We start from the raw sequence: 115,343 nt of genomic DNA, 5'->3' as shown, positions 1-115,343 counted from the left end.
ACACTGCCCGATGTGGAACGGTCAAGACCGGCGCATAAGCCCAGCAGGGTTGTTTTGCCACTGCCCGATGGACCAACAATGGCGTTGGTTGAGCCGGTAAGAATTGAAAAATTAATATCATCGAGCACCGAAAGCACCTTACCGGCACTTTGATAAGTTTTACTCAGGTTGCTTATATCAAGTATGGTTTCCACTAACATAGTTTAAATATTAACGTATAGACATCGATAGGCATTATAAGTTACAACTTTTATTCAGTTAGTTAAGGTTATGACAATTTAAGGAAGAATGAGAATGAAACTCTATGCTAAAGAGATCTTAATATTTAAAGCCCTCCCTTCCCGGGGGAGGATTTAATAGGGCTTAATCCTCTGTATAATGAACAACATGCTTTTTAGGAAAATTAAACAAAAGCGATGATAATACCGGGATAATAAAAATACCCACGGTGAATACGGAAATCCACATATCGGTGTGTTCACTTTCTATAATTTTCGTAATTTCTGTTTCGGGATAAAAGTGAGTATATAACGATATAGAGAGTTTAATACCTAACACACCTATCACCAAGTAAGCGATGGTTTCCAGAAAAGTGAATTTTTCCATCAATTTAACAAAAAACTGCGCCACAAAACGCATAGCTAATATGCCAATAAATACCCCTGTATAAATCAGGAACACATGATCGGTGAAGGCAACAGCTGCAAACACGTTATCGATAGAGAAAGCCAGGTCCATAATTTCCACTAAAACCACGGTAGCCCAAAAAGCCCCCAGTTTACCTACCGTTACTTTGTAAAACCAACTTTCTTCTTTATTAATATTTTCTTCGGCATTACCTTCAGCTGCTTTGCTTTTGAAATAAGTGAATGAAAGGTAGAGCAGGTATAACCCGCCTAATGGTTTTAACCACCATATTTTAACCAGCCAGGTTGCCAGTAATAAACATACACCTCTAAAAAAATATGCGCCTATAATACCATATTTTAGCGCTTTACTGCGTTGATGCTTAGGCAGATCGAGCACCATGGTAGCCAGTACGGCGGCATTATCAACCGATAACAAGCTTTCGATAACAATAAGGTTTAAAATGATCAGTAGTCCGGCTTTTATATCCTCACCTAACAGGGTATGCAAAAAATCCATGCTCAAAGTTATTCTTTATTCATAATTTGACCATAATAGATTTTTAATTGGGTATTGTGTAATAATTTAAATTGCCCGTGCCTATTATATTACTTCATTAACAACCGGCTTGCGTATGGGTGCAAATTTTTTAATATCATTGTAGTTGAATTAGGGATATATGCTATCTAAAAAGACCAAGTACGCCATTAAAGCGCTCATTGTTTTAGGAAAGAACAAAGATAATCCTCCTATGCAAATTGCGCAGATAGCCGAACTGGAAAAAATACCCAAGAAATTTTTGGAAGTAATTTTACTGGAACTGCGTAAAGCCGGCTTTTTATATAGTAAAAAAGGTGCCGGAGGTGGTTACGCTATTAACAAAGATCCTAAAGATATTTACCTGGTAAGCATACTACGCATTACCGATGGACCAATTGCCATGGTACCCTGCGTGAGCTTAAATTTTTACCACCGTTGCGAAGAATGTCATAACGAATCGACGTGCGGCATACGCAGCATGTTTATGGATATACGCGATGCCACACTGAAAATATTATCGGAAACCAGCATTGCCGATCTGATTACTAAAGAGATTGATTTGGGTGATTCGGCAATGGTGGGATTGTAGAATGCCCTCTTCGTTTTCTCACAAACAAAAAATGTCATTTCGAGTGATAACGAGAAATCTTGTCAAACTAAGTAAGTTGCCTATTTTGCATTTTGAACAAGATCTCTTACTATCGTTCAAGATGACAAAATTTCTGTAATTTTAATAGCCCTCCCTCCCGAAAAGGATTGGGAGGGCTATTTGTTTACTTATCAGGCTGCGGCGTTAAACGCAAATACGGTTTCACACGAGTATATCCTTTAGGAAACTTAGCAGCAATATCTTCATCTTTTACCGCCGGGGTAATTACTACATCTTCACCTGCTTTCCAATCGGCCGGGGTGGCTACGCTGTAGTTGGCGGTCAGTTGTAAGGAGTCTATCACCCTTAAAATTTCCTGAAAATTACGCCCTGTTGAAGCCGGGTAAGTAATAATCAACTTGATGGTTTTGTCGGGCGCAATGATGAATAATGAACGTACCGTTGCTGTTAATGATGCATTAGGATGGATCATATCATAAGCCTCGGCAATTTCTCGGTTCTCGTCGGCTATGATCGGGAACTCTACTTCCACATTTTGTGTTTCGTTAATATCTTTAATCCACTCCCGGTGCGAAGCAGCCGAATCCACGCTTAATGCGGCTACTTTTACATTACGTTTTTCAAATTCATCTTTAAGGGCAGCAGTACGGCCCAGTTCGGTAGTACAAACCGGTGTATAATCGGCCGGGTGCGAAAACAGCACTCCCCAGCTTTCGCCTAAAAACTCGTAAAAATCTATTACCCCAATAGAGGTGTCTGCTTTGAAATTCGGGGCTTTATCGCCTAATCTTAAACTCATGTTATTTTATATTTAGATGTATTAATATATAATGGTTTTATGCGGCTACGGTTTGGTAAATTTGGGCTAAAGTTTCAATCACCCGATCAATCTATGCAAAAGCATTCAACTTGCTAAACGAAAACCTGATATTCTCTTTACCGGCATCGGCATCAATTACCTGCAAAACGTGTGATGATGACCCGGTTGAACAGGCGCTCCCCACCCGATACGGAAATTTCCTGCTCATCCAAACATCGCAGCAAGTTGAGGCTATAGTTTAATGCGGGTAAACCTACGTTGAGTACGGTATATAAACTTTGGCCTCCTCTGCGGTATTACCATTGAAGATCATGCCCGGTACTTCGCTAATTAACCGGACGATCATATAATTTTTTAATTGCCTGAATTTGATGCCGATGTTACCTGGCGTAAACCGGTATAGGTTGCTAAAAACTTCACAGGGCTTTTCCCTCAGTCTTTCCTGGATAAGTATAAAAAAACGTTCATTAAATAATAGCAAATATATAATACTTTTTGTACAAAGTCTATAAAATTAGTAGAATTTATTTGAGGGTTTTTTGTCCACGAATTGGTGCTGATTTTTATCAGTTTGAGCTTATCGAAGACTTCATAAAGCGTATAAATGTTCCACAAGCTCAGACAGACCACTTTTTATGCACTGGCCTATTAAAGTACACAAATTGAGAACTTAATATGAACGGTTGATGTTAGGTATATTTTTTAAGGTTAAGGATTACCTGCAGCTTTCTTTTTGCGAAGTACAGCCCAGCTGTCTTTTATAAGCCATTGGGTTTCCAGCCAGCCAATTTTGTAAACATCCCACAGGGCAAACTTCATATATTTTTGTAACCAATGGTAACTAATAATCATACCGGTTAAAATGGGCAGTATGGTAGCAAAGGCCACTCCGTAAATATTACCGAACACCCACACGCCAATAAAATCGCCAACAATGTTTGCTGTAAGCATGAATATTAATTTGATCATGTTAACTTTAGGTTGGTTAATGGCATCCAGGGTAAGTGCCATAAATCGTTCAACCGGGTACAACAAAGCAAAGGTCATAAACACGCGAAACACATTGGCTGCTTCGGTACTCAGGTATTTTTTATCAACTATCCATATAGCCACTTCGGCAAATAAAAGCGAACCTATTACCACCGGAATAAGCAAAATAGTTAGTAAGCCCGAATATTTTTTAAGCAGGTATATCACATGGTATTTATTGTGCTGGTTATAAGCTGCCGAAAGCGGTGGCATTACGGTTGCGGCAAAACTTCTCAAAGGTATTTCTACCAACTCCATTAAACGGAGGCCTAAATTATATACGGCCAAACTGCTTGGCCCCAGCATAAAATTAATAATGTACGTATCGGAGTTACGGAACATACTGCTACCCAGCGCAGTACCCACACTAAATTTACCAAATGCGAACAATGCTTTAACCGTTTGCGTAGTTTTATGAAAGAAGGTATTGATGCGGGCCCATCCTAAAACTATGGTCATTAAACTGGTGATACCGCCCGATACAAAGCCGGTATAAATTACCATCATGAGGTTGAGCTTGTTTAAGGCAATTAATACGATCACCATAAATATGGATAAGCAGGTACTGGTAGCACGGATATACAACAAACGATCAAATCGTTTTTCGGCCTGTAATATGCAACTGGCTAAAAAAGAAGGCATGGTAATGATGAAAACCAACCCAAACCATTTGAGAAAAAGATCTAAACCTACATCGCCCACCCGATAAGGAATAACCAGGTAAGCTAAGTTAACCAATACAAATAGTCCGGTAATCCATGTTGCCAAATACCAGGCCGAACCAGCAACTTCGGCAGAACGTTCTTTGGTAGTACCTGCATAAGAGGTGATAAATGCGGTACTTAATAAACCTGCCCTAAACGTATCTACCAAGCCAACCGTACCCTGAAAAAAAAACCAGGCTCCCATCTTGTCAATACTCATATACCTGAACAAAATGGCAATTTGCACCATGTTAAGTACCTGCGTAACGGCAGTGCCAATTAAATTGACAATGTGCGGGTTCTTTAATTTCTCTAATATTTGCTTGATCTTTGAAAGCATTACGGGTTAACGATGATAGCGTGAAATTAATTGTTCGTAGATATATGAAAGGCTATTTCATCTTATTATACTGAATAGTGCTCTTCACAACTTTACCCTTTAAATAAAGCGTTCGTAACATACTTACCAAAAAAGAGTTACTTAATTTCCATTTGCTGCGCACCATAGTATTAGGTTCAATGGCGCCGTGCTCGTGCAAAAACAGATCGGGGCCGTTAAATAATAAGGCCTTGCCCCTATTTATAATAAACTGCATACACATGTTGTACTCCGTCGGATCGCCGCGTTCACCTTCCAGGTAACGGCCAAATTTTTCAAAATAGTTAGACCTGCGTAAATGTGGATGATCGCTATATAGCCTGAATTTCAAATGGTTTAAATACCATAAGCTTTGTTTGAACAGCATTTCGGCATAACCGTATTTGTACTCCTTCAAGTACGGAAAGGGTGCCCAAGGAAATGTATAAAAGCGGATAAGATCCCAATCTTCCTCATCCATTAATTTAACGGCATTCGCAAAGTTGGGGGCAAAACAGGTTGTTGGTTCAAAATCTTCCTGTACGTACAAGGTGTACGGGGTATTTACAGCATCCTGCCCTTTATTAATATTGTTACCTAAACCTTTATTTACCGGTGTAGTAATCAATTTAAACAAATAGGTTTCCTGCAATTGTTTTACATAAGCCAAATGCTCGGGTTTGCTGCCATCGTCAGATATTACCACCTCCTCAAACTCCAGATCTTCTTCGGCACAGCGTTTAAGTAAATACTCCAATGATTTACTGCGGTTGTAATGTGTTATTAATAGAGTAACCCGGTCAAATTTGTGTTTAGCCATGCTATTTAAGCTTAATTAATTAACCGGTAATTTTCCTGATAAAACGCCTGATCATCCTCAACCTGCGCGTAAACGCTCCTACCAGCTTAAAATTATTCCAGGCGGTTTTGTTGAGGTAATCAAAAAATATATCTCTATATTTTTGGCTATAAGTATAATTGGTATAAATAGGTTTATTACCAATATAATGTAAAAGTTTGGCTCCGGGCTTGTCATTATCTACCAAGTGATTCCATTCGGGATCCAATTGCAGCCAGCGGTTGGCCAGCACGGCATTTAAACAGTACTGATCGCCGTACACTATGTATTTTTGGTATTTAACCGCGGCATCAAGTGCTTTGGTGCAAACATCAAACTCGTTCCATTTAGCCACATTAATTAATAGCAAACCAGCATTCAGGTATTTATCTTCTGATTGATAACCCAGTTCGGCCCAGTTGCGTACGCCTCCCCCCCAGGAGCAACCCAAGGTTTTAATGCCAGGGTCTTGCACGGCAGCAATAATATTATCGCCAAAATCAACCTCCCATAGCTCGGCAATATTGCCCAATACAATCATATCCGAATCGAGGTATAATACGCGCTCGGTTCCTGGAGGTATAAAAGTATGTACAAACAAGCGAAAAAATGTGGTAACAGGCAGGGCGGCATTGTTAAAATATGGTATAGTAATTTTACCAACCACATCTTTAACTAACAAAAATTGGATATTTATCTCGTTACTGCTAATTGATTCAAGGATTTTTTGACGATTTGCTGCGCTGATACCATCATCAATAATATAAATGTCTTTTTGCGACCCGGCTGAATTGATCTCTAAAGATTTAATGGATGCAGCCAGCAAAGGCACAAAATTGTTATCACAGGCATAAACAATGCTTAAACGCCTATCAGTACTAATCATATTAAAAAATTGGTTCTGGTTATCGTATTAATTATTAAAAGCAAATTATCAGCCACTAAGTGTATTACCAATAATAACCTTTGTAAAATAGCTAAAGTACATTTATTACGCTCATTTAATAAGTATAATGTGTTATACGTATTAATTGAGCCGATGGTTATTGATTCAGAAATTTCTTACGCTTTGGGCAATACGCTCCTCAAAGCCCCACTTAAACCTTCCCCGGAAAAAGTGCTCAAATTGACTATGACAGATGTATTTCTAAACCACGAAAGCCGCAGCTAATTAACCGCAGCTTTTTAAAAAATGTATGTACTGGTAATGGCTACGCGCCGTAAGCTTTAACCGTTTGCTTTTGTGTACCCAAACCGTCGATGCCTAATTCTATCACATCGCCGGGTTTTAAGTAAACCGGCGGTTTAAAGCCCAGGCCTACTCCTGCCGGAGTTCCGGTAGAAATTACATCGCCGGGCAACAGGGTCATAAACTGGCTTACATAAGATATTAGGAATGGGATATTAAAGATGAGATTAGCGGTTGTGCCATTTTGCATCATTTGACCGTTAACGCTTAACCACAATTTTAAATTATCTACATCGGCCACTTCATCGGCAGTGGCTAAAAACGGGCCTAATGGCGCAAAAGTATCACAGCCTTTTCCCTTATCCCAGGTACCGTTACGCTCTAACTGAAATTCACGCTCCGATACATCATTGTGCAATACATATCCGGCTATATAGCTGGCCGCATCAGCTTCGTTAACATAACTTGCTTTTTTATTAATTACTATGGCAAGTTCCACTTCCCAATCAGTTTTAAAAGAATTTTTAGGAATTACTACATCATCAAACGCACCAACTACGGCCGTAGTGCTCTTCATAAACAATACCGGCTCAGGTGGTAAAGGTGCGCCGGTTTCTTCAGCATGATCGGCATAGTTTAAACCTATGCAAAGTAATTTAGACGGGCGTGCAACCGGACTTCCCAAACGTTCATCATCATCTACTGCTGGCAAATCAGTTCCATGTTCCTCAACAATATGTTTCAGCTTATCCAGTCCATCAGTTTCAAAAAAGGTTTCATTATAATCGGGTATAAATCCCGAAACATCGTAGCGTTTATTGTTAATTAGCACACCAGGTTTTTCCTGGCCCGGTTGGCCAAATCTTATTAGTTTCATAAGGGGTATATTTTGATGGTGTTAAACTATGTATTTAAGGTAATAAAGCCGCCATCTATAGCATAATCGCTGCCGGTAATGAACGATGCTTCGTCCGAGCACAGGTACAACATCAGCGAAGCCAGATCGGTGGGTGTACCCATACGGCCTATTGGCTGTGATTTGGACAACTTATCAAAAATCTCGGCTTCCTGGCCGGGGTAGTTTTTGGCAATAAAGCCATCTACAAAAGGCGTATGTACCCGCGCCGGCGATATGCTGTTGCAGCGAATGCCGTATTGAATATAATCGCGCGCTACAGAAAGCGTCATCGCATGAATAGCTCCTTTGCTCATGGAATAGGCGAAACGGTCGGTTAGCCCTACGTGCGCCGCTATAGATGCCAGGTTAAGTATGGCGCCACCCTTTTGCTTAACCATAAGCGGCAAAATAGCATGCAGACTATTGTAAGCACCTTTTACGTTTACGCGATATATACGGTCAAAATCTTCCTCACTGGTATTATCGGCACGGCCTATATGTGCAATTCCTGCATTATTAACCAGTATATCCACCCGGCTTAGAGATGCCACAATATCTTTAATTTGCTGCTGATTACTAACATCGGCCGTATGCATGCGGGCTTGTCCGCCTGCTGCGGTTATTTCACGGGTAGTTTCTATGGCCTGGTCGGCATTGAGATCAATAATATGTACTGCTGCACCTTGCCGGGCAAACATTATTGCCGCTGCCTTGCCAATACCACTGCCTCCACCGGTTATAACGGCTACTTTATTTGCTAAGCTAAACATGTTTATCAATTAGATGAATATTTCGACTGAACCATTTCCAGGCCTTGCTGGGTTATTAACTTTTCCTCAAATAATTCAGTCCAAAACTCCGGTAATATTTCAGTATCTATCATACCCGAATTATGAGCTACCCGATTAGGGTTAGAAGTATTCATAGCTATACTACCCACTCCCGGTGCCGCCAGCCCAAATTGTACACATACCGCGGCCGGTTCCAGTTGGTGCTTATTACAAAGTGCATAAAAGCTTTCACGCCACTGGTAAAGTTCCTTTCCTTCGGGGCTTTCGGCATCAATTAAATGATAATTGTAGTAATCGCCCCCGGTTAAAAAACCGCCATTAAACACAGCAGAGTTAATAATACCGATACCCTGTTGCTGAAGTTTTTTCATAAAAGCCAACAGCGCGGTTGGATGGCTGTGCACGGTCATACTATTGGCTATCATTACCCAATCCAGCTTTACATCGGTACTAATACGTTCAATAATCTTCCAGTCTTTGGCTCCTACACCTACACTTTTAACTTTGCCTTGTTGTTTTAACTCGGCTAAGGCTTTGTAAGCATCTAAAATATCCTGGTAACGTTTGTTACGGTCGGTATCATCAGTAGCGGCATTCAAATACTCGTCAGGGTCATGTACCGATACCAGTTTAGCCGGGTAATGGCCCAGCAGCGTATTACCTTGTTCGTAACATTCGAGTATGCCATTGTAACTAATTTGCTGTATCGCATCAAATTGGAGCCCTTTCCATACACCTGGTTCAAAAGTGGGTTCAGGCGTTTTAAGTTCTGTACGCAGCCAGCCTAATTTATTGCTGATCAGTACATCACCCGGATCTATGTTTAATTCTTTTAAAGATTGAGCTAACGACTCGAGTGCCAAACCTGCACCATATTTTCCGGCCGAATCGAAAACTGCTGGTTTAGCGCTATTGTCAACAAAAGCTTTAATAATAGCACATTTCTCTTTTTGAGGTAAAATAGTGTATAAATTACCTAAACCACTGGTGCCAAAAATAACCGGCGGCAAATAAGTATTTTGTTCGGAACCTTGTGTAGACATGAATTTTATTTAAGTAGATAACCAGGCTAATTTCAACAAAGCTATTATTATACATTAAATAATAAAACGTAAATGTGATGTTTATTAACCATACTGAATTGTAAGCAGTAAACATCTGCGTGTATGATAATGCCATGCCTTATGCAGGTTATCATTAACAATATGACATTCAACTTCTTGGGTGATATTGAATAATGGTACTTTTCAGGTATTCTCTGTCAAGGTGTGTATAAATTTCGGTTGTGGTAATACTTTCGTGACCTAACATCTCCTGTACGGCACGCAGATCGGCCCCGCCCTCTATTAAGTGCGTAGCAAACGAATGACGAAAAGTGTGCGGACTGATCTTCTTTTTTAAGCCAATACTTTGGGTTAATTGTTTAATTATCATAAAAATAAATACCCGGGTAAGCCTGCTGCCCCGCCTGTTTAAAAAAACCATATCCTCTTCGCCTTTTTTCACAACAGCATGCGCCCTGCCATATTCCAGCCATTGCTGCAGGGCTTTAATGGCTGTGTTGCTAATGGGTACCAACCTTTCTTTATTGCCCTTACCAACTACTTTTATAAATTCAATATCCAGGTATAAGTTAGAGAGTTTAAGTTCGGTAAGCTCAGATACTCGTAAACCGCAACTGTACAGCATTTCCAATATGGCTTTATTACGTGAACCGTCGGGTTTGGAAAGGTCAACGGCAGCTATCAGTTCATTGATCTCATTATAACTTAATGTATCGGGTAGCTTACGCTGTATCCTTGGCGACTCTAACAGTTCGGATGGATCACTGACTATCATATCCTCCATAAGCATGAACTTATAGAATGATTTTATGCCCGACAGGATACGCGCCTGGGTTGATGAAATCATCCCTAATTCATTTATCCACTGTATAAACAACCTCAAATCGGCTAAACTGATACTATCTGGCTTTAACACAGGTATCTGTATTTCAGAATATTCACGCAACCTACCTATATCTCTGCTGTAGGCATCAATGGAGTTCTCGGAAAGCGATTTTTCGAGTTTTAAATAGTTTTGAAAACCTTTTATTGCCGACTGCCAATCCACTGTTTTAGTTTTAATGTTTTATAGTTAAGTTTGAAAGGTAATGAATATACAGATCATCAACGGACCAAATTTAAACCTACTTGGCGTAAGAGAGAAATCTATTTACGGCGATGCCAGCTTTGAAACTTACTTTGCTACCCTGCAGCAACGCTACCCGGAGCATACATTCAGCTATTTTCAAAGCAATAAAGAAGGTGAACTGATTGATAAACTGCATAATGTAGGTTTTACTGCCGATGGCATTATTATAAATGCCGGTGCTTATACGCACACCTCTATTGCCATTGCAGATGCTATTGCCGCTATTGCCACACCGGTTATAGAAGTGCATATTTCAAATGTTTATAAGCGCGAAACGTTTCGTCATCAATCTATGCTGGCCGCCAGTTGCCGTGGTGTAATAGTAGGTTTTGGGATGGATTCGTACCGTTTGGCTTTAGAAAACTTCATCAATACTTAAAAAAACCTTATATAAGCGCTTGAAAACTACCTAAAAGCATACGTTTTTTAACAAGCGGGTGTTGTTTTTTCACCAGTACTATTGACCTGTTTTTTCTGATGCGTAAAATATTTGCTATTAAACTTTTATCAGGCTTTATTATTTTGGCTTTTGCCCTACCTTTGGTAGTAAGTGCTCAAAGCAGCAAAAAAAAGTCACGCTCGGTAAGCGACTCACTCAGGACAGCCATACTACGCCGCGATTCGATGATGAGGTACTACAAAACCTCCGACACATCCACTAATAATTTACTTCAGCGTATTGAGTTTTACACCCTGGAATTTAACCAGATTGGAAATTCCCTGAGCAAGGGTTTAGATACCGCATCCATTAGTGCCGAACTTCCCCGTTTAGAAAAACTGACCATTACCATGCGTAATTTAATAGCGCGCGACAGATCGGGTACATTACGCTATTTGTATGCCATACGCGATATTTTAAATAAACAGCAGGATAGACTGGACGTTTGGCAAGATGATTTAAAAGATGCCAACGAAAAACTGGCCGATATTGATGAGCGAATTGGCAAGGTTGAACGAGACTCCATATTCAGGATTTTCCCGGCTGATAGTACCCTGCGTATTACCTTTTTAGAACAGCGCGCTGCTATAGAAATTAAAGCGCATAAACTGGATACCATTAACCGTAAAGCCCTGTTAAACGTAGGGCTGATGCAAAACAGGCTAACCTCCATTTATATAGCTATTATTGAGGAAAAGGAAATGATTAATGCCAAGATCAGGAACTTTAGTATGAACGCACTCAATTGCGAATACGGCTATATATGGGATATGAAACCGGCCGAGGGCACCACGTTCGGCTCATCGTTAGAGCGTACGGTTAGTATGAACCTGAAACTTTTTAAGCTACTGAACGGCGAATCGCTTAAACACGCTTTGGGCTTTATACTACTGGTGGGTTTCTTTTACTGGATCATTTTCACCCGCCGGAAAATCATCAAAACCAAATCGGGTTACCTGGAGATCTTCAAGCAAACCCAGTACGTATCGGCCTATCCCGTTGCAGTAACATTGCTGGTAACATCCCTTATTATACCTTATTTTTACGACCAGCCGCCGGTGGTTTTCCTGGAAATTATTTTCATGTTCACTATTTTAAGCGTATTATATTTAACGTTTAAAACCTGCGACAAACCGTCTTTTAATTATCTTCATAAATTATTCTGGATCACATTAGTATTAAGTGTAAGCAACCTTTTTGTCGAAATTTCTAATGTTGACCGGGTGGCTTTACTCCTGCTGTCGGCTGCTACTGTTTACATCAGCTGGGCTTTCCTCAAACAGCTTACCATAAGTAAAGAACCCGTTATTCCTTACAGTCGTATTGCTTTATGGCTGCTTATTATATTAGAAACCATTTCGGTTGTATTTAACATTGCAGGGCGTTTTAGCCTGGCCAAAATAATTGGAGTAACCGCTGTTTATAACTTTTGGCTGGCTTTAAGCCTGTATTACCTGGTACAAATATTGGTGCAAAGCCTTTTTTTACAGTTGGAAGCCCATAAAATAGATAAGGACAGCATCAGCACTTACCTTGATTTTAAATTGCTGCAAGCTAAGTTCAAAAGCATCCTGTATATGGTGGCCATTATTATGTGGGTGGTAACTTTACTGCAAAACATTAGTGTGGAAGACAGTGTGTTTAGCCTCATCGGCAGTTTTTTAACCGAATCGCGCAAGGTTGGCGGTACCCTATTTACGTTCAACAGCATTATCATTTTTGTGGGTGTAATATGGCTTTCGAGCGTTATAGCCCGTGTGGTAAGTTATTTTTATGACTTTGCCGATCAGCAAAAATCGGCTACGTCGGTACAGCGTAAAACCCGTACTTCGTTACTGCTGGTTCGTATAGCGGTGTTCAGTGTTGGCTTTTTATTAGCTATCGCGGCATCGGGTTTCCCGTTAGATAAAATCACCATTATAATTAGTGCCCTGGGTGTTGGTGTGGGTTTTGGTCTGCAAAACATAGTAAATAACCTGGTATCGGGTTTAATACTGGCCTTTGAAAAGCCGGTGCAGGTGGGCGATGTAATAGAGGTAGCCAACCGGGCGGGCACCATCAAAGAAATAGGTATGCGCTCGAGCAAGATAGCTACCGGTAATGGTGCCGAGATTATTATACCCAATGGCGACCTCATCTCGCAACATGTAATTAACTGGACATTAAGCGATAATAACCGCCAGGTTGAACTGTTAATTAATGTAGCCTACGGCTGCGATGTAGATAAGGTAAAGATGATATTGCGGGAAGTATTAGCCAAGCGCGACGATATTATGCAAAGCCCCGAACCCATGGTGTTCCTGGATAAATTAGGGCCCACCTCGGTTGATTTTAAGGTGTTGTTTTGGGCGGCCGATATTTCCATGTGGCTGCAACTAAAAAGCCGCATACTATCGGCCATATACAAAGTGTTTGAAGCCGAAGGTATTGAGATACCACAACCCAAGCAGGAAGTTTATGTACAGATGCCTGCCAGCGATGTAAAGATCCCGGTACCCGTTGCCGAACCCACACCACCGGCTAATGAAAATCTCGGGGATCCAAAGCCGTAAACCTGGTTTTCTTCTTCACAAAAAAATCGGCTACTATACTGCGTTTATATAAACCGGATTTGTTAGGAGATAGTTGATGGTTATTAGTTAATGGTTCATGGCCGGAGATAATTCCTCCCCCCAACTCTCTTACAGTGAGTGCCTCTTCACTTCCGACTTCGGACTTCCGACTTCGGACTTCCGACTTTTTAAAAAAGCTCCTCACAAAGCTCTGGTGTGCTTTGCTTACCGCCCAGGCATCTTTACGTTTACCTTCCCCTACAAATCTTAACAGGGCAAGCAAATCAAGCCACATGCGCATACCTATTACATAAGTGGAGCGCATGGCCGACATGTTCTTTTTAATGAGCCACAAATTATTACGGAAATTAAGATAAGTTTTAAAAGGGTTTTCGGTGTTAAGTGTGCCGCCGCCCACATGGTAAACGGCCGATTGGGCGCAGTACATAACTTTGTACCCCATATTCTTTAACCGCCAACACAGGTCAATTTCTTCCATGTGTGCAAAAAAGCGTTCGTCAAAGCCACACACCTCGTGCCAGCACTTACTGCGGATAAATAACGCCGCGCCCGATGCCCAAAATATTTCACCCGACTCGTCATACTGGCCTAAGTCTTCTTCTACTTCATAAAACAGGCGGCCGCGGCAAAACGGGTAACCCAACTTATCTATAAAACCACCCGCGGCACCGGCATGTTCAAAATAGTTCTTACGGTTGTACGATTTAATTTTGGGTGCTGCTGCTGCTATCTGGTCATCACTTTCCATAAGTGCAATAACCGGCTCTATCCAGCCGGGTGTAACTTCAATATCTGAGTTTAACAGGATGTAGTAGTCGGCATCCACCTGGTTAATCACCCGGTTATAACCACCGGTATAACCGTAGTTCTGGTGGTTTTGTAATACCGTAACCTCGTTAGCATACCGGGCTTTCAAAAAGTCTACCGAACCATCTGTCGAGCCGTTATCGCCCACTACTACTTGCAGGTTAGGCCAGGTTGATTGCAGTACCGAAGGCAAAAATTGCTGTAAAAATCTGAGGCCGTTCCAGTTTAAAATAACAACAGCAACTTTAGGTGTTCTATTCATTTATTATCTATCCTCCGGCTTAAACTTCCACCTGCGGTGCGACCATAGCCAGTATTCAGGTTCTTCACGTATCACTTTTTCCAGATACCGCACATGGGCATTGGTTATTTCGTATTCGGCAGTTAGTTTAGGATTATCAAACAAAGGTACAAATGTACAGGAGTAATACCCACGTTTTACACGCCTTACATCACAAAAAACAACCAGGCTATCGGTTGCTTTTGCCAGTTTTTCGACCCCTAAAAATACAGCCGTTGGTTGATTTAAAAAATTAGTGAAGTAAGTGGCCTCTTCTTGCGCCGGAGTTTGGTCGCCCGCCAGTACGGTAAGCGTTACCTGTTTTCGATATTCAACTACTTTACGAAATGTACCCTTCATTGTTACCATAATGGCTCCAAAGCGCGACCGCATTTCTAAAAAATAACGGTCAAAAACCGGGTTGTTTAGCGGTTTATAGGCTATAATGCAGGGTCGCTCTTTAATTAATCCCATGCGCAAACAACCACTCTCCCAGTTGCCATAATGACCTACCGCCGCAACAATGCTTTTACCCTGCTTAAAAGCTTCGTTAGTAAGTAAAGCGTCATCCCTTACTACTACCCGCTTAATGGTTTCTTCGGCCGATAGTGTTTTGAGCTTGATGGTTTCCATAATCAAATCGGCCAGGAAACGGAAATACTTCTTTTCAATAGCCCGAAGTTCGGCCAGCGGTTTTTCGGGGAATGCATTAGCCAGGTTTTCCTGCACCACCTTACGGCGGTAACGGATTAAATAGTAAACCACTAAAAAAATAACATCGGCTATATAGTAGAGCACAAAGTAAGGCAGCAACGACAGCAGGTATAGCAAACCTACACCCAAGCTGGAAAAACCTTTCTTTATCATTACTTTCGCAAAATAATTTTCAAAGCCACAAACATAAAAATATATGATGGAAAACGGTGCCTTACTGCCTATGTTTTATTTACCGCCGGTATCGTACTTTACTGCTATAAACCAGCATAAACCGCATGTACTGGTAGAAAAGCATGAGCATTTCCCTAAGCAAACCTATCGTAACAGAGCCAATATATACTCGCCCGACGGCGTACTAACACTGGTGGTACCTGTTGTTAAGGGTTCTAAGGTACATACGCCCATTAAAGATGTAAAGATAAGCAACGATTTTGCCTGGCAGCGTTTACACTGGATGGGCTTGCAAACCTGTTACCGCCGCTCGGCCTATTTTGAATTTTATGAAGATGATTTTGCCCGTTTTTATGAGCAGCGATTTACAACATTATTCGACTATAATGAGGAACTGCTGACCATGGTACTTAAATTTTTAAAGATGCCCCTACCACTGCAATACACCGATGAGTATCACCGGGATTATTTGAAGCTGACCGATTACCGCAATACCATCCATCCTAAAAAAGATAGCAGTGTTGAACAAAAACCTTATTTTCAGGTTTTTGAAGAACGTAAGGGGTTTTTAAAAGATCTGAGTATTATCGATCTGCTTTTTAATCAAGGCCCTCAGGCCGTTAACTACCTGTAACAAAAAATGAATCCGAACAAATTAAAACGTATTAAGATACAACCCCGTACAGGTAACGTAGGCGATAGGCCCGGCATGATCCGTGTGCCCGAGGGAGCGTTAAAACCGCATATTAAAATATACTCGTATAACAATACCGAACTGGTAAAGGCTGAGGGAGAAGATCTTTCAACTGTGTTTAACCAGTTGAAAGAATGTGGCGAACACACCCATTGGATTAAAATAAACGGCCTGGGCGATGATAAGTTAATTGAAGAGATAGGCGAAAGGTTGAGCATTAATGAACTGGTGCTGGAAGATATAATGAACACTCACCAGCGGCCTAAGTTTGATGAGTATGGTGAATTTGTATTTGGCACCAGCAGGTTAATAACCTGTGATGATAACTGTGTAATAACCAACAGCCAGTTTTCGGTTATTGTGAAAGACAACATGGTGATAAGCTTTGAGGAAACTTATGAAGAAAACTTTGAAGGGTTAGAAAAAAGGTTGAATACCCCTAAAAGCCCTATTCGCAATTTAGGCCCTGGCTATGTTTGTTATGCTTTGTTTGATACCATTATAGATTGGTACTTTGTTGCCTTAAACCAAATTGGCGGCCAACTGGAAGATATTGAAGAACGGATTTACCAGAATGCCGAACGCAGTGTGATGTTTGATACGCAACACCTTAAACGTACGTTGATATTACTACGCCGCGCCAGCTGGCCCGAACGCGATAAAATTAATGATATGATACGTACCGAGAGTACGCTGATTAACAAAGAAACCAAAACCTACCTGCGCGATGCCTACGACCATTGTGTACAGATCATTGACCTAATTGAGAGTTACAAAGAAATAAGCGCTACCAACATTGATCTTTACCTATCAATGGTGAGCAACCGCATGAATGAAATTATGAAGGTACTCACCATTATATCGGTTATATTTATACCGCTAACATTTGTTGCCGGCGTTTACGGGATGAATTTTGCCCCTGCCGATCCGCTGACCAACAGGCCGCTGCCGGCCAATATGCCAGAATTGTACGAACCACACGGTTATGTGTACTGCGTTGGTATTATGGTGCTGGTTGGCCTGTTGCAGTTACTGTTTTTTTGGCGTAAAGGTTGGTTTACCCGGTTATAATTTTTGAAAATCGGGCTTCAATTGCGCTTTCATAGCCTTGCGCATTTTCATAATTTTAGGCATAGAAACTGATGTTAGGTAAGGGTTGTCGTTTAAATGTAGCCGGTAATAACCCTGGTGATATTTTTCGGCTGGGTAAAATACTTTAAACGGAACTACCTGCGTAACTATCTTACCTGCATAATGCCCGGAAGCATTTACCTTAGCTATTTCGGCATCCAACATTTGTTTTTCTTGTGGAGTACGGTAAAACGCTATCGACCGGTAATCGGTACCTTCATCAGGTCCCTGGCGGTTGATGGTAGTAGGGTCGTGTGCATAAAAAAAAGCTTCGGCAAGCGTTTCATAGCTTATTTGTTTTGGGTCGTAATAAACCTGTACCGTTTCGGCATGGTTAGTAGTGCGGGTACAAACCTGCTCATAAGTAGGGTTTTTGGTATTTCCACCCGCATAGCCCGATACTACCTGGCTTACACCACGCAATTCCAGCAAGGCTTCGCTCATAGCCCAAAAACAACCTCCGCCAAAGGTAGCTACCTGTTCACCCGGTTTTGGTTTGGGTAATATAGCAAAGTCGTTATCTTTACTGGTTATAGTGCTGCTATTAGCTTTTCCGTAGTTGCAGCTAAAAAACACTACTACAACGGCTAAGTATGTGATAAATTTGTTCATAATACAATATACGTAAATTACATCCTGTTGGGTTTAATAGATTTCTTTACGGCGTGTAATATTTCGGTAAGCCCATTTATTTTAATTTCGTACACGGTTGATAGCATCATGCCCAACTTTCCCGCAGGCATCCCTTTCTGGTGCATCCATTCTAAATAACTCACCGGCAAATCGCAAAGTAAGGTGCCTTTATATTTGCCAAACGGCATGGGCATTTTAACTATTTCCACTAATATTTTACCGTCTGGTTTTATATTTTCCACACGGTAAATTTAGCATATTGCGGCTTATTATTTCACCATAGTGCGGGTAACTGCAAAACCAGCTAATAAGGCAACCATTCCTAACACCACTTTAAACTTGGTGGTAGATCTGAATGGCGGCACATAATAAGTTCCGGTTTCGTCGGCGCCGGCGGGTTCTTCTGCATAGCGGCCGCCTATTGGTACGGCAATTTCTTCAAAGTTATCGGCCAGGTTGCGCAGGGCTTCCTGTAGTTCACGGCCACGCATAACCGGCCCGTGGCCTGTTGCTGCAATGCGCGGTTCCATGTAGCTTAGTATTTTTACCGATGCCCCGGCTGCTACCCAATCGGTGGTCATAAATCTCGGTGGCCCCGATAGTTTTTTGATATTATTCAGCATATAAACCGCCGATTCGGGCTTGGTAGTTACAAAGGCATCCCCCGCAATAAGCGTAGTATTTAAGGGCAAAAACAAGGATATATGACCCGGACTATGCCCCGGTGTGTGTATAACTTTCCACTCGGGTAGTTGCGCTATCCCCTCTTCCATATCAATAATGCGAATGTTCCTGCTGATATCTATAGGCTTTTTACGAAAAAACACCGACATGAGCGATAGGATACCCTCACCCACTGTTGGATCGGACGGTGGGTATGATGATTTACCCGTTAAGTAAGGCACCTCCAGTTCGTGGGCGTAAACAGGCACATCCCAGTGTTTGAGCAACTCGGGCAGCGCGCCGGTATGGTCGGCGTGTGCGTGGGTTAGTACTATTGCCGACGGCCGTGTACCCGGGCCGAAAATTGCTTCGGCCATAGCGATGATACGGTTGGCCGAGCCTTCCACACCGGCATCAACCAGTACCCACCCTTTTGGGAAGCCCCTGCGGTTGGCAATAATGTACACATTAACAAACAAAATACGCATGCCCCAAACACCCTGGGCAACCTGAAAATACTTTACACTTTTATTAAAGATCATAATTAGTAATTGATGATTTATATAACGCCCCTCTTTGCTTAATAGTTTTAATAGTTAGTTAAAGTAACATCGGCAACAGGCAAAACAAATAGCAGCTTAATGTTATTATCCATTCATAATTATCATTTACCCTTATAACATACACTTATGGAACAACAATTTAATGCCGTTTTAACCGGATCGGACAGCCCGGTAGAAGGTATAGTAGATGTAATTAATTATACCGGTTACCCTCAGGCGTACGAGTTTAATTCCATTGATGATACCCTGCACCTGATTATTGCCAAAGATACCGACGGTAATTGGATACGCCTGGAAGGAAGCGAACCTTACTTTGCAGGATGGGTAGATGAGCTGGTTGAGCAAATTAACCTCAACACCACCAATCCACCCACCTTGTTATAGTTAAAATGGATAAAAGAAAATTAGGCAAATCAGACATCAGCATTGTACCGTTCATATTTGGCGGCAATGTTTTCGGCTGGACGGTTGACGAAAAAACATCTTTTAAACTGTTGGATGCTTTTGTTGATTTGGGATTGGATTGTATTGATACCGCCGACGTGTATTCGCGCTGGGTACCGGGCAATAAAGGCGGAGAATCGGAAACCATTATTGGTAACTGGCTAAAAAAAACCGGAAAGCGTAACCAGGTAATTATTGCCACTAAAGCGGGCAGTGCTATGAACCCTGCGAACAGTAAAAAGAACCTGTCAAAAAAATACATCATCCAGGCAGCCGAAGACTCGTTACGCCGATTAAAGGTGGATTATATAGACCTGTACCAATCACATTACGATGATTTGGATACACCAATTGAGGAAACACTTCAAGCTTATGAGCAGCTGATTAAGGAAGGTAAGGTTGGTGCCATTGGTGCCTCAAACTTTACTGCCGAACGCCTGAGCGAATCGATGAAAATCAGTAGCGAACAGGGATAACCTGCCTATGTGAGCCTCCAACCTGAGTACAATTTATATGATAGGGAAGGTTACGAAAAAGCATTGGAACCTGTTTGTAAAGATAATAGTTTAGGGGTGATAACCTATTATTCGCTTGCCAGCGGTTTTTTAACCGGCAAATACCGCAGCGAAATCGATCTGCATCAAAGTAAACGCGGACAGGGCATCAAAAAATACCTGAACCAGCGTGGCGAACGCATACTTAAAGCGTTAAACGACGTAGCCCATAACTACTCCTCCACACCGGCGGCTGTATCATTAGCCTGGTTAATTGCCCGGCCAAGTGTAACCGCTCCTATTGCCAGCGCTACCAGCATTAGCCAGTTACAGGAGTTAGCCCAAGCCGTAACGCTGAAGCTTCCGCAAAATGTAATTAACGCGTTGACCGAAGCAAGCAGTTATTAATATATAATAATTGGGGGAGACACAAAATATGGTGCCTCTACAATTAATATCGCCCCCGTAAATACACAAAACCTTGTGTCTCCTTTCATTAATAATAAAATGGCCGCTCAAAAAAGCGGCCATTTCAGTTAGCAAATATATGATGGGATGGTAATATTAAAAAGACACCTTTTCAACCGAACCAAAAGGGATTCTCCTATCGCCTCCATTGTTTTGGGTATAGCGTTGCTCTTTGCCGTTGTTTTGGTTATTATTACCGCGGTTACCGCCATTTTGATTAGATGGCTGGCCGTTGTAAGGCCGACCGTAGTTTCCCTGACCGTTGTTGCTGCGGTTTGGCTGGCTGTTGGCATTTCCCCTGTCGTTATCATTTTGTCCGCCGCGGTTGTCACCACGTTCATAACGGTTATCATCGTTACGCCTGTCGGGCTGGTTATAGCCGCCACGGCCGCCCCCGTTGTTAGAATCATAAGGCGGGCTTGGGAAACGATCATTACTTCTTCTATCATCCCTGCGCTCAGGTTCGCGGTTAGCGTATTGGTTATTATCGTTCCAATTGCCGCCGGGGTTACCGCCAAACTTGTTACGATAATAATTGTGGTTGGCGTAAGGACGTTGAGTTCTAACCTGGTAACGGCGGGCATTGCGCCAGTCGAAATTACGGTAACGGCCCGGTAAGTAAGCGGCATTTACCCAACGGTTACCGTTCATGTAATAGTAACTTTGTTCGGGCACCGAGTAGTAGGCCTCCACATCGGGCAGGTAATAAAAATCATCGTACACTACGGCCGGGGCAATAGGTTTATGAATGTTTATAACCAACGGGCCAATACGCATACCCACACTAACCCCTACTTGCGCGTTGGCAGATTGAGCCACTAAGCCACCTGCCGCTAATATGATCGATAAGACAAACTTTTTCATTTTATGTAATTTTTAGGTATGACAGTAAATGCCGTGGCAAGGTTTAAAGCGGTAAATAATATGATTAATTATCACCGTATCAATATTGTTAATATCCGTTTTTTGTGTTTGTAAACAATATTGCTTTTATTTGAGGTATAACTAATTATGTATGAAGACTAAAGTACTATTCACCAGTTTTATACCCATGATGGCAGTTGCCGGCTTGCTTTGGTACGGCACTAATAAACACACAGATATAGCCACTGTTACACCCGATGCCGACAATGCAGGACTTACATTACCCGCCGGTTTTGGTGCCTTAAAAGCGGCCGACAATACAGGCCGTGCCCGCCATATTGCGGTTACACCGGCTGGCGATATTTATATAAAGCTTGCCCGCCCTACCAAAGAAGGAAATGGAATTATTTACCTGCACGATGGTAATGGCGATGGTAAGCTGGAAAACACCAAAGGTTTTGGTAACTATGGCGGTACAGGAATGTATATCAAAAACGGGTACCTCTACGCTTCTTCCAACACCGAGGTTTACAGGTATAAACTGAACGATAAACAAGAGGTAATTGATGCGGCTGCCCCCGAAAAAATTATTACAGGGCTTATAGATCGCAGGCAACATGAAACAAAATCGTTAGTGTTAGATAACGAGGGCAATATATACGTTAATATTGGTGCTTACTCTAACTCTTGCCAGCAAAAAGACCGTACTCCCGGCTCAATGGGCCAAGAAGGTTGCCCTATTTTAGATTCGGCCGGCGGTATATGGCAATTTAAGGCCGACAAGCTCAATCAAACTTATAAAGACGGTGTGCGCTATGCAACCGGTTTGCGTAACGTGGTGGGTTTGGATTGGAATCAGCAAAACAATCAGTTGTTTGTTATGCAGCACGGCCGCGATCAGTTACACGATCTGTTTCCTGCTATGTACACTACTCAAGAATCGTCTATTTACCCGGCCGAGTGCTTGTACGCTTTAAAGAGAGGTGATAACGCCGGCTGGCCTTATATTTATTACAACCAGGACCTGCATAAAAAAATAATGGCACCCGAGTATGGTGGCGACGGTAAAAAAGAAGGCGGACAAAACGCCATTGATCCGGCGGCTGCTTACCCAGGCCACATGGCCCCTAACGGTTTATTGTTTTATACCGGCAGCCAGTTTCCTGCAAAATACAAAAACGGCGCATTCATCGCTTTTCATGGCTCATGGAACCGTGCACCCGAACCACAAGCCGGTTTCTTTGTAGTGTTTCAACCCTTTAAAGATGGTAAGGCTTTTGGTAATTATGAGGTTTTTGCCGACGGATTTTCGGGGTCGCCCGAAAAAACTGCCAGCGGACGGGTAGACCATAAACCTTGCGGACTGGCACAAGGCCCGGATGGTTCATTATATGTAACCGACGATGTTAAAGGCACTATTTACCGTATAATTTATAATAAAAAATAAAAATGAAGCTTACAATCCTATTTTTTCTGCTGTTATTTACGGGAGTATCTACCTATACATCGGCACAAAAAAGCCCTAAAAAATCAAACGTTACAGTTAAACCAAAAAGTACCACCGCAAATGCCGGTAACGGCAAAGCCCTATATGCACAATACTGCCTATCGTGCCACATGGTAGACGGGTACGGTGTACAAAACTTAAACCCGCCATTAATTAAAACCACCTATGTGCTGGGCGATAAGGTTCGCCTTACTAAAATTTTGCTCAACGGCTTTAGCGAACGTGTAGAAATTGAAGGCGAAATGTACAACAACGTAATGCCCTCGTTCAACTACCTTAGTAACCAGCAAATTGCTGATGTACTAACTTATGTGCGCAGCAATTTCGGTAATAAAGCCAGTGCGGTTACCGTTGCAGAGGTGACTAAGATAAGAGCAGGTAAGTAATAATCCATAATTTCACTATAGCCACCTTGTTAAATATGAGGTGGCTTTTTTATTAAATTAGGTAACTATATACCAGTTGGGACAGCGATTTTAGGCTCCTTTGAGGGTTTTTGTAACTTCATATTCATACTTTTTGTACCTTTCTCTGATTTTATAAACCAACTCATGGAAGAAATACAACAACTGCGCTATTTTCTTGATTACACAAAAGACTTGAAATTTAAAGACAAGTCCTCTGTCGATGCCTTAACGCAAACAATTGAAAAATGCAGAGCGATATTAGCAACTTTCACAGCTAATAACCCATCTTACAATTCATCACAAGATGACGGAGACTTGGTTCGTGACATAAAGGAAACAACCCAACACGGAAAAGCTAAAGACGCATTCAATTATGCAAAAAAAGAGTTTTTATACGACTTGTTTAAAATCATTGGACATCTTTCCGATCACACAAAATAATGATCTGCCAAGAATAAAATCAACCTCACCAGTATTGAAAAACTTCATCGCCCTTACTCTGTACCTTGAATGTCCCTCCCTCCCTTCATGAACTGATATAGTGTCCCCCAGTATGTAAATGTCAAACTTTACACATTTTATTTCACAAACAAATGTATCGTCATTTTCTCTTATGAACCCTTAAGATAATATCACTGCTATTACATCATCTTCCATGCGAATAAAATTAGAAGATAATCGCCTTATCCAAAAAAATCTATTACGTAGTAATAAAGCCAATTTTCAAATGGCATATCCAAACGGTTGACAGAAATTCGGCGTAAAACTCACATTGTGGTGAATAAACTTACAATTATATTTGTCCCAACAGCATATTCACAGTTTAAGGATATTGTAAGCTTTTATAGCCAACTACAACCGCTTTTTATTTTAGAATTATTTGAAAAAATATTTTTCCTGCTTATTCAAAATCGACGTTTTTAATCTAAAATTCCTGTCCCAATTAATATATAGTTACCTTAAATTATGTTCACTTACAATGAAGAAATTCTTTCCATCTTAAAACCAAGAATAGAAAAACTAATGCTCACCGGCTATTATGGCGGATTGTTTAACGCGGAAAAAGACAAGTTAGTTGCTGCTACTGTAGTCAATCTAAAATCTGTTGAATACGAAGAATACCAATATCTGCATGAGCAACTAAATAGTCATTCAGCCAGCCATTATGATTTTGAACTCGCTAAGGAATATTTATCAAACAACACTTATCATAACAAGACCACAGAAGAACTTATAGATGAAGGGATATATAAGTTCTTCTCTGTAACGTTCGTTGGAATAAATTTTGAACAAAAGTGGTATGTATTACAAAATCTTCACTTTTACGGAAACCTTATTAACCGAGACAGTATTAAGGCAGATATTGAACAGCAATTAAATAATGAATATTTTATTAAAAATTCATTATTTAAACCTAAGCAGCCTCTGCACATACCATTTAAAGATGAAATGAAAATTTATAGGAATGTGGAATTTGAAGAGTTTTCTACAACTCCCGTATTAGTTTCATTATTAAAACAACAAAAAAAGGAAAAGATAAATCATGCTTACCGATTATATTTTAACGAAGAGATCATCCTCCCCTTTTTTGAATATTTACGCATCACCCGACCGCAGGAATATGTGAGCTTTCATGAGCTTCGTGCAAATTTTACCAGCATCTTCCCGGAAAATAAGAAGTACACTATTTTTTGCGCATCAGTATTCAATGATAAAAAGGAATATCATTTGAATTATTTTGTATATCAAGCGTTTGAAAGGGCAATATATAAATGGACATACTTCGCAGCCTCAAAACTAAGCCAATATGAGTTTTATGGTGAAGCAATCATCAACGATCTTAAACAAGTATCCAACTGGAACGATATTAGTTTCTTGGATTCATCCTGTACTTTAGATAACCATGAGTTTCGGGACCGATATATATTTACTAAGGAGAACGGCCAATATCTTTATTTAGATAAACTTTTATTATCATAAAATTATATAACCCGAATAACGGACTTTTTTTACAGGAGTTGAGTTGGTTGGTTTATCGGAACTTAATCTATATTTGCCAGTAAAATTACAATCATAATTTATGGCTAAGGCATCTGAAATTAAAGTAGGAAACATTTTACGTTTTAACGGCGAGTTGGTAACCGTTACCGAAGTTCTGCACCGTACACCGGGTAAAGGCGGAGCTTTCTATTTAGATAAATTTCGCAATATTAAAACCGGTAAAATTGTAGAGGCCCGTTTAGCCACAGACGAACAGGTTGAAATTTGCAGGGTAGAAACCAGCGATTACCAATATTTATACGAAGAAGGCGAGTATATGGTAATTATGGATAATACCACTTATGATCAGTTCAACATTCCAAAGGCATTATTCGGCCCTGCGGTAAAGTTCCTGAAAGAAGGAATGAATGTGATTGTTTCGTTTGAAAGTGAAGAACCCATTATGGCCCAGGCACCTAACCATGTGGAACTGGAGGTTACTTATACGGAACCAGCTGTTAAAGGTGATACCTCATCGGGCGCGCTTAAAAATGCCACCACCGAAAACGGCGTGGAGGTAAAAGTGCCGTTATTTGTAAACCAGGGCGACAAAGTAAAAGTAGACACCCGCACCGGCGAATACCTGGAGCGTGTTAAATAATTGCTTCAAGCTATAACAACATCATAAAAAAAGGCGAACTCCGATAAAGAGTCCGCCTTTTTGCATAAGGTATAATGTAGAGTGGTATTAAATTGTTTTTGGAGTATATACTTTTACAACCCCATCGTCTTCGCTGCTTACTACCAGTAAGCTCTTTTTGGTTGGGCTTTTAGAGGCCGGGATAATCAACACTCCTTCGGGTGCATCGCCGCATTTCAATATCTGTAAAAATACGGGTTTGGTTGGTGTGCTGATGTCATAAACTGCAACCGCGTCAATGCGTTCCATACCTACAAAGGCAACGGTCTTATTTCCTATTTTACCAATGGTAATTCCTTCGGGCTCTATTGATTTATCGTCGCTGCGGTTATCATCATAAAAAGTAGTAGCAACTGCTTTGGTATCCAGTTCGTTTTTACTGTCAAACACCTGCGCTCCATCGTTACCGTTCCATACGCTGAACGAGCGGGCACCGAATGAATACAGCGCGTCATAATCGCCGTCACCATCAATATCGCCAAGTGTATTGGTAATATTCAGTCTGCCTAATTGTGCGTCTGTTTTTAAAGCAGTTCTGTTAGGGAAAATAGTTGGATCTAATACTACGGCATTGTTCTTTACACGTACTGCTTCGGTAATGGCGGTGTACTCACGGGCATCACCTTCGTTAGCTGTAAATAAGTAAGGCACACCACCCGAAGTATAAACGGCTATACCATCGGGCATATAAACACCTTTAACAGGCCATTTAGCGGCCACACCTACTTTGCTATCCAAATCACTTGGGTCAATTTCGTTGCCATCCAGGTTATAGTCTTTAAAGCCAAGCGGAAAAATGCTGGTGATAGTTTTAGTGGCAATATCAATTTTTGCAATGCCGTTATTCTCCTGCAAAGTAACCCAAGCTGTTTTAGAATCTTCAGATACAGTAATATACTCCGGTTCAATATCTTTTACAAAGTTATTGCCCGGGCCAAAAATGCGGAACCCTTTGGCGGTTAACGCCGCCTGCTGGCTGGCGAATGCCGAAAAATCGATAGTAGTTACGGCATAGTCGTTAGCTACGGTTATAATAGATATGGTACCCGATGGGTCGTTGGTATAAGTGGTGTTAGGTTCACCTTCGTTAGCGGTTAAAATGTATTTACCATCGGGCGAGTAAGTGATCATATCGGGCAGGGCGCCTACATTAATTACTTTAACTTCACTGTTATCGCTGGTTTTAAATACCACTACTTTACCATTGGCCTGCTTATCGGTAGATTCGATAGCGGCTGCTACCTTACCATCATAAACCGACAGGCTGTTCACAGCACCGCCATAAGGTACCATGCTAATGGAGGAAAGTACAGACATTTTAGAAGGATCTTTAAAATCGATCACATCTATTTTATTAATGGTACTGGTGCTGTTTGGAACCAGGAAGTTATTAACCACAAACAAGCGGTTGGTTGATGGGTCGAAAGCCGAGATCTCGGCTGCACCTACGTCGCCAATATCAATACTGCCTACTTCGGCAAATGTGGAAGGGTCTTCAATTTCAGTGACTTCGTCAGTGATTCTATCTTTTTTGCAGCTAACCAAGCCAATGGCCAATAAACAGAGGAGTAAATAATGTTTCATGTATATAAAGTTGTTGAAACACCAAAAGTATTACCACATTGTTAAGCCTTATAAAGAATTAAATTAACAGATTGTTAATTTATGGTTTACAATGTAAACAAAAAGGTTGTCTCTGTTAAGCGAAACAAACTTTTTGTTTAAGCATGTTTTAATTTATACAAATCCTGTCATTTCGAGGTTACGAGAAATCCTGTTAGTCCTGCAAAGTCGGCTACATGCAGGTTTGAACAAGATCTCTCAAATTGTTCGAGAGAACAATCGCAATTTAAACAGGCTTAAGATATACTATAAAAATACCGCGCTGTTCGTTGCTGTTTAACAGTAATACGCTTCAGGCTTTCTTCAATGTCGTCCATTTCTTTATTAATTACAACTACGGCAAAGGCTTCTTCATAGCATTTACGGGCATGGTTAAGGTCTTTGTTTTTTTCGGCATACTCGCCCAGTATGTTCCAAATGGTGGCATAATCCACACCCGGGGTTTGCAGCGCTTTAGCTTTAATAGTATTCAGGTTCTTTTCCATATTTAAAAAAGCCAACAGGTGTATATAGTGCTCATAAACATCAGGAAATGAAGGTTCCAGCTCATTGCATGTTTTAAAGCAGTAACCCGCCTGCTGATAATCTTTGAGCTCGTAATAATAAATAAGCCCTAACTGAAAGTAGGCTCGGGCATAAAGCGGATCGGCGGCAATAATTTCGTTTAGCAACTGCAAACTTTTAGGAGATTCGCCATACTGGTACTCTTCTACCGCTTGCAGGTATTTTTCGTCAATTGTATAATAAGTGTCCATAATAAACAAAATGCATCCGGCTTAATAACAAACCGGATAAATCAAAAATAAAATGTGGAGAAAATTATGATCTTTTAGATCAGCAGCAAGAAAATGCTATTGAAGAGCAAAAATATTCTGTATTAACCCAATGGGCTGCGTAAGTTGCATATTGCAGATGTGGTTAAACAGTAGCATCTTTTCAATTATTTGTACAAAAGTACAACAATATTTGAAAAGATGCTTTATATGGTGAGTAATTTGAAAGGAGGTATTAGCTGGCCATGCCAAGTTGCATTAAGCGCGATGGCTCTTGTGCAGCTTCTATAACAGGCATATTTACGTTAAGATCTTCAATTACATAGTGGGTCATCAGCTCTTTTTCGCTAACAATTACGCTGAAGTCATTAAACTTTATGCCATCTTCAAAAGGGTAGATAGTGTAACCACGTTTGTCGGGATCATAACCACCCATTTCAAAAACTTCTTCGTATTTAATGCCCTTGATTTTAGCGCCTTGCACTAACTGGTAAGCATCTTTGATTGGTGCAAATTGATTATTCTTCATAGATGCACTTACTAATACAATTACTCTGCCACTATTACTGGTTAATTAACTAAACCAGGAAAAAAGATCGTTTTGCGTTAAATTTAATTTACTTGCTGCAGAAAAATCCTGCACTATTTCTCCTTCAATCATCTGAATAAGCCTGTTGCCATAAGTATGGGCATCTTTTAGGTTATGTGTGATTAAAATAGCGGTCAGTTTAAACTGTTTGATCAGATCATCGGCTGTTTGCATCACCAACCCGGCCGAACGAGGGTCCAGCGCGGCGGTAGGTTCGTCCAGCAGTAAGATCTTGCATTCGTCCATAACACTCATTAGCAGCGTTAAAGCCTGGCGCTGTCCGCCGGATAGTGTGCCCATAGGCTGCTCCAGCTTATTCTCCAGGCCCATATTAAGCAAAGCTATTTTATCTTGCACTTGTTTTTTGAAAGCAACACGGGTGCCAATAGTTAGGCCTTTAGGTTGGGTACGTAAAGCCGCCAAACGGAAATTATCTAAAATACTCAGATCGGGTGCTGTGCCGCTTAACGGATTTTGAAATACACGGGCTATCCAGCGGCTGCGCTGGTAATCGGGTAAACGTGTAACGGGGTTACTATCAATGCAAATTTCGCCAGTGCCTGGTAGTACACTGCCGGCAATTAAATTAAGCAGCGTGCTTTTCCCCGAGCCGTTCGATCCAACTATTACTAAATAATCCTGTTCGGCAATGGTAAGGTTTAAGTTAGTAATGGCCTTAACCTCGTTGGCTTTGCCCCTGTTAAATACTTTGGTAACGCTATTTAACTTAATCATACCGCTTACTAAAGTTTAAGCGGGGTAGGCTCACAATAAATAATACCAACACCGCAGTAACCAGCTTCAATAAATTAGCATCAACCCCAATAGCTAACGTAATTGCCAGCACTAACTGAAACACTAATGCTCCTGCCAGCACCAGCAATAAGCTACCCCAAACCGAAGTGATCTTAAACCAGCCAATCAATGTTTCGCCTATAATGACCGAGCCGAGGCCGATGATAACTATACCAATTCCCATATTAATATCGGCATAACCTTGCAACTGGGTTATTAAAAAGCCGCTTAGTGCCGTTAGCGCGTTAGCAAGGGCCAAGCCAATAATCTTCATGCGGTCGGTATTTACCCCCAAAGCCCTAATCATGGTTTCGCTGTTGCCGGTAGCCCGCATAGCAATACCGAAATCGGTTTTCAGCAAGTAACCTATCAGGCATATTAAAATTGTTACTATCACCGCCAATATCCAAAACGAATTGAGGTTAACATCGCTGGTTATACTAAAAAAAGTGAACACAGATGCAGTACCTATCAACGGTAAATTAGACCGGCCTGCAATGCTAAGGTTAATAGAGTACAATGCCGTCATCACTAATATACCGGCCAGCAAAGCATTTACTTTCAGCTTGGTATGTATTAACCCGGTTGCGGCCCCGGCCAATCCTCCTGCTATAAGTACCACTATAATACTAATGTACAAAGGGTAAGCATACGTTAGCATTACGCCCGTTACCATACCGCCTAAGGTATAGCTGCCATCGGTAGTAATATCGGGGATGTTAAAAATCTTCATGGATATGTAAATACCTAAGGCGATTCCCGAAAAGCCTAATCCCTGCAATAAAGCAGTTAAATAAAAGTCCATTACTTTACAGCTTCAAAATTATCGGGTACGGTTAAATTGTATTTTTTAGCGGCAGCAGGGTTATATACCCTTTTCCTGATCTTTACCATTTCGGGTTTCAATCCCTCGGTTTTACGCGTTTTTAAATATTGCACCGCTTGTAAGCCCGATTGATAGCCCCATTGATAAATATCGGCACCAAAGGCGGCCACCGCACCGCGCTGCACCAAACCGGCTTCGCTGGTAAAAATGGGCACATTTTTTTGCTCACAGCTTTTTAAAATAGTTTCAAAGGCGGCAAATACGGTATTATCGGGGTTGGCAAAAAAAGCGTCGATGTTTTTGCCTAATAACGATTGTGTAACCAGTTGCGCATCGGCCGAGGAATTCAGGGGCAAAGCAATTAAAGTAACATTCAGTTTAGCCGCCAGCTCTTTTATCCGCGCCATGGCATCGGCCGATTGTGGTTCGGATTGGTTGTAAATCATCCCTATCTTCAATTTAGCACTTTTAGGTTTTAATAACTTAGGTATCAAACTAAAAGAGGTATCGATGTAATTCAGGTCTTCTACCGTGCCAAATAAGTTGGCCGGTGCTTTGCCCTGGGCATCCAGCAAATTCGCGCGCCCGGGAGTAGGCGATACCATCATAAATATGGGTATGGTCTTTGTTTTTTGGGCCGCAGTAACTGATGATAGCGTGGTGCTGGTAGCCAGCAAATTAACCGGTTGGGACACAAAATAGTTAACTATTTGTGTAAGAGCAGGGATGCTGCTTTGTGCATTGCGGTATTCAATTTTAACGGTACCTTTTGCTTCGCTGAAACCATTTTTTGCTAAAGCATCGGTAAAACCGGTTTTGGCCTGGGCAATAGTGGCATCTTCAAAGGCATCAACAAAACCAACAACAGGCACATTGTTTTTTGTAGGTGACTTACAGGCATACAGTAAAAATATAGCAGTACATAGTAAAAGGTAGTGGTTGCGCTTCATTGCACTAAAGTAAACAATTGTGAATATATGGATCCATATCTTTTATCACATTACAATATATTTTACTTGTAATTAACTATTTTAGCCGATAATGATGTCTGTTTCTAAACTTCCGCAAACCGGAACTACCATTTTTACGGTAATGTCTGCCCTGGCTAATGAGGTAGGTGCTATTAACCTCTCTCAGGGTTTTCCCGATTACCAAACTGATCCTAAATTAATTAACCTGGTTACTAAAGCCATGAAAAATGGCCACAACCAGTATGCCCCTATGGCCGGCTGGATGCCCCTGCGTGAGCAAATAGCCCATAAAACTGAAAAACTATACGGTGCCAGGTACAACCCCGATACCGAAATAACCATAACCGCGGGTGGTACGCAAGCTATATTTACAGCTATTTGCGCGGCCATACATCCAAATGATGAGGTAATTGTATTTGAACCGGCTTATGATTGCTACGCTCCTGCTATTAAACTCATGGGTGGCACCGTAAAATCGTTAGAACTGGAACCGCCCGATTATCGCATAGCCTGGGATATGGTTAAAAGGCTGATCAGTAACCGTACCCGGATGATCATTTTAAATTCGCCGCATAACCCTACCTCAACCATTTTACGCCAGGAAGATATTGATGAACTAACCGCTATTGTGAAGAACAGGGATATACTCATATTAAGCGATGAAGTTTATGAGCATTTGATATTTGACGGCGAAACCCATCACAGCATGGCACGTTATGCCGAATTGCAGCAACGGAGCTTTATTGTATCGTCGTTTGGCAAACTGTTTCATACCACCGGCTGGAAACTGGGTTACTGCCTGGCCCCGGCCGCCATGATGCAGGAATTTAGAAAAATCCACCAGTACTTAGTGTTTAGTGTAAATACCCCCATGCAGGTGGCTATTGCCGAATATTTGAAATATGAAAGCACTTACTTAAGTTTGCCTGGTTTTTTTGAACAAAAGCGCGATGCATTCAGGCAGGGACTGGCGCAAACCAGGTTTGAGCTGCTTCCTTGTTCGGGTTCGTACTTTCAATCGGTACGGTACACTAACATCAGCAATGTTAAAGATACCGACTTCGCCATTCAGGTAGCAAAGGAGTTTGGCGTAGCCTCCATACCGGTATCAGCATTTTACAGTAAGGGTACCGATTATCGTGTACTACGATTTTGTTTCGCCAAAAAGCAAGAAACCCTGGATAAAGCCGTTGAAAGATTAATGAAATTGTAGTTTTTTTTGTTACTTGCAACACTAACCTGCTGTGTTATAACCTACTTATAAGCCGCTGCCTATGGATAATTTAAAAATTACCACCTTTCAGGGTTATCTTTTTTGGGAAAATATTGACAAGAACCTGCAAAATATTTCTTTGCGTTTATTGGGGTTGCGTACCCATGCCGACCTCATTATATTGCCCGAAATGTTTACCACAGGTTTTACTATGGATGCTCAAAAACTGGCCGAGCCCATGAACGGTAAAACTATGCAATGGATGCAGGCCACTGCTAAAAAGTATAATTGTGTGGTTACCGGCAGCATTATTATTTCAGAAAACGGCAAATATTATAACCGGCTTATATGGATGCGGGCCGATGGCAGCTTTGAATGCTATGATAAACGCCACTTGTTTGCTATGGGGAATGAACATGAAACGTACACGGCCGGCACAAAAAAACTGATAGTTGAACTTAAAGGATGGAAAATTTGTCCTATGATCTGTTATGATCTGCGTTTCCCGGTTTGGCTGCGTAATGTAAATGAAGAATACGACCTGCTTTTAATTGTTGCCAACTGGCCCGAACGCCGTTCTTTGCACTGGCGTACCCTTATACCGGCCCGCGCGGTAGAAAACCAGGCCTATGTAATTGGCCTGAATCGTTTTGGGCACGATGGTAACGAGGTTTTTCATTCGGGCGATTCGATGTGTATTGATCCTAATGGAAAAGTTATTTACTATAAACCCAACGAAGAAGACCTGTACACCTTTACCATAAATGCCGAAGAACTGGTAAAAACCCGCCTTGCTATGCCGTTTTTAAAAGACGCCGACGGCTTTCGTTTAGACGAGTAAGTTGTAAAATCTTATTTAATTGCTCATTAACATTAAACTGCTTATTTTGCGTTAAAACCAAAGTAGTTTATATTCCTATGTTCATGAAATCTGTTAAACAAGTATTCCCCTTTTCGTTATCTTGTTTATTACTCATTATAACTATACTACCCGCATCGGCCCAAAAAAAGAAAAAAGATTATACACCTTACGTTAATCCGTTCATAGGTACAGGCGGCCACGGGCATACTTTTCCGGGTGCTACAGTACCTTTTGGCATGGTGCAGTTAAGCCCAGATACGCGGCTGGAAGGCTGGGACGGATGCTCGGGCTACCATTATTCGGATACTACGGTTTACGGTTTTTCGCACACGCATTTAAGCGGCACCGGCATTGCCGATTATTGCGATGTATTATTAATGCCCACCGTTGGTTTGCCCCGGTTAAAAAATACCGACTATCGGTCGGGCTTTAAAAAAACAAATGAAGAGGCATCTCCCGGCTATTATAAAACTATTTTAGATAAGTATAAAGTGGAAGTGGAACTTACGGCTACCCAACGCGCCGGTTTACATAAATACACCTTTCCCTATACTAATCAAGGCAATATCATCATTGACCTGAAGCATCGTGATAAGGTGCTGAACTCCTGGATAGAGGTAGTGAACGATCATGAAATCCGTGGGTTCCGCCAGTCGCAGTCATGGGCCAAAAACCAGTACGTGTATTTTTATGCCAAGTTTTCAAAGCCTTTTAAAACATACGGCATTGCCTCAAACGATGTAATTGAAACGGGTAAATCCAAACTGGAAGGTACCAACATTAAAATGTATGTGCAGTTTGATGATCCTAAAGAGGTACTCGTTAAAGTGGGCATATCATCGGTAAGTGCCGAGGGTGCTTTAAAAAACCTGGATGCCGAAATTAAAGATTTTGATTTTAAACAGGTGCAAAAACAAGCCAAAGCCGATTGGAACAAAGAATTATCAAAAATAGATGTGGAAGGCGGTGCTCCTCCGGTACCACAAGTGCAGCAAAGTAACTCAGGCTATGGTTACGGTTACCAGCAGGCACCGCGCAGGCAACCGTTATATGCCGATCAGGGTAAAATCAAGCAGACCATATTTTACACCGCCCTGTACCATACCATGATGGCGCCTAATGTTTACAGCGACACCGACGGCCAGTACCGTGGCTTAGATGGAAAAGTACATACCGCACAAGGCTTTAATCACTATACGGTTTTCTCTTTATGGGACACGTTTAGGGCCGAACACCCCTTGCTTACACTCATTGATAAAGAGCGTACGCTCGATTTCATTAAAAGCTTTTTAGCCATGTATGAGCAAGGCGGCTTGTTACCCATTTGGCCTTTGGGTTCAAACGAAACTTATTGTATGATAGGTAACCACGCCATACCGGTTATTGTAGATGCCTACAGTAAAGGCATTCGTGATTTTGATGCCGGCAAAGCCTTGGAAGCCATGAAAGCGGCATCCAACCGTAATCAGTTCGGCCTGGCATCGTACCGCAATAACGGCGTGGTTTTGGCCGATGAAGAAAACGAATCGGTATCGAAAACGCTGGAATATGCGTATGACGACTGGTGCATAGCCCAAATGGCTAAAATGATGGATAAGCCCCAGGATTATGCCACCCACATTAAACGGGCGCAGTACTGGAAAAACGTGTACAACAACCAAAACGGCTTTATGCAGGCCCGTGTTAATGGCAGCTGGTTCACGCCGTTCAATGCCACGGAAGTTAATAATAATTATACCGAGGGTAACTCGTGGCAATACAGCTTTTTTGTACCGCAAGATGTAGAAGGCCTGATGAAGGCTTTAGGTGGAAAAGAAAAAATGGAAGCTAAACTGGACGAGTTGTTTACCACCAATGCTCCGTTGAGCGGTCGGGAACAATCGGATATTACCGGGTTAATTGGTCAGTATGCACATGGTAATGAGCCCAGCCATCATATAGCTTACTTATATAATTTCACGGCCAATCCCGAAAAAACACAAGTACGCCTGAACAACATTATGCGCACCCAATACACCGATAAGCCCGATGGATTGGCTGGTAATGAAGATTGCGGACAAATGTCGGCCTGGTATGTGATGAGTGCGCTGGGCTTATATAATATTACACCCGGTCAGCAGCAATTTCAAATAGGCCTGCCCCAGTTTGAAAAAGCGGTAGTTTCATTAGAGAACGGTAAAAAGTTCACGATATTAAATTCAGGAGTTTCAGTTAGTTTGAGCAACACTTATTTACAGGGTATGAACCTGGATAAAAAGCCGTATAGCAAACTATTTATTGATTATAAAGACATGGCAAATGGTGGTGAATTTGAAATTTTTACCGGCCGCCTACCCAACCAGCTATTTGTACAGGAACTGGAAAAACCGGTATCTGCTATAAACGATTCATTGATCGTACCTAATCCATGCTTTATTGCTTCATCCCTCACCTTTAGGCAGCCCATTAAAGTCGCCATCAATTGCGTTGATACGGATGCACGTATCTATTTTACCACTGATGGCAGTACACCAACAAGCGCATCTAACTTGTATAATAACCCCATAACTGTATCAGCCACTACAACCCTTAGTGCTGTAGCCATTAAAAACGGCAAAAGTAGTTTTGTAAATACAGGTACGTTTAGCTTACTCAAAAGCAATGTTAAAATAAGCCTCAACAATAAATACCTGATCAATTATGCCGCCGGTGGTAATGATGCCTTAATTGACGGCATAACAGGCACTGCCAACTGGCGTTTAGGTAACTGGCAGGGTTACCAGGGTAACGACCTGGTTGCCGTAATTGATTTAGGCCAGCTTAAACCGGTAAAACAAGTTAGTATAAGCACATTGCAGGATACCCAGGCCTGGATCGTTTTCCCTAAGCAAGTACAGTTCGCACTATCAGATGACGGAAAAAATTATCGCCCTGCCATCACCGTAAACACCAAAATCAGCATTGATAGCATGACACCTCAAACGCAATTTTTTACAGCGCCGTTAACAGGTAAGGCCCGTTACATTAAGGTGATAGCTCAACAATACGGCCCGCTGCCCCAGTGGCATGAGAGCAAAGGAAGCCCCTCTTATATTTTTGCTGATGAAATTAAGGTAGACTAAAGCGATTGTTAAGCCGCAATATTTAGAAACAAAAAAGCCCTGGTCAAAATAAATTGGCCGGGGCTTTTAATATGAGGTGTTAACTTCTACTAAAATAAAGTGAACTCTACACGACGGTTTTGTTGACGACCGGCTGCAGTTTTATTGCTTGCAATAGGTTGTGCCTCACCGTAACCCGTAGCTTCGATACGTGAAGCGTTAGCGCCTTTTTCAACTAAATAAGCTTTAATTGATTCAGCCCTGTCTTTAGATAATTTAAGGTTTAATGCATCAGAACCGGTATCATCTGTATGACCTGCTAATTTCAAGCTGAAGTTTTTGTTAACCAATAATTCGGCAACGCGATCTAAACTTGGGAAAGATTTTTCGCGGATAGTTGCCTTACCTAAATCAAATTCTAAGTTGGTGATTGCATCTTTAACTACTCTCTTGTCTTCTTCGGTTACATAAACTTTAGTTACTGGAGCAGCTAATGGGCAACCCTGTCCGTCAACCTTAGTACCACGTGGGGTATTAGGGCATTTGTCGTTCATATCAAATACACCGTCACCATCGCTATCAGTAGTTAAGCGGGCTAAGTTAGCGTTAGTAGTATTTAAGTCGTTACGCAATTGCTCGTTAGCGGCTCTTTGTTGCTCTACTTGCATTTGCAATGCACGCTCGGCAGTAAGGTACTCAACACGCATAGAGTTAACCGGGTTGTGTGTAGCTAACTGTGGCTTGCTGCGTTTTCCTAAAGAAAATTCTAAACCCGCGTGAGCGTATGAAAACTTATCGTTTCCGCTACCGTAGTTGTAACCATCCAGGTTATCACTTTGCACAAAGTTAACCTGGTAACCTAAGTCCAGGTTAATACCCGGTGCCAAGTTTACTTTTAAACCTGCTCCAAGAGGTATGTAAAATTGTTGAAAATCATCGGTACGCGCATTGGCTGCAGTTGCGCCAGCATTAGCGTATAATGATGTGCTGTAATTCATGCTACCACCACCAACACTCAGGTAAGGCTGCATAAAGCTCTTGTGGTTTCTCCAGTTAATGTTAGCCAGGGTAATGTTGGCGCTAATATCAACCGCATATTTAATTTTGGTTTCAAACCGGTTATAAATATTTATACCATTTGGCGTGGTGCCTTGTACATGGCCTCTAAAAAAGTTGGCCTGTAAACCAAACGAGTGCAATAATTGCTTTTTAACATAACCACCGTAACCCCATCTTTCATTAGGTGTTTTGTAATCTTCCTGTCCTCTGAAAATAGTATATGGCGACATCATACCACCATGTAAACCTACCGACCAGGTGCGGAAACCGCCGGAAAATGGCTGAACATAATCTTGAGTTTTAATGGTAGTATCGGCCGGAGTTTGCGCGAATAGTTTACTGCCCATTACCACTCCCGAAAGTAATAAACCAGCTTTTTTTAAATTTAGTTTCATTTTTTTATTGAGTTAATAACAGCGTGTAGTAGTATCTACTATGCTGTGCACTCCCATGGTCAACATTAGTGCCAGTAAAACGGGGAGCAAAATATACACTGCGCCAATAAAAATTAGAAAATAATAAGAAAACCACGGTTAAGGTTGTGCCGCAGCGTTTTATAAAGCGATAGTGTGGTGTAAATATAACCTGGCATCAGGGCTTATAAACTAAAAAAGGCGTCACAAAGCAGTGCGAAATTTAAAAAGAATTTGTTTGTTTAAACAGACAAATTGCCCTAAGCCATAATAGATACCATAGTAAGCACCGGCATAATTAACGCAGAGTTACCGGTTATAGTAACCTGCCGCACCACTTCATTAACTCTAATGGCCTTGGTAAATAATTTCCAGGCAACACCAGTGGGCATACTCACCGATGCGGAAGGTTCGGCCATGGCCAGGTTTTTAACAAAGCGCCAACCGTTAAAAGTTTTTTCGATGTACCATATACCGCCCGCTTCGCTGGTTACTTCTACCCTGATCAGCGTTCCTGTTTCCGTATCCAGTTCTTTATAAGCATGAGGCAGGGCACGCATAAACGTTTCTATACAGGGTTTAAAAAGTTCTGGCGTCATTAATACATGTTGTAAGCCAATAGCCTCGCGTATTTGCTGCTGATGGTGCCACTTTTCGCTATACTCACGGGCAATATTAAACCAGTTCTGCGATTCGGTTTCACCTGCCCAGGCTACCGGAAAAATAGCCGGATCAAATGGGTCCAGTTCCTGCAGGTATGATATATACTCACGACCGCTGTTTTCCAGCATTTCTATCAGCATATTAGGGCTAATACGCTTATAGGCCAGCACCCATATCGTATTTAGGTCGTTCAGGTAAGTTACCAGCTCGCGGTAAGAGTTTACATTGATTGGAGGATCGCCACGGTATCCATCTCGGGCTATGGATAAAGAGCGCAAATTACCATCGAGCAAATGTGCGGCAATGTCTTTTACCGTCCATTGCGGCGATAGGGTTGGCAAGTCCCAGTCATCTGCCGATAAGGATTTTAACAAGTCTAAAAGTAAGCGATCTACTTTTTCAAACAAATGTATAGTTGGAATAGGAACAACCGGGTCCATAATTTATATGCCTTAATTGGCACTCTTTTCAAGTGCCTGAACAATATCAGTAATTATATCATCAACTTTCTCTAAACCTGTAGAAATGCGTATTAAACCGGGTGTAATACCTACGGCCGTACGCTGTTCATCAGTTAATTTGGAATGTGTAGTACTTGCCGGGTGCGATGCTATACTGCGTGCATCGCCTAAATTAGCAGTTACCGATAGCATTTGCAAATGATCTAAAAACTTACGGCCAGCCTCTAAACCACCCTTAATTTCAAAACATAATACACCACCACCTAAGGTCATTTGTTTTTTGGCAATTTCGTATTGCGGGTGAGTTGGCAAAAACGGGTATTTCACCCAGCTCACGTTAGGATGGCTTTGCAGTGTTTCGGCCACTTTTAAGGCGTTTTCGCAGTGGCGTTGCATACGTACATCTAAGGTTTCTAAACTCTTGCTTAAAACCCAGGCGTTAAACGGCGATAATGCCGGGCCGGTGTTACGGCAAAACAGGTAGATCTCTTTAACCAAGTCTTCGCGACCAACAATTACACCGCCCATTACCCTACCCTGTCCATCTATCCATTTAGTGGCCGAGTGTACAACCAGGTCGGCACCAAAATCGGTTGGGCGTTGCAGCAACGGTGTTGCAAAGCAATTATCTACATTTAAAATAAGGTTATACTTTTTAGAGAACTGCCCCGCCCATTCCAGGTCAATAATTTCTAATTGCGGGTTGGTAGGCGTTTCCAGGTACACCATTTTGGTATTAGGCTGCACGGCGGCCTCCCAGGCTTCCTTATCGTTAGCAGGCACCAGGGTACAGGTAATGCCATACTTAGGCAGGTACTTGGTTACCACGGTAAACGTACTGCCGAATACCGAACTGCAGCACAGCAAATGATCGCCCTGGCCTAACAACGCAAACATCGACGAAAATATGGCGCTCATACCGGTTGAGGTGGCAAAACCAGCTTCGGCGTTTTCCAGGGCGCACATTTTTGCAATAAATTCATCCACGTTAGGATTGCTGAAACGGCTGTAAATATTATCGTCGGTTTCATCGGCAAATGCAGCGCGCATGGCTTCGGCTTCTTCAAAAATAAAGCTGCTGGTTAAATATAACGGCGTAGAATGTTCCTGCTGCTGTGTACGGGGGGTTTGTATGCGTATGGCCTTGCTTAAAGGATCTAAATTATCAGTCGACATGTAGTTGTATAAATTATAAAGATGTATCGGCAGGGTGAATAATCACCTGCCAGTTAATGGTTGCGCCAGCTTTTTCGAGCGTGGCAGCAACCGAGCAATATTTATCAATAGAAAGTTCGGCGGCACGTTTGGCCTTGTCTTCATCAATGTTACCTTTTAAATGAAATTCAATGGTAATGTTTTGCCATAAGGATGGCTCAACGCCGGCTTCGCGGTCGCCTACCACGTTCATACGGTAAGCCAGTACTTCCTGCCGTTGCTTTTTCAAAATACTGATCACATCAATGGCCGAACAACCTGCCAAACCCATCAGCAACATCTGCATGGGGCGTACACCAAAGTTTTGGCCGCCGCTTTCGGGGCTGCTGTCCATTTTAATGGTATGTCCATACTCGTCACTGGCTTCAAAGCCGTAATCGCCGCTTATGCGTACTAATTCAATTTTAGGCATAATATATAGATATAAAAAATGCTAAATTATTATTTTGAGTTGAAACTTTTGTTTGCCCATCATAAAAATGATAGTTTTAGCCTCATAAATAATAGTAATGAAAAAAATATTACTGGTTATAGCCTTTTGCGGCCTTTCTTTTCCTTCCCGGGCTCAGCAAAAGTTTTTATCGTACGAAGACATTGTCTATATAGAAACCAATAACCTGCAAAAAACCGCCGATTTTATGCTAACCAAAGGCTATACCGCTTTAAAAACAAAGAAGGCAGATAACCTCAAATATAAATTGACTAACGATGGCAATACCTCCGAGGTAGAAATCCGGTTGGACGGTAGGCGCATTTACGTTTACATAGCCACTGATGAGATTATGCAGGTGAATCTCATCACTAATTCTATAGCGCCGTTCTTGATCAGTAAGGAAGATATATCGGGTGTTATCAATTACAAGGTGAAAGACTTAGGCAACATCTACATGATGGTTTCCGATAAAACGCCTTACAGCCCAATTAAAAAGGATTATGACATCCGCATCGTATCTGAAAAGAATATTACCACGTATAACTAACACCCTTTATAAAACACACCTGCATGGCGCTTAATTACATTTGGATAGGCTTATTTGTTATCGCATTTTTTATAACCCTGGGCAAGCTCATTTTCCTGGGCGATGTAAACGCCTTTCAGGTTTTGGTTGAGGCCTTGTTCGATTCTACACAAACTTCGGTAATGAGCATTGCCCTGCCGCTTATTGGCACCATGGCTTTTTGGCTGGGTATTATGAATATTGGCGAAAAGGCAGGTGCCATCAATTTCCTGTCGCGTATTGTAGGTCCTTTCTTTAACCGCCTGTTCCCCGAGGTGCCTAAAAACCACCCCGCTACCGGCCAAATGATGATGAACTTTTCGGCTAATTTATTAGGATTGGATAACGCTGCCACACCATTGGGACTAAAAGCTATGGGCAGTTTGCAGGAACTCAACCCCGATAAAGAAACAGCATCCAACGCGCAGATCATGTTCCTGGTGCTGCATACCTCGGGTTTAACATTATTACCCATCAGCATTATTGCGCAAAGGGCCATATTGGGTGCTAAAGACCCTACCGACATTTTTATACCCTGTATTATTGCCACATACGTAGCCACGTTAGTAGGTATGCTGGCTGTAGCCATAAAGCAACGCATTAACCTGCTCGATAAGGTGGTGCTGGCCTGGCTGGGCGGCTTAACCGCTTTTATAGGATTACTGGTTTGGTACTTTTCGGTTTACCTCACTAAAGACGAGATCAGCATAGTATCGAAAGTGGTAAGCAATCTGCTGCTTTTTTCAATCCCTATCATTTTTATTTTAGGGGCATTGTACAAAAAACTTAATGTGTTCGACATTTTTATAGAAGGCGCCAAAGGTGGTTTTGAAACCTCAATTCGCATTATTCCATACCTGGTAGCTATGCTGGCGGCTATTAGTGTATTCCGTAATTCGGGGGCATTAGGCTATATAGTTGATGGGTTTAAATTTGCTTTTAACCATTTTAACATGGATACCCGTTTTACCGACGCATTGCCGGTTGCTTTTATGAAACCTTTAAGCGGTTCGGGCGCCAAAGCCATGATGCTGGACACCATGAAAGCTTTTGGCCCCGATAGTTTTGTAGGACGCCTGGCCTGTATATTTAACGGTTCGGCCGATACTACTTTTTACATAGTGGCACTTTATTTTGGTTCGGTAGGTATTAAAAAAACACGTTATGCAATTCCTATGGGGCTCATTGCCGACCTGGCCGGTGTTATTGCCGCTATATTTGTAGCTTATCTTTTCTTTGGATAGATTTTTATTGAACCTTGGTTAACTATCTTACCGGATTTACAAGCAATGATCATATTTAGAAATTTTATTTAAAATTATAGCGTATCTGTTTAATTTGAATTAGGCTTCCTTCACAACAACCTTTCTATGTACCCGCCGTAAAAGGACGAAAAGCTATTAATGATAGCTAAAAACGTTCATATACTGAGAGATAGATGGTCAGATTATTTACCCGTTTTGTTGTAGGAACCCTGTTGCTGTTGTGCAGTGTGTTGGCTGGTACAGAAGCATTTGCCCAAACTATAACCATCCGCAATGTAGATGCCGGCCCTTACGGGCAAGGTTCCAGCATTGCCGCCACCATAGCGGTTGACGAAAGCGCAGGCCGTATAGGCCTGACTAACAGGTATGACTTATATCTCTCAGATGCTAACGGAAACTTTGCATCGCAAACATTAATTGGTTCGTTTACCGGTTTTTATACCGGTTTTGTTAATGGAATTTTACCAGCTGGTATAGCAGCGGGTACAGGTTACCGCATACGTGTGCAAAGTACCGCTCCGGCTGTGGTAAGCGCACCATCTGTACCCTTTACAGTTAATGCATTTACCGGTGTTAAAGCGGTGGCGGCATCGCCCAATACGTCATCGGCTTCGGCCGAAGTATTTGGCACCTGCGTGGGTGAAAACGGTAACCGGTTCAGCCTTAACAGTACATTAAGCAACACCCACACCGTTACTGCCAATTTGTATAACGACATGAGCCGCCAAAACGAGGGTGGCACTATTGTTATTGATCCGATAGGCCAAACACCGGCCCTTTCGGCTTCGAGTTATACGGTGACCGTAAAAGCGGTTAACAGCAATGGCATAGTTGGCACCAAAGCTTATTTGCTCATCAATAATAAGGTTTTAATTAATTTCGGTTCTGAAAACTCGGGTGCCAAGTGTTTGCAAGACGGACAGGCGGAGGTTAATTTTAATGTTGATATAACCACCGTACGCAGTATTGAAGCTAATTATCCCGGCAGTCGTTACACCGCTACATGGGGCGATGGTACCAGCCAGGATTATACGTTTGCTCAAATAAAAGCCACAGGCGGCCAACTGGCACATACCTTTAATAAATCGTCGTGCGGTGCAAAAAACGCTCAGGGTAACGTTACCAACCAGTTCATGGTTAAATTCAGCGTGGTCAATCCATTTTGCCCCCCTCCTTCAGCTGCCGATAATCCATACTCGTTCACTACCAACCAGGCCGTATTACTCCCACCCAAAAACAGTATCAGCGGGCCGGCTAAAATATGTTTAAATACCGAAGCCACCTTTACCAATACATCCGATCCGGGCCAATCGGCCACGCCCGGTACTAATAACGCCGGTTGCAAATTTAACGATGCCTCTTATACCTGGTACGTAGATGGTGCACCCAAGGCTATTGGAAAAAAACTGACCGAAAAATTTAAGTGGACTTTTACCACCCGCGGCCCGCATACTGTATCTATAGAATTAGAGAACAGCCAGAGTGAGTGTACGCCGCCTATTTTTTCGTTACCGGTTTGTGTACAGGAAGCACCTAAACCTGAGTTTACTATAGCCGATGTAGCCTGTACAGGTAGTGGCGCGGTTATACCGTTAGATCAATCGGTGCTTGATAATATTTGCAGCGATAACTATACCTATAAATGGACCGTAACCCCGGCAACCGGTTTTACCTATGCCAATGGTACCAATGCCGCCAGTAAAGCACCGCAATTTGTATTTAGTACGCCCGGCAACTATGCGGTTTACTTAGAAATCAGCAATTCATCGTGCGGCAGCTTTAAAAGTACTACCAAACCAATTGTGGTTACAGGTACTCCGGTAGCTACCCTGTCGGCCGATTTTTCGTTGTGCGGAAAAGGACAGACCTTAACTTTTGACAATACCGCTGGTAGCCTTACCCGTACCACTTTAACCGGTACAGTTACACCCAAAACCGACACTTATCAATGGACGGTTACCGGCCAAAACGGCATTGGCGCGGCTACCTTTGTTAATAACACCACGGCCAATAGCCAGTATCCGCAAATCCTCTTTCCTGATTTCGGCACTTACGAAGTAACCGTAAAACATATCAACGATTGCGGCACCACCACATCGCAGGTACAACAAATCACCTTAAAACAAGCCCCAACCGTTAAAGCGGGCGATGACCAGATCATTTGCTCGGGCGCGGTTGCACAACTGGATGGTTCGGTTGCCGGTGTTTTTAACACCATGGTATGGAGTACATCGGGCACCGGTACTTTCAGCGATAAAAACATAGAGAAACCGGTTTACACCCCAAGCGCTGCCGACAGAACCGCCGGACAGGTAAAACTAACTTTTACCGTTACCACCTCTTTACCGGGCGATTGTAAAAACATTACCGATGAAGTCATCATTAACATTAATCCTACAAATACGGTTACAACAGCTTCAACCAAAAACGTATGTACCGGCAGCCCGGTTGCTTATGTACCGGCTTCAACCGTTGCCGGCAGTACTTTTAACTGGGTGGTAACTTTAAGCTCGCCCAATGCAAGTGGCTTTACCACCTCAGGTTCGGGGGATATTAATGACGTACTTACCAACTCATCGGCCAATACCAATGCTACGGTAATTTATACCATTACCCCCCAAGCCAACGGTTGTAATGGCACACCGTTCACTTTAACCGTAACGGTAGCGCCAAAACCAGTATTAACCGTAACCGGCCCAACAAACAATTCTGTATGCAGTGGTTCGGCGGCAGGTGTTCAACTAACATCTACCGTAACCGGTACCCAATATACCTGGAGTGTAAACGTTACCGGAGGTGTAACCGGCGCAACAGATCAAACCACTCCGGTTGCTGCAAACGCCATTAACCAGGTATTGGTAAACAACAGCAGCAGCGTAGCCACGGTTACCTATACCGTTACACCGGTAAACCCTAACTCGGCCGATGTGTGTGCAGGTGATGTTAAAACCATAACTTTAACTGTACAACCGCAGGTACCCGTAGCTTTGGCCGGTAACGATGCCGTATTATGTTGCCAATCTACCTACCAGTTGCAAGGTAACGATGCCGGAAATTTTACCGGTACCTGGACCTTGACTTCGGGACAAGCGGGCGTTAGCTTTGCCGACGCTTCGAAGTTTAATACGAGCGTAAGCGGCTTGCAAGCCGGCCAGTCGTACACCTTTAAATGGACCATTAGCGGCGCGGCGCAATGTACAGTACAAAGCGATGATGTTACTATAGTAAACAACCCCGATATTGGCAACAATACCGTAACATTAGTAAGCCCCACTACTTGTGCAGGTCAAACAATCATCGTTACCGGCAGTACGCCAACAGGCGGCGGCGGTACATATACTTATGTTTGGGAAAGCAGTGTAGACGGCAATAACTGGACCGTACTATCCAGCCAAACCAATAAGGACCTTACCATTAACGTAGTAGAAAGCACTTTCTTTAGACGGGTGGTAGCATCGGGTGCCTGCACTGAAGCTAAAAGCAACGCCGTACGCGCCATTGTACAGCCTGCCATTAGTGGCAACAGCATCGCTTTATTAAACCTCAGTGTTTGCGTTAATAAAGATGCCGGAACCATTACAGGCAGCACACCCGCCGGTGCCGATGGTAATTACAACTACCAATGGCAAAGCAGTACCGATGGCGGTAACAACTGGGCCAACATTACCGGGGCAACCAATATTAATTATGCTACACCGGTATTAATTGGCAACATACAATACCGCCGTGTAGTGAGCTCATTATTATGTACCGGTATTCAAAGCAATTACAGTAACGTAATATCCATTACAGTTAACCCGGATGCCAAGGCAGAATTTACCTGGACCAAGGATGCCGATTGTGTACCGTTTGCGTTAAGTACTCAAAATATTAAAGCCGTGCCTTACCCCAACCGTAATGCCGATTATACCTGGTATGCCAACAACCAGGTAATTGGTACCGGCATTACCTTCCCGGGTTATACAATTAACACGGATGGTGAGACCGTAGAGATCAGGTTAATTGCCAAAAGCATATCGGGCTGCGAGTCGTCGGTATTTACACACATATTTACCACTACTAAATCGGTTAAGGCAAGCTATACCCAGTCGGTTACGCAAAATTGCGGTACCGTAACAGTTACCTTCACCAATACATCAGATCCGCTTGCAAGCGGTAATTACCATTGGGAATTTGGTAATGGTATAACTTCAAACAAGGTTCAGCCCGATCCGGTTACGTTTGTGGCAGCTACCGATGGACGGGATATTACTTATAATGTAAAGTTAACGGCTACCACATCGTGCAGTAATACCGAAATGGCTACTACCGTATTGATAAAGCCTGTAACTCCAATTGCCCGCATAGCCCCGAAAGCAACAACCGGTTGCGCGCCGTTTGCCCTGGTGATTGATAATATTTCGCCCGGTACTAACGATAAATATATTTACCACGTACTGGATGCCAGCGGTGTTGATGCAATTACTCCTTTGGTCGTCACTAATAAATCGCAGCAAACTATCACCATACCTAACGAGGGCGAGTACTCGGTTTACATGGAAGCGCAAACTGTTTGCGGTACAGGCAAAAGCGCAAACATACCTATACAGGTTACCGCCCGTACCCTATTTGCCGGTATAACTACCAGCACTACGGCCGAGCGTTTTGGCTGTGCACCTCATGTAGTAAACTTTAACAATACCAGCCAGGGCGGAATAACTTACCGTATTGATTGGAAAGATGGAACACCCATTACCACCACCAACAATACCGGCGCTTTAATACACACCTTTACCAAAGCCGGCCGTTATGATGTAGTGCTATACGCCAGCAACGATTGCGCGCAGGATGTGGCCTCGCAAATAGTAACTATTATAGTGAGCGATAAACCGGCACCTGCGTTTACTATGGACAATGGCGCGGGCTGCAAAATCTTAACGGTAAATTTTGTAAACACTACCCCTAACCCGGTTAATGGCACGGCCGACGATTATACCTACAGCTGGAACTTCGGCGATGTTAGATCGGCCAATAATACATCAACCTCGCGTACGCCTGCACATACCTTTGATTATGTAAGCTCGCCTTATACAATTACTTTAACGGTTACCAACCGTAACTCGGGTTGCAGCGAAACGGTTACCCGTATTGTAACCGTTTCGGCACCATCCGTAAGCGAATTCAGGGCAAGGCCGGATAGTGTTCAAACGTTCCCTAATTACCAGTTTTCATTCGAGGACCTCTCTACCAACAGCCCTAAAACATGGAGATGGAATTTTGGTGATGGCAGCATGTCTATGCAACAACACCCTACCCATACATACGCCGATACAGGTTTTTATAAAGTAACATTAACCACCACAAATGGCAGCTGCGGCACAACTAAAATACACTACGTACGTATAACCGGAACACCAGGACAACTATATGTACCTAATGCCTTTACCCCAAGCAGTACCAACCAGGACCTGCGGATATTTGCGGCAAAAGGCTCGGGTTTACGCCAATGGCACATGCGCATTTATAACAATTACGGGCAATTGGTTTGGGAAACCACTAAGCTTGATGCCAGGGGCGAGCCGGTTGATGGATGGGATGGCACCTTCCAGGGAACACCGGTACCGCAAGGAGTTTACATCTGGCAAATTGATGCCAGCTTTATCAATGGTGCTGAGTGGAAAGGGATGTCGTATAACAGCTCTTCGCCTAAGCGAACAGGTGCTATACATTTAATTAAATAACGGATATGAAAAAAATCAGCTATTGTTTTTTAAGTGTGGTAATCACATTGCTGGCCTTTACCGCCACTGCTCAGGATCATCAGTATTCACAGTTTTTTAATTCTCCCGTATATTTAAATCCGGCACTTAACGGTCAGTTCGAAGGCGATCTGCGCATGAACATGATCTACCGTAACCAATGGTCAACCCTGCCCGGTGCTTTAACCTATATCACCGCGTCAATTGATTATAATATTCCCAAATTTGGTGGAGGTGTGGGTTTAATGTTTACCCGTAGTAACGAGGGCACAGCTTATTACCTGCGCAATAACTTAGCGGGTATTTACTCATATAGTGTTGGCTCTGATGATTTTGTATTATCTTTTGGGCTACAAGCGGGTATAGGCAACCGCACCATCGACCGTGGCAAACTCGTTTTTGGCGATCAGATCGATCCGCGTATGGGTTACATACCCGGCTCACAATCCTCAGCCGATTTAGGTCAGCTCAATAACAAGTTTTACTTTGATGCCGGAGCGGGTATAAACCTGGTAGTAGGTAACTTAATGGCTGGTGGCGCGCTGCAACACATTAACCGCCCCGATCAATCATTCACCGGTGCAACTGCCAAACTCCCCATGCGGGCAACAGGCCATTTGAGCTACCGTTTCGATCTCAATAAGTACGACAATTATGATGAAGACGAAAAATCATTCGTAATACCGTCGGTTGTAATGTATAAACAGGCTGCATCCACCTCGGTAAGTGCAGGTATGCAGTATAAACGCCGCAGCGTAAATGCTGGTTTGTGGTACCGTAGCGGTGGCCAAACCGGGCCAAGCGCATTTGTGGTATCGTTTATATTCGATCTTTTTATCAACAAATCGGGCGGTGAAAAACTGCGCTTTGGATTGAGCCACGATGCACCTTCATCAAAACTGAATTACAGCAACACCAGTGGCAGTACCGAAGGCAGCTTAGGTTACGAAACTACCCTGCCATCGCGCAGCGCCACACCTAAGTTCCAGGGATCGCGCCGTTGTTACGACTTTTATTAATTTGTGGAGACACACATTTCAATTATATTACATACATAGACACAAAGTGTTGTGTCTCTACGCCAAATTCACATTATAATATATGATGTAGACACACCATACTTTGTGTTTCCCGCAAACCAGACGACGGCGAAAAGCTTTCCCTACAGCTTATACCGGCAACGCAAACTTAATAGCTGCTATTCCGTTGAATCCTAAATTAATATTTATGGATCCCGAAAAAAAATCAGTGGCGAAGGCCGAAGCCCATATCGCACGTACACACTATCAAACTATTGCCAGCAGCGGCAAGCACGCCATTATAATAGATGAACCTGAAGACTTGAACGGTGGGGATACCGGCATGAACCCTTTTGAACTTTTACTTTCCAGCCTGGGCAGTTGTACGGTAATTACATTACGCATGTACATTGAACGTAAAATGTGGATTGTTGATGAGATCCATATAGAACTGGAAGCTTTTGCCGTACCTAACGGGTACCTCGTTGAAAGTAAAGTAACCTTTACAGGTAATTTAACTGCCGAACAAACTGAGCGGTTATTACAAATTACCGAAGCCTGCCCTATTCATAAATTGCTGTCTGGAAACGTTATAATAAAAACGAAGGTTAACAACGCATAAAAAAAAACAGGCCAGGACAATCAATCTCCCGGCCTGCTTCAATCACTCTAAAACAATCACCTCTACATTAAAGAAGTTTCTTTATACCTTTATGTGTATAAACACATTCGGGATAATTATTAAATAAATATATTAATTACTTATTAAACGTGTGTTTAAAATAATTGTATTTACCTATAAATGACACGCAGCGTACAAACACTAACATTACATTAATTTATTATAAATATAACACTGTAGGTTAACAATTATTGTAGATATTTCTTCTGATGAATAGTTTTACCATAACTGCAACTATTTGGCATATTGGTTGTATTTTACATAACATGTACTCTCTATTAATATTACAAATTCAAACCATACTCCCATCAAACGTGCTGGAATGGTCGAGGCAAATGCCACCTTTTGTTTGGAACATCAGCATTGCTGTTAATGCCATTATTATTGGGCTCATTTTAAAGTTTATTACTTCAAGGTTGCTTAAAGCGTATGCCAATAAAGAAAATGCTTACTCTTTTTTCCGCTCCTTCATCACGCATTTAAGTGTTCCGGTAACCTATTTTATTCCCCTGTTAATATTAAAACTGGCCATGCCGTTAATGCGGATGGAAAAAGCCTATCTAATAGCTTTAGATCGGGTTATAGGCATCATGCTCATCGTTTCTTTTTCGGTTTTACTTATTAGGGCTATCCGGGTTTTAGAAGATTATATATATCATTTTTACGACCTTAACAAGGCCGATAACTTAAAGGAACGGAAGATACGTACGCAATTAAAATTTTTGCGCAAACTGTTGGTGGCCATTATCATATTTGTAACTATAGCGCTGGTGCTGTTAAGCTTTGAAAGTTTCCGTAAAATAGGTACCGGTTTACTTACAGGTGTAGGTATTGGAGGTATTATTATAGGTTTTGCTGCACAAAGTTCTTTAGGTAATTTGCTGGCAGGTTTGCAACTGGCATTTACCCAGCCCATACGTATTGATGATGTGCTAGTGGTAGAAGGAGAATGGGGCCGGGTTGAAGATATTACCCTGACTTATGTAGTGCTGCGCATTTGGGACCAACGCCGACTCATTTTACCCATTAATTACTTTATTCAAAAGCCTTTTCAAAACTGGACTCGCATTTCGTCTGACATTATTGGTACGGTGTTTATTTACATGGATTACTCTATACCTATGGAGCCGCTACGTGCCGAATTTGACAGACTATTAAACCAAACTCTTTTATGGGATAACCGGGTAAACGTATTACAGGTTACCGATGCCAAAGAACATACCATGGAGATCCGTATGCTGGTAAGTGCCCGTAATTCTTCTGATGCGTTCGATCTGCGCTGTTTCATCCGCGAAAAACTGATCACCTTTATTCAAAAAAATTACCCGGAAAGCCTGCCTAAATTACGTACCGATTTTAGCAGCCAGTTTGCGCAACTAACATCCGATAAAACACCTAAGCCGTTTTAGCCAACCCTGCACCGGCACCTAATACCAAGGCATCTTCAATTCCGCCTATAATAGGATCTAATATATGAGTACCTTTAACTGTTGCTTTGCGTAAATAAAACAACCCGAACGTTGACAGGATTGCCGCGCTTCCTCCCAAAATAGCACCAATATATACCTTACCGCCACCAGCCTTGTAAACACTCGCACCCGATAAAGCACCCGATAATAATCGGCCGGCTATTCCAAGCAGCGAAATACGGTTAGGCGTATTAGGTAATTTATCGCCTACAAACTCCGATGCGGCCAGCAGTTTAAAAGCCATAGCTGTTTTGTTCGACCGCATAAAACCAAGTTTGGTTCTTTCCAGGTTTTTGGAAGATTGATGGCTCAATATATGGCTGGCAATAGCCGGTGCCGACATGGCGCGGCTACCCGCAATAGCACCTAACCCAACAGCTTGCCACACCGGCTTTGTTATTTTCATACTCATCATACATTGTTTATTACTGTACATGTAAAACGCATGTTGTGTTTGTATTTTAACAAAAAAATAAAATCAATAACCTGTAAGTAGTGTTATCAAATAAAAAAACTTCTATGAAAGTGCATGAAAATAATGCTTTAGGCGAATTGGCCAGTGCTGTTGGTAAAGGTTTATTGGCCGGCTTAGCCGGTACGGTAGCTATTACCGTTTCACAAATGATAGAGATGAAAATTACCGGCCGTGGGCCAAGCGAAGCCCCGGTAAAAGTAGCATCAGAAATATTGGGTGCTGCGCCGGCAAATGAAGGTGAAAAAGAAAAACTGGGCAACGAAGTACATTTTGCTTATGGAACCTCTTGGGGTGCGGTGCGTGGTTTGTTAGGCTTAGCCGGTTTAAAAGGCATACCTGCTACATTGGTGCATTTTGGTGCTATATGGGCAACTGAACTGATTATGTTGCCTAAATACGACGCCGCACCGCCGGTTGATGAGCAGGAACCCAAATCATTAGCCATTGATGCCTTACACCATGCCGTGTACGCGGTTGCAACAGGCTTGGTGTATGATGCCCTTGACTCAGGCAGTGCCCGCCAAAAGAAATTGACCAAGTTAAATAAGCTCATTAAAGGTTTGAAGTTTAAAGGTTATTGATCTTATTTCACAATTCCCTAATTAAAACAATCGATACAAATGTTATGCTGAAGCTTGTGAAAGTATTAGCCGCTTTAATAAGTTATTAACAAGCTCTGCCGCCGCTCGGCTGGAGCCGAGCGGCGGCAAAGAACTCTCTTCGACCAACCCAGCTTACAAAAGAATTGCGACCATTCTTTCATGTCTCTTGTTTCTTACTTCTTGGCTCTTGCTTCTAAAACATTACCTTTGCCAAAACTTTTCCTTGTATGTCGCTTACCCCGCTTATGGCCATATCACCTGTTGATGGCCGTTATCATAACGCTACAGCATCGCTGGCACCTTACTTTTCAGAATATGCCCTGATCAAATACCGGGTACAGGTAGAAATTGAATATTTTATTGCTTTATGCCAACACCCGTTGCCACAATTAGCCAGTTTTGATGCTATAAAATTTGACAGCCTGCGGAGCATTTACAAGCAGTTTACTGAAGCCGATGCGCAAAGCATTAAGGACATTGAGAAAGTAACCAACCACGATGTTAAAGCGGTAGAATATTTCATTAAGCAAAAGTTTGATGTTTTGGGTTTGCAAGACCATAAAGAGTTCATCCACTTTGGTTTAACCTCGCAGGATATTAATAATACAGCTATCCCCTACTCATTTAAGGCTGCTTTGAAAGACGTGTACTACCCAGCTATTAATGACCTGTTAACTATTTTAAAAGGCTACGCTGAGGAATGGAAAGCGGTGCCCATGCTGGCCCACACGCACGGACAACCCGCATCGCCTACGCGTTTGGGTAAAGAGCTGGAAGTGTTTATCGAGCGTATAGAAAACCAATTAGATTTAGCCAAAGCCGTTCCATATTCGGCAAAGTTTGGTGGTGCCACCGGTAATTTTAACGCGCATTACGTAGCCTATCCTGCTATAAATTGGACCAACTTTGGCAACCGTTTTGTAAATGAAATATTAGGCTTAAAGCGTTCGCAATACACCACGCAGATCGAACATTACGATAATTTTGCCGCGCATTGTGATGCCTTAAAGCGTATTAACAATATTATTATGGATTTGGACCGCGATATGTGGAGCTACATTTCCATGAACTATTTTAAGCAAAAGATTAAGGCGGGTGAGGTAGGCTCATCGGCCATGCCGCATAAGGTTAACCCTATTGATTTTGAAAATTCGGAAGGTAACGTAGGCCTGGCTAATGCCTTGTTCGAACACTTGGCGGCCAAGCTGCCGGTTTCGCGCTTACAACGTGACCTTACCGATTCTACCGTTTTGCGTAATATCGGCGTTCCGGTTGCTCATACTTTAATCGCTATCAAGTCAACCATTCGTGGTTTAAATAAGCTGCTGCTTAACCAGGCGGCTATACAGCAAGACCTGGAAGATAACTGGGCTGTAGTAGCCGAGGCTATTCAAACTATTTTACGCCGTGAAAATTTCCCTAACCCTTACGAGGCCTTAAAAGACCTTACACGTACCAACCAAAAGATTAATGCGAATAGCATTGCCGAATTTGTTAACCATTTGGCCGTAAGCGATTCGGTTAAAGCAGAACTTAAACAGATTACCCCGTGGAACTATACGGGCGTGTAAGTCATGTTGAGGTCAAATGAAGTGTTAGCGCATTGTTAAATCAAAAAGCTGTTTAAATTTGTTTAATTCAAACCAGATACCATGAATATCAACGTATATACCGAATCTACTCCTAACCCGGCAACCATGAAGTTCATTGTGAACAAGTTGCTCATTAACGGTAGTGTAGATTATCCAAATAAAGAAAGTGCAGAGAAATCTACTTTTGCCAAAGAATTATATAAATTTTCTTTTGTGAACGGCGTGTTTTTCGCCAGTAACTTTGTTACGGTTACTAAAACCGAAGATAGCAATTGGGCCGATATTGAAGAAATATTGAAAGAGTTTGTTAAGGGTGCTGTAGAATCAGAATTAACCGTTCAGGAAGTAGAACAGGAAGAAGTTGCTTTTGAAGGTACCGACTCGGAAATAAAAATCCAGCAGATCTTACATGATTATGTTCGCCCGGCTGTAGAGCAGGATGGCGGCGCAATCAGTTACAAATCATTTAACGACGGTGTGGTTACTGTAGAACTACGTGGTTCATGCAGCGGTTGCCCTTCATCTACCCTTACCCTTAAATCGGGTATTGAAAACCTGTTGAAACGTATGGTTCCTGAAGTACAGGAGGTGGTTTCTGAAGCTTTGTAAATCAGCTATTTAATTATGGAACTTTAATTAGTTCTGTGGTACACATAAAAAAAGCATGATATTATTCATGCTTTTTTTATGTAAAAATGTGAGTGTTATCCTTTTTGATGAAACTCTCCAAAATGCCATAAAATGCCCGATGGATCATGTACAAAACATTCGCGTCCCCAAGCAAGATCTTTGATGGGTACCAGTTTCACCTCTTCATATTTTGTAGGCAGATCTAACTTAATTAGTTCGCTCCAAAATTCGACAACGTTGTTAACTTCCATGAAAATCATTGTGTTATCAATCCAATCTTTCACGTAGGCATCCTGCAAATAAAAGCCGACTTTGCCAGATTCAAAAAAAGAAAAATTAGGAGCTAATACCACTTCTTTAAAACCAAGGTCGTTATAGAAGTTACGTGATTTTTCAAAAATTTTAGCGCCAATAAAAGGGCGGATTGATTTACTGCCGTGTTCCATACTCTTTATTTAAATACAATGCATATAAGTTTTTCCTATTTAATAGGATTACCGCTTTAAACTAAACTTTCTGTTTAAAATATTTTTGTATCACCTTCAACATTTCAGCGGTTATTTTGGTGTTGGTAGCCAGTAGTTCCCGGGTGTTTAATACCTCTTCTCCCCCGCTGAAATTTACTACCTGCCCGCCTGCCTGTTTCACAATAACCACACCCGCGGCAATATCCCAGGGATGCAGGTTATATTCATAAAATGCCTCGAACCTGCCACAAGCCGTATAAGCCAGATCAACCGCAGCCGACCCTATCCGGCGCAAACCGTGGCAGCCCTTCATCAACTCAGTGAGCAAGCCTAAATACTCAGGCATTTTACCAAAATCATAGTATGGAAAGCCGGTGGCCAATAAACTATCGGCAATGGTTAGTGCCGGGCTTACTTTAATTTCCATACCATTTAAATAAGCAGGCGTATCAATACTCGCATAAAAACACTCGTCTTGGTTTACTTCGTACACCACACCCGAAACCAGTTGCTCTTTATCCTGAAGTGCAATGCTAACCGAATACGTTGGTAAGCCGTGTATAAAATTGGTGGTACCATCTAACGGATCAATAATCCAGTTATAACGCTCGCCAACTATGGTTGTGGTTTTCTCTTCGGTAATGAAACCTGCCTCCGGCAATATTTTTTTAAGGGCGGAAACTATCTTTTGTTCTGCCGTTTTATCCACGTACGATACCAAATCGTTCAAGCCTTTATACTCAATACGGTTAGGATCAAAGTTTTTGCGTTCCTGGCGGATGAAATTGCCTGCCTCTCGGGCTACTTCGGTTACCTGTTTAGTGATCTGTTCGAGCATGGTTGCGTAGTGATATATTAAACGAAAAGATTTTATGAATAAAAAAACTGGCCAAAAATAAGCTCAACGCTGCCGTAATACGGGCAACCGGCGGTGAAAAATAAAGATATTTGATGAACAACTTGAGTATCTCCAGGTTAGCAAAATATCCGATAAAAGCCACCAGCACAAACCTTAAAAACTGCTGAGCAAAAGGCAAGCGCGATTCGGAAAAAACCAGGTAACGGGTAATAAGAAAGTTAACCAATACACCTAACGAAAACGAGATGCTCAATGACAACGCATGATTGCCTGTAGCGTGCCCTAAAATGCTATAACTGTTTTTAGTGAATATCCATTCGTTTAAAATGTAAAAGGCAATAATGTCAACCAAAAAACCGGTACCCGCCGAGAACAGAAAACGTGCAAACTTATTTTGCAATAGTTTTTGCGCTCCAGATAAATTAGCCATTGGCAACAGGTTGTTTTTTGGCAGCAGACTGTACCGTTACTACCATAATTATACCTGCCAAAACCAACAAAAGCGCAATCATTTCGGCTTGAGTGAATGGGATACCTGCCACTACATATTTAGTATTAACGCGGATCAACTCAATACAAAAACGTTCTATGCCATTTACAATTAAATAAATACCGAACATGGTTCCGGGTGTTTTTAACTGGTTACGGATAGACCATAAAAACAGGAACAATAACATACAGATCACCGATTCGTAGAATGATGTAGGATATACGGGCAGTTTTAATTCATAACAGAACTTACCTATGCAATTGGCAATTGGGTTATCATGATCTACCATGTTTACATTGTGCGGAAACTTAAACGCCCACATCCAATCGGGTGCCCAGCTTAGCCATCCTGGTTTGGGTGCCAGGTTAGGAATACCCCAATCTCCATCGCCCGACATCTGACAGCCAATACGGCCAACAGCATAAGCCAGCATCATGCCTGGCCCGCCAATATCCAGCATAGTTAACGGCCTAATGCCATGCTTATGAGCTATGTAAAGCACCGCGGCGCCACCGCAAATTAAACCACCGTAAAACGTTAGGCCGCTAAAGCCTATTAACATGCCTACAGGATCGGCCATGAACTCTCCCCAATTCTCCAGGGCATTAAACAGTTTGGCACCGGCAAAGCCAAATACGGCAGCCCAAACCAAAATACTTCCCATCAAATCGTGCGGATGAACGGTTACCTTTTTGGTAACAGGCTCAGCTAATTGTTCTTTCTTCTTTTCGTAATACGCCCAGTATGCAATACCTGCGGAGCCTATAATACCACCCAACAAATTACCACGTGCAGACAACAAAAACTCCTGCGGATTATCTACTAACTGACTATAATTAAGCGCCGCGTCCACAAGTTTGTAACCTAAAATAAAACCAAATATGGCATTGCTTAACAGCTCCATCATAGAAGCCGGCTCGCCTACTGTAATAGTTTTCTGCGTAGTGTGTACATATCCCAATCTTTCTTTACGTTGAAACTCTTTCATAAATGCCCAGTAGGCAGCCATGAAGGCTAAGGCAACAAAAAAACCAAAGGTTTGAACAGGCAAGGGTATGTTTACACCAGTAAAATATTTAATGAGGTCGGATATGGTTGGAAACATCAGGTAGTAATTTGTAGCGAATATAAGCTTAATGTACTAATATTTCTTCGCTTTCGGTTATTTCAACATCGCCATTGGCGCTAATGGAAGTGAGTTTAACGGTTTTAAATTCGTTAACTAATATGGGGTCAAATTTGGTGGTTACTTTCACATAATTACGGGTAAAACCATGCATAAAACCATCGTTGCTCTCTTTTTCAAATAATATCTCATAGCTTTTATTAAGCTGAGATTGGTAAAAAGCGCGGCGTTTTTTATCGCTTAAAATGTGCAACATCTTGCTCCTATCGGCACGGGTAGAACCAGGTACAATGCCCGTCATTTCGGCGGCAAGGGTATTTTCCCGCTCGGAGTAGGTAAACACGTGCAGGTACGATACGTCCAAATCGGTCAGGAAGTTGTAGGTATCCAAAAAATCTTCGCGGGTTTCGCCGGGGAAACCTACAATAACATCAACACCAATACAGCAATCGGGCATGAGTTGCTTGATCTTAGCCACCCTGTCCACGTATAGTTCGCGGCGGTAACGGCGGCGCATCAAGCTTAAAATTTTATTGGAACCCGATTGTAGCGGGATATGGAAATGCGGTACAAAACGTTTCGATGTAGCCACAAACTCAATAATCTCGTCGGTCAGCAAGTTTGGCTCTATGGAGGAGATACGGATCCGGTCTATGCCTTCTACCTCGTCCAGCGCCTTAACCAGGTCGAAAAACTTATCGTGGCGTTCGCCATTGCGGATACCGAAATCGCCCAGGTTTACACCGGTCAGCACAATTTCCTTTACACCCGAAGCCGCAATTTGATGGGCCTGCGCCACGGCACTTTCAATGGTATCGCTCCTGCTGGCACCACGCGCCATAGGGATGGTGCAAAAGGTACAAGAGTAATCGCAGCCATCCTGCACTTTCAAGAAAGTACGGGTACGATCTCCAAAAGAGTAAGAGGAAATAAATTGATTAGCTTCAGATACCGGCTGGTTAAATACTGCGGTCTTTTCCCGCTTGGTTAAATCGTAAAGGTGATCTACCAATTGGAATTTTTCGGCAGCACCTAAAACGAGGTCTACGCCGGGTATTTCGGCTATTTCTTGCGGTTTAAGCTGGGCGTAGCAACCTACAATAGTGATGTGGGCGTTAGGCGAAATTTTAAGCGCTTCTTTAACTATCTTTTTGCACTTCTTATCGGCATTTTCGGTAACCGAGCAGGTGTTAATTACAAAAACATCAGGCTGTTCTGTAAACTCTACCGTATCGAAACCGGCGTTATTCAACAAACGTCCCAAAGTAGAGGTTTCGGAGTAATTAAGCTTACAGCCCAGCGTATAAAAAGCTACTTTCTTATTCATTATCAGGCGGCAAAGATAATAATTTTAGTGAGCAGTAAAAAGAGAGCAGTTAATTGCATCATATACTAACTACTTAATGACCATGTTATGGCTTTAGCGAATAATTAAAAACATCGGTTTGCCAAATACCTTTCTTGTTTTTTTCCTCCAGTAATACATCCATCTTTTGCGGGTTGAGTCGTTCGTAAGTAAGCCTTACCAGTTTATCTGCCGACTCAAATGTCACTTTACTTTTACTATGAAAAACTATTTTATAAACAAGTGGCTTATTCTTCTCCTCCCATCCAATATTGCCAGGATTGAAGTGACGCATTTTCATTACGGGAAAGCCACTATTGTGCTCTATAACTACAAACTCGTAAAATACTACCTTGCCATCTTTAACACAGCGGTAACTGCTTACCATATTATTGCCCATGGGCGGCCCCCAAAACTCTTCCATATCACCCCACTTATGCTTTAATATCCAGGTACCCGCCATAAAGGATAGATCATTGATGCTAATTTTAGCGGATTGGGCTTGGATGCCGGTATTTAGCAGGAGAAATAAGCTGAGTGACAGGATAGCTTTCATAAAGTAATTGTCTGAATATGAATTTACAGAATTTTTGAATTAACTGAACTTTTATTAATTCCTTAAATTTGAAATTGAATATTCGCAATCCGAAATCCATCACTCCTCCTCACTCCAACGGTAGCTTTCGTGTTCTAATCCTATGAGGTCTATCACCCGGTTAACAACCGTCATGGCTACCTCTTCTACCGTGGTAGGCTTGCTATAAAATGAGGGTACCGCAGGGCAAATTATACCACCGGCCTCGGTTACTGTTTGCATGTTACGGATGTGGATCAAATTAAAAGGCATATCGCGCGCTACCAATATTAACCGGCGGCGCTCTTTCAATATCACATCTGCAGCTCGGGTTACCAGATCGTCGGATATTCCTCCGGCTATGCGCCCTAATGTGCCCATAGAACAAGGTATAATAACCATGGTATCAAACCTGGCCGAACCTGATGCAAAGGGGGCCATAAAATCGTTTTTATCGTAAAACTTAAACGGGAGTTGCTTATAACTGTCTTCGCCTAACTCCAGTTGCCATACCTGCTTGGCGTTGGCAGACATTACAATGGCAACTTCGGCTAACTGGCTTTGAAGTTTTTGCAATTGCTGGAGTAAAAGTTTAGCATAAACGGAGCCGCTGGCACCGGTAACAGCAATTACGATCTTTTTTTTCATGGCATGTTTTATCATAGCAAAGTTACTAAAGTTAAGGCATAAAAAAGGGTCGAATAACTTGTACCCGACCCTACATCTACCTATGAAAAACATGCCCTTGAAGGGGCAATACAAATGTAATAACTATTTATTTAATACTAATATAATTTGAATTTTATTTAGCTGAGTGCTTTTCTATCAAGGTTTGGATAATACCGTCGGCCATGCCTACGCTGGGCACGTAAATCTGTTTAATATTAGCCCATTTCATAACGCTGGTATAAATTTCGCAAGCAGGAATAATTACATCGGCCCTATCCTGGTTTAATTTAAGTACATTAATACGATCTTTAAGCGAGTATGACGATAAATAGCTATATAAAGATTTAAGCTTAACGTAGCTTAAAGGTTCGCCTTCTTTTTCATCACTCATTTTAAAGAGCTTATTAATGTTTCCCCCGGTACCTACACCGTAAAGCATTTTAAAGGGTTTGGTGTGTTTGCGTACAAAATCCTGCATTTCTTTCCAGGTTTCGTCCTTATCCTGGTTATCCAGTATGCGAATAGTGCCAATATTAAAAGATTGAGAGGCAATAAGTTCACCATCATCAAATAAAGACAGTTCTGTACTTCCGCCGCCTACATCAATATAAAGGTAAGTTTTACTTTCATCCAGGTCTATACTGGTGTGGCTGGCATATATAATACTGGCCTCCCGCTCGCCGTGTATAATTTCCAGGTCGAGGTTGGCTTCTTCCTTAATACGTTTAATTATTTCGGGGCCGTTTTTGGCTTCGCGCATGGCCGATGTAGCGCAGGCCATGTAATCGTTAACTTTATATACGTCCATCAGGTTTTTAAAGGCGGCCATAGTTTTAACCAGGTCATTAGCCTTTTTATCTGATATATGCTGTTGCAGAAAGGCATCGTCGCCCAGGCGTAATGGCACACGGATAAGCGTATTTTTCTTAAACGTTAGTTTACCATTGTCTTCGGTGGTATCTGCAATGAGCAGTCGTACTGCGTTCGAACCTGTATCTATAGCGGCGTATCTCAAGTTGTGGGTGTGTTTAATTGTTTCAGGTAATCATAAATTTCAACCTGCGCCCGGTGTTGTGTATCGGTATGGGTACGGTGATATTTATTGGTATTAGTTTTGTTGATTTCGCGCGATTTGGTATTGTCTTTTAACTGGAGATCTATCATGTGGCGTATTTGCTTCTTTAAATCAACATCAAAAATCGGGAAACCTGCTTCTACTCTGTTATCTATATTTCGGGTCATAAAATCGGCCGAGGTTAAATAAATCAACTCTTTTCCGCCGTTGGCAAAAATGTGTACCCGGGCGTGTTCCAAATATTTGTCAACAATACTAACTACTTTAATATTTTTACTAAAACCCTCAACACCAGGCACTAAACAGCACATGCCTCTAATAATGAGCTGAATTTTCACACCGGCGTTACTGGCATCGTACAACCTGGCTATCAACTGCTCATCGGCAAGGCTGTTCATTTTTAATATCATATAGGCCTGCTTACCCGCACCGGCATTTTTGATCTCATTATCTATCATTTTATAAATAGCCGGCCTCGAATCAATAGGCGACACGATCAAATGCTTCATACCTTTGGGCAATGTGTTTTTATTGATAGCCCTAAACAGATTGACCAAATCTTCGGTAATTTTTTTGTTAGCCGTAAGTAAGGTATGATCGGCATACATCTGCGCTGTTTTTTCGTTGTAGTTGCCGGTAGAGAGGCAGGCGTAATAGGCCGGTTTGCCTTTTTCCATACGGGTTACCATACAAATTTTAGCATGCACTTTGTAACCGGGTATTCCATGCAGCACTTTAATGCCCTCATCTTCCAGCTTACGAGTCCAGTGAATATTATTTTGTTCGTCGAAACGGGCCCGCAGTTCTATCAGGCAGTTTACTTTTTTGCCATTTTTAGCAGCGTTGATTAGCGCATGTATTACACGTGAATCTTTGGCCAGGCGGTAAACCGATATATTGATCTCCACTACTTTGGGGTCAATAGCGGCTTCGCGTAAAAAATGGATCACATAATCGAACGACTGGTAGGGCGTACTGATGAGGTAATCTTTAACAGCTATTAAACCCATTAAACTTTTACCGAACGAAAGCCCGTCCACGGGCAAGTTCTTAACCTTATTGTATTCCAGCTCGGGGCCGCCCACATTAGGGAAATCAATAAAATCCTTAAACTTGTGATAACGATTACCCGGTATCAGGTTTTCGGCACCTACGTTATACCTTATCATGAGATGGCTTACCATATCGGCCGGCATTTCAGCATCATATAGTAAACGCATGGGTTTGCCTTTGCGGCGCTTTTGCAGGCTTTTTGATAATGCATCAATAAATTTTTCGCTTACCTCCTTATCCAGGTCCAGCTCAGCATCGCGCGTGAGCTGTATAGAGTAGGCTTCCATGCTATCATACTCAAATATGAAAAAGATATCCTCTAAACTATAACGTATAATATCATCAACCAAAATAATAAATTTCAGCTGGTTGGTTTCGGGTAGTATTAAAAAGCGCGATAAATTGCCGGGTAGCTCAATTAGGGCCAGCCTTGACCTTTTACCTTTAGTGAGTTTTACAAAGAAGTAAATGGCCCGGTCATGCAGTTCGGGCATGGGCATGGTATCATCCAGCATAATGGGTACCAGGGTGGATAACAGCTTTTCGCGAAAATGCTTTTTCACAAAAGCGCCACGAACTACGTTCAACTGCTTTTCGTTTAGTAAAAATATCTTTTCTTCGGCCAGTTCTTTTACAATAATGTTTTCGTAAAGGTTGTTGAACTTTTTTTCCTGTTTAACAACCAATGTTTTTATTTGGTTAAGGATCTTTTTAGGATTATAACCCAGCAGGGCTTTCGATTTTTCGTTCAGGTTTGCCAGCCGGGTCAGCGTGGCTACCCTTACCCGGTAAAACTCATCGAGGTTAGATGAAAATATGGCCAAAAACTTTACCCGGTCAATTAACGGCACCGTTATATCGGCGGCTTCCTGCAAAACACGGTCGTTAAAATACAACCAGCTGATCTCTCTGTTAATTAAAGGTGTAGTTTTAGTTGCCATAAGTAAACATTGCAGGGCAATGCGTGTGTGTATGCAAATCTGCTTATTTATATGTTAACATAACATTAACTTAAATATTTTTAACTTGTTTTGTTAAAACTTTTAGCAACCCCATACCTTTGCAATATATATAAATTACAAATTTACCTATGCCTACATTTGATATAGTAAGTAAAATAGACGGACAAACGTTGGATAACGCTATTAATACGGCTAAAAAAGACATTTTAAACCGTTACGATTTTAATGGATCCAAAAGCACCATTGATTTGGATAAAAAAACAAATATCCTCACTGTAGTAACAGAAGATGATATGCGTTTGAAAGCCATACAAGACGCGATAATTAGCCGCATGGTTAAACAACAACTGGACCCCAAAGCTTTAGATTTTGGCACAGAACAGTACGCATCGGGCAACATGATCCGCAAGGAGATTAGCATTAAGGAGGGACTGGATAAGGAAGCTGCTAAAAAGGTGGTTAAAAAGATTAAAGACAGCGGCCTAAAGGTTCAGGCCAGTATAATGGATGACCAGGTGCGTGTGCAAGCCAAAAAAATTGATGACCTGCAAGCCGTAATCAGCCTGTGCCGCGGCGAAGATTTTGGCCAGCCGTTGCAGTATATTAATATGAGAAACTGATTGATTTTTTGATTGGGATTACACAGATTTTTGATGATTGCACCGATTAATCAGTGTAATCAAGAATCATCGGTGAAATTCAAAAAAATAAAAAGACCGCCCCGTTTTACCCGGAGCGGCCTATCAAACTAAATCAACACTTACTTATTTTTTGAAAACCGTGTTTCCAATTACTTAACTGCAATTTCGCGGGCTTGTAATTTGGCTTCTTCTTTTTTAGCAACGGTTAATTTTAAGATACCGTTAATGTATTCTGCATCAATTTTAGAATGATCAACAGTTTCGGGCAAGGTGAAAGTGCGGCTAAAAGAGCTAAAACTAAATTCTTTCCTGTTATATGTTTTACCCCCGGCAACTTCTTCTTTAGTTGCTTCTGCCGATATGGTTAACAAATTTTTTTCCAGGTTAATTTTAAAATCTTCTTTCTTTAAACCAGGTACGGCCAATTCTATATCAAAACCGCTTTCAAACTCGGCAATGTTAACAGCCGGTGTTTTTACAGCCGGTGTATTATTAAAATATTGATCGTTAAAAATAGAATCGAACACCTCGTTAAAGCGTGGGCCTACAGTGTGTTTTATGGCTGCGTTATTAAATTTCACTAAAGTCATATTTTTATCCTCCAAAAAGTTTTTTTAAGTTATTTTCGTTGTAATCATATCAAGCCTTATACCAAGGACTTATTTAAACATTATTAAGTGCCATTATGTCGCTTTATAATTTTACATCAAGACAATTTGACGCACAATGACTGAAAATTTAGATAACTACCGTTACAAAACCCTTATACCGATCCGCTTTTCAGATATTGATGCCTATGGAAATGTGAGCAATACGATATACCTATCCTATTTTGAAATAGCCCGGCTAAATTACTGGAAGGAGATTGTAGAGTGGGACTGGAACAATTGCGGTGTAATATTAGGCCGTTCGGAAATAAATTATTTAAAGCCCATTACAATTGATGATACCATTGCCTGCTACCTGCGTACATCACGCATTGGGAACAGTAGTTTTGATGTAATATATGTACTGGTAAAAATTACATCAGAGGGCGAAGAAATTTGCACTACGGGCAAATCGGTATGTATCAGTTATGATTATAGTAACTATAAATCGGTGCCTATCCCTCAGCGCGAAAGACAACGCATGATAGAATATGACGAACCCGGACTGATTACCAATACCAATTAAACATTTACGGTAATAGTAACACTCGAAGCTACAACCTTCCCTTTAAGCGGCGGGTTAAGTTTTTTAACGGTTACCAGCAGGTTATTGATATAGGGAAACAATTGCATGATACGATCAGCGATAGACTGCGCAACTGTTTCCAGCAATTTTTGCGGATGTTTCATTTGTTCGGCTGTAACCTGGTACAGGCGCTCATAGTTGAGCGTATTATCCAGATCATCATTTATAGCCGTGCTTTGGGGCATAAAACAGGCCTCAATGTCAACTATAAAATAATTTCCTAATACCTGCTCCTCTTTATAATAACCATGCCTGGCAAAAAATTCGGCACCATGAAGCCCTACTTTGATCATAATTGATTTACCGAAACTTAAACTAATAATTAATTTAGACAAATGTAATACGAAATGCTAAAAAGCAATAATTTGCGCCGCAATTATCAACCTATTATTAAATAAAAAATTTGCGGTTTATAATTTAATAATATTAATATTGTTAAACCCAATTAACTGCATGCTATTTTCTGTGTATAGTAATCAATGTAATTACAGGTATCAAATAGTGCCCTGTATATACGTATTGATTATAGCGTTATTTTCGTCGTGCAAAGAAAAACCCCACAGCACTGCTGCTACACATCTGGCTTATGATCTGTTAATCGATTCGGCCAATCATTTATATGATGCCGGTGAGCCTGGCAATGCTATTAAATATCTCAATTCGGTTATCACTAATTATCAGGACCTGAGTTTTAATCAGAAATTTGATTATTGTGGTATGCATTATAACTACTATTTTCATATCAAAAAAAATACTGAAAAAGCATTATACTATGCCGACCTGCTGTTAAAACTATCGAAAACAGCCAAAAACAACGATGATTATGTAGCGGCTTACAGTACAGCTAAATTTTACAAGGGCGATGCGCTGTTTGAATCTAATAAATATAATGAAGCCTATTTAAATTATTACCAGGGAAAATTAGCCAGCAGTAAAAGCAATAAAACACAGGATTGCACTTAGCTATTATAGTTACCACATGGGCATGATCCTGTATAAGCAGGAACATTACCGTATGGCTGCTCAGTATTTTAAAAATAGTTTTCAGGAAATTGGGGCATGCGAAATAACTTTTAAAAATTTTTACCGCCAGCAAGAATTATTAAACAACGCAGGCATAAGCTACAACAAGATTAATGAGTTGGATAGCGCCTTGCTATACTTTAACAAAAGCTTAACTTATATAAATAACCCACCCAACAAAAACTTTATAGTGGCCGATAGCCTGCTAAAAGCAGCCAAAGGGGTTGTATATGGCAACCAGGCTTCGGTATATATTAAAAAACAAAATTATGATAAGGCCAAGCAACTTCTTAAAAAAAGTATTGCTATTAACGCGCAAAAAAACTACGATAACAATGATGCCTTGCTCTCGGAACTGAAACTGTTGCACTTATACGAAAAACAGAACCAAACCGACTCCATGCCGAGCCTGTTAAACATTGTTGAGCAACAGTTAAAAACCATTAACAATAAAGAAGCTTTAGCCGACTGGAATTTCTTGAAAGCCGTTTATTTTGAGCGCCGTAAACAACTGCCACAAGCAATTAGGTACTTTAAACAATACGATAGCATACAAGCCATTGTTAATAATAAAGTTATAGCCCTCAAAGCTAATGATATAGCCGAACAGCTTAAACGTTTTGAAAAAGATTACGAGGTAGACCAGCTTAAAAAAACCAACGAGCAAAAAAACTGGTATCTGACTATAGTTGTTATGTTTTTTATAATGGCTCTCATTATATTGCTATTAATTTATTTTAACTGGCAAAAGTCAAAAACACTACTAACTACACTTGGTGAACTTAACCAGCAGATACATATAAAAAATGCTGCCTTGGAAAAGGCTTTGGAGAATCTGGAATTCAGCAGCCAGGAAAAAGACCGCATCCTGCGCACCGTTGCACATGATTTACGCAATCCTATTGGTGGTATTGCCTCGTTAACCGGGTTGGTTATTGAAGACGAAGAGTGCAACACCGAACAAAAAACTTACTTGAGTTTGGTTAAAGACACCGCCTACAATACCCTCGAATTAATTAATGAAATACTGGAAGCTACCACCAGTAACAAAGATAACCTGGTTAAGCAAAAGGTTGAAATAAATACATTGCTTAACAACAGTGTTGAATTATTACGCTTTAAAGCGTCCGAAAAAAATCAACAGATTACGCTGCATTTATTAGATATGCACCAGGAGATGCTGATAAGCCGTGAAAAGATATGGCGTGTGATAAGTAATTTAATTAGCAATGCCATAAAGTTTAGCCCTACTGGCGGCACCGTACAGGTAATGATCGTTAAAACCAACCAGCATGTTGAAATATCTGTTCATGATACGGGTATTGGCATCCCTGCCCATTTAAAAGACAAAGTATTTAATATGTTTACCGAGGCCAAGCGCCCGGGTACAATGGGCGAAAAATCATTTGGCCTGGGCCTTTCTATTTGCCGGCAAATTATTGAAATGCACAATGGGCAAATATGGTTTGAAAGCAATGAGCAAACCGGTACAACCTTTTATATTAGGCTGCCTTTATACAGCCAGGAATTGCAGTATCAGCATGTTTAGTTACGCACGTTATCATTTCAAAAAATTGCGGTACCAATATCCCGAATTTTTGATGGTACGTTGCTGGGTATCAAAATTAATATGTACCAGGCCAAACCGCGGACGGTAACCTTCGGCCCATTCAAAATTATCCGTCAGTGTCCAAACAAAGTAGCCGTTTACCTGGCTACCCTCTTGTTTAGCTTTTAAAATCTGCTGTAAATTATCGTGCAGGTATTGCGTACGCAACATATCGTCCACCTGTCCATCTTTTAAGGTATCTTTAAAAGCGGAACCATTTTCGGTAATATATATTTTCCTGATTTGCGGGTAAGCACTATATTTTTTTATGATCTCGTACATAGCCTGTGGATACACTTCCCAGCCCATTTCGGTTAAAGGCACATTGCGGGTTTTGGCTTCCACTAACTTGGCACTTATGTAGGGTGTAAATACAGAGTGCTTCACAATTTCGCGGGTATAGTTCTGAAGACCTATAAAATCGAAATCAAAAGCCAGTTTTTGCGCATCGCCGGGCTTAAAATATTTTTCCAGTTTTTTAAGCACGGGTAAATCGGCGGTAGGGTAACCCAAGCCTAACAATGGTTCAATAAACAAACGGTTTATGAGTACATCGGCGCGCTGGGCAGCGGCTACATCCTTTGGTTTAGCACTGTATGGCTCAATATGAGAGCAGGAAAAAGTATTGCCAATATGTGCCTGCGGAAGCAGGGCACGTAAAGTTCGGGCACCTTCGGCTATACTAAGGGTAACATGATGCACGGCGGGTAAAAAGTTCTTTAAACCGGTACGGCCGGGAGCATGGAAGCCTAAAAAATAACCGGCACCGGTAAATACGGCCGGCTCGTTCATTACCATCCAGTTTTTTACCCGGTTGCCAAATGCCTTGGCACAAACACTTACAAAGTTGGTAAACCATTCTATGCTGTTACGGTTAGTCCAGCCGCTCTGCAACTCTAAAACCTGGGGTAAATCCCAGTGGTATATGGTTAACCAGGGTTCAATTCCCTGTTGTATGCAATAGTCAATTACCCGGTTATAATAATCTATTCCTGCCTGGTTAACTACACCTGTACCTGTAGGCAAAACGCGCGTCCACGAAATGGAAAAACGAAAATTTGGAATGTTAAGCTGCTTGATAAGGTCTATATCCTGCTCATAGCGGTTATAAAAATCGCATGCGGTTACGGCATTTTCATTTTGATGTATTTTACCCTTGCGCTGTGTAAAAACATCCCATATTGATATTCCCTTTCCATCAGCATCGCAGTTCCCCTCGGTTTGCAAAGCAGCGGTAGAAACACCCCAGTAAAAATCATCGCCAAATACGTGCCTGTTAAAAGTGGCAGCTGTTTTATGAATATCCATCTAATTAAACCCGAACTAAGCCAGGCCCAAATTGTTCAAATTAAATGGATTTAAATAAAATATTTGCAAATAACCATTAATGAATAAACGACGACTTTAGGCTGCGCAACACTAACCATTCTTTCATATTAAACAGCAATGCGCCAATAATGTGTAAAGCTTTCATAACCTTGTAGTTTTAATATATACCAAGCTACGGTTATGGTATGAAGTTATAGTTAAGCCGCCGTTATGTTTATATACCCTGTAATTCTTGCTGCCCCCAATAAACGCTTTGTACACGGTTGCGCAGGTTATAACCCGATGCCATTACTTCACCATAAGCACCCGCTGTACGTATAGCGATCAAATTGCCGCGGAACGATTCGGGCATCGCCACATCGGTACGGAAGCAATCGGTGCTTTCGCAAATAGGGCCTACCACATCGTAATTTACTGTGACCGCCTGGTCAATATCCTGCTTACTAATGTTTTCTAAATGATGATAAGCCTGGTACAACATGGGGCGTATCAGTTCCGTCATACCGGCGTCCAGTACCAGAAAGTTCTTTTTTTGGCCGTTTTTAACATATAATACCCGCGATATGAGCGATGCACATTGTGCTACCAGTACCCGGCCTAATTCAAAATGTACCTCCTGCCCTGCTTTTATAAGCAGGTTATCCTTAAATATTTTAAAATAATTCTTAAAATCGGCCACGGTGTTGGTATCAGGATTATAATAATCTACGCCCAAACCACCGCCTACGTTCAGCACCTTAACAGGCAGTTGCTGCCGGTCAAACCACTCATGAAGTTCGTTAACACGGATACATAAATTTTTAAATACATCAAGATCGGTAATTTGCGACCCTACATGAAAGTGGATGCCTGTAAACTCCAGGTTAGGGCAGGTTTTCAGGGTACTTACCACATCGTGCAGTTGCCAGGTGTTAATACCGAATTTATTCTCTTCCAGTCCGGTGGTAATGTAATGGTGCGTATGCGCGTCTACATTAGGGTTAATGCGGATAGCCACCCGCGCGGTTTTACTTTTGGCACCGGCCAACCCGTTAATCACCTCCAGTTCCTGTACCGATTCTACATTAAAGCAAAAAATATCGGCATCCAGCGCGGCGTTAATTTCACGGTCGCTTTTACCTACGCCCGCAAATACAATTTTGCGTTTATCAAAACCATGATCCACAGCAGCCAATACCTCGTTACCGCTCACGCAATCGGCACCAAAACCTGTAGCTTGTACCGCTTGCAGCACTTTAGGGTTAAAGTTTGCCTTTAAAGCATAATGCACATGGTAATCATGTTCTGCTGCAGCATCCTTGCAAGCGTTTAGGGTTTGCTGCAATAAATTTAAATCGTAGTAGTAAAAAGGGGTTTCCAGTTCATTAAACCGGGCAATATGGGCTGGTGAGAACATGCTGATGAGTATATTTTTACAGGCTAATTATACCGCTGTATAATTACCTTATTTGAAGGGCTAAAAGTACTACTTATGGTGCATTACAACAATTATGGAAAGGAAATTATTTAAAATAACAGCTTACCTGGCGCAGTTACCTAACAGCATCATTTTCGTTTACCTGTTTTCGCCTGCTGTACATATATTTGTATAATAGCCCTTAACTTCATGAAAGACCATTTCCTTCAATTATTTCGGTACGACCGTTTTGCGAACCTGCAATTTTCAGATCTGATTATTGAAGCCGGCCAGTTGCCAGCCGCAGTACGATTAATGGCACACCTCTTGGGAGCTCAGCAAACTTGGCTATCGCGGTGTAAGGAAACACCTTTACCTAACAGCTGCATTTGGCCCGATTGGCAAGCCGAACAGTTTAAATATATTATAGAAGATAATTACCAAGCCATAGCCGCCTACCTTGCCGATAAAAACGAGAGAGATTTTACCGATGAAATAGTTTATCATAATTCAAAGGGCGATTTATTTAAAAACACGGTAACCGATATGCTTACACAGGTTACTAACCATGGTACCCATCACCGGGCACAAATCGGATTATTATTAAAAGAGGCTGGATTAACGCAGTTACCCGTTACCGATTATATTTGGTACATACGCCAACAAAACCACTAAAAATTTATGCTATTTGGTACAGATGCATTAGTTTTGCGCCAATGTTTAAACGCTTTGTAGCCTTACTGCTCATTTTTTTGATGATATCGGCCAATTTTACCCGGCTATTCATCTATGCAGGCTTTGAAGTGAACCAAAAGTACATTGCAGCAAAGCTTTGCGAAAATCGTGACAAACCCTGGCTAAACTGTAAAGGACGCTGTTACTTAATGAAGAAAGTAAAACAGGCCGAAGAAAAAGAACGCAGCGCCGAGCGCCAAATCGAAAAAAGTCTTTTTCAGGATGCTTGCTTCCCGGTAAGTTTTACCTTTAAGTTTCATGCGAAACTATTACAGCAAATCTCTGAGCCATACCTCAACATGCAGCCTCAGCAGGTTAGTCAGTATCTCCTACGTCCTCCGCGGGTTGCTTAGTTTCCCTTCTTTTTTTACAGGTTTTATTAATTGATGATGGAGTGCTTTTAGCGCTGAGTTCATTCGATGCGTTTAGAGTGCTTTTTTTTCGAGCACCGCCCTCGCCCGTCTCCAGCCGAGTGAGCATTATTCAGCGGCCTCCGGCCGCCCGCAAATGTGCGAATTAATAAAAAAAGCTTAGCGCATCGGCCGGAGGCCGCCGTCTAAACCCGAATGCATTTGTATCGGCCAAAGGCGGTTTAATAGTTGCCACTCGGCCGGAGCCGAGCGGCGGCACTCAGAAGTATATCTGTATTTACAAAAATATTCATCCCTTACAGGCAGTAATGCCTACAAAATAATTATGCAAAAAATTTTATTGTTCCTTATATATATTCTTTTTCCAATATCACTCTGTGCTCAAACTAATATAGAAGGTACCGTGGTAGATGCCGTTACACACGAACCCTTGCCCGGCGTAACTATTAGCTCAGCTACCGGTTCGCAACCCAACAAAGACGGTACTGTAACCGATAGAAAAGGCCGGTTTAGTATTCCTTTTTTTAACAGGATCAGTGTAAGCATGATGGGTTATACCACACGTGTAATTGATGTCAATGCTAATAACAGCGCACTAAACATCAACCTATCACCTTCCTCTGTCGATCTGCAACCGGTAGTGATTTCCGCCAGTCGCGAAGGGCAATCCAGGCAAAGCGCGCCGGTAGCTATCAGTAAAATAAACTCCGTACAAATTCAGGATACTAAAGCTACTGCACTGTATCAGTTGCTTAACAAAGTGGCCGGTGTATATATGGTTAATTTAGGTAATGAGCAGCATACCATGGCTATCCGTCAACCTATAACTTACAATGCATTGTATTTGTACATGGAAGATGGCTTGCCTATCCGCCCAACCGGGATCTTTAATCACAATTCCTTGTACGAGATCAATATGAACGGGGTGAAAGACATTGAGGTGATCAAAGGACCGGCTTCTTCACTTTATGGCAGTAACTCCATTGGCGGCGCGGTCAATTTCATCACCCAAAACCCACCATCGGGTTATGTAGGCCGGGTTCAACTACAAGGAGATAATTACAAATACCGCCGTGTAGATGCCGACGGCGGTTTTACCAAAGGCAAATTTGGCTTATATGCAGGTGGGTATATTGCTCATCAAAAAAATAGCTGGCAGGATTATTCGGACTTTGACAAGTATTCGGCAAACCTTAAAGCCATTTACGATTTTAATGCGGCTACCCGCTTAATTACATCGGCAACCTACAACTATTTGAATACCCAAACGCCGGGCAGTTTAGATAGTACCCGCTTTTACAGCCGTAGTTACGGTAGCAACCAGCGTTTTACTTACCGTAAAGTTAAAGCTTTTAGGGCCAGTACAAGGTTAGAACATGCCTGGAACAATCAAAGCAATACGTTTGTAACGCTGTTCTACCGCAACAATTCAACTGCGCAGCTACCCAGCTATTTTATATCAGATGTACGCAACGCTTCCGGCCTGTACCAAAGTTCTAACGGACAAGTGAACGATCAGCGTTTTCAAAGTTACGGCCTGCTGGCCCAGCACCGGGTAGATTTTAGTTTCCTGCATTCGCGACTGATAGCAGGTATTTATATAGATAACAGCCCAAGCTCGTACTACGCGCAATTTTTAAGCATTCAAAAGGATGTAACGCGTAATTATTATACCAGCTTTACCAATACCGGTACTTATATTGATGATTACCGAATCAAGCTATTTAATACGGCAGCTTACGCGCAATACGAGATCAAACCCATTGATCCACTACGTATTGTGATGGGTTTGCGGTACGACAAAGTGCATTATAACTTTCGTAATGGCTTGCCATCTACTAATACAAAATATAAGCAGCAGCAAACTAACGACTTCGATATAATAGCGCCAAAGTTAGGATTGACCTACAATTTCGGTAATCACAAAGGTTTGTACGCCAACTACAGTGTAGGTTTTCAGCCGCCTGAAACCGGCGACCTATTCAGTTCGCGCCAGCAAACACCTTTAAAGCAGGCTACGTTTAATAATTACGAGGTGGGCGGCTGGTTCACAGCATTAGATAACAAACTGTACACCGAGGTAAGTTTGTATAACCTGGAAGGCCGAAATGAAATTATCAGTCAGCTGCTGCCCGATAATACAACGCAAAATCAAAACGCTGGTGCAACCCGTCACCGCGGTATCGAATATACCATTACTTACCTGCCCGTGCAGCAATTAGCTTTTAGGTTTAGCGGCACCAACGCCCGGCACACTTACAAAGATTACAGCGAAGTGCGTAGCAGCAACGGCCAAACCACTACCATTACTTACAACGGTAAACGCATGGCCAATGCGCCTGCCTGGATTGCTAACAGCGAGATCACTTATAAACCAGCCTTCGCACCTGGCTTCAGGATAGCACCCGAATGGCAGCATATTAACGCGTACTTTACCAACCCGGCCAATACCAAAAGCTACAGCGGGTATGATATTTTTAACCTGCGTTTAGGGTATGATTTTAAGCAGGTACTGAAAGGTGCTGGTATCTGGTTTAACGTCATCAACGTTACCAACCAGCTATATGCTTCTACAGTGGTCAGCAACCAGTATGGTGATACCTATACTGCCGCCCCTCCCCGTACCTACACGCTGGGCATCAGTTACTCATTCTCCAAATTTTAAATATGGAAATTAAGACACAACAGAAAACCGCCCATAAGAATTTTTATAAATGGCACCGGATATTGGGGCTCATTAGTTTAATACCGGTTATTTTTTGGACCATAAGCGGGCTTTGCCACCCGTTTATGTCTAACTGGTTCAGGCCGTTTATACCGCAAGAAGTATTTAAGCCGCTTACACAACAGCAAATGTCGCCCGGGTTATCTGTGCAGCAGGTAATGGATAAAAACCATATAGGCCGGTTACGCAATTTCAGCCTGGTGAATTTCAACAAGCAAACTTACTACCAGGTACTCAATACCGATAGTATGTACAATTACTATTCGGCCACCAATGGTGCTTTACTACCCAACGGCAACAGGCAGTACGCTATTTACCTGGCCCGCTATTTTACACAGGATAGCATTTCTACGATCAGGAGTATAGAGCTACAAAAAAGCTTCGATGGTAATTACCAACCTATAAACCGTCTCCTCCCGGTTTGGAAGATAAGCTTCAACAGGCCCGATGGTATGGACATTTATGTAGAAACCAGCCAAAGCCGTTTAGGCACCTTTAATAACAACTTTCGCAAAACGTTTTTGTGGGTATTTAAGCAGTTCCACAATTGGCAGTTTTTAGCCGATGCCGGCGGCGAAACTTTTCGAATTGTGGTGTTGCTTATTGTTATAACGGTGATGTTATTTTCTCTTCTATCAGGTATTATTGTATATGGCCTATTCTGGAAAAGATTCAAGCAAATCAGGCAAAAGCAAAAGCAAAACGGTAGTGAGAAAAAGCGCCTTACTCATCGCTTTCATCGGCAATTGGGTTTAATCGTGTCTTTTGTGATGCTCACCTTTGTGGTAAGCGGTGGTTTTCACTTATGGGTGAAACTCTGCAACCAGCAACCTGAAATGAAAGCCTACGAACAGATTGTTGACCGGGCCAATCTACAAGCCGACAACTTGAAGCTGAGTATTGCAGACAGCCTCATTAGGCGTATTAATATAGCTAAATTTAATAAGCATGTTTACTACCAGGTGCTGGATGCTAAAAAACAAATCCGTTATTTTGAAGCCACATCTGGTAACGAATTGCCGGATGGCGATGCCGAATTTGCTTTTTATCTAAGTAGTTTGTATCGCAATAACATAGCCAGAGAAGCCGTTAAACCTATTAATACAGAGCCGGTGAAGCAATTTACCAATGAGTATGGCTTTATTAATAAACGCCTGCCGGTTGTAAAAGTAAGTTACCCAAAAAACGAGGATTGGTACATAGAAACCACATCGGCCAAACTGGCTACAAAAGTTGCGGGATTAGATCGCGCGGAGGGTTTGTCGTTCATATTTCTACATAAGTATTTCGGCATGGCCTGGGCGGGTAAAAACGTGAGAGACATTCTAAGCATGCTGGCCGCAGCGGGGGTATTAATTGTATCTTTGTTCGGTTTAGCTGCCTTTATTAAAAACAAATAACATGAAAAAATTAAGTATCATTTGTTTGATGGTGGCCTTAACAGCATGCACCCCATCAACACCAAATGAAACCAAAACAGCGGTTCCGGCTGGTCAGCAAATAAACAATTACACCTGTACCATGCACCCCGATGTTAAGGTAGATAAGCCCGGCACCTGCCCCAAATGCGGCATGGGCTTAGTTGAAGTCGAAAATTGAGGAAATTTGTATTAATTTGAAAAGAATTTGAAGAAAAATGAAGTTATACGTAATTATGGCAACAGCATTTTGGCTGTTAAATGCCTGCACCGATACCAAAAAACAAGAGAAAGATGCGCTGGAACAGGTGATCAAAATTCATGATGAAGCCATGGCCAAAAGCGAGCAAGCAATAAAGGATAAGATTTTGCTGGATAGCCTTGCCAAAGCCAATAGCAGCCTGCAAAAAACTGATATTAATATGGTTATCAGTAACTTATCTAATGCTGATAAAGCTATGGAAGACTGGATGCACCAGTTTAATGCTGATAACACAGGCAAATCTCACGAGCAGATTATGCAGTACCTGAACGATCAGCAAAAGAAAGTTACCAACGTAAATAACAGGTTGAAAACTGCAATTAACCAATCAGAACAATTCATCTCAACGCACAAACAATGAGACTATTAGCCCTAAGTATTTTCAGCTTGCTCCTGTGTAGTTCATGTACTACTAACAGCCATAGCAACAGTATTTTACCTATTTACGGCAACCGTGAGCCCGTCACTAAAACCGTAAACGGAAAAACCGTTACCGATACTATATATCAAACCATCCCCGATTTCGAATTTGTGAACCAGTATGGCAAGCAAATCAATCGTAAGTCGTTGGATGGCAGCATTTACGTGGCCGATTTCTTTTTTACCAGTTGCCCGTCTATATGCCCTATTATGCACCGAAACATGCTCAATGTGTATAAGGAGTTTAAGAGTAGCGGCAACGTAAAAATCATTTCGCACAGTATAGATCCGGGTCATGATAGCGTATCAGTATTGAAGAAATACGCTGATAACCTGGGTGTTACGGGCGAAAACTGGTGGTTTCTACAAGGCAATAAAGAAGCTACCTACAAACTGGCCGAAAGCTATTTAACGGCTGTAAAGGAAGACAAGGATGCCCCTGGCGGTTATGTACATGCAGGCTATTTTATACTGGTAGACAAGCAGAAACGCATCCGTGGCACCTACGATGGGACCAATGAAGAGGAAGTTACCAAACTCATAGCCGACGTTAAAACCCTGCAGGCCGAACCTGAAAACGCTATAGCCCAATGAAATATAAAGTAATTGCAATACTGTTGCTCGTGGTAGCGGCACTCGTTTATTCGTGTCAGAGCGAAAGTGAGATTGAGTATATGCGCTATTACACTTCGGGTCAGGAACTGTACAAAACCCGCTGTCAGAATTGCCACGGTGCACAAGGGGAAGGTTTGGCTGCGCTCATTCCGCCACTAAGCGATTCGGCTTACCTTAAAACCAACCGTACTAAATTGGCCTGCTATGTTCAAAACGGGTTAAAGCTACCCCTGCTTGTTAACGGCAAAGCCTATAATGGCCAAATGCCAGCATCGGGCCTGGCCCCTATCGAAATTGCCCAGGTACTTACATACGTACAAAACTCATTCGGCAATAAACTGGGTTTGCATAACGTGGCGCAGGTTAACGGCGAGTTGGAAAAGTGTAATTAGTTGGTTGATTGGTTGATTGGTTGATTAAAACGAATCAAGTTCTGCTTGTTTTGTTTGAGCTTTTGAAACTAATCAACTACACTCTACTCAACTAATCAACTTAACAACTATCTTTGCTCCAGGCAAAACGTTCTATCGCTGCCTGATTTAGGTTAGGCGGAGGAAAGTCCGGGCAACATAGAGCATCCTGCTTCCTAACGGGAAGGCGCCTCGCAGCGGGCGACAGCCAGTGCCACAGAGAATATACCGCCTTAATTGATTAAGGTAAGGGTGAAAACGTGAGGTAAGAGCTCACGGCTTGTATAGGTAACTATGCTTGCGGTAAACCTCAGGAGTTGAAAGACCAAATAGGTCCTGAAATGAGAGCGGCTCGCTTTTGTATGCTGCGCAAGCAGCATCGTCAGGACGGGTAGGTCGCTTAAGCCGTTTAGTGATAAACGGAGTAGATTAATGATAGAAACTGCCGCCAGGCAGCACAGAACCCGGCTTATACTTTTGCCGCTGTATTTTAACCCTTTTTGCTATGCAGAAAGGGTTAATTTTTTTTCAAATTAATTGAAAAGTGTTTGTTTTACTATACAAATACCTATATTAGCACGCTAATATTTACTACCCCCCATTTTAGAAAAACATGGCTAAAATTTTAATTATTGACGATGAACGCGCAATACGTAATACCCTGCGCGAGATATTGGAATATGAGGACTACGCAGTTGAAGACGTTGATAATGGTGTAGACGGGCTTCAGTTGATACAAAAAAACGATTACAACTTGGTACTGTGCGATATAAAGATGAACCGCATGGATGGTATGGAAGTGCTTACCGAAGGTTTAGCCATTAAACCCGACCTGCCATTTATCATGATTTCGGGACATGGTACAGTGGAAACCGCCGTTGAAGCAAGCAAAAAAGGCGCGTTCGATTTCATATCCAAACCACCAGACCTTAACCGCCTGCTAATTACCGTACGCAACGCATTAGACCGTGGCAGCTTAGTTACCGAAGCCAAGGTATTAAAGCGTAAAGTATCCAAAGTGCGCCCTATTTTGGGTAACTCACAAGGTATATTAAAGATCAAAGAAACTATAGAACGGGTAGGCCCAACCGAAGCGCGTGTTTTGGTAACAGGTGCTAACGGTAGTGGTAAAGAACTGGTAGCCCGTTGGTTACACGAAAAATCAAGCCGTTCTAATGCGCCGTTAATTGAGGTTAACTGTGCTGCTATACCGTCAGAACTGATCGAGAGCGAGTTGTTCGGGCACGAAAAAGGATCGTTTACATCAGCTGTGAAACAGCGCATTGGTAAATTTGAATCGGCCAATGGCGGTACCTTGTTTTTAGATGAGATAGGCGATATGAGCCACTCTGCACAGGCCAAAGTACTGCGTGCATTGCAGGAAAGCCGCATTACTCGTGTGGGTGGCGAAAAGGAAATTGAAGTAGATGTACGCGTGGTAGCGGCAACCAACAAAGACCTGTTAAAAGAGATAGAAGACGGTAATTTCCGAATGGACTTATACCACCGGTTGAGCGTTATATTGATACACGTACCACCGCTTATTGACCGCAGAGATGATATTCCATTACTGGCACAAAGCTTTTTAGATGAGATTTGCAATGAGTATGGCATGCCTACCAAAAAGATTAGCGATGCCGCATTAGATGCTTTAAAAGCACTGCCTTGGACTGGTAATATCCGCGAGCTACGCAACATGATTGAAAGGCTTATCATCCTGAGTGACAAGACGATAACCGATGCAGATGTTAAGGCGTTCGCTAATCCATCAGCTCCGGTACCGGTGGCGGTGGCTGGTGCTGCACCTGCTCCGCAAACCGATTATGAGCAGTTCAAAAACTTCCAGGAGTATAAAGACTACGCTGAGCGCGAATACATTAAATTTAAGTTAGAAAAGAACAACTGGAACGTATCGAAAACAGCAGATGACATTGATATCCAACGAAGTCACTTATATAGTAAGATCGAAAAATTCGGACTAAAAAGGGGAGAATAATCTCCCTTTTTTTATTTCATAAAATTCCATATTTCTTCATAAAATTACATTTTTCCTCAAAAAGTTAGATTTTTTTTACAAGTGAATCATGCAGTAATTTTGAACACTTTAAACTCGGTGTAGAACTTGAAACACCATCAACTCAATCACAAATTTGAGTTGATGATCACCCTACCCTACCTCTAACAAAGGCCTGATGAACGGCCAAACTTTGCCGGCTATGATCTGGTAACCCGCCGCAGTTGGATGCAATCCGTCGCGCAGGTTAAGATGTGCTACCCCGGCCACACCATCCAGCAAGAAAGGCACAAAAGTCATTTGATTAGTGCCGGCCACCTGTGCGAATACTTCCCGGAAAGCTCCCGCAAATGCACCGGGTATCCAGGCAGGTAGTTCCATACCCAGTAATACTAATTTTGCTTTTGGAAACTTAGCTTTCACTTTGCTTGCAATGGCTTGTAAATTAGCAGCCGTAGTTTGCGGCGGTATGCCACGCAAAATGTCGTTAGCACCCAGTTCCAGTACAAATACATCGATAGGTTTATTAAGCAACAGATTTATACGGGCAAGGCCGCCTGCGGAAGTTTCGCCGCTTACGCCTGCGTTGATTACATGGTAGGGCAGCTTTTCGGCCATAACTTTAGCTTGAATTAGTGCCGGTAACGATTCGAGCGATACATTTAGCAAGCCATAACCCGCGGTAAGGCTATCGCCAAAAAATAGTATATTTTTCAATGTTCGTATATTTATAAAAGGCTTTAGTTTGCCACAAACAGGTATAACGCTCGGCTATCTCTATTTCATATAGCTGTAATTTAAATGCATATAAGGTTAACCTTGTTTTATACTTTTTAACTTAGCCGCATGATCAGTATTTTAGGTTGTGGATGGTATGGCTTGGCATTAGGAAAGGCCTTGGTTAAAAATGATGCTAAGGTAAAAGGTTCCACTACATCGGCAGCACGGCTGCACGAACTTGCAAACAACGGATTAGTACCTTATATATTACAACTGCCCGGTACAGGCTCCAGCATTAATGAAGATTTTTTTAGTTGCCAAACGTTGATCATCAGTATCCCGCCTAAGCTAAGAAGTGGTGATGGTGATAATTATATCGTTAAATTACAATTAGTTATATCGCTTATTATCAAGCATCAAATTAAGCAGGTAATTTACATCAGTTCCACCGGCGTGTACCTGGAAAGCAATTCGGTTGTTAACGAATTGACCGTTCCTAACCCCGATACTCTGCCGGGCAAAATCCTGTTTGAGGCCGAAGAATTATTCAGAAATCAAACTGATTTTAAAGCCACGATCATCCGTTTCGGCGGCTTGGTAGGCCCCGGCAGGCACCCGGGCAGGTTCTTTGCCGGTAAGCAAAATATTCCTAACGGACAAGCGCCTGTAAACCTTATTCACCAGCAAGATTGCGTAGGCTTAACTCAATCTATTTTAAATCAGCAGGCGTTTGGTTATACCTTTAACGCTTGCTCCCCACATCATCCGCATAAAAGCTGGTATTATACCCAGGCGGCTGTTCATGCAGGTTTGCCCCTGCCTCATTTTGTTGATGAGTTGAAGGATTGGAAAGCTATTGATAGCGTTAATGTACCGGCTGTTTTAGGTTATGAATTTAAGGTTAATGATTGGCAAAAGTGTTTTGACGGTAATTTATTTTAAGCATTTAAAAGTTGTAAGTGTTTACTGATACAAACTGCCAGTTTGAGCTTGCCGAATACTTTTGCAAAAACGCGAATGTTTCTGCATGCTCAGCATAACAGCTTATATCTTTAGGTAAACTGCCCACTTCGTCTCTACCAATAATTGTACAATACAACGTTGATAATAATTTAATTCAAAAACACCTGGTATTGCAACACAAAACTGTTTTTACGCTCGGTTTGTATAGCTTTGGCTCCGGCCGTTAGCGTTTCGTAAACCGGCCTGTTTTGGTAAGCAAAGGTTAGTTTTGATGTATGGCCTTTTAATAACCAGCTCGTACCTAATTCCCAGTAGTTCATTGTAGTAGCTAATCTATTATAACTGGCATGTTGCAGGCTGGCATAAGGCATTAAGGTAGTACTGCCTATCAGGTTATTTTTAAACTTGTAACCTACCTGCCCGTATATTAAACTGCCACTGCCAAACGATGGATAACCGTTGCCACCTCCGTTTAATACACCGGGTTTGTTGCTGCCGTTAGCAGGGTTCATAGTAGCTTGGTTTCGAATGTAGCCCGGACCATGCCCCAGGTGCATATAAGTGGCGTAAGCACTAATGGCAGTACCTTTCAAGGTGTTCAATGGCGCATCGTAAAAAGCGTCTACCGCAAAATGGCTCATGGCCGATGTAATAGTATCGGTAATGGAAGCGCCCTTACGCCACATAGCATCGGGCTGGTACTGGAAACCCGCACCTATATTGAACACTTTTTTGGCGCCCAGGTAAGTTCCGGTTGCATAGGGTGTGGTATTGGTTTCCTGATCTAAAAACTGCCATTGAAAATAGCCCTGCCATTGCATTTTTGCCGGCTTGGCCGAGTAGGTGGAATAATCGGTTAAAGTGGCCGAGTATCCGTTGGATTTTTGAACTGCCATTGGACTGCTCATTACCAAACGGTAATCTAATTTACCAAACTTACCTTTGGCATAAATGCTTAATTTACGTAAAAACTGATCGGTAACATCATTGGTAGTTTGCTCAAACAAAGGCGCATCTAAACCTAATATACTGCCTACCGATGGTGCTGCATAGCGGCTTAAACCATTCCAGGCGGTTAAGCCCGCGCCTAAAGATAGCTTGGCTTTGGCTACTTCATATTCGCCCGTAATATCGTGAACAAAAAAGCCTGCCTTACGGTCGGATAGGAAATTAAAATTATTTATCCCTATTTGACTATAAATAAATACCCGGTCGGCAATTTGGCCATAAGCTTGCAGCCTTGCACGGCGAATGCCTATATCAGTATAATTATCTTTGGCGTAGCCATTTATAGTGGTACCGGGGTTCATAACGGTATTACGGACCCACACCTGCGAAATGAGCGTTACTTTAAAGTAATTGCTGCCGTCCTCGTTAAGCCATAACTTGCCATCCTGTATTTTTTGGGCACTTGCGGCTATTGCAAATGATAACGCAACAAGTAAAAGTATAATTTTAGTAAAGGTAAGTTTCATGGAGCCGAGCTATATAATTCAACTTCAAAACTTACAAAAATTTACGACAATAAGAATTTAATATGAACATCGGGGCTTATAGCGTATTAATAAGCCCTGCAGCCGAGTGTTTGTTCAGAGTCGTGCACTATGTCTTTAATTTTATTATCCAATTCATTTATGGTAATCTCTATCATCGGGTAATAACTATTGTACACATATCCCTCATCCATTTTAAGTACATCCATTAAACCCATTAACGAGGCTACGGGGCGGCGTAATTCGTGCGATTGTATGGTGGCTATCCGTTGTAATGCTGCATTTTGCTGCTCAATTTGCTCGGCATCCAGCTTACGCAATGTAATATCGGTAGCATTTACGGCAACGCCAATTATATTATTAAAGGTGCCCAGTACAGGCACAAAACTAATTTCTAACCAGCACCTGGATTTTTCTTCAGATCTTAACAACCATTCTACCTCAACAGTTTCACCTTTTAATGCACATTGTATGTTGTCGATGGTCATATCGGCGAAATCCTGATTGGTAACATTTAATAAATGTACCCCAGTAGTAAGTGCTTTTTTATAGTTGGCCCAAACGTAATTATATGCAGCTTTATTAAATGCTAAAATCTCCATTTTACGGCTTACCAGCAAGTGTATATCCTTCGAACTATCGAATATAGCTTTAAGCTTGATCTCCGATTCTTCGAGCACCTTTTTTTGATGCTGTGTATTAAGGTTTTGCTCCATGAGCGTTTGCATGCTCCAGTTAAGCTCAATAAGATTCAATACCTGCTTTGAAAGTACCTTAATAGAATTTATTTGCAGCTCGGTAAGCTGAACCGGTTGTACGTGTAAAACACATAACGTACCAACCGCATGCCCGTCGTAAGTTATCAACGGCACACCCGCGTAAAATTTAATATACGGTTCGCCCGTTACAATAGGCAGGTTGGCAAAACGTTTATCCGAACCAGGATCATTTACAATAAGCAGATCGTTTTGCAAGATGGTTTGCTGGCAAAAAGATAGTTGACGCTCATTACAATTAATTTCACCTGTACCTACACTGGCTTTAAACCACTGCATTTTTTCATCAATTAAAGTTATAAGTGCTACCGGAACATTGCATATTTGCGCAACAAGGTTAACCAGTTCATTTAAATCTTTTTTGATGCCGGCATCTAATTTAGTAAAACGGTTTACTGCGTTAAGGCGGTCAAATTCGTTAATCATCATATTAAGGGAAATATAACCAGAATGGTCATATTTAAAATTGTTTTTTACAATATCTGCATATTAAAGCGGTATTCCTAAGGCAATTATGGCAATATGCTAATTTTAAATGGCAGTTAATTTTATTTTAGCTTTTGTTTGAAAACTTTTTCAAGCTTATCTACCTTAGGTTGTATAACCATGCGGCAGTAAGGCTTGCTTCCATTAAGTGAAAAATAATTCTGGTGATAATCTTCGGCCACATAAAAATCAGTAGCGGCATTAATAGCAGTAACTATAGGATCTGGATAAACCTTTTGCTTGTTTAATTCTGTTTTATAGGCTTCGGCTAACGCCTTTTGTTCGGGGGTATGATAAAATATAACTGAACGGTATTGTGTTCCCTCGTCGGCACCTTGCCTGTTTAAGGTAGTGGGGTCGTGCATTTTCCAGAAAATTTCCAATAGCTCTTTATAAGAGATGACACTGGGCCGAAACGTAACCTGTATAACCTCGGCATGGCCGGTTTTTCCGCTGCATACATCCTCATAATCCGGGTTTTTAACCGTACCGCCCGAGTAACCCGATTGTACTTTTGTTACACCTTTTAACCGCTGAAATATAGCTTCGGAACACCAGAAGCAGCCCATACCAAACGTGGCTTTTTCGGCAGCTGCCGGTTTAATAGCCTGCGCTTTAGCCTGTATGGTTAAAGTACAAGCCATTAATAAAATTATTGTCTTCAAATTAATCATAGTACTACTTACGCAACCCACAGGTGTATAGTTTATCCATTAATGAGTATGACCTAATTTTGATAATTGAATTATAGTAAAGCTGTAAAATTGGTTAGCTATTATAAGAATGCTCCCCTATTTCTTTACCCAGGTGCTGTATTTGTTCTGCATCAAACAGTAAGGCGGCGTGTGCATGAGGCTCATAAATCCATACACCATTTTGGTTTTGAAACATGCAGCCGCAGAACTCGTTGCAGTAATACAAATCAAAAACATGGGCATTATCGGTTTCATCGCGGCGTTGTACCATAACAGCCATGGGATGGTCTTTCATTGGGATATCTATTTCAAAATTGTTTGCCATAATTTATTAACCTTTAAAGTGCGAGTTGGTTCGTTTTGTTTATGATTATTGTTGTTTAAAACGTGAGCTAAACCTGCACTGATACCACTTTTACAATAGCGGCATCGCCTAACTGCTTTATGTTCAGCTCATCCCCAATGCTAATCGTCCCTTCTCCCTTGTGAATTAAATTTTGACCAAAGTATATTTTATTATTGACTTTACGATAAGAGGCCAGGGTTTTTAACGGCTCGGCACCGGTATTTGCCGTAAGCGGGTCAACTCCTATCATTACGCAACGGGCGCAAGGTTTAACGCCATAAAAGCTGATGCCACCCGCTTCAAAATGTTGCAGGCAATCTTCAAGGTAAGCTTCGGTTCCTTTTATAACGATGTTAGGACGGAAGCGGTTTATGGAAACCGGATGTGTAAGCCTGGTGTTTAAGTCTGCTAATGAGGCCTCGCTGATGAGCAATATGGGGTAACCGTCCGAAAACGAGGTGATATGACCAGGGCCTGCGTACCGCTCGTCAACCTGTCGCAAACTATCATCGGTCATATATATTAAACGGCAAGTTATGTTCAATAAAGTGCTAAACCATTCATCAACTTCTTCACTCACGTAGTTACCGGTGCATAAGCTATCCCATACATCAACCTCTACCACTGTATTGGTTTGAGGCTTGTACGGTATAATAATGTGCTGCCCGGTGGGTTGATAAGTCACCTTTATCCCATTTTCCTGCAATATTAAATGAAACAAAGACATTTGAGGATACTTGCGTTGTGAGAGGAACCTATTTTTTTCATCTATCAGCATCCAACGCCTGTCGTATCGTAATCCACGGCTGGTAACCTCCGATTGCTGCAGGGATATTGCACCTAAAGATTTAACCGGATATATATATAATTGACTGATATGAGCCATAAGATAATAAGTTGAATACGTTGAGCGTGGCACAAAGATAGGCACTCAATACCATTTTATACAACGGGAAAAATGTGTTTGCCTATATCAACCAATTTTCACATATTTGCACCGCGAAAAATAAATCGTGTTGGTCCCATAGCTCAGCTGGATAGAGCAACTGATTTCTAATCAGTAGGTCTCAGGTTCGAACCCTGATGGGATCACTATCGTTCGCAAGTTGCGAAACACTTACGAACGATTTTCCATATTTCTTTTATAGGTTACTTTGGGTGTGATCACACCTACTGTGCATTGGTGGTTATTTGATATAGTACACATGCTAAGGCTAATATGATGCAGCCATTGCCGATAAAAACTACTACGTAAATCTATTTTGTTCAAATTACATTTTAATTTAATAGTAACATGTTATTTTAATTGTATTAATATAATTGAGATATATGAAGTCGGAAATTACAGCGATATTGAACCATACGCAGGCAAAACTTGATAGTATTAGCCAGGAGTTAATAGCCGAACTAACTTCTTTAACCCAAGGAAACTACGGTCTATCGAAAAAAATGATAATAAAGATGTTCATCAGATCTGTATCGAATTTTTTGAGGATGGGCACCGGCTGGTAGCTTATTCCATAAGTGCCGATGAACAACAACTGGGAGAAAAATAGCTGCTTGCAAAGCACTCTGATGGTGTATTAAGCTGTTATGACTATGATCTGGATTATGAAATGTATGGCAATGATAACAACGAAAATATCGACTATTTTTATCGCCAGCAAAAAGATCTGTTCATTAAATGGTTTATCGCTTGCTGGGAGCGTATGGATAAGCCAGATCTGCTAAAACCAATATATTTAGTGGCTCACGATAACAGCGAAAGGGCTTATGATTTGCAAAATAGCGGCTGGGTGCAAAGATAACTACCATTACAATTACCGATCATCGTGAAGCTGTGTAGAAATTATTCGAGCTCAAAAGTGCTATGCAAACCACTGTTATTTAAAATTGGCTTTTCTTCTCAAATTTGCTACAGAGGTTCGAAATTTGAACCAGCGGGATCACAACAGGTGATTTTTTTAGCACCAGAAGCCCCTTAAAAAACTTCAACTTCTGTGCACCTAAATCACTACCTGTGTTATTTTCAAACCTTCCATTGCGGTGAGTTTACCGTTAATATCATATTTAATCTTGCGCTTTAAATTTACAGGGATTCGCTTAATTACTCCGGCCACCAATCCTTTAAGCTTGCATTATTTATCGGCTACGCAACGGAAGCCCAAGTGCTCCATTCCACTGTCTTCACTGCTTTTCATGCGCCGGGCCACGCGGTAGCCCGAGCAATAACTATCGTTGCATAAAAACGACCCGCCGCGCATCACTCGCTTTTTAGTATAGGGTTCTGCGGGGTCATAACTATCGGCCGGGCCTTGCGGATTGGCAATCAATGCCATCCGCGTGCAAATTTTATAATAATCGCTACGATAATAGTCAGCGCACCACTCCCAAACGTTACCGGCCATATCGTACAACCCATATCCATTAGGTGCGAAAGAGCGCGCTGGTGCGGCATAAAAGAATTTGTCTTTCAACATATTGGTGTTTGGAAAACTGCCTTGCCAAGTGTTGGCTTTTGGCTTACCTGCATCTACAGGCTCGTTGCCCCACGGGTACACATTACCCTTCAGGCTACCACGGGCCGCCCATTCCCATTCGGCTTCGGTAGGCAGCCGTTTGCCGGCCCATTTACTGTAAGCTACGGCATCAAACCAGGAGATATGCACCACAGGATAATTGTGCTTGCCTTTAATATGGCTGCCCGTACCATGTGGGTGCCGCCAATTTGCCCCTTTTTTCCAATCCCACCATTGGCTATAATCGTTCAAAGGCACGTCATCTTTTGGCTGTTTAAATACTAACGAAGCTGCCACCAGCAAATTGTCGGCTGGCTTTGATGTACCTGGGGGTAATTGCTTCTTTAGCTCATTCCAGTCGGGCTTGCGTTCTGCAGTAGTAATGTATCCCGTCGCCTTTACAAATTCTTCAAATTGGCCGTTAGTTACTTCCGTAACATCCATCCAGAAGCCTTTTACACTTATCTTATGCTTTGGGTACTCATCATCTGCTGCTTGCTTATTATCTGCTCCCATAGCGTAAGTGCCTGCATCAATCCAAACCATCCCCTCATGTGTTTTCACTGCCGGTAAAGTACCGGTCGGCGCAACAACCAGCGATTGGTACCTCTTTGGGATATTGGATTCGCAACAAATAGCTACTTTTTTTGCAGCTGCACGAGGAGGAGTAACCGTTGTTTTAACAGGCGTTTTTATTAAAGACAAGCATGTTACCGCTACAATTGCTGCAATACTTGTACTAATAATAATTTTTACGTTTTTCACTTTAAATAAATTTTGATTTATGCGACTATTGCACACCTATACTACCAGCTTAACAACATTTTGCACTTTACTTTCGCTGTTATTTTACTTGTTTTGAACGATGAAGTTTAACGTGGTGTAACGAACCTAAACCGAACCATTAAAGCAGGTAAATTGTAGTGTAATTAATTATCCTATGAAAAAACAGCTCCCATATTCAGGAATGCGCCTTTTAATTATATTAATTTTATTTTTTTAATTAGTACTTGAGTTGTAGTGGCTTTTATCCCTTTTGCATTGGGTTGCTGCCCTCCAACAGATATTTCGTAGTTGCCGGGTGCTGTAACCCTCAAGTTGTCTTTATTCAGGTGTGAAAAGTTTTGAGATGTAATCACAAAACTTACCTTTCTCTTTTCACCAGCTTTAAGATGAACACGACGGAATTGTTGCAGGCTATGAACAGGCAAAATTAACGATGTATCGTAATCTTTAATATAAATCTCAATAACCTCATCACCGTTTGTTTTACTCGTATTTTGCACGTCTACACTCATCGTTACCTGTTTTCCTGCTTTTAAAACCTGAGGTATTACCAAGTTACTGTACGCAAAATTACTGTAACTTAACCCAAAACCAAACGGATATAAAGCTTCGCCTTCAAAATAACGGTAAGTACGGCCTTTCATGCTATAATCTGTAAAATCCGGTAAATCTTTGTCTGATTTATATAGGGTAACCGGTAATCGTCCAGCCGGATTATAGTCGCCAAATAATACATCGGCAACGGCTGTACCACCTTCTTCGCCAGGGTACCATGCATACATTATTGCGGGTAAATTAGCTTTTTCCCAGTTAAATGCTAAAGCACTGCCGCTCATGAGCACCAATACTACCGGTTTACCTGCGGTTTGCAGTAGTTGCAGGGTTTTAGTTTGTATTTCGGGCAAATTGATTGTTGTGCGGTCGTTAGTACCGCCTTCGCCTTCCATTTGCGGCGATATACCACCAGCAAAAATAATAACGTTGTTCTTTTTAGCAGCTTCGAGCAGTTCGTTATTCAAATTTGTGTTAACCAACTCCCATTGCCAATGTAATTCAGCAAAATCAACATTGGTGGTTACAAAGTATTCTAATTTAAAATTATGCAAACCTGCTGCTAATTGTACTTTCTTTTTAGCACTGCCCTTTGGCCAGTGATTAATTACTAAGCTATCGTCCAAATAAAGGCGATACCCGGTTTCTCCGTTTATACCCATATTGTAGCTGCCTGCTTTTTCAATATTTAGTTTACCGGTAAAACGGGCTGAAAAATTTTCGTTTTTGATGGTTTCATCCGGCCCGGAAGCTGTCCAGGTAAAATCAATTTGGTTTTCGGTTTTTACCTTTTTAGGAGTACCTGCTAAATTTTGATTTTGAAAATATTCGGCTTTGATGCCGTTAACAAATACGTTAGACGGAATAAGCGAAAGTGCCGGAACTTTTTCGGAGTAATCACAACCTGGCAGATAGGTTACCTTGGCATGGGGTAACTTTTGCTTTATTCCTTCTAAAACATTGACCATTGACGAGGGAATTCCGTTATAATTACCCAATAATACATCATTAGAGTTTGCATTAGGGCCAACCACCAGTACATTTTCTGTGCTTTTACGTAAGGGCAGGGTTTTACCTTCATTTTTAAGCAACACTATACTTTGACGGGCAACTTCAAGTGCTAACCGACGGTGCTTTGGCAAATCATAAGCAGTAGCAGGAATTTTGTTATAAGGCACCATACCGGCAGGATCGAACATACCTAATTTAATGCGGGCTACAAATAAACGCTTTACGCTAACGTCTATATCTTTTTCGGTAATTAAACCTTTTTCAACAGCCGTGTTGAGCGTAAGGTAGGTATTACCGCAATTAAGATCGCAACCGGCTTTAACAGATAGTGCAGAAGCTTCTTCGGCTGTGGCTACTATTTTATGAGTTTTGTACACATCGGCTACAGCATCACAATCAGATACAACGTAACCTTTAAAACCCCATTTATCCCGCAAAATATCCTGTAATAAATACGGGCTTGCTGTGGCCGCCTCCCCCATGTAACGTGTATAGGCCGACATTACCGACCATGCCTTACCTTCGGTAACACAAGCTTCAAAAGCCGGGGCATAGGTGTCCCAAAAATCGCGGGCATCGGTGCGGGCATCAAACACATGCCGCAAACTCTCGGGGCCGCTGTGTACAATGTAATGCTTGGGTGTGGCTACTGTTTTAAGATAAGTAGGGTCGGTACCCTGCAAGCCCTTTATAAATGCTACACCAAACCTACTGGTTAAATATGGATCTTCGCCATAGGTTTCTTGTCCGCGACCCCAGCGCGGATCGCGAAATATATTGATATTAGGCGACCATACGGTTAAGCCTTTATAGCGCTGTCCGTATTTCTTGTTTTGTTGAGCCTCGTTGTATTTGGCACGAAACTCATCAGAAATTATTGTAGCCACCTGCAAATGCAGCTTATCGTTCCAGGTGGCACTCATACCAATTGCCTGCGGAAACACGGTAGCTATACCCGACCGGCAAATGCCATGCAAGCCTTCGTTCCACCAGTTGTATGGTTGTATGCCCAGGCTATCTATACCAGGGGCACCATTACACATCTGTGCAATTTTTTGCTTGAGCGTTAACCGCGAAACAATATCGTTAGCACGCATTTCAACCGACAAGTTAGGATTTTGAAAAGGGTATTTGTATGCAGCTTTGTTTTGTGCAATGCTTTGACCTGATAAAATAAATATTAGAACAGTACCTAAGCAAAATAATTTATTTAATACCATGAGTATATATTTAAGTTATATTATAATTTTTATGTTTTGCGGAAATGCATGATTATTTTTCAAGAATGAATTTTTTATAGTTGCAGCCTACAAAAGCAATTGATTAGGCCTAATACAGTTACTTCACATAAAGCTCAATGTAAATCGTAGCTTCCTTTTCGAGCGTAATTTCACCAATAGTACTGGCAGCCCCGGTTTTAGTTATGGCTGGTGTTTTGGCGTTACCAAATGCCGAACTTGCGCTATAGTTAAATGTATTGCTATTAATGGCATACATATCGTAATTAAGATTAGCCGTATTGATATTACTTAAATTAAGTTGTATGCTTTGTGCGGTACCAGTACGGTTCCAAACTGCCAGGTAATACCTGCCGCCGGCGGCAGAAGCGAAACCATTGAGCTTTGTACCGTCAAACGTCATGTAACTACGGCTGGCTGGCATGCGCTGGTACATCCATAATGCATAAGCACCCGAGCGGTAACGGTATTTTTTACTGTCCCAGTCGTAATTTTGCAGGGTAAAATAATCATCACCTCCCCCAAAGCCCTGCCCCATAGTTTGTGCCCAGTAAAACCGGTTAGTACGGGGCAGCTGTTCAATAGCCAATTTTGTAAGTTCGAGTGTACGGGCGCAGCTACGGTAACTATTGTTGGCTGCATCATTTATAGCATTAAACGGGCTTTTTAGCCAAGAGTACTCGGTACAAAAAAGCTTTACGCTGGCATGGCTTGTACGGTAAGCGGCCACGGCATTGTAAAAAGTATTCATTTTATCGATAGCCGTTTGGATGTTTGATTGAGCTATGGGGTTATCGTCCCAGTTTAAATAGTTGTGGTAGCTTATAAAATCCAGGTCTATAGTTTGTGTAGAGCCATCCGAAAGCTGTACTTTATTTGTAGCAGGGTCAGTCAGCTTACTTATAAACTGTGTCATCCAGCGGGTAAGTTCAAACCCGGGACCTCCTATTTTAAGGTTTGGATCGGTAAGCCGTTTATTGGCCAGGGCAATGTAAGCATTTAAGAAATCTTTCCAAAAAAGTTCAAAATCGGGGTAGTAACCCCACTCTACACTGGCTGCGGCCAGTTCAGGCTCATTTAGTATTTCGTAATATATTTCTACATCATTACCTATATATCCTCTCACTTTGGTTAAAGAGGTGTTAAATATTTTTTGCACTTTAGCAGCATCACCACGCAACGCAGCAGGTACAGTTTCTATTCCTAAGTGAATACCTACCCCAGCCGAAACCAATGATGTTAATATAGACCTTTGTGAAGGCTGCCCGCCATCGTTGATGTCGTTCCAGGTACCATCACTGGCAATGTTAGTTACATTAGGTAAGTTTACTTTACTGAATGGCAGCGAAAGGGCATCAAGTACGTTGGCCTTGTCATAAATTTTGGAGGCATTAACCCATTTTTGCGGAGAATATCCGCCTATAAGTTCCTGGTTAAGCGCGGAGCCGGCATCAGCAGTGCGGGTAAAATCTATAACTACAGGTAACGCGGTAGATATAGGGGGTTGAATTACCGGTGGTACTACAACCGGAGGCTCCTGTGGCTGGGGTGCGGTTTGCTTACTGCCGCACGAACTAAAAACAAAGCCCAGCATAATTACTGCACATAAGGCAGATTTTTTAGACGCACGGGTTGGTTTAACTGGTTTATATAGTAATGTATTCATTTTGTTAAAACGTTTTAGCAATTTTATCGAATTTTATTTTCTGTAACTATTTTTGATCTTGTGATACTTACAATTAGTTGTTCAATTGCGCCTGGTAAAGTGAAACAGGTTTAATTAAGGATTGACCTATTCCCTCCCATATACTATTAGGCCTGGGATGCCATGCTTTTCCATAACGGGCCTTGGGAGCAATGTTCCAATTGATGGCCATAGGTGGCTGCTGGCATATCATGGTTTTAGCAGTACAGTTCCAAAAAACCTGGAAAGCGCCTGCCCAGCCATGTCCTGTACCCGAGGCTCCACGGTCTTGTACATTTATTTCACCGTCGGTAGTAACGTTATCATACAATGTACCGGTACCCCAGCGGTGGTGCGGACCAATATCGGCATGGGTTTTTGTAGCCGAGCAGTTATAAAATACGTTGGGGCCGCATACAGCGCCGCCGGTCACAAAATCATGACGACCGTTACGGGTTACACAATTTTTAAAAAGGTTTAATTGGCCGTCGCAATTAAAAGAATAACGCCTGCCTCCCTGTATCTGCGAAACAGGGTCGAGGCAACGGGAATTTTGGACTGTGACATTTTTAGCGGTATGTGCAATATTAACACAACTATAGCCAAAAGAGACCGAGGTAACCTTATCCACCCAGCAATCTTCGGCTGCTTTTATGGAGATGGCATTCCATCCATGCTGTTCATCGTCTTCACCCGCATATACAGATACCATTCTAAGATTTTGAATAGCCACATGGTTAATACGTGCCGCAAAGGTGTAATGGTATAACTGCCCTCCCCCATAACGCTTATCGAGGTTCATCACCAAGGGTGCATGCAATGCAATAAGCTTAGTTTGTGTGTTTACAGCGGTAATTAGGCGTTCGTAACTTAAATTAAATTCATTTAATGGCCACTGCCTGCCGTTAGGCGGCAGCTTATTTATACTATCCATCTTAATATCGTGTATCCATTTTGCCGTGGCAGGCCGGTAAACAATAACCTTATCGCCAGGCTTGTAACCCGTTGTGGATGCTACATGAAAAGTTTTGCTTCCCACCGGTACCACATCATCCGTAATGGCAGTTTTTCCGGCCTCCTGTTTTAAAATAGAGTCCCGACCTGCAATACCGAACAGATCACTTTGCTTCATCGAAGTATAATTGATTACCGTACCCTTTTCATCATCACCTTCTCCTTTAATTAAAATGCCGCTTTGCTTTATCTGCAAGGTTGCGCTTACTGTGTAAGCACCTTTTTTAAGCAGTATAGCACCTCGCATTTGATTAACTATGGGTAGCTTCCCTACCTCGTTTATAGCTTGTTGTATGGCTTTAGTATCATCGGCACCTGATGGGCTTAGGATAAACTTAACCGAGGCCTGAGCAAAGGCTGTTTTGCCTCCCTCATAACCCACCATCGAAAAATCGGGGATGGTATTACCGCTTGCATCAGATTTGTAAACCAGTTTGCCATTCACATCGTATCTTACCCAATATGATTCCCATTGGCAGTAACCGCTAAAATTAAAACATGTTAGCATAATTAAAAAAAATATATTTTTCATCATAGCTTATTAATACAAAACAGGTTTACATAGAGGCTTATAAAAAAAATTGTTTTTTTCAAGCCGTTTTAATTGGCAATATAAATTGCTTACAAGTTTAAACAAAATTATTAAATTTTGCTAAAACGATTTAGTTTAAATGCTATATTTATCGATATTTTCACCAATTCATATTACCTTAATTAAAGTGCTTATGCCCTTTTATCATACCGTAGCCTGTAAGTGGCAATTACAAACAGTACGCACTTTTACCCTGGTTAACAAATGGCTGATTTTATTAGTTGTAACCTGTTGTTTTAATATGCCACTGGCAGGGCAAACCAATACTGTACTTACCGGCCTGCGCTGCGAATATGCAGTTAATCCTATAGGCATAGATGCCTTGCAACCCCGTTTAAGCTGGATAACACAAGCGACCGGGCGCAGCTGGCAACAAAGCGCCTATCGTATATTGGTAGCTTCGTCAGTTAAAAACCTGCAAACTAATAAAGGCGATTTATGGGACAGTAAAAAACAGCTTTCAACTGCGAGTAATCAGGTAATTTACCGGGGCAAACCACTTACCTCGCACCAGTTATGCTTTTGGAAAGTAATGAGTTGGGACACCAACAACCATGTCTCTGGCTGGAGCGCACCGGCTAACTGGGAAATGGGTGTACTTAAAGACATTGACTGGCAAGCCGGTTGGATAGGGAGAAATAATGTAGTCTATAACGAGTATGATAATACCCTTACAGGCAGTAACTGGATCTGGCATCCAAAATTTAATAACAGCATTAACTGCATATTTACTAAAGCATTTAGCGTATCCAATAAAAAAATTAAGGACGCTTACTTATTGTACACCGCCGAAAACGTTACAACCGCCCAACTTAATCAAATTGGCCTTAAAGATGATAAGGAGGTAAACCAGAAACCGGTAAATCCCAACGAAAAATGGAAACAACTAAAAAAAGTTACGATAAGTAATTGGTTAAAGCCCGGTAACAATACCCTTACTTTTACGGCCAGAGGGGGCAGTAAACAAGCCGGACTGGTATGCCGCCTGTTAATAACTTACATCGATAACAGTAAAACACTGGTTATAAGCGATAGTACGTGGAAGGCAAATTACCAGTTAACAAGTAGTGCAGCACCCGACGACGCGATAGCAGCAAAGGTAATTGCACCATTTGGCGAAAAACCATGGCTTCCGCTCATTTATAACCCGCCTGCAACGCAGCCCGCCCCCTACCTGCGTAAAGCATTTACCGTTACAGGTGCGGTAAAACGGGCACGTATTTACGCCTGTGCGCCCGGCTTTGCGGAATTGCGACTTAACGGTAAAAAAGTGGGCGCTAACCGCGAACGCGACCCGGGCTTCACCCGCTTTGATAAAAGGCTGTTATATGCCACTTACGACGTAACAGCACAACTTAAGATTGGTAAAAATGCTTTGGGCGCCATTTTAGGCACCGGATGGTACGATGTACATGACCTTGCCGTTTGGAACCTGGAAAAAGCACCCTGGAGAGGCAGGCCCCGGTTAAAACTGCAATTGTTTGTTGAGTACACCGATGGCCGCACACAAACTATTTGTTCGGGCCCGGGCTGGAAGGTTGCTGATGGCCCTATCCGGTTCGATGGGATCTATACCGGCGAGGTGTATGACGCCAATAAAGAGATCAATGGGTGGGATCTATCGTCCTATACGGATAAAACCTGGAAAGATGCCGTAACCATGCCTGATCCAGGTGGTAAAATGGTGGCTTTGAGCTGTCCGCCGGTTGGTATTGCCAAAACCATCAAACCAATTGCTATTACTGAACCCAAAACGGGAGTTTATGTAGTAGATATGGGTGAAAATTTTTCGGGACATACACAACTGAACATCAGTGCACCCAAAGGAACAGTAATTACTATGCGTTACGCAGAATATTTAGACGATAAGGGCATGATAGGACGCGGTAATATTGAATCGTTTATGGCTCCTTCGGCACCACCGCAACTTTTTCAAACCGACCGCTATATTTGCAAAGGCAAAGGTGTTGAAAACTGGGAGCAGCGTTTTAGTTACAGCGGCTTCAGGTATGTGGAAGTAACAGGTTTGCCTTTTAAGCCCACACTTGACAATTTCAGGGGCCGCTTTGCCTATACAATGTTTGAAGAAGACGGAAAATTTGAATGCGATAACCAGCTTATCAACAATATTCAAAAAATAATTTTACAGGCTTACCTGAGCAACAGTCAAAACATTCCTACCGATTGCCCCCAGCGTGAAAAGAACGGATGGACGGCAGATGCGCACCTGGCTGCCGATTTGGGCATCATGAATTATAATGCCGCTTCGTTTTATGCCAAGTGGCTGGATGATATTGCCGACTCGCAACTTCCCGATGGATTAATACCAGTAATTGTGCCCAGCGCTAATTGGGGCGAACACTGGGACCCTGAATGGACCAGTGCCTACCATATTATTGCCTGGGACCTATATCAGTATTATGGCGACATCCGCATACTGGAAAAACATTACGACCGCCTTAAATTATATGTAGATAAGCTGACCCTGCAACGTAAAAACAACTTGATTAAGGGATACTCTTATGGCGATTGGGCTTTTTACGACACGCAAACCTCTAAAGTGCTAACGGCCAATGCTTATTTATACTTAGATGCCGAGATATTGACAAAAATAGCACGCCTGCTGAACAAGCCCGATGATGCGGCTACTTATGCGCGGATGGCAAACGAGGTAAAAAACGCTTTTAATTCAAAGTTTTTAAACACAGCAACCTCACTATATGACAATGGCAGCCAGTGCGCCCTTGCCACTCCGCTGTATTTTGATATGGTTCCTCCGCAGGATAATGAAAAAGTATTTAATGCATTGCTTAAGAAGATAGACAGTGCAGGGCACATTGATGCGGGTATATTGGGTACTAAACACCTGTTGCGTACCCTGTCTGATCATAACCGTACCAACCTGGCTTACCAGTTGGTTAACACTACAAAAAACCCGGGCTGGGGATATTTTGTAGATAAGGGGGCTACATCATTATGGGGAGGCTGGGGCCGCAAAGGCACACCAAACCGCGGATCTCTTAACCATATCATGTTTGGCGATGTAAGTGCCTGGTTCTACCGGGACCTGGCAGGTATACAGCCTCACCCCGAATACCCCGGCTTCAAGCACTTTGTTATTAAACCAGGCTTTGCAGGCGATTTAAAACATGTTAAAGCACATTATAACTCTGTTTATGGTTTAATTAACGTGGAATGGAATAAACAAGGTAACAGCATAGTGTTAAACATTCATGTACCGGCCAATACATCGGCCACCGTATATTTACCGGCTCAATTAGCAGAGGGTGTTAAAGAAGGCGACAAACAACTTACTGAAGTTAAAGATATTACAGATGCCGGGCAAAAAGATGGTTACAGGGTATTAAAGGTAGGTTCGGGCAGTTACAGTTTTAAAATGAATTAGCCGGGCTAAAACTGTTTATCTCGCAATTGTATCTTGAATGATGAATGTTAATTGTAGGGCTGTGACCGTGAGTGAATAACAAGCTATCCCTTTATATAGCTGAAATTGTTATAGCTGCGAAATTGTACTGCAGTTAGTAGCCCTGCAAAAAAGGAGTTTGAGTTGGACATAAAAAAACCACAGGATGCTATTTATAACATCCTGTGGTTTTTTTGTATTAGTGCTTAATAATTAGGCTGATAAGGGTTTACTTTCTTCCAGGCATCGGTTGGGTTGCCCACCAGTACACTTGGCATATCCCAGTATAATACACGGGTTTCGCCGTTAGTGTAATTAGAATCATCATGACAGTACATGCCAAATTTAATAGCTGTACCATTTTGTAAAGAGTCGCCATTCCAGCAATCCTGCCCAATATTAATACCGCTAACGCTAAAAGTTGGTGCCGATTGATTTAGTGTAGCATCGCCATGCCATACTTCTATCATCCCTGTATTATTACGTGAATAACGCACATGCACTACAATTGATTTCCACAAGTTTTGTTGCGCATTGGCTATCAATTGCTTAGTAGAACCGCCTGCCCCGTATCGTCATGTCAAATATACCTTACCATCGGCTTCAACGCCTAAATGCCAGGTCCAGGTGTTAAGTGCACTACAGCCGGCATTTGAGTTATTAATGCCCTGCAAAATAATAGTATTTTTGTTAATTGGAAAGTTAGTGCTGCCTGTTGGTAAATAATAAGCCCCACCAAACCAACCATCTTCCTTAATAAAATTAGCATCCTGTGTTAACTCTGCCCCCTTGGTATTACGGGTAGGATCCCCATTGCTATCAAGCAATATATTGTTTTCGCTCCAAATGAATTTAGCGCTCCAGGTACCATCTTTAGCACCCGCACCCGATTGTATGCGCTGTACTTGGTTGCCGTTGGTAGTATTGCGCGGCCAAAAAGGATACAAAGTGTTACCACTTCTATTAGGATCAGGGTCTGTAACTACAGTCTCAAAACTGGTTTCCTTTTCGTTAGCTGTGGTAAGTAGTTTGTTTACACCTACGGGGTTTTCTACGCTTGCTGCTTCTTCGGTAGCAGTTGTACTTTCACCCTTTTTGCATGATTGCAAAACAGTTACACTTGCCAGGCATATTGCCCAAAACAAGCTCTTGTTAATTTGCACATTTCTCATATTTGTTATTTAATTGGTTTCCTAATAAATAAAACGTTTTAGCAAATATCAACACTAAGTTAATCACTATTTACAGATACTACTAATTGAAGCTTGTAGCTATTAATTAACCGGTGTTAGTGTAATATTCAAAGGCTGCATTAAATATTTACCCTGATGTTCGCCAGCGGTAAGTTTTAATTCATGCGCACCCGCGGGCAGCTCAATGATACCTACATTTAATGTTTTGGATACACGTTGCTTGGAAGTAGTTGGCGCATAATCAACCCACAATTTTTTTTCGCCTACAGTAATGTAAACTTTGCCGCTTTCATTCTCATTTTCAGTATTGTACTCTATGGTTACTTTAAAGCGGGCAGTTTCATTTAATCTGAAATTCCAGGCCAAAACCTGGGTATCATCTTTCCAGTGCCTGATGAACTCGTTATGTAATTTACCGTTACCATATAGTAGATCTTTTCCTGTTAAGGCAGCATCGAAAGCCTGTAATACGTTAGCTGTAGTGTTACTTAGTAAGCGCGTATAATCGAGTTTCGGCTTACCAGTGGTTTTTAAAACCACAACCGATATAATGCTATCCGGCGCTTTGGCAGGAACTGTTATTATCAAATCCTTATCATTCAAACGCGCAGTTTTTAAAGCAGAAGCGCTTTTGTTAGCCAGTAAGTAAGCCTTTTGCAAGGTACCGTTAAAGCCCCCCACTATAAGTTTACCATCTTTAGGCCATTGCTTTACCTGCAGGTAAAGCGTTCCATTTTTATAGGTGCTTTCACCCCAGGGCTGTACACTAAGCGGACTGGTTGTTGTTCCATAAATACTTTCGCCGTTCACCTGCATCCAGTTGCCAATACCTTTTAAAATAGCCAAGTCGCGCGGGTCCATTTTTCCGTTACCCATTGGGCCTACATTCATTAATATATTACCGCCCTTGTTTGCCGCGCCGGCCAACAGGCCTATAAAATGCGAGGCCGGCTTATGACGGGTATCAAATTCACTGTAACCATACGATTCGTTAGTGGTAGGTAAACCTTCCCATACTTGGTTTTGAGGGCGAAAGAATGCAGGTTTATCAGTAGTGTTCAGGTAATCGCCAAAATTAAAATCATTAAAAGTTACCAGGCGGCCGTTTACAACTACATTGGGTGCAAAGGTGCGTATATTCTGTAAAATGCGCAGATTTTCTGAAATGGGCAGGTGCTGATTGGTATCAAACCAAAAAATGTCGGGGTCGTATTTTGCCAATTCTTTTAGCTGAGGTATTACCTTATTATTTACATATTTTTGTACCCTCGGAATAAATTCCTGGTACTTGTTCCAATCGGGTGCACCTTTTAAGTTAGCCAGATAGGCATTGCCAACAGTGTCCCAATCTCTACCCGATGCATCGGGGTGTTCCCAATCATTGGCATGCGAGTAATAAAACCCAAACTTGATACCATATTTTTTAGCAGCAGCACGTAATTCTTTCATAGGGTCGCGCTTAAATTTGGTGAGGCGTATGTCGTAAGGGTAAGCATCTGATGGGTACATGGCAAAGCCATCATGGTGCTTGGCGGTAATGATCATATACTTCATACCGGTTTCTTTGGCGGTTTTCATCCACTCATCTGCATTAAAGTCAACCGGGTTAAAATTATCAACCAGTTTGCGGTACACCTTGCCTGGTATTTTTTTGGTACGCATAATTTGTTCGGCATAACCGCCTACAGGCTTACCTTCCCAAACGCCACCGGCCAGCGAATACACACCCCAGTGAATAAACATACCAAATCGGGCATCGGTGTACCAGGCCAGCCGCTGGTCATGGTCCTGCATAGATCTTCGCCACCAGCTACCGGGTGCCAACGCATCGGTTACAGCATTTTTATCGCTTTGTATCTTAAGCGATTGTACTTTATCGTTAGTTTCTTCGTAGGCAGTGGCTGTAGCCTGAGCGTATATACTGCTACTGTACGCTATACCTGTAATAAAGCATATCGCTTTTATAAAATTGGTCATATAATTAGTATAAGTGTTTAACTTAAAAGTTGTTAAAACGTTTTAGCAATAAAAAAAACTTATTTTTAATTCAAAAAAAGATGGCTTTTATTTTATCAGGTATTTCTTATTGAAGATTCTCTAACGATGAGGTTGGCCGGGATAATAATCTGATCGCCAAGATCCTTCTCATTACCATCAATTTGTTGCAAAATTTTTATTACCAACTGTTTAGACATAGCCTCAACGGGTTGGGCAACCGCCGTAATTGATGGTGTGTACAGCCTAAAAAGATCATGATCATCATAAGCAATAACCGCCACATCATCAGGAATGCGAATTTTTTTTATTTTTAAAGCTTCCAATGCTCTGATAGCGAGGTAATTAGTTCCTACAAATATAGCATCAACTTTAGGATTAGCTTCAAAAAACCTGAGCAGCTGGCTTACAATGTCTTCGTGCTTTGTATGAAGGGGTATCTCTAAAATAGAAGGCAACAGTCCGTGCTTGTCCATCGCTTTTTCGTATCCTCTGCGCCGTTCCATCATTTGTGTTTGTTCGGATATGATTGTTATCATTGCCGTTCTTTTATACCCGTTCTGTATCAGATGCTCAACCGCATTCAGCGAACTTTGAAAATTATCAATGCCAACATAATTAGTTTTAAGCATGCTAAAGTAACGGTCAAATAAAATAAAAGGATAATTATCCTTCAATAGCAATAAAAGATCATCTTCAATACCTATAGGCGGCGTAATAATAAAACCGTCTACCTTACGTTGCCTGAATACCTTAATGAGTTCTTTGGCTTTATCGGTATTATTGTCAGTACTTACATGGATAATCTTGTAACCTTTTTCATAAGCTGCGTCTTCAATATGTTTGGCTATCTGTGCAAAAAAGGGGTCGGCAATATTTTCGAGCATCAATCCAATAGTTTTGGTTTTACCTGTACGAAAACTCTGGGCCAGCTGATTTGGTTTATACCCCGACTCTTTAACCAGTTGCATTACCTTTTTAACCACCGGCTCGCTAATGCGCATCTCTTCGGCTTTACCGTTAATCACAAAAGAAACTGTAGTAACTGATGTATTTAGCTGTTTTGCGATATCAACGATTGACAATTTTTTCATAGTGGCCGGCATTTTTAGTTACAGCAAATGCAAATGTATCATATAAAATCTATTTTGTTATTTTTATGCTATGAGGTTACATCACCAGTTTGTCATACATTAATTTTGCTACCATTTGGTTACCGGCAGCATTCAGGTGAACTTTATCTCTCGTTAACACGCCTTTCTCTTCATTTCTAATGTTATTTTGTTCATTGTATTGCGTAAACTCTTTGCGTAAATCAATAAATTCACATTTATATTTTACAGCTAAATTATTTACAGTTTTTGCATACAAGTTCAAATCTCCATCCTGCTCGTTAGTATTAGCTTTCTTTTCGCCTATTACAGCCGGAGTACATAATACCACTTTTGCGCCTGCTGCTTGTATTTGTTCGATAATTGCTGAGTAAAACTTTTCGAAACGGTTAAGATCGGTACCTGTACCTGTTTGAATCTTATGCCAAACATCATTTACACCAATGTAAATAAAAACCATATCGGGGTTTTTGCTCAGCACGTCTTTATTAAGCCTGAAGTAAAGATCATAAATTTTATTACCCGATACACCGGCACCTATTAACTCGTACCTATCAGCCAGCTTGTTTTCTTTCAGGCGGTTTTGCATCAAGGTTATAAAGCCATCGGGATCTGGCCCGTGCCAGGTAATAGAATCGCCAAAGAAGATGACCCTTTTTGGTTTTACAGGTTGCATAGCTGTAGAGGCCAAAAAGATGATCACTAATAAAGTATATTTAAACATTTTTTTCATTAGCGTTTAAGGTTAGAATTTTTTGAATTAAAAAGTAAAGTACCAAAGCCTGCCTGATCCGCCGGACGGGGGCCCTCGTTTTCGGGTCGGATCTTACTCACCACTTTAGCGGTATAAGGGGCGGGTAAATTTTTACGGTTAACATAATGGTTATATACCATTTCATAAATAGGCCTGAAATCGCCGCGGTGATCATCAGAGATTTTTGTAAAGCGGTATTTGTTGTTCACATCGGGATGCATAGTGTAAGGCACATCGACGCCTAAATTATATTTTGCAGTGTACTCAAAGCCAATTAGCAGGCGGTTATTTAACGCACCATACATATCAAGCCCCTGGTTATAACCTATTTCGCAGGCCTCGGCCAGGTTGCCCAAACCTAACTGGGCATGTGCCTGGTCGCGACCGCTTTCCTGGCATTGCCCGGTTTCATATATATAATTGGGTAAGCTGGCGTTACCTTTACCGTTGTAATAATAGTCGACCGCGCTGTCAAATATGGCCCGGTCGTTACAAAAAACGCCTATTCCCATAATTGCTTTAATGGCGGCATTGCCCCAATTGCCATTAGCGTAAGGCGCAAAATCTTTCATAACCGGGTAAAAAACCTCTTTAAACATTTTTTCGCATTGTGCAATGTCTTCGGGTTTCCAGCCTGCGCCGGTATAGCGTAAAATTTCTGCAGCATTTACAAGCTGCGATCCGTCAAAGGCGGCCAGCAAAGGTGCATCGGCATATACGATAGCCTTTAACCCGTACGACCAGGCATTCAATATTTCTATAGCCTTTTGGGCATGTGCTTTTTTACCGCTAAGGGCCCACATCAGGGCGTTGTAATAGGCGGCATTGCTGTCGTGCTCAATTTGTGCCGAATGCAAACGCCTGGTAGCATCACGCGAAACGCTATCGAAAGGCCCCTGCAACTTATAATACGCACCAGATAATTCGTTAGAAGCTAATGCCTTGAAACCGTCTTTCCAGGGTTGCTCACCCGCTTTAACAGCTTCTTTGATAAGCTGCAAACTGCTTTGGGTGTGTAATATACCCGGATGTATAAACTGTTTTACAGATTGGGCCTTTACAAATACTGTTGTAATTAATAAAATAAGAATAATGGTTAACTGTTTCATAAACGACTTTACGCTATAAATATAATAAACTTTGCTAAAACGTTTTATTAAAAAAAGATTTTATAAGGACATAGCGCTTTTAAAACAGCTTGTGTATTCACGTATAAATAAAAAATGCTTAGTGGTGCCCGGCGGGGAGCCGGGCCACTAAGCTACCAATTTCCAACTAAAATGGAATAAAACCTTACAATTATAATGAACTAAATCGTTTTAGCGAAATTTATTTTTACTTTTTTTATTGTACATCCATATTAGACAATCCATTACCTAAAGAAACTGAATTAGTAGGCGTATTGCCCGACAATGAGTTGCCGCGTACCTGCCCGTAACTGGAGTTACTGCCAATTTTAACACCATACCCTTGGTTATTTGAAATAGTATTATCAACAAAACTAAAGCGCGTAGGTGTGCCACCATCGGTAGCGGTACCAATACCAAAATCCTTATTGTTACTCACCGTATTGTTTTTTACCACCACATCAACCGATGCTCCTCCTATGCGTACACCCCGGAAATTATTCCCTGTCATGATGTTAGCATCAATGGTTAAATTAGTAACTGCCGTAATATTGAGCCCGTTACCGCTGGGCGAGTTAATAAAGCGGTTACCATCATACACCTGCGCCCTGTCGATGCTACGAAGGTAAACGTTATGAAAAAAATAAGGCGAAGGATGCGTAGTGTTATTACCTAATGTTCCGTTAGCTTCTACATCGCAATTACGAAGAATTACATCATTGGTATGTTTTATATGCACACCCATACCGCAGTTTACTACTTTAATAGTAGTGACATAAGCCCGCTGATTTTTTGAGCCCGGAAAGTCGTCAACCGTTATACGAATACCGTACATATTGAAGAAGTTACTCATACGGCTTGATGAAGGCGTATTGCCATCGATAGTTAAGTCGGATATCACCATATCAGAAATCACCCCGCGGGTTCCCACCATATCGCTGCCGTTATCATAGTCGGGCGTCCATGACTCGTCGCGTTTAATTATCGATTCGTCGATACCCACTCCCTTAAGCCGCACTTTAGATTTGAGGCGTATGGGTCCTGTTATCCGGTAAATACCGGCATTAAGCACCACTGTACCACCGCCCTGGCTGCTCATGTTGTTAATGGCATTGTTAATTTGCGTGGCGTTGTTAATGTGTTTGGTAGCCTCGCTAACGTTTAAGGTACTGAGTGTTGTGGTACGGGTTTCGTAAATAGTAGCTTTAGTTGGCAAATCGGCCGTATAAGTGGCCGTGGCCAACGTAATACGATTTTTTTCGCTGCTTTCAGCTAAAGCATCGGGCTGATCATTAGCTGTTTTTTTGCAGGATAATAAACCTGTAGTTAACGTTACAACAATACATAGCTGCCATAATTTTACGTTGTTTAATAAAATTCTCATTTGGGGGTTTATAAATAGCAGCCTGTATTACAGCAGCAGGCTGCTTTCGGTTTAATAATTAATTGGTACGTACCATTGAGCATTTGTCTAACGAAAAATCGCGGAAGCTACCATCGGTTTCTACATAGAATTCGGCTGCTGTAAGCGTGCCGCTCCATTGCAGGTTTACGCTTCCCGAAACCAGGGCATAGGTATCATGGTTAAAGTTCTCCTTTACGCTGAAGAATTGGGTTACGCCGCCAGCGGTTATTTTCACGGTTACCTTGCCTACATAAGTGCCTGCTCCGGCCGGTATTTTTTTCATAAAGGCGGTTAAATCATAAATTCCTTTGCCACCAGTACCCGATTGCAGGGCTGTCAGTATATTTTGCCTTGGCCCGTTATAATCTTGCGTACGGCCTGTAACCTGTAAAGTACCGCCACTGGCTGTAATAGCACATCCGTTGCCAGTCCAGCTGCTTGCATTTGTAGTAAAGCTACCATTGGCAATCAGGTTACCCGGGTAATAGGTGGGTGTAGAAAACAACAATGTACCAAAGCCTATATTACCCGAATAGGTGTCTCTTAACTCGGGCCTGCCCTGAATGGCCAATTGAGTGGAATAATAAACCGGGCTGCCCGAGCTGCCTGATATAAGGCCTTTGCGGCGGGCATAATGGTTGGTGATCATTTCATAAGTTGGGTATATCAAGTCTCTATTTTCGGGAGAGATAGAGGTACTGTAAGTATTGGTACCTCTCACATTAATATAATTTACGTACGAAGATGGCGCATTGCCAAGCAGGTAACTGGCCGTGTACTCAAACCCTTTTAACAGCCGGTTATCTAAATATCCGTACATATCCATACCTTGGTTTAAACCCACTTCGCAGGCTTCGGCCAGGCTACCTAAACCAAATTGCACGTGGCCTTGATCGCGGCCACTTTCCTGCGTTTGCCCGCTTGCAAACTTAATGTACCCTTCCAAACAGCCGTTGCTGCAATAAGGCGACGTGTAACCGGTAGAGGCATCTACAAATCCCGGCTCTTTGTTATAAAAATGATTTACGGCTTTATTAAACATGGCTACATCATCTAAAAAAACGGCCATAGCCATCATACACTTGATATTAACCGCATCCCAGTTACCAGGATTGGCTGGCGCCCAGTCTTTTATTTCATTATAAAACTTATTACGGAACATGGTTTCCACTTCAGTTTCAAAGCTGCTGGTCCAGCCCGGATAACCGGTATGCTTTAGTAACTCGGCAGCGGCAGCAAACTTAAACCCGGTTACGCCAGCCATAAGCTTGGCATCGTTGTTGGTAAAATCTTTAAGCCCGTTAACCGGATCTGACCATAACGCAATAGCCTTTTTAGCTGTATCGCCATAGGCTCGCGTACCAGTTATTACCCACATCATGGCTTGTTGATAAGCCGCGTTTGCACCATCATTAATTTGACCTACGTTTGATATCCAAACACCGCCAATTGCCCGCTCAACAATACCATTGGCCGCAGGATCGGGTACGCGTGGTTTATAACCAAGTTGCGAAAAAGTACTGGCCTTAAAAACTGTGTAACCGCTTTTCCAAGGCTCTACATTACCCAATGCCTTGGTTTTAATGTTCAACAGATCCTGCGAATTGTGCACTACGCCGGGGTGTACAAACGTTCCGGAGAACAGTGTGGCCGTACGCTTTGATGCGTTTTGAGTTTGTGTTTCACCTGCGGCCTCGTTGGCAAGCTGGTTTTTTTTGCATGACGCAAACAGCACTATAGCTGATGACAGCAGTACAAAAATTTTAGTGTAAGCTTTCATATTGAGTTACTTAATAACCTGGCCGACAGTATAGCTATCCCGCCAGCCAGGCGGTTAATGGTGTAGTTGGTTACTTAACTTTTACCAGCGAACATTTGTCTACCGCTATAGAGTAGCTGTTGCCAGGTGTGGTTACATAAAATTCGGCTGCGGTAAGCGTACCACTCCAGGTAACATTGGCCGAGCCCGATATTTGGGCAAAGCTGTCGTCATATTTTTCTTTGGCGGTATAATAATGGGTGCCGGTACCATCTACCAGTTTAATGTTTACCTGCCCCGTAAATATGGTTGAAGTAGTACTTATCGTGCGTATATAAGCGCTTAAATCGTATAAACCTTGTCCGTTATCAAGCAAATACTGTTTCACATCCTGGCGGGGGCCCGAGTAATCAAAATCACGCGATTCTACACTGATAGATTTGCTGCCTTCAATATGCAGGGTGGTGTTAGATGTAAGAATGGCTCCTCCTGCAGCGTACCAGTTGACTGTTCCGCCTTCAAAGCTGTAATTGGTTAAGGCATTGCCGCCATAAGGGCCTACTGCAAATAACAGTGTGCCAAAGCCCGGGGCAGCCGGATCATTAGAGGTACCTTCGGGCGATATACTTTCGGCCACCTGTTTCAAATAGGTCATGCTGGATGAACTGAGCAACCCTTTACGGTATCCATAATGGTAATAGGCCAGAGCGTACACCGGGAAGAAAGTGCCATAACCAATTGTAGAAGGAACATCGCCGTAGTCTTTACTGCCGGTTATGCCGTCATAATCAACAGGTGTGCTGGCAAAACCATTACCGGAGTTATAACGGGCAGTAAACTCGTAACCTCTTAGCAAGCGGTTATCGAGGGCGCCATACATATCCATATACTGGTGCTTGCCTATTTCGCAGGCTTCGGCTAAACTACCCAAACCTACCTGGGTATGGTTTTGGTCGCGGTTGGTTTCCTGGCACTGGCCGCTTGGTAAAATATAATTGGCCAGGTTGCCATTGGCAGGTGTGCTGCGCCCATAAAACTCGTCAACCGCACGCTGAAAAATAGCGGTGTTCTCGGTAAATACGCCAATAGCCATCATACATTTAATAATAAACGCGTCCTGATTACCGGGGCCTATCTGGTTGTAATTTTTTATTTCATTATAAACCGGACCTGTGAAAAAGCTGGTAGCCCTGGTATTGTAACCCGAAGTCCAGCCGCTATAACCGGTATGTTTCAAAATTTCGGCAGCATTTATAAAATTATACCCATACAAAGAAGCCGATATACGGGAATCGGCGCCGGTAAAATCGGTAATCACCGATGCCCAGGCATCAATCAGATCGCGCGATTTATTGGCATACGCAACATCCTGGGTAATGTACCACATCAAGGCGTTTTCGTAGGCGGCACGGCTATCTTTGTCGCAGCGGGTGTTACTGCCAGTTGGATCAAGGCCGCCTGTTTCGCGGTTTACCACTGTAACACCCTGGGGGCCACGTATAGTGTAAGTGCTTTGTGCGTAAAAATCCGCAGCCAGCTTATCATAACTACCTTTCCAGGGCTGCAAATTGGCGTTTACCTTGCTGCGCATCCTATCAAGATCCTGCTGCGAGTTAAGAATGCCAGGATGCTGCCAGTCGCCCGAAAAGATAGTAGCCGACCGGTAAGGTGTTTCATCCGCAGCCGCTGTTTCAACGGCTTCACTAATTACTTCCGGCTTTTTACAAGCCGTTAGCATAGCTACTGTTATACACAGCAGGGTGCTTAATTTTAAAAGTGATTTCATAGGATAATTTAATTGATTATTAGTTGTTCTATTTTAAGTTTACAGCAATAAGCCAAGAAAAAATAAAGCAAGCGGCGAAACAAAGCTGTTAACGCTACTTCTCCTAATTTTTAAGCTGACAAAGCACTAAAAAGCTTATAAAAACTGATATCTAAGGAGAAAAGAAACAGTCGTTAAAACGTTTTAGCAACAACAACGCAATTGGTTAATGCATTAAAAGCTTACGATAAATTTTGTTTAATAGTAATAATTGGTTAAGTCAAACTTAAAAATACTAAATCGATTTAGCAAATTTTTTTAGAAATATTTTTACAGAAATTTTGAGCAAAAAAAAAGTCGTTAAATGATCTTTAACGGCTCTTTAAAATACGTAGTATTGAGCTATTTAATGAAATTCACCTCAAAGTTGCCATTACCTACTTGCAGCAAAATATGATCATCCGTTATTACCCCTTTTATGGAAGCACCATTTATACGTAAATCTTTCACATTTTGCGGAAGTTGTATAGAGCCTGATGTATTAGCTGGTAAGCTTACCTGTAATTTTACCCGGTTACCTTCCCGTTTCCAACCCGATGTTATTCTGCCATTAACCGTACTTATCCCGGCCTCTACCATGTTAAGCCCGCTTTCAGGAATGTAAGGCTTTATAATAATTTTACGAAACCCTGTTAAAGTATCGTCGGTATTTATACCGGCCAAAGCATGATAAAACCAGGCATCTATACTGCCAAACATCACATGATTGTGCGATCCGCTTCCATCCCACCACTCGGGGAACGTGTTACGACCTTGAAGCATGTAATCGAAACCTGGATAGCCTTTTACATTCAGCATACTATAAATTAAATCATTTCGATTTTCCTGTGTAAATAGGTCTAACATATATTTTAAGCCAATAATACCTATGTAAGGATGTCCTTGTCTGTGCTCCGTAATATCCGTTACCAAATTATGCATTACCTGTGCTTTATACTTGGCAGGCACTAAACCTAAGTACAAGGGCATTATTTGCCGGTATTGGTAATGATACTCCTCCCCTTTGTAAGCAGCAATTGTTTCATCAAAATAGTTTTTGTTGAAGGATCGTAAGGTATTTTGTTTCAAACGCTCGTAATATTTTTTATCCTCTGCGTTATTAAGCACACCTGCGGCATCACTCAGTATTTTGGTACATAAGTAAAACATAGCTGTAGTTGACATTGCCGGATTACCTCTTAACCAGCCGCTTGTAGCCTTACTATCTTGCGCTGGATTTCCCCAATCGCCGTAACGGTCCGGTTTTAAAATATAATCTTTGGCATTGGCAGCCAAATAATTTACATACTTTTTGATAGCAGGATAGTAAGTTTGTAATACGCGGGCATCTCCGTAATTGCGGTAATGGTCCCACACAACCAATACCATACCACAGCTCCAGTTGGTATTTTCTGAAACTACAAAAGTTGGAGAAATATGCTGTAAGCGACCCGCACTGTCCTGAGCATAGCGGGCATCATCGGCCCATTTGGTATAAAACAGCGGCGCATCAAAATTAAGCATGGCTTCATCGGCAGTAACATAACCATCGGCCATCCATCCCAACCGCTCATCGCGCTGCGGACAATCGAGCGGCAGGCCCTGCATATTGCTGCGCTGCGACCATAAGGTGGCCTGGTGTACACGGTTAATCAGATCGTGGTCGGTAGTTAATTCACTCGTTTGAGGCAAATCGTTATGTACTACGCAGCCCTCGGCGCTTAAAATTTCGGCCTGGCCTTGCAAGCTCACTTGCAAATATTGAAATCCGTGGCTGGTAAATCGGGGTTCGTAAATTTCGGTGCCGGTACCTTTTAAGGTATATCGATCCTCATTGGCTGCTGCCCGGTTAGATTTAGTATTCAAAGAACTATCAACTGTTTGCAGGTCTTCAGCATGGCGCAGGGTAATCACTGTACCGGCGCTTCCATGCACTTTGATACGTGCCCATCCGGCAAAATTTTGCCCCATATCATAAATAACAGTACCGTTTTCCTTCTTGAAAACTTTTACTGGTTTCATAATTTGGGTTACACGTTCGGCAGGCATCAGGTTTACTTCCATTAATTTTCCGGGTGCGGGCAATGTTTTGGCAACCTTCCAGCCTTGATCATTATAGCCGGTCATATTCCAACCGGTTTGCTCCAAACGGGCATCATAATGTTCACCATCGTAAACCGAGTTAAAGGTAATTGGTCCAAATGCCGCTTTCCAGCTGTTATCCGTTTTTATTATTTCGGTTGAGCCGTCGGTGTAATCTATATACAGCCTTAATGCAGCGCGCGGATAACCGTAAAAAGGCATACGCCAGTCCTGATACTTTTTAAGGGGGTTATACCAGCCGTTGCCTAATTGAATGCCCAGCACATTGCTGCCATACTTCAAACTTTCTTTCACATCAAACACTTCATATAGGGCACGGTCAGTGTACCGTGTTTTGGCCGGGGCTAACACATGATCACCCACTTTTTTACCGTTAATACTCAGCTCGTAAAAACCCAAACCGCTTACCATAACACGGGCACGCTTAATGTTTTTTACTAAGTTTACTTGTTTTCGTAAATATTGCGAGCGGTTTTCGAGCAGGCTATCAGGCGAGGGTATGGGTTTTTCACCGGCTAACATTTTTTCCAGTGTATAACCAATCCACTCTCCTTCCCATTTTGTATTATCAAACAAAGCAGTACTAAAAGTAGTATTGCTTATCGCTTTATCACCCTGCCTGTTCCAAGATGTTACCTGTATGTAATAATCATGATTGGGCTTAATAAGCTTACTATTGGGATGAATATATTGGGCTTTTGCCAAATTGACTTTACCCGAGTCCCATACATCGGCTTTGCCCTGTTTAAGCATACCGACCGAAGTGGCAATGAGCACCTGATAAGCTGCCTGGTATTGGTTATTTTTGTTTGAAGATAATATCCAGCTTATACCCGGCGAAGCATGGTTAACATTAATAGGTGCTACAGAATAATCTACAGTTATTTGAGTTATTGCCCAGTTTTTTCCATTAGCTTTAACGCTATTTTGTATAAAAAACAAAACAACTAAACCTATAATGATGTGTTTGGCCGTCATTTTAAAATTTATTTAATTGTAAACTGCTTTTCCAGTTTAATACTTTCGGATGAATTGCCTATCATCACCTTAAAAGTACCAGGTTCCACCACGTAGTTCATATTAATATCTAACAAAGACAGGTCATCGGGGTGTAGCGTAAAGTTCACTATTTTGCTTTCGTCGGGTTTTAAGGTTACTCTCTCAAAGCCTCTTAAATCAAACTCATAGGTGGTTACGCTGCTATATTCATCTTTGAGGTACAGTTGTACCACTTCATCGCCGGCTACTTTACCTGTATTTTTTATTTCGACACTTACCTGTATATTGCCTTGATTATTCTGCACTTCGGGATTAACCTTTAAATTGCTAAAGGCAAACGTAGTGTAGCTTAACCCAAACCCAAATGGATACAAAGCCCCATTGACGCTGGTGTTACCCGAGCCGTTTGGCCCGTTGGATGCCTGGCCAGCATGCGAACCAGGCTTAAAGGGAAAGTTAAATTCGATTTGACCGGTAGTTTTAGGAAAGGTAATGGGTAGCTTACCCCCCGGATTATAATCGCCAAATATTACTTCGGCCAGGGCCTTGCCTGCCATTGAATTGGAGAACCAGGTTTCAATAATACCGTTCACATACTTATTAGCCCAGTTAATGGTTAAAGGCTGCCCGTTAGCCAATACCAGCAGTACCGGCTTGCCGGTTGCCTGGAGCGCTTCGAGCAGTTTTTGCTGACGGCCGGGCAATTCGAGCCCAGTGCGCGACATGCTCTCTCCTACCGTAAACGCGTCTTCGCCTAATACGGCAATAACCACATCGCTGTATTTGGCAGCCGTAACGGCAGAGTCTATACCAGCCTGCTCAGCGGCAGTAAGCGGGGTAGCAATAATTTCACTTTCGGGCCAGGTAGCATCTGCTACTTCGCAGCCTTTAATGTAATTTACAGTAGCCTGGCTACCTGCATATTGTTTAATACCCTCCAATACCGATACATTGCTTACATGCGAAGGGCCATAGCGGCTTACCAAATGTCTTGTAGGTGCCGCCAGCGGACCGGTTACCAATATTTTTTTAGTTTTGGTAATATCGAGTGGCAAAAAGTTATTGTTGTTTTTGAGCAATACGATGGATTGGCGAGCCATATCCAGCACAAAATCTTTGGTTTGTGCCGGATCGGTAACATTATCGGCTGCTTTGGTATCGGCCACATACGGATGATCGAACAAGCCTAACTGAAACTTCACCCGCAGCACATCGGCCACGCGGCTATCCAATGTTTTCTTCGAAACTTTACCTTCTTTTACCAGTTCGCGCAGGGGCAATATAAAATCCTGCGGCGGGGTAAAGTGGGTGCGCACGTTTAAACCAGCTTCTATTACCTGCCTAACGGCTTCTTTATAAGTATCGGCTACGTGATGCTTGGTGTATAGGAATTCTACCGCCTCACTGTCTGACACTACATAGCCCATAAAGCCGTATTGCTCGCGCAGTAATTGTGTTAAAAAGTATTTGCTGCCACTTACAGGCACGCCGTCCCAATCATTATAGCTGCTCATAATACCCATGGGGTGCGCTTCTTGTATTACTTTTTTAAAGGGATACAGATATAGCTGGTGCATTTCGCGCGGGGCTACATGCGGATCGGTGCGGGCATTGCCATCGCGGCCACCTTTAGGTACGCTGTATACGGCAAAGTGCTTTAGGGTTGCGGCTACGCCCTGGTCTTGTATTCCCTTGGTCATTTGTATGCCCAGTTCGGCTATATGAAAGGGGTTTTCGCCGTAAGTTTCTACCACACGTCCCCAGCGCGGATCGCGCGAGGGATCTAAAATAGGTGCGTAAACATTGGTATAGCCCAATGCTCTGGCTTCGCGGCCTACAATTTTACCGGCTTCGTACACCAAATTTTTATTCCAGGTACTGCCAATGGCAATGGGCGACGGCAACGGGGTGGCCCTATCGTGTGTTAAGCCGTGTATGCCTTCGGTAGTAAAATCAACCGGGATACCCAAACGGGTTTGTTCGACAAACCATTTTTGTATCACATTTATAGCCTCGGCATGCTTACTGTGTGGGTACGTAAACTCATTTGAAATAAACGTACTGTGCGCAGCCACACCGTTAAGCTGCTCATCTATATTGGCTATGCCGTCTTTCCATATCTCGTTCTTCCATTCGGGAGTGGGCTGTTTGTCCCTCAGTACCCTGCCATAACCGTATAAGGTGGCCGTTTGGCAGGTTTTTTCTTCCAAGGTCATTTGCGATAATAAATTGGCTATGCGCTTATCAACCGGCTGGCTCTGATCTTCATAAATATCTTTCTTGCCATTTTTATTTAGGTCGTTCCAACCATGGTAATAAATATTTTTCGACTGTGCAAAGGTTGTTATAGCTAATGCTGTAAATAGCAAGGTAACGTAGTTATATTTTTTATTCATGCGTACAATTGGTAGTATGTTATGTGGTGTTACTTATATATTGCTAAAACCACTTTTTCATGTTACTGTAATTCTGATATCGCCATAAAGCTTCAAGCAGATAATAATCGGCATACACAATAGGTACGTTTATTTCGGTACCGGCAGGTTTGTGGCCAGTGCTGTGTTTGAGCAGGAAATAGTTATTGGTACCTGTTTTAGCCAGGTATTGCGGCGAACATAAGTTTTTTAGCATCTGAACAGCTTTTTGCTTGTACACATTTTTCGCACCTGCGTAATGGCTCAATTCCAGCATGCCAGATGCGGCAACGGCAGCGGCCGAGGCATCGCGTGGGGCGGTGGGAATATCAGGTGCGTTAAAGTCCCAATATGGAATGTGGTCGGCTATTTTATTGGTTTGACTGATGAAGTAATTAGCTGCCTTCATGGCT

102 protein-coding genes, 1 tRNA gene, 1 other RNA gene and 1 pseudogene (2 of these 105 only partly in view) are annotated in these 115,343 nt (G+C 42.0%); 42 read left to right on the top strand and 63 right to left on the bottom strand.

The genetic code is table 11. The features are described 5' to 3' along the window. Nucleotides 1-200, bottom strand: partial view of an ABC transporter ATP-binding protein gene (locus ACFQ3S_RS01925; protein ID WP_377160634.1) — the 5' portion only. Its footprint begins 493 nt before the window's first position; only the first 200 of its 693 coding nucleotides appear in the window; its start codon is at nt 198-200; its stop codon lies beyond the left edge, outside the window. A gap of 163 nt (nt 201-363) precedes the next feature. Then, nucleotides 364-1,146, bottom strand: coding sequence for a DUF475 domain-containing protein (locus ACFQ3S_RS01920; protein WP_377160632.1), 783 nt, complete (start codon nt 1,144-1,146; stop codon nt 364-366). 160 nt (nt 1,147-1,306) lie between these two features. Between ACFQ3S_RS01920 and ACFQ3S_RS01915 the strand changes: the two genes are divergently transcribed. Then, on the top strand, nt 1,307-1,756 hold the full coding sequence (locus ACFQ3S_RS01915) for an RrF2 family transcriptional regulator (protein WP_377160630.1): 450 nt from the start codon (nt 1,307-1,309) through the stop codon (nt 1,754-1,756). 184 nt (nt 1,757-1,940) lie between these two features. Here ACFQ3S_RS01915 and ACFQ3S_RS01910 read toward each other — a convergent pair whose 3' ends face one another. The 9 genes from ACFQ3S_RS01910 to xerD form a co-directional block, all read right to left on the bottom strand. Then, a complete protein-coding gene (locus tag ACFQ3S_RS01910) occupies nt 1,941-2,576 on the bottom strand; it encodes a peroxiredoxin (protein ID WP_377160628.1) in 636 nt (211 codons plus the stop codon). Between the two features lie 91 nt (nt 2,577-2,667). Further along, entirely contained in the window at nt 2,668-2,805 is a 138-nt protein-coding gene (locus ACFQ3S_RS01905) for a hypothetical protein (RefSeq protein ID WP_377160626.1), read from the bottom strand. A gap of 500 nt (nt 2,806-3,305) precedes the next feature. Continuing rightward, complete coding sequence (locus ACFQ3S_RS01900; protein WP_377160624.1) at nt 3,306-4,670, bottom strand: lipopolysaccharide biosynthesis protein; 1,365 nt, start codon at nt 4,668-4,670, stop codon at nt 3,306-3,308. Nucleotides 4,671-4,722: 52 nt separating this feature from the next. Beyond that, nucleotides 4,723-5,508, bottom strand: a complete 786-nt coding sequence (locus ACFQ3S_RS01895) for a glycosyltransferase (protein ID WP_377160622.1) — start codon at nt 5,506-5,508, stop codon at nt 4,723-4,725. A gap of 19 nt (nt 5,509-5,527) precedes the next feature. Further along, nucleotides 5,528-6,412 carry a glycosyltransferase family 8 protein gene (locus ACFQ3S_RS01890; protein WP_377160620.1) on the bottom strand — a complete coding sequence of 295 codons (885 nt, stop codon included), beginning with the start codon at nt 6,410-6,412 and terminating at the stop codon, nt 5,528-5,530. A 325-nt stretch (nt 6,413-6,737) separates the two neighbouring features. Beyond that, complete coding sequence (locus ACFQ3S_RS01885) at nt 6,738-7,592, bottom strand: fumarylacetoacetate hydrolase family protein (RefSeq protein WP_377160618.1); 855 nt, start codon at nt 7,590-7,592, stop codon at nt 6,738-6,740. Nucleotides 7,593-7,618: 26 nt separating this feature from the next. After that, entirely contained in the window at nt 7,619-8,383 is a 765-nt protein-coding gene (locus tag ACFQ3S_RS01880; protein ID WP_377160616.1) for an SDR family NAD(P)-dependent oxidoreductase, read from the bottom strand. 5 nt (nt 8,384-8,388) lie between these two features. After that, nucleotides 8,389-9,447, bottom strand: coding sequence for an aldo/keto reductase (locus tag ACFQ3S_RS01875; protein WP_377160614.1), 1,059 nt, complete (start codon nt 9,445-9,447; stop codon nt 8,389-8,391). Nucleotides 9,448-9,616: 169 nt separating this feature from the next. Next, complete coding sequence (gene xerD / locus ACFQ3S_RS01870) at nt 9,617-10,516, bottom strand: site-specific tyrosine recombinase XerD (protein WP_377160612.1); 900 nt, start codon at nt 10,514-10,516, stop codon at nt 9,617-9,619. Between the two features lie 40 nt (nt 10,517-10,556). Between xerD and aroQ the strand changes: the two genes are divergently transcribed. Both aroQ and ACFQ3S_RS01860 read left to right on the top strand, forming a co-directional pair. Continuing rightward, nucleotides 10,557-10,976 carry a type II 3-dehydroquinate dehydratase gene (aroQ, locus tag ACFQ3S_RS01865; protein WP_377160610.1) on the top strand — a complete coding sequence of 140 codons (420 nt, stop codon included), beginning with the start codon at nt 10,557-10,559 and terminating at the stop codon, nt 10,974-10,976. A gap of 98 nt (nt 10,977-11,074) precedes the next feature. After that, nucleotides 11,075-13,588 carry a mechanosensitive ion channel family protein gene (locus ACFQ3S_RS01860; RefSeq protein WP_377160608.1) on the top strand — a complete coding sequence of 838 codons (2,514 nt, stop codon included), beginning with the start codon at nt 11,075-11,077 and terminating at the stop codon, nt 13,586-13,588. Here ACFQ3S_RS01860 and ACFQ3S_RS01855 read toward each other — a convergent pair. Together ACFQ3S_RS01855 and ACFQ3S_RS01850 are read right to left on the bottom strand one after the other, a co-directional pair. Beyond that, a complete protein-coding gene (locus tag ACFQ3S_RS01855) occupies nt 13,557-14,678 on the bottom strand; it encodes a glycosyltransferase family 2 protein (RefSeq protein ID WP_377160606.1) in 1,122 nt (373 codons plus the stop codon). The genes ACFQ3S_RS01860 and ACFQ3S_RS01855 overlap by 32 nt on opposite strands. 3 nt (nt 14,679-14,681) lie before the next feature. After that, entirely contained in the window at nt 14,682-15,563 is an 882-nt protein-coding gene (locus ACFQ3S_RS01850; RefSeq protein ID WP_377160604.1) for a lysophospholipid acyltransferase family protein, read from the bottom strand. Between the two features lie 43 nt (nt 15,564-15,606). Here ACFQ3S_RS01850 and ACFQ3S_RS01845 point away from each other — a divergent pair, with 43 nt between their 5' ends. Next, nucleotides 15,607-16,218 (top strand): WbqC family protein, encoded by a 612-nt coding sequence (locus ACFQ3S_RS01845; RefSeq protein WP_377160602.1) that lies wholly within the window; start codon nt 15,607-15,609, stop codon nt 16,216-16,218. 6 nt (nt 16,219-16,224) lie between these two features. Beyond that, nucleotides 16,225-17,349, top strand: a complete 1,125-nt coding sequence (corA, locus tag ACFQ3S_RS01840; protein WP_377160600.1) for a magnesium/cobalt transporter CorA — start codon at nt 16,225-16,227, stop codon at nt 17,347-17,349. Here the strand turns inward: corA and msrA (ACFQ3S_RS01835) are convergent. The 3 genes from msrA (ACFQ3S_RS01835) to ACFQ3S_RS01825 are packed head-to-tail and all read right to left on the bottom strand — an operon-like array spanning nt 17,344 to nt 19,247. Then, nucleotides 17,344-18,021: a peptide-methionine (S)-S-oxide reductase MsrA gene (msrA, locus tag ACFQ3S_RS01835; protein WP_377160598.1), complete on the bottom strand. Its 678-nt coding sequence runs from the start codon at nt 18,019-18,021 to the stop codon at nt 17,344-17,346. The genes corA and msrA (ACFQ3S_RS01835) overlap by 6 nt on opposite strands. Before the next feature lie 17 nt (nt 18,022-18,038). After that, a complete protein-coding gene (locus ACFQ3S_RS01830) occupies nt 18,039-18,284 on the bottom strand; it encodes a DUF3820 family protein (protein ID WP_377160596.1) in 246 nt (81 codons plus the stop codon). A gap of 27 nt (nt 18,285-18,311) precedes the next feature. Next, nucleotides 18,312-19,247 carry an MBL fold metallo-hydrolase gene (locus ACFQ3S_RS01825; protein WP_377160595.1) on the bottom strand — a complete coding sequence of 312 codons (936 nt, stop codon included), beginning with the start codon at nt 19,245-19,247 and terminating at the stop codon, nt 18,312-18,314. Between the two features lie 147 nt (nt 19,248-19,394). Between ACFQ3S_RS01825 and ACFQ3S_RS01820 the strand changes: the two genes are divergently transcribed. Together ACFQ3S_RS01820 and ACFQ3S_RS01815 are read left to right on the top strand one after the other, a co-directional pair. Then, entirely contained in the window at nt 19,395-19,652 is a 258-nt protein-coding gene (locus tag ACFQ3S_RS01820) for a hypothetical protein (RefSeq protein ID WP_377160593.1), read from the top strand. Nucleotides 19,653-19,657: 5 nt separating this feature from the next. Next, nucleotides 19,658-20,614: pseudogene (locus tag ACFQ3S_RS01815) on the top strand (aldo/keto reductase). Between the two features lie 156 nt (nt 20,615-20,770). Here ACFQ3S_RS01815 and ACFQ3S_RS01810 read toward each other — a convergent pair. Beyond that, complete coding sequence (locus ACFQ3S_RS01810; protein WP_377160591.1) at nt 20,771-21,538, bottom strand: hypothetical protein; 768 nt, start codon at nt 21,536-21,538, stop codon at nt 20,771-20,773. A 151-nt stretch (nt 21,539-21,689) separates the two neighbouring features. Here ACFQ3S_RS01810 and ACFQ3S_RS01805 point away from each other — a divergent pair, with 151 nt between their 5' ends. The 5 genes from ACFQ3S_RS01805 (at nt 21,690) to efp (ending at nt 26,093) form a co-directional block, all read left to right on the top strand. Then, nucleotides 21,690-22,985 carry a PQQ-dependent sugar dehydrogenase gene (locus tag ACFQ3S_RS01805; RefSeq protein WP_377160589.1) on the top strand — a complete coding sequence of 432 codons (1,296 nt, stop codon included), beginning with the start codon at nt 21,690-21,692 and terminating at the stop codon, nt 22,983-22,985. 2 nt (nt 22,986-22,987) lie between these two features. Beyond that, the gene (locus ACFQ3S_RS01800; RefSeq protein ID WP_377160587.1) at nt 22,988-23,431 is read left to right on the top strand and encodes a c-type cytochrome; all 444 of its coding nucleotides are present in this window, start codon (nt 22,988-22,990) and stop codon (nt 23,429-23,431) included. A 165-nt stretch (nt 23,432-23,596) separates the two neighbouring features. Beyond that, nucleotides 23,597-23,893 (top strand): hypothetical protein, encoded by a 297-nt coding sequence (locus tag ACFQ3S_RS01795; protein WP_377160585.1) that lies wholly within the window; start codon nt 23,597-23,599, stop codon nt 23,891-23,893. A 525-nt stretch (nt 23,894-24,418) separates the two neighbouring features. Then, nucleotides 24,419-25,432, top strand: a complete 1,014-nt coding sequence (locus ACFQ3S_RS01790) for a hypothetical protein (protein WP_377160583.1) — start codon at nt 24,419-24,421, stop codon at nt 25,430-25,432. Nucleotides 25,433-25,532: 100 nt separating this feature from the next. After that, nucleotides 25,533-26,093 (top strand): elongation factor P, encoded by a 561-nt coding sequence (gene efp / locus ACFQ3S_RS01785; protein ID WP_377160581.1) that lies wholly within the window; start codon nt 25,533-25,535, stop codon nt 26,091-26,093. Between the two features lie 87 nt (nt 26,094-26,180). Here the strand turns inward: efp and ACFQ3S_RS01780 are convergent, their stop codons facing one another. The 6 genes from ACFQ3S_RS01780 to ACFQ3S_RS01755 all read right to left on the bottom strand — a co-directional run bounded on the left by ACFQ3S_RS01780 (nt 26,181) and on the right by ACFQ3S_RS01755 (nt 31,688). Continuing rightward, a complete protein-coding gene (locus tag ACFQ3S_RS01780) occupies nt 26,181-27,716 on the bottom strand; it encodes a choice-of-anchor I family protein (RefSeq protein ID WP_377160579.1) in 1,536 nt (511 codons plus the stop codon). Nucleotides 27,717-27,991: 275 nt separating this feature from the next. Next, a complete protein-coding gene (locus tag ACFQ3S_RS01775; RefSeq protein ID WP_377160577.1) occupies nt 27,992-28,510 on the bottom strand; it encodes a hypothetical protein in 519 nt (172 codons plus the stop codon). Nucleotides 28,511-28,763: 253 nt separating this feature from the next. Then, complete coding sequence (locus tag ACFQ3S_RS01770; protein WP_377160575.1) at nt 28,764-29,057, bottom strand: hypothetical protein; 294 nt, start codon at nt 29,055-29,057, stop codon at nt 28,764-28,766. A 45-nt stretch (nt 29,058-29,102) separates the two neighbouring features. After that, a complete protein-coding gene (locus tag ACFQ3S_RS01765) occupies nt 29,103-29,852 on the bottom strand; it encodes an ABC transporter ATP-binding protein (RefSeq protein ID WP_377160573.1) in 750 nt (249 codons plus the stop codon). After that, nucleotides 29,845-30,717: an ABC transporter permease gene (locus ACFQ3S_RS01760; RefSeq protein ID WP_377160571.1), complete on the bottom strand. Its 873-nt coding sequence runs from the start codon at nt 30,715-30,717 to the stop codon at nt 29,845-29,847. Before ACFQ3S_RS01760 ends, ACFQ3S_RS01765 begins: the two co-directional genes overlap by 8 nt. Beyond that, nucleotides 30,717-31,688 carry an ABC transporter substrate-binding protein gene (locus ACFQ3S_RS01755; RefSeq protein WP_377160569.1) on the bottom strand — a complete coding sequence of 324 codons (972 nt, stop codon included), beginning with the start codon at nt 31,686-31,688 and terminating at the stop codon, nt 30,717-30,719. The genes ACFQ3S_RS01760 and ACFQ3S_RS01755 overlap by 1 nt, the downstream gene beginning before the upstream one ends. A 91-nt stretch (nt 31,689-31,779) precedes the next feature. Here ACFQ3S_RS01755 and ACFQ3S_RS01750 point away from each other — a divergent pair, with 91 nt between their 5' ends. From ACFQ3S_RS01750 to ACFQ3S_RS01740, 3 genes are all read left to right on the top strand, one after another. Continuing rightward, nucleotides 31,780-32,922, top strand: a complete 1,143-nt coding sequence (locus ACFQ3S_RS01750; protein WP_377160567.1) for a methionine aminotransferase — start codon at nt 31,780-31,782, stop codon at nt 32,920-32,922. Nucleotides 32,923-32,983: 61 nt separating this feature from the next. Continuing rightward, a complete protein-coding gene (locus tag ACFQ3S_RS01745) occupies nt 32,984-33,763 on the top strand; it encodes an amidohydrolase (protein WP_377160565.1) in 780 nt (259 codons plus the stop codon). 83 nt (nt 33,764-33,846) lie between these two features. Then, nucleotides 33,847-36,885: a GH92 family glycosyl hydrolase gene (locus ACFQ3S_RS01740; RefSeq protein WP_377160563.1), complete on the top strand. Its 3,039-nt coding sequence runs from the start codon at nt 33,847-33,849 to the stop codon at nt 36,883-36,885. An 89-nt stretch (nt 36,886-36,974) separates the two neighbouring features. Here the strand turns inward: ACFQ3S_RS01740 and ACFQ3S_RS01735 are convergent, their stop codons facing one another. The 4 genes from ACFQ3S_RS01735 to ACFQ3S_RS01720 all read right to left on the bottom strand — a co-directional run bounded on the left by ACFQ3S_RS01735 (nt 36,975) and on the right by ACFQ3S_RS01720 (nt 41,087). After that, nucleotides 36,975-38,318, bottom strand: coding sequence for an OmpA family protein (locus tag ACFQ3S_RS01735; RefSeq protein WP_377160561.1), 1,344 nt, complete (start codon nt 38,316-38,318; stop codon nt 36,975-36,977). Between the two features lie 278 nt (nt 38,319-38,596). Beyond that, nucleotides 38,597-39,439 (bottom strand): maleylpyruvate isomerase N-terminal domain-containing protein, encoded by an 843-nt coding sequence (locus ACFQ3S_RS01730; protein WP_377160559.1) that lies wholly within the window; start codon nt 39,437-39,439, stop codon nt 38,597-38,599. Nucleotides 39,440-39,451: 12 nt separating this feature from the next. Continuing rightward, nucleotides 39,452-40,636 carry a trans-sulfuration enzyme family protein gene (locus ACFQ3S_RS01725; RefSeq protein ID WP_377160557.1) on the bottom strand — a complete coding sequence of 395 codons (1,185 nt, stop codon included), beginning with the start codon at nt 40,634-40,636 and terminating at the stop codon, nt 39,452-39,454. Between the two features lie 13 nt (nt 40,637-40,649). Beyond that, a complete protein-coding gene (locus ACFQ3S_RS01720; RefSeq protein ID WP_377160555.1) occupies nt 40,650-41,087 on the bottom strand; it encodes an OsmC family protein in 438 nt (145 codons plus the stop codon). Nucleotides 41,088-41,184: 97 nt separating this feature from the next. Between ACFQ3S_RS01720 and ACFQ3S_RS01715 the strand changes: the two genes are divergently transcribed. The 6 genes from ACFQ3S_RS01715 to ACFQ3S_RS01690 all read left to right on the top strand — a co-directional run bounded on the left by ACFQ3S_RS01715 (nt 41,185) and on the right by ACFQ3S_RS01690 (nt 51,786). Beyond that, on the top strand, nt 41,185-41,655 hold the full coding sequence (locus ACFQ3S_RS01715) for a hypothetical protein (protein ID WP_377160553.1): 471 nt from the start codon (nt 41,185-41,187) through the stop codon (nt 41,653-41,655). A gap of 23 nt (nt 41,656-41,678) precedes the next feature. Continuing rightward, a complete protein-coding gene (locus tag ACFQ3S_RS01710) occupies nt 41,679-42,917 on the top strand; it encodes a nucleoside recognition domain-containing protein (RefSeq protein WP_377160551.1) in 1,239 nt (412 codons plus the stop codon). 194 nt (nt 42,918-43,111) lie between these two features. After that, nucleotides 43,112-48,658 carry a PKD domain-containing protein gene (locus ACFQ3S_RS01705; protein ID WP_377160549.1) on the top strand — a complete coding sequence of 1,849 codons (5,547 nt, stop codon included), beginning with the start codon at nt 43,112-43,114 and terminating at the stop codon, nt 48,656-48,658. Between the two features lie 5 nt (nt 48,659-48,663). Next, nucleotides 48,664-49,695: a PorP/SprF family type IX secretion system membrane protein gene (locus ACFQ3S_RS01700; RefSeq protein ID WP_377160547.1), complete on the top strand. Its 1,032-nt coding sequence runs from the start codon at nt 48,664-48,666 to the stop codon at nt 49,693-49,695. A gap of 208 nt (nt 49,696-49,903) precedes the next feature. Next, nucleotides 49,904-50,317, top strand: a complete 414-nt coding sequence (locus ACFQ3S_RS01695) for an OsmC family protein (RefSeq protein WP_377160545.1) — start codon at nt 49,904-49,906, stop codon at nt 50,315-50,317. A gap of 326 nt (nt 50,318-50,643) precedes the next feature. Next, nucleotides 50,644-51,786 carry a mechanosensitive ion channel family protein gene (locus ACFQ3S_RS01690; protein WP_377160543.1) on the top strand — a complete coding sequence of 381 codons (1,143 nt, stop codon included), beginning with the start codon at nt 50,644-50,646 and terminating at the stop codon, nt 51,784-51,786. Here the strand turns inward: ACFQ3S_RS01690 and ACFQ3S_RS01685 are convergent. Continuing rightward, nucleotides 51,773-52,252 (bottom strand): DUF4126 family protein, encoded by a 480-nt coding sequence (locus tag ACFQ3S_RS01685; RefSeq protein ID WP_377160541.1) that lies wholly within the window; start codon nt 52,250-52,252, stop codon nt 51,773-51,775. The genes ACFQ3S_RS01690 and ACFQ3S_RS01685 overlap by 14 nt on opposite strands. Nucleotides 52,253-52,365: 113 nt before the next feature. Between ACFQ3S_RS01685 and ACFQ3S_RS01680 the strand changes: the two genes are divergently transcribed. The 3 genes from ACFQ3S_RS01680 (at nt 52,366) to ACFQ3S_RS01670 (ending at nt 55,124) form a co-directional block, all read left to right on the top strand. Further along, entirely contained in the window at nt 52,366-52,902 is a 537-nt protein-coding gene (locus ACFQ3S_RS01680) for a hypothetical protein (protein ID WP_377160539.1), read from the top strand. A 248-nt stretch (nt 52,903-53,150) separates the two neighbouring features. Continuing rightward, nucleotides 53,151-54,494, top strand: coding sequence for an adenylosuccinate lyase (gene purB / locus ACFQ3S_RS01675; protein WP_377160537.1), 1,344 nt, complete (start codon nt 53,151-53,153; stop codon nt 54,492-54,494). Nucleotides 54,495-54,575: 81 nt separating this feature from the next. Next, nucleotides 54,576-55,124: a NifU family protein gene (locus ACFQ3S_RS01670; RefSeq protein WP_377160535.1), complete on the top strand. Its 549-nt coding sequence runs from the start codon at nt 54,576-54,578 to the stop codon at nt 55,122-55,124. 95 nt (nt 55,125-55,219) lie between these two features. On the opposite strand, the gene ACFQ3S_RS01665 is transcribed toward ACFQ3S_RS01670, so the two are convergent. The 9 genes from ACFQ3S_RS01665 to ppk1 form a co-directional block, all read right to left on the bottom strand. Beyond that, on the bottom strand, nt 55,220-55,591 hold the full coding sequence (locus tag ACFQ3S_RS01665) for a glyoxalase (RefSeq protein WP_377160533.1): 372 nt from the start codon (nt 55,589-55,591) through the stop codon (nt 55,220-55,222). Between the two features lie 61 nt (nt 55,592-55,652). After that, nucleotides 55,653-56,450: an inositol monophosphatase family protein gene (locus ACFQ3S_RS01660; protein ID WP_377160531.1), complete on the bottom strand. Its 798-nt coding sequence runs from the start codon at nt 56,448-56,450 to the stop codon at nt 55,653-55,655. After that, nucleotides 56,431-56,901: a GtrA family protein gene (locus tag ACFQ3S_RS01655; protein WP_377160529.1), complete on the bottom strand. Its 471-nt coding sequence runs from the start codon at nt 56,899-56,901 to the stop codon at nt 56,431-56,433. Before ACFQ3S_RS01655 ends, ACFQ3S_RS01660 begins: the two co-directional genes overlap by 20 nt. Then, nucleotides 56,894-58,066, bottom strand: a complete 1,173-nt coding sequence (locus ACFQ3S_RS01650; protein ID WP_377160527.1) for a prolipoprotein diacylglyceryl transferase — start codon at nt 58,064-58,066, stop codon at nt 56,894-56,896. Before ACFQ3S_RS01650 ends, ACFQ3S_RS01655 begins: the two co-directional genes overlap by 8 nt. Before the next feature lie 28 nt (nt 58,067-58,094). Then, entirely contained in the window at nt 58,095-59,414 is a 1,320-nt protein-coding gene (gene mtaB / locus ACFQ3S_RS01645) for a tRNA (N(6)-L-threonylcarbamoyladenosine(37)-C(2))-methylthiotransferase MtaB (protein WP_377160525.1), read from the bottom strand. Nucleotides 59,415-59,499: 85 nt separating this feature from the next. After that, nucleotides 59,500-59,988 carry a DUF6265 family protein gene (locus ACFQ3S_RS01640; RefSeq protein WP_377160523.1) on the bottom strand — a complete coding sequence of 163 codons (489 nt, stop codon included), beginning with the start codon at nt 59,986-59,988 and terminating at the stop codon, nt 59,500-59,502. A 99-nt stretch (nt 59,989-60,087) separates the two neighbouring features. Further along, on the bottom strand, nt 60,088-60,654 hold the full coding sequence (locus ACFQ3S_RS01635) for a UbiX family flavin prenyltransferase (protein ID WP_377160521.1): 567 nt from the start codon (nt 60,652-60,654) through the stop codon (nt 60,088-60,090). 154 nt (nt 60,655-60,808) lie between these two features. Then, nucleotides 60,809-61,690: a Ppx/GppA phosphatase family protein gene (locus ACFQ3S_RS01630; protein ID WP_377160519.1), complete on the bottom strand. Its 882-nt coding sequence runs from the start codon at nt 61,688-61,690 to the stop codon at nt 60,809-60,811. Then, nucleotides 61,687-63,744 (bottom strand): polyphosphate kinase 1, encoded by a 2,058-nt coding sequence (ppk1, locus tag ACFQ3S_RS01625; RefSeq protein ID WP_377160517.1) that lies wholly within the window; start codon nt 63,742-63,744, stop codon nt 61,687-61,689. Before ppk1 ends, ACFQ3S_RS01630 begins: the two co-directional genes overlap by 4 nt. A gap of 149 nt (nt 63,745-63,893) precedes the next feature. Between ppk1 and ACFQ3S_RS01620 the strand changes: the two genes are divergently transcribed. After that, the gene (locus ACFQ3S_RS01620) at nt 63,894-64,385 is read left to right on the top strand and encodes a YajQ family cyclic di-GMP-binding protein (RefSeq protein ID WP_377160515.1); all 492 of its coding nucleotides are present in this window, start codon (nt 63,894-63,896) and stop codon (nt 64,383-64,385) included. 170 nt (nt 64,386-64,555) lie between these two features. Here the strand turns inward: ACFQ3S_RS01620 and ACFQ3S_RS01615 are convergent, their stop codons facing one another. Further along, nucleotides 64,556-64,996 carry an Hsp20/alpha crystallin family protein gene (locus ACFQ3S_RS01615; RefSeq protein WP_377160513.1) on the bottom strand — a complete coding sequence of 147 codons (441 nt, stop codon included), beginning with the start codon at nt 64,994-64,996 and terminating at the stop codon, nt 64,556-64,558. 136 nt (nt 64,997-65,132) lie between these two features. Here ACFQ3S_RS01615 and ACFQ3S_RS01610 point away from each other — a divergent pair, with 136 nt between their 5' ends. Beyond that, on the top strand, nt 65,133-65,579 hold the full coding sequence (locus ACFQ3S_RS01610) for an acyl-CoA thioesterase (protein WP_377160511.1): 447 nt from the start codon (nt 65,133-65,135) through the stop codon (nt 65,577-65,579). On the opposite strand, the gene folB is transcribed toward ACFQ3S_RS01610, so the two are convergent. Beyond that, nucleotides 65,576-65,932, bottom strand: coding sequence for a dihydroneopterin aldolase (gene folB / locus ACFQ3S_RS01605; protein ID WP_377160509.1), 357 nt, complete (start codon nt 65,930-65,932; stop codon nt 65,576-65,578). The two genes, ACFQ3S_RS01610 and folB, sit on opposite strands and share 4 nt — an antisense overlap. Nucleotides 65,933-66,140: 208 nt before the next feature. Between folB and ACFQ3S_RS01600 the strand changes: the two genes are divergently transcribed. Together ACFQ3S_RS01600 and ACFQ3S_RS01595 are read left to right on the top strand one after the other, a co-directional pair. Further along, a complete protein-coding gene (locus ACFQ3S_RS01600) occupies nt 66,141-66,602 on the top strand; it encodes a hypothetical protein (RefSeq protein WP_377160507.1) in 462 nt (153 codons plus the stop codon). A gap of 22 nt (nt 66,603-66,624) precedes the next feature. Further along, the gene (locus ACFQ3S_RS01595) at nt 66,625-68,211 is read left to right on the top strand and encodes an ATP-binding protein (RefSeq protein WP_377160505.1); all 1,587 of its coding nucleotides are present in this window, start codon (nt 66,625-66,627) and stop codon (nt 68,209-68,211) included. A 12-nt stretch (nt 68,212-68,223) separates the two neighbouring features. Here the strand turns inward: ACFQ3S_RS01595 and ACFQ3S_RS01590 are convergent, their stop codons facing one another. Both ACFQ3S_RS01590 and lysA read right to left on the bottom strand, forming a co-directional pair. Beyond that, nucleotides 68,224-69,579: a GH1 family beta-glucosidase gene (locus ACFQ3S_RS01590; RefSeq protein WP_377160503.1), complete on the bottom strand. Its 1,356-nt coding sequence runs from the start codon at nt 69,577-69,579 to the stop codon at nt 68,224-68,226. Nucleotides 69,580-69,814: 235 nt separating this feature from the next. Beyond that, on the bottom strand, nt 69,815-70,996 hold the full coding sequence (gene lysA / locus ACFQ3S_RS01585; protein ID WP_377160501.1) for a diaminopimelate decarboxylase: 1,182 nt from the start codon (nt 70,994-70,996) through the stop codon (nt 69,815-69,817). Between the two features lie 210 nt (nt 70,997-71,206). On the opposite strand from lysA, the gene ACFQ3S_RS01580 reads away from it, so the two are divergent. The 10 genes from ACFQ3S_RS01580 to ACFQ3S_RS01535 all read left to right on the top strand — a co-directional run bounded on the left by ACFQ3S_RS01580 (nt 71,207) and on the right by ACFQ3S_RS01535 (nt 79,948). Beyond that, the gene (locus ACFQ3S_RS01580; RefSeq protein WP_377160499.1) at nt 71,207-71,671 is read left to right on the top strand and encodes a DinB family protein; all 465 of its coding nucleotides are present in this window, start codon (nt 71,207-71,209) and stop codon (nt 71,669-71,671) included. A 41-nt stretch (nt 71,672-71,712) separates the two neighbouring features. Then, nucleotides 71,713-72,084 (top strand): hypothetical protein, encoded by a 372-nt coding sequence (locus tag ACFQ3S_RS01575; RefSeq protein ID WP_377160497.1) that lies wholly within the window; start codon nt 71,713-71,715, stop codon nt 72,082-72,084. A gap of 343 nt (nt 72,085-72,427) precedes the next feature. Further along, nucleotides 72,428-74,767: a TonB-dependent receptor gene (locus ACFQ3S_RS01570; protein WP_377160495.1), complete on the top strand. Its 2,340-nt coding sequence runs from the start codon at nt 72,428-72,430 to the stop codon at nt 74,765-74,767. 2 nt (nt 74,768-74,769) lie between these two features. Then, on the top strand, nt 74,770-76,227 hold the full coding sequence (locus tag ACFQ3S_RS01565; RefSeq protein ID WP_377160493.1) for a PepSY domain-containing protein: 1,458 nt from the start codon (nt 74,770-74,772) through the stop codon (nt 76,225-76,227). 1 nt (nt 76,228) lies between these two features. Then, the gene (locus ACFQ3S_RS01560) at nt 76,229-76,426 is read left to right on the top strand and encodes a heavy metal-binding domain-containing protein (RefSeq protein ID WP_377160491.1); all 198 of its coding nucleotides are present in this window, start codon (nt 76,229-76,231) and stop codon (nt 76,424-76,426) included. A gap of 37 nt (nt 76,427-76,463) precedes the next feature. Further along, complete coding sequence (locus ACFQ3S_RS01555) at nt 76,464-76,868, top strand: hypothetical protein (RefSeq protein WP_377160490.1); 405 nt, start codon at nt 76,464-76,466, stop codon at nt 76,866-76,868. Next, on the top strand, nt 76,865-77,521 hold the full coding sequence (locus ACFQ3S_RS01550) for an SCO family protein (RefSeq protein ID WP_377160488.1): 657 nt from the start codon (nt 76,865-76,867) through the stop codon (nt 77,519-77,521). The genes ACFQ3S_RS01555 and ACFQ3S_RS01550 overlap by 4 nt, the downstream gene beginning before the upstream one ends. Continuing rightward, nucleotides 77,518-77,934 carry a c-type cytochrome gene (locus ACFQ3S_RS01545; protein ID WP_377160486.1) on the top strand — a complete coding sequence of 139 codons (417 nt, stop codon included), beginning with the start codon at nt 77,518-77,520 and terminating at the stop codon, nt 77,932-77,934. The genes ACFQ3S_RS01550 and ACFQ3S_RS01545 overlap by 4 nt, the downstream gene beginning before the upstream one ends. 119 nt (nt 77,935-78,053) lie before the next feature. Beyond that, nucleotides 78,054-78,440, top strand: an RNA gene (gene rnpB / locus ACFQ3S_RS01540) — RNase P RNA component class A. 125 nt (nt 78,441-78,565) lie between these two features. Continuing rightward, complete coding sequence (locus ACFQ3S_RS01535) at nt 78,566-79,948, top strand: sigma-54-dependent transcriptional regulator (protein ID WP_377160484.1); 1,383 nt, start codon at nt 78,566-78,568, stop codon at nt 79,946-79,948. A gap of 171 nt (nt 79,949-80,119) precedes the next feature. Here ACFQ3S_RS01535 and ACFQ3S_RS01530 read toward each other — a convergent pair whose 3' ends face one another. After that, nucleotides 80,120-80,683 carry an arylesterase gene (locus ACFQ3S_RS01530; protein ID WP_377160482.1) on the bottom strand — a complete coding sequence of 188 codons (564 nt, stop codon included), beginning with the start codon at nt 80,681-80,683 and terminating at the stop codon, nt 80,120-80,122. Between the two features lie 129 nt (nt 80,684-80,812). Between ACFQ3S_RS01530 and ACFQ3S_RS01525 the strand changes: the two genes are divergently transcribed. Continuing rightward, nucleotides 80,813-81,628, top strand: a complete 816-nt coding sequence (locus tag ACFQ3S_RS01525) for an SDR family NAD(P)-dependent oxidoreductase (protein ID WP_377160480.1) — start codon at nt 80,813-80,815, stop codon at nt 81,626-81,628. A 170-nt stretch (nt 81,629-81,798) separates the two neighbouring features. Here ACFQ3S_RS01525 and ACFQ3S_RS01520 read toward each other — a convergent pair whose 3' ends face one another. The 5 genes from ACFQ3S_RS01520 to ACFQ3S_RS01500 all read right to left on the bottom strand — a co-directional run bounded on the left by ACFQ3S_RS01520 (nt 81,799) and on the right by ACFQ3S_RS01500 (nt 86,331). Further along, nucleotides 81,799-83,124, bottom strand: coding sequence for a hypothetical protein (locus tag ACFQ3S_RS01520; RefSeq protein ID WP_377160478.1), 1,326 nt, complete (start codon nt 83,122-83,124; stop codon nt 81,799-81,801). Nucleotides 83,125-83,210: 86 nt separating this feature from the next. Next, complete coding sequence (locus ACFQ3S_RS01515) at nt 83,211-84,347, bottom strand: GAF domain-containing protein (protein ID WP_377160476.1); 1,137 nt, start codon at nt 84,345-84,347, stop codon at nt 83,211-83,213. Between the two features lie 119 nt (nt 84,348-84,466). Further along, nucleotides 84,467-85,048 carry a peptide-methionine (S)-S-oxide reductase MsrA gene (gene msrA / locus ACFQ3S_RS01510; RefSeq protein WP_377160474.1) on the bottom strand — a complete coding sequence of 194 codons (582 nt, stop codon included), beginning with the start codon at nt 85,046-85,048 and terminating at the stop codon, nt 84,467-84,469. Nucleotides 85,049-85,172: 124 nt separating this feature from the next. Then, the gene (locus tag ACFQ3S_RS01505) at nt 85,173-85,424 is read right to left on the bottom strand and encodes a hypothetical protein (RefSeq protein WP_377160472.1); all 252 of its coding nucleotides are present in this window, start codon (nt 85,422-85,424) and stop codon (nt 85,173-85,175) included. 67 nt (nt 85,425-85,491) lie between these two features. Then, nucleotides 85,492-86,331 (bottom strand): MOSC domain-containing protein, encoded by an 840-nt coding sequence (locus ACFQ3S_RS01500; protein ID WP_377160470.1) that lies wholly within the window; start codon nt 86,329-86,331, stop codon nt 85,492-85,494. Between the two features lie 132 nt (nt 86,332-86,463). On the opposite strand from ACFQ3S_RS01500, the gene ACFQ3S_RS01495 reads away from it, so the two are divergent. Then, nucleotides 86,464-86,537 (top strand) — tRNA-Arg (locus ACFQ3S_RS01495). A gap of 524 nt (nt 86,538-87,061) precedes the next feature. After that, complete coding sequence (locus ACFQ3S_RS01490; protein ID WP_377160468.1) at nt 87,062-87,253, top strand: hypothetical protein; 192 nt, start codon at nt 87,062-87,064, stop codon at nt 87,251-87,253. A 330-nt stretch (nt 87,254-87,583) separates the two neighbouring features. On the opposite strand, the gene ACFQ3S_RS01485 is transcribed toward ACFQ3S_RS01490, so the two are convergent. From ACFQ3S_RS01485 to ACFQ3S_RS01470, 4 genes are all read right to left on the bottom strand, one after another. Beyond that, nucleotides 87,584-88,729, bottom strand: a complete 1,146-nt coding sequence (locus tag ACFQ3S_RS01485) for a formylglycine-generating enzyme family protein (RefSeq protein ID WP_377160466.1) — start codon at nt 88,727-88,729, stop codon at nt 87,584-87,586. Between the two features lie 215 nt (nt 88,730-88,944). Next, nucleotides 88,945-91,533 (bottom strand): glycoside hydrolase family 3 protein, encoded by a 2,589-nt coding sequence (locus tag ACFQ3S_RS01480; protein ID WP_377160464.1) that lies wholly within the window; start codon nt 91,531-91,533, stop codon nt 88,945-88,947. Nucleotides 91,534-91,651: 118 nt separating this feature from the next. Continuing rightward, the gene (locus ACFQ3S_RS01475; RefSeq protein ID WP_377160462.1) at nt 91,652-93,217 is read right to left on the bottom strand and encodes a GH39 family glycosyl hydrolase; all 1,566 of its coding nucleotides are present in this window, start codon (nt 93,215-93,217) and stop codon (nt 91,652-91,654) included. A gap of 73 nt (nt 93,218-93,290) precedes the next feature. After that, the gene (locus ACFQ3S_RS01470) at nt 93,291-94,784 is read right to left on the bottom strand and encodes a hypothetical protein (RefSeq protein WP_377160460.1); all 1,494 of its coding nucleotides are present in this window, start codon (nt 94,782-94,784) and stop codon (nt 93,291-93,293) included. A gap of 190 nt (nt 94,785-94,974) precedes the next feature. On the opposite strand from ACFQ3S_RS01470, the gene ACFQ3S_RS01465 reads away from it, so the two are divergent. Continuing rightward, a complete protein-coding gene (locus ACFQ3S_RS01465) occupies nt 94,975-98,247 on the top strand; it encodes a glycoside hydrolase family 78 protein (protein ID WP_377160458.1) in 3,273 nt (1,090 codons plus the stop codon). A 224-nt stretch (nt 98,248-98,471) separates the two neighbouring features. Here ACFQ3S_RS01465 and ACFQ3S_RS01460 read toward each other — a convergent pair whose 3' ends face one another. From ACFQ3S_RS01460 to ACFQ3S_RS01405, 12 genes are all read right to left on the bottom strand, one after another. Continuing rightward, nucleotides 98,472-98,810: a heparin lyase I family protein gene (locus ACFQ3S_RS01460; RefSeq protein WP_377160456.1), complete on the bottom strand. Its 339-nt coding sequence runs from the start codon at nt 98,808-98,810 to the stop codon at nt 98,472-98,474. Nucleotides 98,811-98,840: 30 nt separating this feature from the next. Then, nucleotides 98,841-99,437 carry a hypothetical protein gene (locus tag ACFQ3S_RS01455; protein WP_377160454.1) on the bottom strand — a complete coding sequence of 199 codons (597 nt, stop codon included), beginning with the start codon at nt 99,435-99,437 and terminating at the stop codon, nt 98,841-98,843. 102 nt (nt 99,438-99,539) lie between these two features. Further along, nucleotides 99,540-101,435, bottom strand: coding sequence for an alpha-L-fucosidase (locus tag ACFQ3S_RS01450; RefSeq protein WP_377160452.1), 1,896 nt, complete (start codon nt 101,433-101,435; stop codon nt 99,540-99,542). Between the two features lie 95 nt (nt 101,436-101,530). Continuing rightward, nucleotides 101,531-102,547, bottom strand: coding sequence for a LacI family DNA-binding transcriptional regulator (locus ACFQ3S_RS01445; RefSeq protein WP_377160450.1), 1,017 nt, complete (start codon nt 102,545-102,547; stop codon nt 101,531-101,533). A 76-nt stretch (nt 102,548-102,623) separates the two neighbouring features. Then, a complete protein-coding gene (locus ACFQ3S_RS01440) occupies nt 102,624-103,298 on the bottom strand; it encodes an SGNH/GDSL hydrolase family protein (protein ID WP_377160448.1) in 675 nt (224 codons plus the stop codon). Further along, the gene (locus ACFQ3S_RS01435) at nt 103,298-104,428 is read right to left on the bottom strand and encodes an alginate lyase family protein (protein ID WP_377160446.1); all 1,131 of its coding nucleotides are present in this window, start codon (nt 104,426-104,428) and stop codon (nt 103,298-103,300) included. The genes ACFQ3S_RS01440 and ACFQ3S_RS01435 overlap by 1 nt, the downstream gene beginning before the upstream one ends. A gap of 235 nt (nt 104,429-104,663) precedes the next feature. After that, the gene (locus tag ACFQ3S_RS01430) at nt 104,664-105,830 is read right to left on the bottom strand and encodes a right-handed parallel beta-helix repeat-containing protein (RefSeq protein ID WP_377160444.1); all 1,167 of its coding nucleotides are present in this window, start codon (nt 105,828-105,830) and stop codon (nt 104,664-104,666) included. A 58-nt stretch (nt 105,831-105,888) separates the two neighbouring features. Further along, nucleotides 105,889-107,631: an alginate lyase family protein gene (locus ACFQ3S_RS01425; RefSeq protein WP_377160442.1), complete on the bottom strand. Its 1,743-nt coding sequence runs from the start codon at nt 107,629-107,631 to the stop codon at nt 105,889-105,891. A gap of 70 nt (nt 107,632-107,701) precedes the next feature. Next, complete coding sequence (locus ACFQ3S_RS01420) at nt 107,702-109,396, bottom strand: alginate lyase family protein (protein ID WP_377160440.1); 1,695 nt, start codon at nt 109,394-109,396, stop codon at nt 107,702-107,704. 381 nt (nt 109,397-109,777) lie between these two features. Next, a complete protein-coding gene (locus tag ACFQ3S_RS01415; RefSeq protein ID WP_377160438.1) occupies nt 109,778-112,495 on the bottom strand; it encodes a family 78 glycoside hydrolase catalytic domain in 2,718 nt (905 codons plus the stop codon). Nucleotides 112,496-112,503: 8 nt separating this feature from the next. Next, nucleotides 112,504-114,912, bottom strand: coding sequence for a glycoside hydrolase family 3 N-terminal domain-containing protein (locus ACFQ3S_RS01410; RefSeq protein ID WP_377160436.1), 2,409 nt, complete (start codon nt 114,910-114,912; stop codon nt 112,504-112,506). Nucleotides 114,913-114,955: 43 nt separating this feature from the next. After that, on the bottom strand, nt 114,956-115,343 hold the end of the coding sequence (locus tag ACFQ3S_RS01405) for a glycoside hydrolase family 88 protein (RefSeq protein WP_377160434.1). 800 nt of this gene lie beyond the right edge of the window; the window shows 388 of its 1,188 coding nt (coding positions 801-1,188); the start codon falls outside the window, past its right edge; it ends in the stop codon at nt 114,956-114,958.

Origin of the sequence: Mucilaginibacter terrae, assembly GCF_042679325.1 — a bacterium.
Classification (GTDB): Bacteria; Bacteroidota; Bacteroidia; order Sphingobacteriales; family Sphingobacteriaceae; genus Mucilaginibacter; species Mucilaginibacter terrae.
The sequence above is the reverse complement of the archived record's forward strand: the minus strand, read 5'-3'. Positions and strand labels throughout refer to the sequence as shown.

Bases quoted from the DNA above. Each gene is read 5' to 3' on its own strand.
- ACFQ3S_RS01765 (WP_377160573.1), bottom strand. From the start codon at position 29,852: ATGATTAAGTTAAATAGCGTTACCAAAGTATTTAACAGGGGCAAAGCC.
- ACFQ3S_RS01855 (WP_377160606.1), bottom strand. From the start codon at position 14,678: ATGAATAGAACACCTAAAGTTGCTGTTGTTATTTTAAACTGGAACGGC.
- ACFQ3S_RS01740 (WP_377160563.1), top strand. From the start codon at position 33,847: ATGAAATCTGTTAAACAAGTATTCCCCTTTTCGTTATCTTGTTTATTA.
- ACFQ3S_RS01415 (WP_377160438.1), bottom strand. From the start codon at position 112,495: ATGACGGCCAAACACATCATTATAGGTTTAGTTGTTTTGTTTTTTATA.
- ACFQ3S_RS01810 (WP_377160591.1), bottom strand. From the start codon at position 21,538: ATGAAAAAGTTTGTCTTATCGATCATATTAGCGGCAGGTGGCTTAGTG.
- ACFQ3S_RS01805 (WP_377160589.1), top strand. From the start codon at position 21,690: ATGAAGACTAAAGTACTATTCACCAGTTTTATACCCATGATGGCAGTT.
- ACFQ3S_RS01580 (WP_377160499.1), top strand. From the start codon at position 71,207: ATGAAAGACCATTTCCTTCAATTATTTCGGTACGACCGTTTTGCGAAC.
- mtaB (WP_377160525.1), bottom strand. From the start codon at position 59,414: ATGAATAAGAAAGTAGCTTTTTATACGCTGGGCTGTAAGCTTAATTAC.
- ACFQ3S_RS01670 (WP_377160535.1), top strand. From the start codon at position 54,576: ATGAATATCAACGTATATACCGAATCTACTCCTAACCCGGCAACCATG.
- ACFQ3S_RS01650 (WP_377160527.1), bottom strand. From the start codon at position 58,066: ATGTTTCCAACCATATCCGACCTCATTAAATATTTTACTGGTGTAAAC.
- ACFQ3S_RS01610 (WP_377160511.1), top strand. From the start codon at position 65,133: ATGACTGAAAATTTAGATAACTACCGTTACAAAACCCTTATACCGATC.
- ACFQ3S_RS01545 (WP_377160486.1), top strand. From the start codon at position 77,518: ATGAAATATAAAGTAATTGCAATACTGTTGCTCGTGGTAGCGGCACTC.
- ACFQ3S_RS01750 (WP_377160567.1), top strand. From the start codon at position 31,780: ATGATGTCTGTTTCTAAACTTCCGCAAACCGGAACTACCATTTTTACG.
- msrA (WP_377160598.1), bottom strand. From the start codon at position 18,021: ATGAACAAATTTATCACATACTTAGCCGTTGTAGTAGTGTTTTTTAGC.
- ACFQ3S_RS01895 (WP_377160622.1), bottom strand. From the start codon at position 5,508: ATGGCTAAACACAAATTTGACCGGGTTACTCTATTAATAACACATTAC.
- ACFQ3S_RS01915 (WP_377160630.1), top strand. From the start codon at position 1,307: ATGCTATCTAAAAAGACCAAGTACGCCATTAAAGCGCTCATTGTTTTA.
- ACFQ3S_RS01825 (WP_377160595.1), bottom strand. From the start codon at position 19,247: ATGATCTTTAATAAAAGTGTAAAGTATTTTCAGGTTGCCCAGGGTGTT.
- ACFQ3S_RS01500 (WP_377160470.1), bottom strand. From the start codon at position 86,331: ATGGCTCATATCAGTCAATTATATATATATCCGGTTAAATCTTTAGGT.
- ACFQ3S_RS01770 (WP_377160575.1), bottom strand. From the start codon at position 29,057: ATGAAGAATAATCAATTTGCACCAATCAAAGATGCTTACCAGTTAGTG.
- folB (WP_377160509.1), bottom strand. From the start codon at position 65,932: ATGATCAAAGTAGGGCTTCATGGTGCCGAATTTTTTGCCAGGCATGGT.
- ACFQ3S_RS01555 (WP_377160490.1), top strand. From the start codon at position 76,464: ATGAAGTTATACGTAATTATGGCAACAGCATTTTGGCTGTTAAATGCC.
- ACFQ3S_RS01850 (WP_377160604.1), bottom strand. From the start codon at position 15,563: ATGATAAAGAAAGGTTTTTCCAGCTTGGGTGTAGGTTTGCTATACCTG.
- ACFQ3S_RS01730 (WP_377160559.1), bottom strand. From the start codon at position 39,439: ATGGACCCGGTTGTTCCTATTCCAACTATACATTTGTTTGAAAAAGTA.
- ACFQ3S_RS01435 (WP_377160446.1), bottom strand. From the start codon at position 104,428: ATGAAACAGTTAACCATTATTCTTATTTTATTAATTACAACAGTATTT.
- ACFQ3S_RS01690 (WP_377160543.1), top strand. From the start codon at position 50,644: ATGTACTCTCTATTAATATTACAAATTCAAACCATACTCCCATCAAAC.
- ACFQ3S_RS01480 (WP_377160464.1), bottom strand. From the start codon at position 91,533: ATGGTATTAAATAAATTATTTTGCTTAGGTACTGTTCTAATATTTATT.
- ACFQ3S_RS01550 (WP_377160488.1), top strand. From the start codon at position 76,865: ATGAGACTATTAGCCCTAAGTATTTTCAGCTTGCTCCTGTGTAGTTCA.
- ACFQ3S_RS01535 (WP_377160484.1), top strand. From the start codon at position 78,566: ATGGCTAAAATTTTAATTATTGACGATGAACGCGCAATACGTAATACC.
- ACFQ3S_RS01795 (WP_377160585.1), top strand. From the start codon at position 23,597: ATGGAAGAAATACAACAACTGCGCTATTTTCTTGATTACACAAAAGAC.
- ACFQ3S_RS01800 (WP_377160587.1), top strand. From the start codon at position 22,988: ATGAAGCTTACAATCCTATTTTTTCTGCTGTTATTTACGGGAGTATCT.
- ACFQ3S_RS01505 (WP_377160472.1), bottom strand. From the start codon at position 85,424: ATGGCAAACAATTTTGAAATAGATATCCCAATGAAAGACCATCCCATG.
- ACFQ3S_RS01590 (WP_377160503.1), bottom strand. From the start codon at position 69,579: ATGGATATTCATAAAACAGCTGCCACTTTTAACAGGCACGTATTTGGC.
- ppk1 (WP_377160517.1), bottom strand. From the start codon at position 63,744: ATGGCAACTAAAACTACACCTTTAATTAACAGAGAGATCAGCTGGTTG.
- ACFQ3S_RS01790 (WP_377160583.1), top strand. From the start codon at position 24,419: ATGTTCACTTACAATGAAGAAATTCTTTCCATCTTAAAACCAAGAATA.
- ACFQ3S_RS01755 (WP_377160569.1), bottom strand. From the start codon at position 31,688: ATGAAGCGCAACCACTACCTTTTACTATGTACTGCTATATTTTTACTG.
- ACFQ3S_RS01725 (WP_377160557.1), bottom strand. From the start codon at position 40,636: ATGTCGACTGATAATTTAGATCCTTTAAGCAAGGCCATACGCATACAA.
- ACFQ3S_RS01440 (WP_377160448.1), bottom strand. From the start codon at position 103,298: ATGAAAAAAATGTTTAAATATACTTTATTAGTGATCATCTTTTTGGCC.
- ACFQ3S_RS01710 (WP_377160551.1), top strand. From the start codon at position 41,679: ATGGCGCTTAATTACATTTGGATAGGCTTATTTGTTATCGCATTTTTT.
- ACFQ3S_RS01775 (WP_377160577.1), bottom strand. From the start codon at position 28,510: ATGGACACTTATTATACAATTGACGAAAAATACCTGCAAGCGGTAGAA.
- ACFQ3S_RS01430 (WP_377160444.1), bottom strand. From the start codon at position 105,830: ATGAGAATTTTATTAAACAACGTAAAATTATGGCAGCTATGTATTGTT.
- ACFQ3S_RS01445 (WP_377160450.1), bottom strand. From the start codon at position 102,547: ATGAAAAAATTGTCAATCGTTGATATCGCAAAACAGCTAAATACATCA.
- efp (WP_377160581.1), top strand. From the start codon at position 25,533: ATGGCTAAGGCATCTGAAATTAAAGTAGGAAACATTTTACGTTTTAAC.
- aroQ (WP_377160610.1), top strand. From the start codon at position 10,557: ATGAATATACAGATCATCAACGGACCAAATTTAAACCTACTTGGCGTA.
- ACFQ3S_RS01910 (WP_377160628.1), bottom strand. From the start codon at position 2,576: ATGAGTTTAAGATTAGGCGATAAAGCCCCGAATTTCAAAGCAGACACC.
- ACFQ3S_RS01450 (WP_377160452.1), bottom strand. From the start codon at position 101,435: ATGACCAATTTTATAAAAGCGATATGCTTTATTACAGGTATAGCGTAC.
- ACFQ3S_RS01635 (WP_377160521.1), bottom strand. From the start codon at position 60,654: ATGAAAAAAAAGATCGTAATTGCTGTTACCGGTGCCAGCGGCTCCGTT.
- ACFQ3S_RS01890 (WP_377160620.1), bottom strand. From the start codon at position 6,412: ATGATTAGTACTGATAGGCGTTTAAGCATTGTTTATGCCTGTGATAAC.
- ACFQ3S_RS01685 (WP_377160541.1), bottom strand. From the start codon at position 52,252: ATGAAAATAACAAAGCCGGTGTGGCAAGCTGTTGGGTTAGGTGCTATT.
- ACFQ3S_RS01820 (WP_377160593.1), top strand. From the start codon at position 19,395: ATGGAACAACAATTTAATGCCGTTTTAACCGGATCGGACAGCCCGGTA.
- ACFQ3S_RS01525 (WP_377160480.1), top strand. From the start codon at position 80,813: ATGATCAGTATTTTAGGTTGTGGATGGTATGGCTTGGCATTAGGAAAG.
- ACFQ3S_RS01880 (WP_377160616.1), bottom strand. From the start codon at position 8,383: ATGTTTAGCTTAGCAAATAAAGTAGCCGTTATAACCGGTGGAGGCAGT.
- ACFQ3S_RS01410 (WP_377160436.1), bottom strand. From the start codon at position 114,912: ATGAATAAAAAATATAACTACGTTACCTTGCTATTTACAGCATTAGCT.
- ACFQ3S_RS01665 (WP_377160533.1), bottom strand. From the start codon at position 55,591: ATGGAACACGGCAGTAAATCAATCCGCCCTTTTATTGGCGCTAAAATT.
- ACFQ3S_RS01905 (WP_377160626.1), bottom strand. From the start codon at position 2,805: ATGAGCAGGAAATTTCCGTATCGGGTGGGGAGCGCCTGTTCAACCGGG.
- ACFQ3S_RS01515 (WP_377160476.1), bottom strand. From the start codon at position 84,347: ATGATGATTAACGAATTTGACCGCCTTAACGCAGTAAACCGTTTTACT.
- ACFQ3S_RS01735 (WP_377160561.1), bottom strand. From the start codon at position 38,318: ATGAAACTAAATTTAAAAAAAGCTGGTTTATTACTTTCGGGAGTGGTA.
- ACFQ3S_RS01520 (WP_377160478.1), bottom strand. From the start codon at position 83,124: ATGAAACTTACCTTTACTAAAATTATACTTTTACTTGTTGCGTTATCA.
- purB (WP_377160537.1), top strand. From the start codon at position 53,151: ATGTCGCTTACCCCGCTTATGGCCATATCACCTGTTGATGGCCGTTAT.
- ACFQ3S_RS01470 (WP_377160460.1), bottom strand. From the start codon at position 94,784: ATGATGAAAAATATATTTTTTTTAATTATGCTAACATGTTTTAATTTT.
- ACFQ3S_RS01425 (WP_377160442.1), bottom strand. From the start codon at position 107,631: ATGAAAGCTTACACTAAAATTTTTGTACTGCTGTCATCAGCTATAGTG.
- ACFQ3S_RS01745 (WP_377160565.1), top strand. From the start codon at position 32,984: ATGGATAATTTAAAAATTACCACCTTTCAGGGTTATCTTTTTTGGGAA.
- ACFQ3S_RS01695 (WP_377160545.1), top strand. From the start codon at position 49,904: ATGGATCCCGAAAAAAAATCAGTGGCGAAGGCCGAAGCCCATATCGCA.
- ACFQ3S_RS01660 (WP_377160531.1), bottom strand. From the start codon at position 56,450: ATGCTCGAACAGATCACTAAACAGGTAACCGAAGTAGCCCGAGAGGCA.
- ACFQ3S_RS01780 (WP_377160579.1), bottom strand. From the start codon at position 27,716: ATGAAACATTATTTACTCCTCTGTTTATTGGCCATTGGCTTGGTTAGC.
- ACFQ3S_RS01465 (WP_377160458.1), top strand. From the start codon at position 94,975: ATGCCCTTTTATCATACCGTAGCCTGTAAGTGGCAATTACAAACAGTA.
- corA (WP_377160600.1), top strand. From the start codon at position 16,225: ATGAATCCGAACAAATTAAAACGTATTAAGATACAACCCCGTACAGGT.
- ACFQ3S_RS01570 (WP_377160495.1), top strand. From the start codon at position 72,428: ATGCAAAAAATTTTATTGTTCCTTATATATATTCTTTTTCCAATATCA.
- ACFQ3S_RS01705 (WP_377160549.1), top strand. From the start codon at position 43,112: ATGGTCAGATTATTTACCCGTTTTGTTGTAGGAACCCTGTTGCTGTTG.
- ACFQ3S_RS01560 (WP_377160491.1), top strand. From the start codon at position 76,229: ATGAAAAAATTAAGTATCATTTGTTTGATGGTGGCCTTAACAGCATGC.
- ACFQ3S_RS01475 (WP_377160462.1), bottom strand. From the start codon at position 93,217: ATGAATACATTACTATATAAACCAGTTAAACCAACCCGTGCGTCTAAA.
- lysA (WP_377160501.1), bottom strand. From the start codon at position 70,996: ATGTTCTCACCAGCCCATATTGCCCGGTTTAATGAACTGGAAACCCCT.
- ACFQ3S_RS01845 (WP_377160602.1), top strand. From the start codon at position 15,607: ATGATGGAAAACGGTGCCTTACTGCCTATGTTTTATTTACCGCCGGTA.
- ACFQ3S_RS01680 (WP_377160539.1), top strand. From the start codon at position 52,366: ATGAAAGTGCATGAAAATAATGCTTTAGGCGAATTGGCCAGTGCTGTT.
- ACFQ3S_RS01575 (WP_377160497.1), top strand. From the start codon at position 71,713: ATGTTTAAACGCTTTGTAGCCTTACTGCTCATTTTTTTGATGATATCG.
- ACFQ3S_RS01615 (WP_377160513.1), bottom strand. From the start codon at position 64,996: ATGACTTTAGTGAAATTTAATAACGCAGCCATAAAACACACTGTAGGC.
- ACFQ3S_RS01715 (WP_377160553.1), top strand. From the start codon at position 41,185: ATGAAAAAAATATTACTGGTTATAGCCTTTTGCGGCCTTTCTTTTCCT.
- ACFQ3S_RS01860 (WP_377160608.1), top strand. From the start codon at position 11,075: ATGCGTAAAATATTTGCTATTAAACTTTTATCAGGCTTTATTATTTTG.
- ACFQ3S_RS01920 (WP_377160632.1), bottom strand. From the start codon at position 1,146: ATGGATTTTTTGCATACCCTGTTAGGTGAGGATATAAAAGCCGGACTA.
- msrA (WP_377160474.1), bottom strand. From the start codon at position 85,048: ATGGCTTGTACTTTAACCATACAGGCTAAAGCGCAGGCTATTAAACCG.
- ACFQ3S_RS01875 (WP_377160614.1), bottom strand. From the start codon at position 9,447: ATGTCTACACAAGGTTCCGAACAAAATACTTATTTGCCGCCGGTTATT.
- ACFQ3S_RS01900 (WP_377160624.1), bottom strand. From the start codon at position 4,670: ATGCTTTCAAAGATCAAGCAAATATTAGAGAAATTAAAGAACCCGCAC.
- ACFQ3S_RS01455 (WP_377160454.1), bottom strand. From the start codon at position 99,437: ATGAGAAATGTGCAAATTAACAAGAGCTTGTTTTGGGCAATATGCCTG.
- ACFQ3S_RS01655 (WP_377160529.1), bottom strand. From the start codon at position 56,901: ATGGCTAATTTATCTGGAGCGCAAAAACTATTGCAAAATAAGTTTGCA.
- ACFQ3S_RS01700 (WP_377160547.1), top strand. From the start codon at position 48,664: ATGAAAAAAATCAGCTATTGTTTTTTAAGTGTGGTAATCACATTGCTG.
- ACFQ3S_RS01420 (WP_377160440.1), bottom strand. From the start codon at position 109,396: ATGAAATCACTTTTAAAATTAAGCACCCTGCTGTGTATAACAGTAGCT.
- ACFQ3S_RS01595 (WP_377160505.1), top strand. From the start codon at position 66,625: ATGATCCTGTATAAGCAGGAACATTACCGTATGGCTGCTCAGTATTTT.
- ACFQ3S_RS01760 (WP_377160571.1), bottom strand. From the start codon at position 30,717: ATGGACTTTTATTTAACTGCTTTATTGCAGGGATTAGGCTTTTCGGGA.
- ACFQ3S_RS01620 (WP_377160515.1), top strand. From the start codon at position 63,894: ATGCCTACATTTGATATAGTAAGTAAAATAGACGGACAAACGTTGGAT.
- ACFQ3S_RS01885 (WP_377160618.1), bottom strand. From the start codon at position 7,592: ATGAAACTAATAAGATTTGGCCAACCGGGCCAGGAAAAACCTGGTGTG.
- ACFQ3S_RS01490 (WP_377160468.1), top strand. From the start codon at position 87,062: ATGTATGGCAATGATAACAACGAAAATATCGACTATTTTTATCGCCAG.
- ACFQ3S_RS01565 (WP_377160493.1), top strand. From the start codon at position 74,770: ATGGAAATTAAGACACAACAGAAAACCGCCCATAAGAATTTTTATAAA.
- ACFQ3S_RS01640 (WP_377160523.1), bottom strand. From the start codon at position 59,988: ATGAAAGCTATCCTGTCACTCAGCTTATTTCTCCTGCTAAATACCGGC.
- ACFQ3S_RS01720 (WP_377160555.1), bottom strand. From the start codon at position 41,087: ATGCCTAAAATTGAATTAGTACGCATAAGCGGCGATTACGGCTTTGAA.